Origin of the sequence: Nocardia sp. NPDC052254, from assembly GCF_040679495.1 — a bacterium.
Classification (GTDB): Bacteria; Actinomycetota; Actinomycetes; order Mycobacteriales; family Mycobacteriaceae; genus Nocardia.
The window spans coordinates 56,995-172,337 of the sequence record NZ_JBFAUW010000002.1; the positions used below are offsets into that span (position 1 = coordinate 56,995).

105 protein-coding genes and 1 tRNA gene (2 of these 106 only partly in view) are annotated in these 115,343 nt (G+C 66.8%); 57 read left to right on the forward strand and 49 right to left on the reverse strand.

What is annotated here, in order from left to right; genetic code table 11:
* The 4 genes from acs to AB0L57_RS05225 form a co-directional block, all read left to right on the forward strand.
* Positions 1–58 carry the end of an acetate--CoA ligase gene (gene acs / locus AB0L57_RS05210; RefSeq protein WP_364957492.1) on the forward strand. 1,898 nt of this gene lie to the left of the window's left edge, so the window shows 58 of its 1,956 coding nt (coding positions 1,899–1,956); its start codon lies beyond the left edge, outside the window; it ends in the stop codon at positions 56–58.
* Between the two features lie 198 nt (positions 59–256).
* Positions 257–1,468 (forward strand): Na+/H+ antiporter NhaA, encoded by a 1,212-nt coding sequence (nhaA, locus tag AB0L57_RS05215; RefSeq protein WP_364957495.1) that lies wholly within the window; start codon positions 257–259, stop codon positions 1,466–1,468.
* Positions 1,469–1,507: 39 nt separating this feature from the next.
* Positions 1,508–2,005, forward strand: a complete 498-nt coding sequence (locus AB0L57_RS05220) for a phage holin family protein (protein WP_364957498.1) — start codon at positions 1,508–1,510, stop codon at positions 2,003–2,005.
* 21 nt (positions 2,006–2,026) lie between these two features.
* Complete coding sequence (locus tag AB0L57_RS05225; protein ID WP_364957500.1) at positions 2,027–2,998, forward strand: alpha/beta hydrolase; 972 nt, start codon at positions 2,027–2,029, stop codon at positions 2,996–2,998.
* Between the two features lie 56 nt (positions 2,999–3,054).
* On the opposite strand, the gene AB0L57_RS05230 is transcribed toward AB0L57_RS05225, so the two are convergent.
* Genes AB0L57_RS05230 through nth form a run of 4 tightly spaced genes read right to left on the reverse strand, consistent with a single transcriptional unit; the run spans position 3,055 to position 6,351 of the window.
* On the reverse strand, positions 3,055–4,248 hold the full coding sequence (locus AB0L57_RS05230) for a MarP family serine protease (protein WP_364957503.1): 1,194 nt from the start codon (positions 4,246–4,248) through the stop codon (positions 3,055–3,057).
* Entirely contained in the window at positions 4,245–4,946 is a 702-nt protein-coding gene (locus tag AB0L57_RS05235; protein WP_364957506.1) for a CoA pyrophosphatase, read from the reverse strand. Before AB0L57_RS05235 ends, AB0L57_RS05230 begins: the two co-directional genes overlap by 4 nt.
* The gene (locus AB0L57_RS05240; RefSeq protein WP_364957509.1) at positions 4,943–5,590 is read right to left on the reverse strand and encodes a TlpA disulfide reductase family protein; all 648 of its coding nucleotides are present in this window, start codon (positions 5,588–5,590) and stop codon (positions 4,943–4,945) included. The genes AB0L57_RS05235 and AB0L57_RS05240 overlap by 4 nt, the downstream gene beginning before the upstream one ends.
* Positions 5,587–6,351, reverse strand: a complete 765-nt coding sequence (gene nth / locus AB0L57_RS05245; RefSeq protein WP_364959244.1) for an endonuclease III — start codon at positions 6,349–6,351, stop codon at positions 5,587–5,589. The genes AB0L57_RS05240 and nth overlap by 4 nt, the downstream gene beginning before the upstream one ends.
* A 193-nt stretch (positions 6,352–6,544) precedes the next feature.
* Between nth and AB0L57_RS05250 the strand changes: the two genes are divergently transcribed.
* Entirely contained in the window at positions 6,545–6,784 is a 240-nt protein-coding gene (locus AB0L57_RS05250; protein WP_364957512.1) for a hypothetical protein, read from the forward strand.
* Between the two features lie 214 nt (positions 6,785–6,998).
* Positions 6,999–7,673 carry a Crp/Fnr family transcriptional regulator gene (locus AB0L57_RS05255; protein ID WP_019044571.1) on the forward strand — a complete coding sequence of 225 codons (675 nt, stop codon included), beginning with the start codon at positions 6,999–7,001 and terminating at the stop codon, positions 7,671–7,673.
* A 34-nt stretch (positions 7,674–7,707) separates the two neighbouring features.
* Here AB0L57_RS05255 and AB0L57_RS05260 read toward each other — a convergent pair whose 3' ends face one another.
* From AB0L57_RS05260 to AB0L57_RS05270, 3 genes are all read right to left on the reverse strand, one after another.
* Positions 7,708–8,529 carry an MBL fold metallo-hydrolase gene (locus AB0L57_RS05260; RefSeq protein ID WP_364957515.1) on the reverse strand — a complete coding sequence of 274 codons (822 nt, stop codon included), beginning with the start codon at positions 8,527–8,529 and terminating at the stop codon, positions 7,708–7,710.
* A 151-nt stretch (positions 8,530–8,680) separates the two neighbouring features.
* Positions 8,681–9,154, reverse strand: coding sequence for a RidA family protein (locus tag AB0L57_RS05265; RefSeq protein WP_364957517.1), 474 nt, complete (start codon positions 9,152–9,154; stop codon positions 8,681–8,683).
* Positions 9,151–9,315, reverse strand: coding sequence for a DUF4177 domain-containing protein (locus AB0L57_RS05270; RefSeq protein WP_364957520.1), 165 nt, complete (start codon positions 9,313–9,315; stop codon positions 9,151–9,153). Before AB0L57_RS05270 ends, AB0L57_RS05265 begins: the two co-directional genes overlap by 4 nt.
* A gap of 176 nt (positions 9,316–9,491) precedes the next feature.
* Here AB0L57_RS05270 and AB0L57_RS05275 point away from each other — a divergent pair, with 176 nt between their 5' ends.
* Together AB0L57_RS05275 and AB0L57_RS05280 are read left to right on the forward strand one after the other, a co-directional pair.
* Positions 9,492–10,529 carry an ArsA-related P-loop ATPase gene (locus AB0L57_RS05275; RefSeq protein WP_364957523.1) on the forward strand — a complete coding sequence of 346 codons (1,038 nt, stop codon included), beginning with the start codon at positions 9,492–9,494 and terminating at the stop codon, positions 10,527–10,529.
* Positions 10,529–11,734, forward strand: coding sequence for an ArsA family ATPase (locus tag AB0L57_RS05280; protein WP_364957525.1), 1,206 nt, complete (start codon positions 10,529–10,531; stop codon positions 11,732–11,734). Before AB0L57_RS05275 ends, AB0L57_RS05280 begins: the two co-directional genes overlap by 1 nt.
* Positions 11,735–11,869: 135 nt before the next feature.
* On the opposite strand, the gene AB0L57_RS05285 is transcribed toward AB0L57_RS05280, so the two are convergent.
* Positions 11,870–12,193, reverse strand: coding sequence for a WhiB family transcriptional regulator (locus tag AB0L57_RS05285; RefSeq protein WP_024800988.1), 324 nt, complete (start codon positions 12,191–12,193; stop codon positions 11,870–11,872).
* A 281-nt stretch (positions 12,194–12,474) separates the two neighbouring features.
* Here AB0L57_RS05285 and AB0L57_RS05290 point away from each other — a divergent pair, with 281 nt between their 5' ends.
* A complete protein-coding gene (locus AB0L57_RS05290) occupies positions 12,475–14,844 on the forward strand; it encodes a transglycosylase domain-containing protein (protein ID WP_364957529.1) in 2,370 nt (789 codons plus the stop codon).
* An 85-nt stretch (positions 14,845–14,929) separates the two neighbouring features.
* Here the strand turns inward: AB0L57_RS05290 and AB0L57_RS05295 are convergent, their stop codons facing one another.
* Positions 14,930–15,394 carry a GatB/YqeY domain-containing protein gene (locus AB0L57_RS05295; protein ID WP_364957532.1) on the reverse strand — a complete coding sequence of 155 codons (465 nt, stop codon included), beginning with the start codon at positions 15,392–15,394 and terminating at the stop codon, positions 14,930–14,932.
* A 146-nt stretch (positions 15,395–15,540) separates the two neighbouring features.
* Here AB0L57_RS05295 and AB0L57_RS05300 point away from each other — a divergent pair, with 146 nt between their 5' ends.
* The 4 genes from AB0L57_RS05300 to AB0L57_RS05315 all read left to right on the forward strand — a co-directional run bounded on the left by AB0L57_RS05300 (position 15,541) and on the right by AB0L57_RS05315 (position 18,410).
* A complete protein-coding gene (locus AB0L57_RS05300; protein WP_364957535.1) occupies positions 15,541–16,527 on the forward strand; it encodes a metallophosphoesterase in 987 nt (328 codons plus the stop codon).
* 39 nt (positions 16,528–16,566) lie between these two features.
* Positions 16,567–17,895 (forward strand): hypothetical protein, encoded by a 1,329-nt coding sequence (locus AB0L57_RS05305; RefSeq protein ID WP_364957538.1) that lies wholly within the window; start codon positions 16,567–16,569, stop codon positions 17,893–17,895.
* A gap of 56 nt (positions 17,896–17,951) precedes the next feature.
* Positions 17,952–18,025, forward strand: a tRNA-Pro gene (locus tag AB0L57_RS05310).
* Positions 18,026–18,194: 169 nt separating this feature from the next.
* Positions 18,195–18,410: a hypothetical protein gene (locus tag AB0L57_RS05315; protein ID WP_364957541.1), complete on the forward strand. Its 216-nt coding sequence runs from the start codon at positions 18,195–18,197 to the stop codon at positions 18,408–18,410.
* Positions 18,411–18,431: 21 nt separating this feature from the next.
* On the opposite strand, the gene AB0L57_RS05320 is transcribed toward AB0L57_RS05315, so the two are convergent.
* The gene (locus AB0L57_RS05320; protein WP_364957544.1) at positions 18,432–19,703 is read right to left on the reverse strand and encodes a low temperature requirement protein A; all 1,272 of its coding nucleotides are present in this window, start codon (positions 19,701–19,703) and stop codon (positions 18,432–18,434) included.
* Between the two features lie 53 nt (positions 19,704–19,756).
* A complete protein-coding gene (locus AB0L57_RS05325) occupies positions 19,757–20,800 on the reverse strand; it encodes an ABC transporter substrate-binding protein (protein ID WP_364957545.1) in 1,044 nt (347 codons plus the stop codon).
* 271 nt (positions 20,801–21,071) lie between these two features.
* Between AB0L57_RS05325 and AB0L57_RS05330 the strand changes: the two genes are divergently transcribed.
* A complete protein-coding gene (locus AB0L57_RS05330; protein ID WP_364957548.1) occupies positions 21,072–22,076 on the forward strand; it encodes a 2-oxoglutarate and iron-dependent oxygenase domain-containing protein in 1,005 nt (334 codons plus the stop codon).
* Between the two features lies 1 nt (position 22,077).
* Here the strand turns inward: AB0L57_RS05330 and AB0L57_RS05335 are convergent, their stop codons facing one another.
* Complete coding sequence (locus tag AB0L57_RS05335; RefSeq protein ID WP_364957551.1) at positions 22,078–22,911, reverse strand: SAM-dependent methyltransferase; 834 nt, start codon at positions 22,909–22,911, stop codon at positions 22,078–22,080.
* A gap of 181 nt (positions 22,912–23,092) precedes the next feature.
* Positions 23,093–23,722: a TetR/AcrR family transcriptional regulator gene (locus AB0L57_RS05340; protein ID WP_364957554.1), complete on the reverse strand. Its 630-nt coding sequence runs from the start codon at positions 23,720–23,722 to the stop codon at positions 23,093–23,095.
* Between the two features lie 191 nt (positions 23,723–23,913).
* Here AB0L57_RS05340 and AB0L57_RS05345 point away from each other — a divergent pair, with 191 nt between their 5' ends.
* Complete coding sequence (locus AB0L57_RS05345) at positions 23,914–25,224, forward strand: lipase family protein (protein ID WP_364959246.1); 1,311 nt, start codon at positions 23,914–23,916, stop codon at positions 25,222–25,224.
* 101 nt (positions 25,225–25,325) lie between these two features.
* Here the strand turns inward: AB0L57_RS05345 and AB0L57_RS05350 are convergent, their stop codons facing one another.
* Positions 25,326–26,969: a succinic semialdehyde dehydrogenase gene (locus AB0L57_RS05350; protein ID WP_364957557.1), complete on the reverse strand. Its 1,644-nt coding sequence runs from the start codon at positions 26,967–26,969 to the stop codon at positions 25,326–25,328.
* Between the two features lie 154 nt (positions 26,970–27,123).
* On the opposite strand from AB0L57_RS05350, the gene AB0L57_RS05355 reads away from it, so the two are divergent.
* Positions 27,124–27,945, forward strand: a complete 822-nt coding sequence (locus AB0L57_RS05355) for a crotonase/enoyl-CoA hydratase family protein (protein WP_364957560.1) — start codon at positions 27,124–27,126, stop codon at positions 27,943–27,945.
* Between the two features lie 84 nt (positions 27,946–28,029).
* Here the strand turns inward: AB0L57_RS05355 and AB0L57_RS05360 are convergent, their stop codons facing one another.
* From AB0L57_RS05360 to AB0L57_RS05380, 5 genes are all read right to left on the reverse strand, one after another.
* Complete coding sequence (locus AB0L57_RS05360; protein ID WP_364957563.1) at positions 28,030–28,797, reverse strand: SDR family oxidoreductase; 768 nt, start codon at positions 28,795–28,797, stop codon at positions 28,030–28,032.
* Between the two features lie 116 nt (positions 28,798–28,913).
* Complete coding sequence (locus AB0L57_RS05365) at positions 28,914–29,597, reverse strand: acetoacetate decarboxylase family protein (protein ID WP_364957566.1); 684 nt, start codon at positions 29,595–29,597, stop codon at positions 28,914–28,916.
* A gap of 81 nt (positions 29,598–29,678) precedes the next feature.
* Complete coding sequence (locus AB0L57_RS05370; RefSeq protein WP_364957569.1) at positions 29,679–31,292, reverse strand: acyl-CoA synthetase; 1,614 nt, start codon at positions 31,290–31,292, stop codon at positions 29,679–29,681.
* Between the two features lie 36 nt (positions 31,293–31,328).
* Positions 31,329–32,585, reverse strand: coding sequence for a hypothetical protein (locus AB0L57_RS05375; RefSeq protein WP_364957572.1), 1,257 nt, complete (start codon positions 32,583–32,585; stop codon positions 31,329–31,331).
* Between the two features lie 5 nt (positions 32,586–32,590).
* Complete coding sequence (locus AB0L57_RS05380; protein WP_364957575.1) at positions 32,591–33,139, reverse strand: nuclear transport factor 2 family protein; 549 nt, start codon at positions 33,137–33,139, stop codon at positions 32,591–32,593.
* Positions 33,140–33,530: 391 nt separating this feature from the next.
* Here AB0L57_RS05380 and AB0L57_RS05385 point away from each other — a divergent pair, with 391 nt between their 5' ends.
* The 7 genes from AB0L57_RS05385 to AB0L57_RS05415 are packed head-to-tail and all read left to right on the forward strand — an operon-like array spanning position 33,531 to position 40,305.
* On the forward strand, positions 33,531–34,466 hold the full coding sequence (locus AB0L57_RS05385; RefSeq protein ID WP_364957578.1) for an NAD(P)-dependent oxidoreductase: 936 nt from the start codon (positions 33,531–33,533) through the stop codon (positions 34,464–34,466).
* Complete coding sequence (locus AB0L57_RS05390) at positions 34,456–34,869, forward strand: carboxymuconolactone decarboxylase family protein (RefSeq protein ID WP_364957581.1); 414 nt, start codon at positions 34,456–34,458, stop codon at positions 34,867–34,869. Before AB0L57_RS05385 ends, AB0L57_RS05390 begins: the two co-directional genes overlap by 11 nt.
* 14 nt (positions 34,870–34,883) lie before the next feature.
* The gene (locus AB0L57_RS05395) at positions 34,884–36,368 is read left to right on the forward strand and encodes an FAD-dependent oxidoreductase (RefSeq protein ID WP_364957584.1); all 1,485 of its coding nucleotides are present in this window, start codon (positions 34,884–34,886) and stop codon (positions 36,366–36,368) included.
* Between the two features lie 12 nt (positions 36,369–36,380).
* Complete coding sequence (locus AB0L57_RS05400) at positions 36,381–37,241, forward strand: LLM class F420-dependent oxidoreductase (protein ID WP_364957587.1); 861 nt, start codon at positions 36,381–36,383, stop codon at positions 37,239–37,241.
* A 19-nt stretch (positions 37,242–37,260) separates the two neighbouring features.
* Positions 37,261–38,520 (forward strand): glycosyltransferase family 4 protein, encoded by a 1,260-nt coding sequence (locus AB0L57_RS05405; protein ID WP_364957590.1) that lies wholly within the window; start codon positions 37,261–37,263, stop codon positions 38,518–38,520.
* Positions 38,514–39,245, forward strand: a complete 732-nt coding sequence (locus AB0L57_RS05410; RefSeq protein ID WP_364957593.1) for a class I SAM-dependent methyltransferase — start codon at positions 38,514–38,516, stop codon at positions 39,243–39,245. Before AB0L57_RS05405 ends, AB0L57_RS05410 begins: the two co-directional genes overlap by 7 nt.
* A complete protein-coding gene (locus tag AB0L57_RS05415; RefSeq protein ID WP_364957596.1) occupies positions 39,232–40,305 on the forward strand; it encodes a prenyltransferase in 1,074 nt (357 codons plus the stop codon). Before AB0L57_RS05410 ends, AB0L57_RS05415 begins: the two co-directional genes overlap by 14 nt.
* Before the next feature lie 381 nt (positions 40,306–40,686).
* On the opposite strand, the gene AB0L57_RS05420 is transcribed toward AB0L57_RS05415, so the two are convergent.
* Positions 40,687–41,355: a class I SAM-dependent methyltransferase gene (locus AB0L57_RS05420; RefSeq protein ID WP_364957599.1), complete on the reverse strand. Its 669-nt coding sequence runs from the start codon at positions 41,353–41,355 to the stop codon at positions 40,687–40,689.
* 183 nt (positions 41,356–41,538) lie between these two features.
* Here AB0L57_RS05420 and AB0L57_RS05425 point away from each other — a divergent pair, with 183 nt between their 5' ends.
* Entirely contained in the window at positions 41,539–42,105 is a 567-nt protein-coding gene (locus AB0L57_RS05425; protein WP_364959248.1) for a TetR family transcriptional regulator, read from the forward strand.
* Between the two features lie 188 nt (positions 42,106–42,293).
* Here the strand turns inward: AB0L57_RS05425 and AB0L57_RS05430 are convergent, their stop codons facing one another.
* Positions 42,294–42,782: a glutathione peroxidase gene (locus AB0L57_RS05430; RefSeq protein WP_364957602.1), complete on the reverse strand. Its 489-nt coding sequence runs from the start codon at positions 42,780–42,782 to the stop codon at positions 42,294–42,296.
* A gap of 314 nt (positions 42,783–43,096) precedes the next feature.
* Between AB0L57_RS05430 and AB0L57_RS05435 the strand changes: the two genes are divergently transcribed.
* Entirely contained in the window at positions 43,097–44,713 is a 1,617-nt protein-coding gene (locus AB0L57_RS05435; protein WP_364957605.1) for a GMC family oxidoreductase N-terminal domain-containing protein, read from the forward strand.
* Positions 44,714–44,767: 54 nt separating this feature from the next.
* Here the strand turns inward: AB0L57_RS05435 and AB0L57_RS05440 are convergent, their stop codons facing one another.
* The 3 genes from AB0L57_RS05440 to AB0L57_RS05450 all read right to left on the reverse strand — a co-directional run bounded on the left by AB0L57_RS05440 (position 44,768) and on the right by AB0L57_RS05450 (position 45,848).
* Complete coding sequence (locus AB0L57_RS05440; protein ID WP_364957608.1) at positions 44,768–45,037, reverse strand: hypothetical protein; 270 nt, start codon at positions 45,035–45,037, stop codon at positions 44,768–44,770.
* Between the two features lie 352 nt (positions 45,038–45,389).
* Positions 45,390–45,656, reverse strand: a complete 267-nt coding sequence (locus AB0L57_RS05445; protein WP_364957611.1) for a hypothetical protein — start codon at positions 45,654–45,656, stop codon at positions 45,390–45,392.
* 6 nt (positions 45,657–45,662) lie between these two features.
* Positions 45,663–45,848: a hypothetical protein gene (locus AB0L57_RS05450; RefSeq protein WP_364957614.1), complete on the reverse strand. Its 186-nt coding sequence runs from the start codon at positions 45,846–45,848 to the stop codon at positions 45,663–45,665.
* Positions 45,849–46,184: 336 nt separating this feature from the next.
* Here AB0L57_RS05450 and AB0L57_RS05455 point away from each other — a divergent pair, with 336 nt between their 5' ends.
* Both AB0L57_RS05455 and AB0L57_RS05460 read left to right on the forward strand, forming a co-directional pair.
* Positions 46,185–47,075, forward strand: a complete 891-nt coding sequence (locus tag AB0L57_RS05455; protein WP_364957617.1) for a helix-turn-helix transcriptional regulator — start codon at positions 46,185–46,187, stop codon at positions 47,073–47,075.
* A complete protein-coding gene (locus AB0L57_RS05460) occupies positions 47,072–47,278 on the forward strand; it encodes a DUF397 domain-containing protein (RefSeq protein ID WP_364957620.1) in 207 nt (68 codons plus the stop codon). Before AB0L57_RS05455 ends, AB0L57_RS05460 begins: the two co-directional genes overlap by 4 nt.
* Before the next feature lie 312 nt (positions 47,279–47,590).
* Here the strand turns inward: AB0L57_RS05460 and AB0L57_RS05465 are convergent, their stop codons facing one another.
* Positions 47,591–48,973, reverse strand: coding sequence for a sodium:glutamate symporter (locus AB0L57_RS05465; protein ID WP_364957623.1), 1,383 nt, complete (start codon positions 48,971–48,973; stop codon positions 47,591–47,593).
* A 155-nt stretch (positions 48,974–49,128) separates the two neighbouring features.
* On the opposite strand from AB0L57_RS05465, the gene AB0L57_RS05470 reads away from it, so the two are divergent.
* The 4 genes from AB0L57_RS05470 to AB0L57_RS05485 all read left to right on the forward strand — a co-directional run bounded on the left by AB0L57_RS05470 (position 49,129) and on the right by AB0L57_RS05485 (position 53,299).
* Positions 49,129–49,644 carry a MarR family transcriptional regulator gene (locus tag AB0L57_RS05470; RefSeq protein WP_364957626.1) on the forward strand — a complete coding sequence of 172 codons (516 nt, stop codon included), beginning with the start codon at positions 49,129–49,131 and terminating at the stop codon, positions 49,642–49,644.
* Positions 49,641–51,419 (forward strand): chloride channel protein, encoded by a 1,779-nt coding sequence (locus tag AB0L57_RS05475; RefSeq protein WP_364957629.1) that lies wholly within the window; start codon positions 49,641–49,643, stop codon positions 51,417–51,419. Before AB0L57_RS05470 ends, AB0L57_RS05475 begins: the two co-directional genes overlap by 4 nt.
* An 86-nt stretch (positions 51,420–51,505) precedes the next feature.
* Positions 51,506–52,546 (forward strand): tellurite resistance/C4-dicarboxylate transporter family protein, encoded by a 1,041-nt coding sequence (locus AB0L57_RS05480; protein WP_364957632.1) that lies wholly within the window; start codon positions 51,506–51,508, stop codon positions 52,544–52,546.
* An 87-nt stretch (positions 52,547–52,633) separates the two neighbouring features.
* Complete coding sequence (locus AB0L57_RS05485) at positions 52,634–53,299, forward strand: LUD domain-containing protein (protein WP_364957634.1); 666 nt, start codon at positions 52,634–52,636, stop codon at positions 53,297–53,299.
* 506 nt (positions 53,300–53,805) lie between these two features.
* Here AB0L57_RS05485 and AB0L57_RS05490 read toward each other — a convergent pair.
* Positions 53,806–54,549, reverse strand: coding sequence for an SDR family oxidoreductase (locus AB0L57_RS05490; protein WP_364957637.1), 744 nt, complete (start codon positions 54,547–54,549; stop codon positions 53,806–53,808).
* 102 nt (positions 54,550–54,651) lie between these two features.
* On the opposite strand from AB0L57_RS05490, the gene AB0L57_RS05495 reads away from it, so the two are divergent.
* Positions 54,652–55,272, forward strand: a complete 621-nt coding sequence (locus AB0L57_RS05495) for a TetR/AcrR family transcriptional regulator C-terminal ligand-binding domain-containing protein (protein WP_364957640.1) — start codon at positions 54,652–54,654, stop codon at positions 55,270–55,272.
* An 82-nt stretch (positions 55,273–55,354) separates the two neighbouring features.
* Here AB0L57_RS05495 and AB0L57_RS05500 read toward each other — a convergent pair whose 3' ends face one another.
* Together AB0L57_RS05500 and AB0L57_RS05505 are read right to left on the reverse strand one after the other, a co-directional pair.
* Positions 55,355–56,821, reverse strand: a complete 1,467-nt coding sequence (locus tag AB0L57_RS05500; RefSeq protein WP_364959250.1) for a catalase — start codon at positions 56,819–56,821, stop codon at positions 55,355–55,357.
* A 112-nt stretch (positions 56,822–56,933) separates the two neighbouring features.
* Positions 56,934–57,377: a Fur family transcriptional regulator gene (locus tag AB0L57_RS05505; RefSeq protein ID WP_364957643.1), complete on the reverse strand. Its 444-nt coding sequence runs from the start codon at positions 57,375–57,377 to the stop codon at positions 56,934–56,936.
* Positions 57,378–57,817: 440 nt separating this feature from the next.
* Here AB0L57_RS05505 and AB0L57_RS05510 point away from each other — a divergent pair, with 440 nt between their 5' ends.
* Complete coding sequence (locus AB0L57_RS05510; protein WP_364957646.1) at positions 57,818–59,158, forward strand: serine hydrolase; 1,341 nt, start codon at positions 57,818–57,820, stop codon at positions 59,156–59,158.
* 18 nt (positions 59,159–59,176) lie between these two features.
* On the opposite strand, the gene AB0L57_RS05515 is transcribed toward AB0L57_RS05510, so the two are convergent.
* Positions 59,177–59,590, reverse strand: coding sequence for a nuclear transport factor 2 family protein (locus AB0L57_RS05515; RefSeq protein ID WP_364957649.1), 414 nt, complete (start codon positions 59,588–59,590; stop codon positions 59,177–59,179).
* Between the two features lie 96 nt (positions 59,591–59,686).
* Between AB0L57_RS05515 and AB0L57_RS05520 the strand changes: the two genes are divergently transcribed.
* On the forward strand, positions 59,687–60,268 hold the full coding sequence (locus tag AB0L57_RS05520; protein ID WP_364957652.1) for a helix-turn-helix domain-containing protein: 582 nt from the start codon (positions 59,687–59,689) through the stop codon (positions 60,266–60,268).
* A gap of 67 nt (positions 60,269–60,335) precedes the next feature.
* Here AB0L57_RS05520 and AB0L57_RS05525 read toward each other — a convergent pair whose 3' ends face one another.
* Together AB0L57_RS05525 and AB0L57_RS05530 are read right to left on the reverse strand one after the other, a co-directional pair.
* Complete coding sequence (locus AB0L57_RS05525; RefSeq protein WP_364957655.1) at positions 60,336–61,370, reverse strand: aspartate-semialdehyde dehydrogenase; 1,035 nt, start codon at positions 61,368–61,370, stop codon at positions 60,336–60,338.
* 3 nt (positions 61,371–61,373) lie between these two features.
* Positions 61,374–62,639: an aspartate kinase gene (locus tag AB0L57_RS05530; protein ID WP_364957658.1), complete on the reverse strand. Its 1,266-nt coding sequence runs from the start codon at positions 62,637–62,639 to the stop codon at positions 61,374–61,376.
* 396 nt (positions 62,640–63,035) lie between these two features.
* On the opposite strand from AB0L57_RS05530, the gene AB0L57_RS05535 reads away from it, so the two are divergent.
* Entirely contained in the window at positions 63,036–63,455 is a 420-nt protein-coding gene (locus AB0L57_RS05535) for a secondary thiamine-phosphate synthase enzyme YjbQ (RefSeq protein WP_364957660.1), read from the forward strand.
* Between the two features lie 112 nt (positions 63,456–63,567).
* Here AB0L57_RS05535 and AB0L57_RS05540 read toward each other — a convergent pair whose 3' ends face one another.
* Positions 63,568–64,143: a dihydrofolate reductase family protein gene (locus AB0L57_RS05540; protein ID WP_364957663.1), complete on the reverse strand. Its 576-nt coding sequence runs from the start codon at positions 64,141–64,143 to the stop codon at positions 63,568–63,570.
* Between the two features lie 77 nt (positions 64,144–64,220).
* Here AB0L57_RS05540 and AB0L57_RS05545 point away from each other — a divergent pair, with 77 nt between their 5' ends.
* From AB0L57_RS05545 to AB0L57_RS05560, 4 genes are all read left to right on the forward strand, one after another.
* Complete coding sequence (locus AB0L57_RS05545) at positions 64,221–64,802, forward strand: TetR family transcriptional regulator (RefSeq protein WP_364957666.1); 582 nt, start codon at positions 64,221–64,223, stop codon at positions 64,800–64,802.
* A gap of 68 nt (positions 64,803–64,870) precedes the next feature.
* Positions 64,871–65,056, forward strand: coding sequence for a DUF1918 domain-containing protein (locus tag AB0L57_RS05550; protein WP_364957669.1), 186 nt, complete (start codon positions 64,871–64,873; stop codon positions 65,054–65,056).
* Positions 65,057–65,337: 281 nt separating this feature from the next.
* Positions 65,338–65,796, forward strand: a complete 459-nt coding sequence (locus AB0L57_RS05555) for an SRPBCC family protein (protein WP_364957672.1) — start codon at positions 65,338–65,340, stop codon at positions 65,794–65,796.
* A gap of 48 nt (positions 65,797–65,844) precedes the next feature.
* Positions 65,845–67,095, forward strand: coding sequence for a low temperature requirement protein A (locus tag AB0L57_RS05560; RefSeq protein WP_364957674.1), 1,251 nt, complete (start codon positions 65,845–65,847; stop codon positions 67,093–67,095).
* On the opposite strand, the gene AB0L57_RS05565 is transcribed toward AB0L57_RS05560, so the two are convergent.
* The 7 genes from AB0L57_RS05565 to leuA form a co-directional block, all read right to left on the reverse strand.
* Positions 67,050–67,862 carry an ion transporter gene (locus AB0L57_RS05565; protein ID WP_364957677.1) on the reverse strand — a complete coding sequence of 271 codons (813 nt, stop codon included), beginning with the start codon at positions 67,860–67,862 and terminating at the stop codon, positions 67,050–67,052. The two genes, AB0L57_RS05560 and AB0L57_RS05565, sit on opposite strands and share 46 nt — an antisense overlap.
* 74 nt (positions 67,863–67,936) lie before the next feature.
* Positions 67,937–69,511 carry a GMC oxidoreductase gene (locus AB0L57_RS05570; RefSeq protein ID WP_364957680.1) on the reverse strand — a complete coding sequence of 525 codons (1,575 nt, stop codon included), beginning with the start codon at positions 69,509–69,511 and terminating at the stop codon, positions 67,937–67,939.
* 189 nt (positions 69,512–69,700) lie between these two features.
* A complete protein-coding gene (locus tag AB0L57_RS05575) occupies positions 69,701–70,411 on the reverse strand; it encodes a glutamine amidotransferase (protein WP_364957683.1) in 711 nt (236 codons plus the stop codon).
* Positions 70,404–71,660 carry a Mur ligase family protein gene (locus tag AB0L57_RS05580; RefSeq protein ID WP_364957686.1) on the reverse strand — a complete coding sequence of 419 codons (1,257 nt, stop codon included), beginning with the start codon at positions 71,658–71,660 and terminating at the stop codon, positions 70,404–70,406. Before AB0L57_RS05580 ends, AB0L57_RS05575 begins: the two co-directional genes overlap by 8 nt.
* Before the next feature lie 261 nt (positions 71,661–71,921).
* Positions 71,922–73,613: an FAD-dependent oxidoreductase gene (locus AB0L57_RS05585; protein WP_364957689.1), complete on the reverse strand. Its 1,692-nt coding sequence runs from the start codon at positions 73,611–73,613 to the stop codon at positions 71,922–71,924.
* 165 nt (positions 73,614–73,778) lie between these two features.
* Complete coding sequence (locus tag AB0L57_RS05590) at positions 73,779–75,506, reverse strand: AAA family ATPase (RefSeq protein ID WP_364959252.1); 1,728 nt, start codon at positions 75,504–75,506, stop codon at positions 73,779–73,781.
* A 604-nt stretch (positions 75,507–76,110) separates the two neighbouring features.
* Positions 76,111–77,937 carry a 2-isopropylmalate synthase gene (gene leuA / locus AB0L57_RS05595; protein ID WP_364957692.1) on the reverse strand — a complete coding sequence of 609 codons (1,827 nt, stop codon included), beginning with the start codon at positions 77,935–77,937 and terminating at the stop codon, positions 76,111–76,113.
* A 205-nt stretch (positions 77,938–78,142) separates the two neighbouring features.
* On the opposite strand from leuA, the gene AB0L57_RS05600 reads away from it, so the two are divergent.
* Complete coding sequence (locus AB0L57_RS05600; protein WP_364957695.1) at positions 78,143–78,784, forward strand: hypothetical protein; 642 nt, start codon at positions 78,143–78,145, stop codon at positions 78,782–78,784.
* Between the two features lie 18 nt (positions 78,785–78,802).
* On the opposite strand, the gene recR is transcribed toward AB0L57_RS05600, so the two are convergent.
* On the reverse strand, positions 78,803–79,411 hold the full coding sequence (gene recR, locus AB0L57_RS05605; RefSeq protein ID WP_364957698.1) for a recombination mediator RecR: 609 nt from the start codon (positions 79,409–79,411) through the stop codon (positions 78,803–78,805).
* A 19-nt stretch (positions 79,412–79,430) separates the two neighbouring features.
* Positions 79,431–79,769, reverse strand: a complete 339-nt coding sequence (locus tag AB0L57_RS05610) for a YbaB/EbfC family nucleoid-associated protein (RefSeq protein ID WP_364957701.1) — start codon at positions 79,767–79,769, stop codon at positions 79,431–79,433.
* Positions 79,770–80,000: 231 nt separating this feature from the next.
* Between AB0L57_RS05610 and AB0L57_RS05615 the strand changes: the two genes are divergently transcribed.
* From AB0L57_RS05615 to AB0L57_RS05625, 3 genes are all read left to right on the forward strand, one after another.
* Entirely contained in the window at positions 80,001–80,525 is a 525-nt protein-coding gene (locus tag AB0L57_RS05615; protein WP_364957704.1) for a hypothetical protein, read from the forward strand.
* Positions 80,526–80,656: 131 nt separating this feature from the next.
* Entirely contained in the window at positions 80,657–81,493 is an 837-nt protein-coding gene (locus tag AB0L57_RS05620; RefSeq protein ID WP_364957707.1) for a MerR family transcriptional regulator, read from the forward strand.
* A 4-nt stretch (positions 81,494–81,497) separates the two neighbouring features.
* Entirely contained in the window at positions 81,498–81,848 is a 351-nt protein-coding gene (locus AB0L57_RS05625) for a VOC family protein (RefSeq protein ID WP_364957710.1), read from the forward strand.
* A 243-nt stretch (positions 81,849–82,091) separates the two neighbouring features.
* Here the strand turns inward: AB0L57_RS05625 and AB0L57_RS05630 are convergent, their stop codons facing one another.
* Positions 82,092–82,526 (reverse strand): SRPBCC family protein, encoded by a 435-nt coding sequence (locus AB0L57_RS05630; RefSeq protein WP_364957713.1) that lies wholly within the window; start codon positions 82,524–82,526, stop codon positions 82,092–82,094.
* Positions 82,527–82,674: 148 nt separating this feature from the next.
* Between AB0L57_RS05630 and AB0L57_RS05635 the strand changes: the two genes are divergently transcribed.
* The 3 genes from AB0L57_RS05635 to AB0L57_RS05645 all read left to right on the forward strand — a co-directional run bounded on the left by AB0L57_RS05635 (position 82,675) and on the right by AB0L57_RS05645 (position 86,482).
* Positions 82,675–83,289, forward strand: coding sequence for a hypothetical protein (locus tag AB0L57_RS05635; protein ID WP_364957716.1), 615 nt, complete (start codon positions 82,675–82,677; stop codon positions 83,287–83,289).
* Between the two features lie 419 nt (positions 83,290–83,708).
* On the forward strand, positions 83,709–85,166 hold the full coding sequence (locus AB0L57_RS05640; protein WP_364959254.1) for an FAD-binding oxidoreductase: 1,458 nt from the start codon (positions 83,709–83,711) through the stop codon (positions 85,164–85,166).
* On the forward strand, positions 85,163–86,482 hold the full coding sequence (locus tag AB0L57_RS05645; protein WP_364957719.1) for a class I SAM-dependent methyltransferase: 1,320 nt from the start codon (positions 85,163–85,165) through the stop codon (positions 86,480–86,482). Before AB0L57_RS05640 ends, AB0L57_RS05645 begins: the two co-directional genes overlap by 4 nt.
* On the opposite strand, the gene AB0L57_RS05650 is transcribed toward AB0L57_RS05645, so the two are convergent.
* From AB0L57_RS05650 to AB0L57_RS05665, 4 genes are all read right to left on the reverse strand, one after another.
* Complete coding sequence (locus AB0L57_RS05650) at positions 86,483–90,079, reverse strand: protein kinase (protein ID WP_364957722.1); 3,597 nt, start codon at positions 90,077–90,079, stop codon at positions 86,483–86,485.
* A gap of 205 nt (positions 90,080–90,284) precedes the next feature.
* A complete protein-coding gene (locus AB0L57_RS05655) occupies positions 90,285–92,447 on the reverse strand; it encodes a 3-hydroxyacyl-CoA dehydrogenase NAD-binding domain-containing protein (protein WP_364957725.1) in 2,163 nt (720 codons plus the stop codon).
* A 37-nt stretch (positions 92,448–92,484) separates the two neighbouring features.
* On the reverse strand, positions 92,485–93,696 hold the full coding sequence (locus AB0L57_RS05660; RefSeq protein ID WP_364957728.1) for an acetyl-CoA C-acetyltransferase: 1,212 nt from the start codon (positions 93,694–93,696) through the stop codon (positions 92,485–92,487).
* Between the two features lie 332 nt (positions 93,697–94,028).
* Complete coding sequence (locus tag AB0L57_RS05665) at positions 94,029–97,235, reverse strand: DNA polymerase III subunit gamma and tau (RefSeq protein WP_364957730.1); 3,207 nt, start codon at positions 97,233–97,235, stop codon at positions 94,029–94,031.
* Positions 97,236–97,697: 462 nt separating this feature from the next.
* Between AB0L57_RS05665 and AB0L57_RS05670 the strand changes: the two genes are divergently transcribed.
* The 4 genes from AB0L57_RS05670 (at position 97,698) to AB0L57_RS05685 (ending at position 102,968) form a co-directional block, all read left to right on the forward strand.
* Positions 97,698–98,543 (forward strand): hypothetical protein, encoded by an 846-nt coding sequence (locus AB0L57_RS05670; RefSeq protein ID WP_364957733.1) that lies wholly within the window; start codon positions 97,698–97,700, stop codon positions 98,541–98,543.
* 93 nt (positions 98,544–98,636) lie between these two features.
* Complete coding sequence (locus AB0L57_RS05675) at positions 98,637–99,944, forward strand: ammonium transporter (protein ID WP_364957736.1); 1,308 nt, start codon at positions 98,637–98,639, stop codon at positions 99,942–99,944.
* Between the two features lie 91 nt (positions 99,945–100,035).
* A complete protein-coding gene (locus tag AB0L57_RS05680) occupies positions 100,036–102,288 on the forward strand; it encodes an MMPL family transporter (protein ID WP_364957739.1) in 2,253 nt (750 codons plus the stop codon).
* The gene (locus tag AB0L57_RS05685) at positions 102,288–102,968 is read left to right on the forward strand and encodes a TetR/AcrR family transcriptional regulator (RefSeq protein WP_364957741.1); all 681 of its coding nucleotides are present in this window, start codon (positions 102,288–102,290) and stop codon (positions 102,966–102,968) included. Before AB0L57_RS05680 ends, AB0L57_RS05685 begins: the two co-directional genes overlap by 1 nt.
* An 8-nt stretch (positions 102,969–102,976) precedes the next feature.
* On the opposite strand, the gene AB0L57_RS05690 is transcribed toward AB0L57_RS05685, so the two are convergent.
* Positions 102,977–103,372, reverse strand: a complete 396-nt coding sequence (locus tag AB0L57_RS05690) for a neutral zinc metallopeptidase (protein WP_364957744.1) — start codon at positions 103,370–103,372, stop codon at positions 102,977–102,979.
* A gap of 822 nt (positions 103,373–104,194) precedes the next feature.
* Positions 104,195–105,124, reverse strand: a complete 930-nt coding sequence (locus AB0L57_RS05695) for a neutral zinc metallopeptidase (RefSeq protein WP_364957747.1) — start codon at positions 105,122–105,124, stop codon at positions 104,195–104,197.
* A gap of 345 nt (positions 105,125–105,469) precedes the next feature.
* On the opposite strand from AB0L57_RS05695, the gene AB0L57_RS05700 reads away from it, so the two are divergent.
* Complete coding sequence (locus AB0L57_RS05700) at positions 105,470–107,089, forward strand: DUF2207 domain-containing protein (RefSeq protein ID WP_364957750.1); 1,620 nt, start codon at positions 105,470–105,472, stop codon at positions 107,087–107,089.
* A gap of 178 nt (positions 107,090–107,267) precedes the next feature.
* Here the strand turns inward: AB0L57_RS05700 and AB0L57_RS05705 are convergent, their stop codons facing one another.
* A complete protein-coding gene (locus AB0L57_RS05705; protein ID WP_364957753.1) occupies positions 107,268–108,539 on the reverse strand; it encodes an ROK family protein in 1,272 nt (423 codons plus the stop codon).
* Positions 108,540–109,036: 497 nt separating this feature from the next.
* Between AB0L57_RS05705 and AB0L57_RS05710 the strand changes: the two genes are divergently transcribed.
* From AB0L57_RS05710 to AB0L57_RS05735, 6 genes are all read left to right on the forward strand, one after another.
* On the forward strand, positions 109,037–109,906 hold the full coding sequence (locus tag AB0L57_RS05710) for a GntR family transcriptional regulator (protein WP_364957756.1): 870 nt from the start codon (positions 109,037–109,039) through the stop codon (positions 109,904–109,906).
* Complete coding sequence (locus tag AB0L57_RS05715) at positions 109,881–110,108, forward strand: ferredoxin family protein (RefSeq protein WP_030516520.1); 228 nt, start codon at positions 109,881–109,883, stop codon at positions 110,106–110,108. Before AB0L57_RS05710 ends, AB0L57_RS05715 begins: the two co-directional genes overlap by 26 nt.
* A 66-nt stretch (positions 110,109–110,174) precedes the next feature.
* Positions 110,175–111,602 carry an ABC transporter substrate-binding protein gene (locus AB0L57_RS05720; RefSeq protein ID WP_364957760.1) on the forward strand — a complete coding sequence of 476 codons (1,428 nt, stop codon included), beginning with the start codon at positions 110,175–110,177 and terminating at the stop codon, positions 111,600–111,602.
* Positions 111,603–111,688: 86 nt separating this feature from the next.
* Positions 111,689–112,465: an ABC transporter permease gene (locus AB0L57_RS05725; RefSeq protein WP_364959256.1), complete on the forward strand. Its 777-nt coding sequence runs from the start codon at positions 111,689–111,691 to the stop codon at positions 112,463–112,465.
* The gene (locus AB0L57_RS05730) at positions 112,462–113,217 is read left to right on the forward strand and encodes an ABC transporter ATP-binding protein (RefSeq protein WP_364957763.1); all 756 of its coding nucleotides are present in this window, start codon (positions 112,462–112,464) and stop codon (positions 113,215–113,217) included. Before AB0L57_RS05725 ends, AB0L57_RS05730 begins: the two co-directional genes overlap by 4 nt.
* 66 nt (positions 113,218–113,283) lie before the next feature.
* Positions 113,284–115,343, forward strand: partial view of a fumarate reductase/succinate dehydrogenase flavoprotein subunit gene (locus tag AB0L57_RS05735; protein ID WP_364957766.1) — the 5' portion only. It continues 637 nt past the right edge of the window; only the first 2,060 of its 2,697 coding nucleotides appear in the window; it begins with the start codon at positions 113,284–113,286; the stop codon falls past the right edge of the window.

The following is a 115,343-nucleotide window of genomic DNA, read 5'->3' on the forward strand; positions in this document are numbered from 1 at the left end:
CACCTCCACACTGGTGGACCCCAACGTGTTCGAGGCCATCCGCGCATCCAACGCCTGATCGGTGGATCCGGTAGCGAGCGCACGTCCGATATCCACCGGGCGTGCGCTCGGCTCGTTTCATGGAAACCGGCGGTAACCGGCCGGCGCCCGGCGGTTAAGATTTCGTCAGGAGTGCCGGGAAGTCTGGTCGGCGTGTGATTGGCGAGCCCGCGGGGCGAGCTCATCACAACCGCCGTCCGCGCCCGAAAGGTATTCCGTGATCGTCGCGCTCCGTTCCGAGCTGGCCCGCTATCTGCGCACCGAAACCGTCGGTGGCGCCCTGATGCTGATCGCGGCCGCGGTGGCGCTGCTGTGGGCCAATTCGCCGTGGCACGGTGGCTACTCCACCATGCTCGACACCACGATCTCGATCCCGCTGCTGGATCTGCACCTCACCCTCGCGGAGTGGACCGGAGACGGCCTGCTGGCGATCTTCTTCTTCGTCGCGGGTCTCGAACTCAAACGCGAACTCGTGGTCGGCGAGCTGGCCGATCGCAAACGTGCCGTCCTGCCCGTGCTGGCCGCTGCTGGCGGGGTGATCACGCCTGCCCTCATCGCGCTGATCATCGGCTGGGGCATGCCGGGGATGGATCGAGCCTGGGCCATTCCGGTGGCGACCGATATCGCCTTCGCACTGGCGGTGCTCGCACTGACCGGATCCCGGATACCGGCCGGGGCCCGCGTCTTCCTGCTCAGCCTGGCGGTGGTCGACGACCTGATCGCGATCGTGTTGATCGCCATTCTGTTCACCACCACGGTCGCGGTCGGCTGGCTGTTCGCCGCCGCCGCTTGCTTCGGCGCGTGGGCACTGGCCCAGAATCGGCGTATCCGCACCCCGCTGGTGTACGTCCCGCTGGCGCTGGTGGCCTGGTATGCACTGCACGAGGCCGGGATTCATCCCACGCTGGCAGGCGTGATCTGCGGGCTGCTCACCCGGGTGCGCCCCGATCCGGACGAGTTCGAGGCACCCGCGGCCCGCCTCGAGCATCTGTTCCAGCCCGTCTCCGCCGGGCTGTGCGTGCCGCTGTTCGCACTGTTCGCGGCCGGAGTCCCGTTGTCGGGCAAGGTATTCGGTGAGATGTTCACCTCCCGGTTGTCGCTGGCGATCATGGCGGGGCTGCTGATCGGGAAGACGGTCGGCATCTTCGGTACCAGCTGGCTGGCGATCCGATTCGGAATCGCCAGGCGGCCCGCCGGTCTCGGCAATCGGGACATGTCGGCCCTGTCGGTACTGGGCGGGATCGGTTTCACCGTTAGCCTCTTGGTGGCAGAACTTGCGTTGACCGACCGAGAGTCGGCCGAACTGGCCAAGGCCGCCGTGTTGACGACATCCTTGACGGCGTCGTTACTCGGTTCGGCGCTACTGTTGCGGCGGGGCCGGGCGCATCAGGCGCGACGCGACGCAAGGGCGGCCACCGCAGACGAGTGAAGGCCGGACAGCACCGGGACATGGAGAAGGGTCGAGCAATTGAGCGTCACAAACGGCGGTAACGGGCACGATGCGGGCCGCAATCGGACCGTCACCTCGATTCCGCTGTCCGAGGTCGATACCACCGCGGGCGCCAGTGTGGGCGATCTGGTGCGCGACGCGGCCGAGCAGATGTCGACCCTGGTCCGCGCCGAAGTGGAGCTGGCCAAGGCCGAGGTGACCGGCGAGATCAAGAAGGGCCTGCAGGGCAGCGTCTTCTTCATCGGCGCGCTGACGGTCCTGCTGTTCTCCTCGTTCTTCTTTTTCTTCTTCCTCGCCGAACTGCTCGATGTGTGGCTGTACCGGTGGGCGGCGTTCCTGATCGTCTTCGCGCTGATGATCGTCGTGGTGGTCGCGCTGGGCCTGCTCGGCTATCTGAAGGTCCGCAAACTCCGGGCGCCGGCCAAGACCATCGAATCGCTGAAGGAAACCCGGTCGGTCCTGCCGCAGGGCTTCGGATCACACGCCGAGCACACGGCCGACAAGCCGTCCGCCTGACGCGGCCATTACGCTTTCGGCGTGTCGTCGAATTCGCCTCCCGATCCGTCCAGCGTCCGTTTCGACGGTCCGTGGACACATCGCGACGTGCGCGCCAACGGCATCCGCTTCCATATCGCCGAGGGCGCCGGTGCGGACACGGCGGGTGATCCCGCGCGCCCGCTGGTCGTTCTCCTGCACGGCTTCGGCGATTTCTGGTGGTCGTGGCGGCATCAGCTCACCGGACTCACCGAGGCCGGATACCGCACCGTGGCGGTCGATCTGCGCGGTTACGGCGATTCCGACAAACCGCCGCGCGGCTACGACGGCTGGACCCTGGCCGGTGATATCGCCGGACTCGTGCGCGCACTCGGCCACACCGACGCCACGCTCGTCGGACATGCCGAGGGCGGTCTGGTGTGCTGGGCGACCGCCGTCCTGCATCCGCGGGTGGTGCGATCCATCGCGCTGCTGGCCTCGCCGCATCCGGTGGCGCTGAAGCGCGCGGTTCTGCGCGACCGTCGCCAGCGCTCGGCCTATCTGCCGAATTTCCTGCGTTATCAATTGCCGCGCTATGGCGAAAATCTTCTGACCCGGCAGGACGGCTTCGAGGTGGAGCGGCTGGTTCGAGATCGAGTCGATCCCCGATGGGCGGCAACGGCGGAATTCGTCGAGACCGCGCAGAACATGCGCACAGCCATCCGGGTGCCCGGTGCGGCACACTGCGCCCTGGAATATCAGCGCTGGGCCTTCCGCAGCCAGTGGCGTCCCGACGGGCGTCGCTTCCTGTCCGCGATGCGCGAACCCGTTCGCATTCCGACGCTGATCCTGCACGGCGAATCGGACCACTACATCCTGGAATCGACTCTGCGCGGCGCGGCCCGGCTGGCACCGGACCGGCGAGTGGTGCGGATTCCGAATGCGGGGCATTTCGCCCATCAGGAAAATCCCGGTGCGGTCACCGCCGCACTGGCCGAACTGCTGGGCGATCCGGCCACCGCGCAATACGTCTAGGACGCACGGGGCGCCGAAGGCTCTGTCCGCCAATCGGACCGGCGGTGAATCGCCGATCAGTTCAGAACACAGTCTCCGGTGCCGACCGGCGCGGCCGAACCGCCCGCTGCCTGCAGATCGGATTCGACCTCTTTGAGTGTCAGCACATAGCCGGTGTCGTCGTCGGTGACGGCCGCACCGAAGACCACGCCGAGTACCTGACCATCGGTATCGACCAGCGGTCCACCGGAATTGCCCGCCCGGACGCGGCCGCGAACCGTGTAGACCTGGCGTTCCACGGTGTTGCTCTTGTAGATGTCGGGCCCGGTCAGTTCGAGTGTCTCCCGCACTCGCGCGGCACTGGCGGTGTAGGGACCACCGCCCGGATAACCGAGAACGATCGCGCTCTCCCCTGATTTGCCCGCGGCTTCGGCCAGCGGGATCACCGGGGCGTTGAGGCCGGGCACGGCCAGGATCGCGACGTCCTTCGACGGGTCGAACAGCACCACCGTGGCGTCGAGCCGACCACGCGCGGTATCCACCTGCACGGTCGAAGTACCCGCGACCACGTGGGCATTGGTCATGATGCGCTCGGGCGCGACGACGAATCCGGACCCTTCCAGCGCGCGCTGGCAACTCGGTGCGACGCCGTTGATCCGCAGCACACTGTGCTGCAGATTCAGCGCCACCGGTGTGTCGAGCACGCTGGGATCCGGCGGTTCGACCGCCGCGATCGGCGCACGCCCGAACGGACCGATCACCTCCGGCAGCCCGGAGGTGTTGAGCAGTTTGGAGAATTCGTTGGGCACCCGCCGCAACCAGTTGGGCGCGACCGTGTTGACGTCGGACAGCACGCGAGACCCGTTGACGGCCGCGGCGATCCCGGGCTGTGACGACGAAGCCAGCGGTAGTGCCAGCAGCCAGGCGGTCACCAGGACGGCGACACACTGCAGCGCCGCGCCGACGACGCTGTCCACACTGCGTGTGAACGGATGGCGCATACCGCTGCGCGCCGCCCGGCCCAGCACCATCCCCGCGACCTCACCCACGACCACCAGGACGACGATCAGCACCACACCGACGAGCACACGCTTACGGCCCTCGCTGATGTGCTGCAGGATGTGCGGCGCGATCAGAATGCCGGCGACCGCACCGAGCACCACGCCCAGGAAACCCAGCGCGGACGCCACCGCGCCCTGCCGCCAGCCGGAGGACGCGGCGAGCAGAGCAATGATGATGACCGCAAGGTCGAGCCACCCGGAACTACTCATAACGTCATCCCCACTGCCGCGAGCGAGGCCTGCAGATCACGCACATCGTGGTGATCCCAGTCCCGCTCCCATCCCGATACCGCAAGCAGACCGGCGAGCACACCGGCGGTGAAACCCCAGACGAGCATGCCATCAACGGCGAAGGCCGGGCCCATATACCCCAGCGGATGACGCACGACGAACCGGTTGGCGGGGTCGATGAGATCGACCAGCGGCACCCGGACCACCCGCGCGGCCTCGGCCTCGCTGACCACGCCCACCTCACCCGGTGTTCGCCAGTAGGCGACCACGGGGGTCACATCGAAACGCGAGGGCGGCACGAAGATCTTGGGAAGTATCGCGAAGGGCTCGACCCCGGTGGGATCCAGTCCGGTCTCCTCGCGCGCCTCGCGCAGCGCGGTACCGATCGGTCCGTCGTCACCGGGTTCGACCCCACCGCCCGGGAACGCGACCTGGCCACGATGCTGGCGCAGTGTGGCCGCGCGCTGGGTCAGCAGCAGATCGGCATCGGCGGGCATCCCGCCCGGCGACGTGGGATCGGCGTCGGGCGATCCGCCGAACAGGACCAGCACCGAGGCCTCGCGCGGTCGAAGTGCTGCCGACGCGATCTTCCCCGCGGTCCGATGCAGAACCTGATTGACGCCGGTGGGATCCGCGGGCTCGTGTTCGGCGACCCCGCGCAGCCATTGCGGAATCACGCAGCGACCCCCAGACCTTGTTCGACGGCTGCGGCGACCTCGTCGGCGGACTTGAACGGCTGGACGAGGACCTTCGCGATCGAACCGTCGGCGCGCACGAGTATCGAGATGGGCAGGACCCGGGGAGCATTCGACACCGAGCGCACCTTCCCGTCACCGTCCTGGACGCCGGGCAGATGTACGCCGAGAGCACGCAGGCGGTCCAGCCCACGTGTCTGCGCCGGGTCGCTGTGCACGGTCAGCACCGTCACCGCATCGCCCGCCCGGTTCGCGTACTCCTGCAGGGCGGGCAGTTCCTGCGCGCACGGTTCGCAGTAGAAGGCCCAGAGGTTCAGCAGCGCCGGGCGGCCCGCGAGGGCGGCGCCCAGATCGATCGGGCGACCGTCGGCCAGGCATTGGACGACCATCCCCGCCAGCGGTCCGGCGTCCGGAGCGGGTTCGGTCCGCGCCGACGGGCGAGGGCAGTCCGCCAGGGCCGCCGCCGCGCGCTGATCGTCGGAGACGGCCGCCGGACCATCCTGGACCGCTGTGGCGGTCACCGACGATGCGCCGTGTTCATCGCGCGGCCAGACCGCCACCGCCAGAGCCACCACCGTGATCAGAACTACGAACGCCCACCGCCACGCAGTCGGTACCGACTTCACCGGCCCACCAATTCGAGCAGATGCTCGGCCTCCGGCCCCTTCACCAGTGCAGCGGACGTCGCGGGATCGGTCGGGCCGATGCCGTAGGAAGGGCAGTCCTTCGCCAGGAGGCAGGCGCCGCAGGCCGGCTTGCGGGCGTGGCAGACGCGCCGGCCGTGGAAGATCACCCGGTGCGAGAGCATGGTCCATTCCTTGCGCTCGATCAGCGCGCCGATGGCATGCTCGATCTTGACCGGATCCTCCTCGGCGGTCCACTTCCAGCGCCCCACGAGCCGCGAGAAATGGGTGTCGACAGTGATTCCCGGCACATCGAACGCGTTACCGAGGATGACATTGGCGGTCTTGCGGCCGATACCCGGCAGCTTCACCAATTCGGCCATCGTCGCGGGCACTTCACCGTCGTGCTGCTCGAGGAGTGCCTGCCCCAGCCCGATCAGTGAATTCGTCTTGTTCCGGAAGAATCCGGTGGGCCGGATGTACTCCTCGAGTTCGGTCCGATCGGCCTCGGCATAGTCCTTCGCGTTGCGATATCGCGCGAACAACGCCGGAGTTGTCTGATTTACCCGAATATCGGTGCATTGCGCGGAAAGGATTGTGGCGACCGCCAATTCGAGTGGCGTGCTGAAATCCAGTTCGCAGTGCGCGTCGGGAAATGCAAGAGCCAGCGTCCGATTCATACGACGAGCCCGTCGTACCAGGCCGAGCCGGGTCTCTCCGGCGAAACGTGCGGCCGATTTCGAGTTCGATCGCGTGGATTTCACCTTGCTCGGCGAATGGGATTCCGCCGATGTGACCGACGCCGCAGCGGGGGCCTTCGCCGCCGAGTTCTGCCCGTTCACGGCGTTGGATCTGGGTTCACGCACGCGTCCACCATACGGAACGACACCGACGTGAGCGCGTTCGCGAAGTCTCCCCGTGTTCCATCTGAGACCTTCTCCGTGTTTACTCACCCGTATGCAAGGACTCGCTGTGGTGCTCTTCCCGGTGGTGTTGATGCTGTTCGCTCTGTTGATGGAACGCGTCGAAAACCGGCTGCGCAAGCTGCTCGAACCGGGTGAAGAGGTCCAGCAATATCTGGACAGGGCCAGCAATGCCGAGGTCAACGAGCTGGCGAAATTGGGTGTTCCCGCACACGCCGGTGCCGGTGGCCGTCGCGTCAGAAGTGAAGAGCTCGACGTCGCCCAGGCCAGCTGAGCAGGTCCCGCCGCGCGGCGGATTTCGACGAATCGGGAACTTTCCACGACACCGTGCCCGTTCACATACCGCTCGTTACGTGGTGTCTGTCACTGCGCTGCGCGAATGGCAAGTAGACTGCACTGTCGGCCGAACGCTTCGGTCCGACGCTGTGGCGATAGCGACACGAGCTGAGCGGCAGTAAGCACCGTCAATTCCCATAAGGAGCACATTCGTGGACGAGGCCCTCGCCAGAGCAGGCATCTTCCAAGGCGTCGAGCCCACCGCGGTGGCCGCTCTCGCCAAACAGCTTCAGCCGGTGGATTTCCCGCGCGGTCATGTCATCTTCAACGAGGGTGAGCCCGGCGATCGGCTGTACATCATCACTTCGGGCAAGGTGAAGATCGGCCGCCGGTCCCCCGACGGCCGTGAGAACCTGCTGACCATCATGGGTCCATCGGATATGTTCGGCGAGCTGTCGATCTTCGATCCGGGCCCGCGTACCTCCACGGCCACCACGGTGACCGAGGTTCGCGCGGTGACGATGGACCGCGACGCGCTCAAGGCGTGGATCGATCAGCGTCCGGAGATCGCTGAGCAGTTGCTGCGGGTGCTCGCCCGTCGTCTGCGGCGTACCAACAACAACCTCGCCGATCTGATCTTCACCGATGTCCCCGGCCGAGTCGCCAAGGCGCTGCTGCAGCTCGCACAGCGGTTCGGCACCCAGGAGGCCGGCGCACTGCGGGTCACCCACGACCTGACGCAGGAGGAGATCGCCCAGCTGGTCGGCGCCTCGCGCGAGACGGTGAACAAGGCCCTGGCCGATTTCGCCCATCGCGGCTGGCTGCGACTCGAGGGCAAGAGCGTGCTGATCTCCGATTCGGAGCGGCTGGCTCGCCGAGCGCGGTAGGGATTCCCTCCGCGCTTCGGCGCGCCCGGCCGGACTAGTCGGCGCGGCGCAGGTAGGCCAGCTGCGCCTGGACCGAACTGCGCGCCGCCGGCCACAGCTTCTTGTCCACATCGGCGTACACGCGCGCCACGATCTTCATCGGGGACGCGTCGTCACCCAGTTCGCGCAGTGCCGCCCGGACCTGGTCCAGACGTTGCTGCCGATGCTGGATGTAGTAATTGATCACCGGTTCGGCCTGCGAGTGATCGGGGCCGTGCGCGGGCAGCAGCGCCCGCCCGGGCGCCTGCGCCGCCAGCCGATCCAGTGAGGCGAGATAGTCTCCCAGTGCGTCGTCGCGCGATTCCAGCACGGTCGTACCACTACCCAGCACGGTGTCTCCGGTGACGATCGCGTCGTCGAGGAGCACACTCACCGAATCCTCGGTGTGCCCCGGTGTGCCGAGCACCGTCAAACGCAGTCCGGCCGCCTCGACGATCTCGCCGTCGGTCAGCACATCGGGCGAGCCGGACAGATATCCGGGATCCATCGCCCGCACCGGCGTTCCGGTCAGCTTCACCAGCCGATCGATGCCACCCGTGTGATCGTGATGGTGATGGGTGATCAGTGTCAGCGCGATCTGTCCGCCGGTTTCCCGCGCGATCGCCTCGCTGTGCGCCTTGTCCTTGGGCCCCGGATCGATCACCACACAGTCCGAGCGACCGGGGGCACGCAGAATCCAGGTGTTGGTGCCGTCGAGCGTCATCTGGTTCGGATTGTTCGCCAGCAGCACGGACGCGGTCTCGGTGACCTTGCGAAGCTGCCCGTACGCGGGGTGCGCCAGGGCTGGTCCGCCTCCCCGCGCCGTTTCGCCGGTCATGAGTGCCCCATCATTTTCGCGCCGGGCCGGCGGTCGAGCACCCGGCCGAACTCTGGATGTTCCCGACGAGGTACCCATGTACTTACGAGATCTGCTCTCACCTCCGGAAATCCGGAGGTGAGAGTGGAGCGGACGTCAGTCATCCCCCCATTCAACCCCGAATCTCGGCAATGAGCTCCACCTCGACCGGGGTCCCCTTCGGCAGCTCCGCGACCCCGACCGCCGAGCGCGCGTGCACACCCGCGGTGCCGAAAACCTCGCCGAGCAGCTCGGAGGCACCATTGATCACCAGTGGCTGATCGGTGAAACCCGGTGCGGAGGCGACGAATCCGACCACCTTGACGATTCGCACGACGGCATCCAAGCCGACCAGATCGTGCACGGCGGCCAGGGCGTTCAGCGCGCACAGACCGGCGGCGCGGGCGGCTTCGGCGATATCGACCTCGCCACCGACCTTGCCCGTCGCCGACAACGCACCGTCGACGAACGGCAACTGTCCGGCGGTGTAGACCAGCGAACCGGAACGAATCGCCGGGATGTAGGCGCCGGCGGGCGCCGCGACCGGCGGCAGGGTCAGCCCGAGCCGGTCGAGATTGGCCTGCCAGTCGACACCCGAGGCGGTCACGGCTTGGGCCGCTTCAGATACGCCACATGCTGCTCGCCGGTCGGACCGGGCAGCACCGTGACCAGCTCCCAGCCGTCGGCACCCCACTGATCGAGAATCTGCTTGGTCGCATGGGTCAGCAGCGGCACGGTCGCGTACTCCCAGACGGTCACATCGCTCATGTCGCAGAAGCGTACTGGTGTGGGTGCGGGCCGGGTGGTGCGGCCGTGCGACCGGCCTGTCCGCGAACGCACGACGATCAGCACATTTCGGGCCCGGACGGAAGTGTGCTGTGGTCAACGAGACAGTAGCCCCATCCTCTGGTCGCTGTTTCGTAACGGGTTATAGGCTCGCGAACGTGGGAGTACCGACGGCAGTACCCGTTTCGCAAGAGCCGGGACTGAAATTAGGGTGGCCGGACCGAGCCGACAAGGCGCGGCTGCATTACGTATCCGGTAAGGGCGGGACCGGAAAATCCACGGTCGCAGGCGCTTTGGCCCTGGCACTGGCGGCCGGTGGACGCCGGGTACTCCTGGTCGAGGTGGAAGGCCGCCAATCGATTGCCCAATTGTTCGATCTGCCGCCGCTGCCGCCGACCGAAACGAAGATCGCCACCGCCGACGGTGGCGGCGAGGTGATGGCGCTGGCCCTCGATATCGAACACGCCTTTCTCGAATATCTCGACATGTTCTACAACCTCGGCTTCGCCGGCCGGGCGATGCGCCGGATGGGCGCCATCGAATTCGTCACCACGATCGCACCGGGTCTGCGGGATGTCATTCTGACCGGCAAGATCAAGGAATGCGCGGTCCGCGCCGACAAATCCGGCAAGGCCGTCTACGACGAGATCGTGATCGATGCGCCGCCGACCGGCCGGATCGCCGGATTCCTCGATGTCACCAAGGCCATGGCCGAAGTAGCCAAGGGTGGGCCGATCGCCGGTCAAGCCGAGGGTGTGGCCGCACTGCTGCATTCCGAGCAGACGGTCGTGCATCTGGTGACCCTGCTCGAGGCGCTGCCGGTACAGGAGACCGCCGACGCGATCGCCGAGCTGACCGAGTCCGACTTCCGCATCGGCACCGTCATCGTCAATCGCGCCACCGAGGGTTTCCTCCCCGCTCCGGTACGGGCCCGCGTGGCGAATGGCGACCTCGATCTCGCCGCGGTGCGATCCGGGCTGGCGGAGGCCGGAATCATCCTCGACGACAACGATTTCGAGGGTTTGATCCAGGAGGCCGTGGAACATTCGGCGACCCTGCAGGCTCAGGACGACAGCTCCGCGGAACTGGCCAGGGTGGATATCAGCCGCCTGTATCTGCCCGCCCTGCCCGACGGGATGGACCTGGGCGGACTGTACGAATTGGCCGCACATCTGAGCGCACAGGGAGTCCGCTGATGAGTCATCCGAGCCCCCTGATCCCGCCGGCGACCCCACTATTGGACATCGAGGCGATCATCGCCGATCGGACGGCCCGGGTGGTGGTGTGCTGCGGTTCCGGTGGGGTCGGCAAGACCACGACGGCGGCGGCCATCGCGCTGCGCGCCGCCGAACAGGGCCGCAAGGTCGTGGTACTCACCATCGATCCGGCCCGGCGGCTGGCGCAATCACTGGGGGTCACCGATCTCGGCAATGCGCCGCAGCGCGTCCAATTGCCCGAGACCGCCCGGGGCGAGCTCTACGCGATGATGCTGAACATGCGCCGCACCTTCGACGAGATGGTGCTCGAGCACACCACTGCGGACAAGGCCGAGCAGATCTTCGCCAACCCCTTCTACCAAACGGTCGCCTCGTCGTTCGGCGGAACGCAGGAGTACATGGCGATGGAGAAGCTGGGGCAACTGGTCGCCAAGCGCGACTGGGATCTGGTCGTCGTCGACACCCCGCCCTCGCGCAATGCCCTGGATTTCCTGGACGCGCCCAAACGGCTCGGCAATTTTCTCAACGGCCGGATGATCCGGGTGATCATGGCACCCGGCCGCGGTGTGGGCCGCTTCGTCACCGGCGCCATGAGTCTGGCGGTGCGCGGTGTGTCCACGATCGTGGGCGGCCAGATGCTCAAGGACGCGTCCCTGTTCCTGCAGTCGCTGGAATCGATGTTCGGCGGCTTCCAGGACCGTGCCGAGCGAACCTACGCCATGCTCTCGCGACCCGGCACGCACTTCGTGGTGGTCGCGGCGGCGGAACCGGATGCGCTGCGCGAGGCGTCGTTCTTCGTCGATCGGCTCTCCACCGATCAGATGCCACTGGCCGGACTGGTCCTCAATCGCACTCATCCGGTGCTGTGCACCCTGCCGGCGGCCCAGGCCATCACCGGCGCCGACCGGCTCAGCCCGGGCGCGGGCAGTGATGCCGACGGCACCACGGAGGAAACAGCGGCCGCGGACGCGACCACCGATCCCGCGACACTGACCGCCGACATCCTGCGCATCCACGCCCATCGCGCGGTGACCGCCAAGCGGGAACGGCATCTGCTGAATCGCTTCACCGGCGCTCATCCGCGGGTACCCATCGTCACGGTCACCGCGCTGCCGTTCGAGGTCTCGGATCTGGAGGCCTTGCGCGCGGTCGGCGATCAACTCGCCGGGAATCCGGCGGCCTGATCACTCTCGACCGCGAGCGGCTCACCGCGGATCCGGTCCGGGCCTTCGGACGTGCGGCCCCGATTCCGCACGTCCTTCGGCCGGAAACGGTTCGAGCCCGCAACGCGGGCTCGAACCGTGGATGTCGGTGGACGACTACATGGCAACCTTCTGCTGACGCTGAGCGCGGAAGAACTCCGCCCAGGAGGTGACCTCGGGATGCTGCTTGAGCAGTGCACGCCGCTGCCGCTCGGTCATCCCGCCCCACACACCGAACTCCACGCGATTGTCCAGCGCGTCGGCACCGCACTCCATGAGCACCGGGCAATGCCGACAGATGGTGGCAGCCTTGCGCTGGGCCGCACCGCGGACGAACAGCTGGTCGGGATCCACTTCCTTGCATCGGGCCTGGGACACCCAGGCGATTCTCGCTTCGGCCTGCTCCACGTCCAATCGAGCGATGGGGGTAGTCATGTGCATTTGGTGTGCCCCTTTGCAGTCCGAACACCGGGTCAACGGCGCTCCGGAATCGCGTACAGCTCACAGCAACCCAACCCCGCTGCGTTCCGCACCACATTCCACTTTGAGTGTTAGCTCTATCACACTGGGTTCTCAATCTAGGTAAAGGTATGGGGCGAGCGCAAGACCGTGCCCGGATTTTCTGGTACGCCCGTCCCTGCGGAAGGCTTGTGACCTGCCACCACGGCTCGCCGCCGACCGTGCACCTCGCGTGTGACGGCGGGCCAATTAGGCTGGGGCGCGTGCCGATCTCACAAACGCTCGCGAGGCTCGCCGGCGCCTGCGTACTAGCGGCCGTACTCCTCGCCGGATTGATGTTTCCACTCGCCGGCGGTTTCGGGTACATGTCGAACCGCGCAGCCGATGCCGTGGACAACGTTTCATCGGAATTGGTGGAGGGCACCGCACCGGCGGTGTCCACGATGGTCGATGCCACCGGTGCCCCGATCGCCTGGCTGTACGAGCAGAGACGTTTCGAGGTGCCCAGCGACAAGATCGCCAACGACATGAAGTTGTCGATCGTCTCCATCGAGGACAAACGTTTCGCCGAACACGGCGGCGTCGATTGGCAGGGCACGCTGCGTGCATTCCTGACCAACACCTCGAGCGGTGAAGTCCAGCAGGGTGCCTCGACCATCGACCAGCAGTACGTCAAGAACTTCCAGCTGCTGGTGGTCGCGAAGACCGACGCCGAACGCCGGGCCGCGATCGAGACCACACCCGCCCGCAAGCTCCGCGAAATCCGGATGGCCCTGACCCTGGAGAAAGAGCTCACCAAGGACGAGATCCTGACCCGGTACCTGAATCTGGTGCCCTTCGGTAACGGCTCCTACGGAATTCAGGACGCCGCGCAGACCTATTTCGGCGTCGACGCCAAGGACTTGAAGGTCGCCCAGGCCGCGATGCTGGCCGGCATGGTCCAGTCCAGCTCCAAACTCAACCCGTACACCAATCCCCAGGGCGTGACGGAGCGCCGCAATACGGTGCTGGACACGCTGATCCAGAACATCCCCAGCCGGGCCGAGGAATTCCGGGCCGCCAAGGAACAGCCCCTGGGCGTGCTGCCGGAGCCGAAGGGATTGCCCCGCGGTTGTATCTCCTCGGGCGACCGCGGCTACTTCTGCGATTACGCGCTGCAGTATCTGGCCAATGCCGGGATCAGCAAAGACCAGATCGACAAGGGCGGATACACGATCCGCACCACCCTGGATCCGAACGTGCAGAATTCGATGAAGGCCGCCGTGAATTCGGTGACCGATCCGAATCTGCCGGATGTCGCCGAGGTCTCGAGCATCATCGCGCCCGGTCAGGACGCCCATCACATTCTCGCGATGACCTCGAGTCGCACCTACGGCCTGGATCAGGGCGCACACGAAACCGTGCAACCACAGCCGTATTCGATGGTCGGTGACGGCGCGGGCTCGATTTTCAAGATCTTCACCACGGCCGCGGCGATGGAGAAGGGACTGGGCATCAACGCCGAACTCGATGTGCCCTCGTTCTTCGCGGCCAAGGGGATGGGTAACGGTGGTGCCGCCGGTTGTCCGCCGGCCACCTACTGCGTGAAGAATGCCGGTAACTACCGGTCACCGATGTCGGTGACCGAGGCCCTCGCGCAATCACCGAACACCGCGTTCGTGAAGCTGATCCAGGACGTCGGCGTCACCCCCACGGTCGATATGGCGATCCGGCTGGGAATGCGCTCCTACGCCGATGCGGGGACCTCGGGACACGGCAATCAGAGCCTGGCCGACATGATCAAGCAGCAGAATCTGGGGTCGTTCACCCTCGGCCCGGTCGCGATCAATCCGCTGGAGTTGTCGAATGTCGCGGCCACCATCGCCTCGGGCGGCAAATGGTGCCCGCCCTCACCGATCGCGGAGGTGCTCGATCGCGACGGCAAGCAGGTCCCGCTGACCCAGCAGGCCTGTGAGCAGGTCGTCGAACCCGGTTTGGCGAACACCCTGGCCAACGCACTGAGCCAGGACGCTGTCGGCGGAACCGCGGCCGGTTCCGCCCGTGCCGCGGGCTGGAACGTCCCGGTGTCGGCGAAGACCGGAACCACCGAGACACACCGCTCCTCGGCGTTCTTCGGATTCACCAATGCGATGGCGGGCGCCGCCTACATCTACGGCGACTCCCCGACCCCCGGCGAGATCTGCTCGTTCCCGCTGCGCAGCTGCGGCGACGGCAATCTCTACGGTGGTAACGAACCGGCTCGCAGCTGGTTCAGCGGTATCAAACCGGCCCTCGACAAATTCCCGCCGACGGTCCTGCCCCCGGTCGACGACAAGTACGTGCGCGGGGCGAACAACGCTCAGATTCCGGACGTGAACGGCATGTCGGAAGCGGAGGCACGGTCCATGCTCATCGGCGCCGGATTCCAGGTCTCCACGGTGACCTCACCGGGTTCGGCCGCCAAGGGCACGGTCACCGCGACCACCCCGAACGGTTCGGCGATTCCCGGATCGGTGATCACCGTGCTGGTCAGTGACGGCACGCAGCGGGAGATACCGAAGCCGGGTCCGGCCGCACCGCCACCGGGCCTGCCGGGTCTACCGGGGCTTCCGGTACCGCGGCTGCCACCGATTCCGATCCCGTTGCCGCGATAGCGGCTTGTCGAAATGAGCGAGGGCCGGCGAATGTGGGAAACACATTCGCCGGCCCTCGGCATCTCCGGCCCTGCCGGACCACGGACTACAGCCGCGACCGGACCGCAGCCGAGATCCGCGAACCGTCCGCGCGACCGGCGGCCAGTGCCGTCGCGATCTTCATGACCTGGCCCATCTGTTTCATCCCGGGGCGCTCGCCGATCTCCTCGGCCACATCGGCGATGGCGGTGTCGGCGAGATCGGCGACCTCGGCATCGGTGAGTGGTGTCGGCAGGTATTCGTCGATGATCTCCTGTTCGGCCCGCTCGTTGGCCGCGAGCTCACCGCGACCGGCCTGTTCGTAGACCACCGCGGCCTCGTTGCGCTTCTTTGCCTCCTTGCCGAGAACCGCGATCACTTCGGCGTCCGACAGTTCCTTGGCCTCGGAGCCGGCGACCTCGGCGTTCTGCACGGCCGCCACCAGCATCCGCAGCGTGTTGAGGCGCAGGGCGTCCTTGGCCTTCATCGCCGCGGTCAGATCGGCGCGCAACTTCGATTTGAGTTCCGACATGCGCCACACGCTAGCCGCTGGGCATGAACGCCCCCACCGCATTTATCTCGATCGCCAGCGTGTCGACACGCGCACAGCCAGACAATCCGGATGCCTGTGCGGAATCACACTCGGTATTCGTCACACTGGTCGCCTATTCTGGTCTGATGCCCGTATTCTCGTCCCCCGCACTTCGACGAGCAGCGCTGGGCTCCGGAGCCAAGATCGCCGCGGCGGCCGCCGGTACCGCGGTGGCCGGAATCGGCTACGCCTCGCTGATCGAACGCAATGCCTTCGTCCTCCGTGAGGCCACGATGCCGGTGCTGCAGCCGGGCTCGTCGAGCCTACGTGTTCTGCACATCAGCGATCTCCACATGACGCCAGGTCAGAAGCTCAAACAGGCTTGGGTTCGAGAACTGGCCGCTTTGGAACCCGATCTGGTCGTCAACACCGGTGACAATCTCGCGCATCCGAAATCGGTACCGGCGGTCGTGCAGTCGCTGTCCTCGCTGCTGGGGCGTCCGGGCATCTTCATCTTCGGCAGTAACGACTACTTCGCGCCGGTCCCGAAGAATCCGCTGAAGTATTTCGACAAGAACCACAAGCGGCAGCTCGGCGATCCGCTGCCCTGGCAGGATCTGCGCGCGGCGTTCACCGAACGCGGCTGGCTCGATCTGACCCATGTCCGGCGCGATCTCGAGGTCGCCGGTATCAAGATCTCCACCGCCGGTGTGGACGATCCGCATCTCGTCCGCGACCGGTACGACACCATCGCTGGAACCCCGAATCCGCTGGCGGACTTGAGCATCGGGCTCACCCATTCACCCGAACCCCGGGTGCTGGACCGGTTCGCCGACGATGGATACGACCTGGTGCTGGCCGGGCACACCCACGGCGGTCAGTTGTGCATGCCCGGATACGGCGCGTTGGTCACCAACTGCGGAATCGACCGATCGCGGGTGAAGGGACCTTCACGCTGGGGTGCGCACACCAGATTGCACGTATCGGCCGGTCTCGGCACTTCGCCGTGGGCGCCGTACCGGTTCTGCTGCCGTCCCGAGGCGACCCTGCTGACACTGGTGGCCGCGCCGCCGAAACGCCCTGTTGCCGACACTGGTCATGGCGTGTCCGAATCGGAGGCCGTGGCGCGCTAGGGTGTCGTGCCGAGGCACGACAGCAGGCAGGGGTACACGGTGGGCACTGGGTTCGGACAGAACGGTGGTGGGTTCGAGCCGGACGACGCCCCGGACGACAGGCGCGACTGCGCGCCCCCGGCCGGCTTCCCCGAGGCCGCACCCACCGAGGCGATCCCGCGCACTCCGGAGGGTGTGACCAAACCACCTGCGTCGCAGGCAACCCCGTGGTCGCGTCCGGATCCCGCCGCAGCTCACGGCGGTCCGGCCGGTTTCGCACCGCCCGGCCCCGGAGTCTCGCCCCCTGGCGGGGGTTTCGGAGTCCCCGAGCCGGGCACGACGTCTCCCGGCGGGGCGGCCCACGGACCCGGGTTCGGTGGGACCGATGCACCCACAACGGCATTCGGATGGGTCGGCCAGGCGCCGGGGCCGGAGCCCGCACCGGCCCCGAATTTCGGGCCACAGTACGCCTTCCCGCCGGTGCCGGGCCCTGGTGCGCAACCTGGTGCCCCACAAGAACATTCGGGCTGGAACCAGGCGCAGCATCCGGCGACCGCGCAGTTCCAGCCGCCGGCGCAACCGCCACCCGGCCGGCCGCCGCGGCGCCGGAAAGTATTACTGCTCAGCGGGATCGGCGTGGTGGTCGTCATCGCCATCGGTGTGACGGTGGCGATCATCGCGAGCCGGAACCCGGAAGGTTCGACCACCGCGAAGTCCGGAACCCCCTCCATGGTGAGCGCTCTGAGCAGTGAAAATCGGCTTCCCCCACCGCAATCGCCGCCCGCCGCCCCATCGTCGCAGCCGGCTCCCGAGCCACGGCCCGTCCCGGCGGTCCCACCCGGCGAGGCACCGCCGCCGACGATCCTCGGCTATCAAGTGGTACAGATTCTCGACCGCGGTGCCGCCTACGACGCGCCCGCGGGATGGAAGCCCGCCGAGGTGACGACCGCGGTGTGGGGCAGCGGCTCCGACACGATCGAGGTCGCCGGGCTCACCCAGGACGGCAAGAACTACTGCCCGAACTACACCCGCACCAATGCCTTCCTGACCTTGTCCCAGCAACCGGATCCGGCCGCGGCCGCCGCCGACATCGGGAAGCGGATCGGCGCATTCGGCTGGACCGACGCCAGGGTCGGTACGCCCGGCGCCGCGGAACCGATGGTCTCGGCCGACGGCCAGCTGCACGGCGCCTTCGTCGAGACCACCGGCAGCGCGCCCGCCCCGGCGCCCGGCTGCGCGACCACCTTCACGGTGTACACCTTCGCGTTCCCGAGCGAGAACGGGAACTTCGTCATGACCATCGCCGCCGACACCGGCGTGGACCAGTCCGTGGACAAGGCGACCGCCAAGCGGATCCTTTCCACCATCCGCCCGCTGCCGGCCCGGTAACCAGCGGATTTAATGTTCCGGACTCGGCTGCTGTAAGCTACGACAGGCTCAACTCACGGGGTGTGGCGCAGCTTGGTAGCGCGCTTCGTTCGGGACGAAGAGGTCGCAGGTTCAAATCCTGTCACCCCGACTCGTGTGTGGAGACACGGTAGAGGCCCTGACCAATCCACAGGTCAGGGCCTCTTGCTTTGTCCGGGTGCGCGGGGTCACCGCGGGGGTGGCGATCTTCGCACGGCGGGTCGCCCAACGCGCCACACGATTTGGGACGGTCCGGAAAAGCCTGTGCTACAACTAGCTTCGTGGCTGGACTCCTCGGAATTGTGGTGATCCTCGGGATCATCATCCTCATCGTCGGCATGGTGTTCGTGGGCGTCACTCTGGTCAAGGCGTCCGGGAAGCGAAACGCTCAGCCGGGTGTGCCCCTGTATCCGGAGCAGAACGGGCAGTGGCACGGCGCCGCACCGGGCGCACCCGCTCAGCAGTCTCAGTGGCCACAGCGGCCATACGGCCGCTGACCAGCCCTCCGGGCGAACCGCTCAGGACGGTTCCAGGTCTGCCAGCATGTGCTGCTGATGGCGGTGACCGACGGTTTCGTAACCGATCACGGTGATGAACGGAGAGATCGTCACGACGATCAGGCAGACGGCGATCGAGACTCCGACCGCGGCGAGGATCATCGCGGCGGCCAGCACGACCGCGGTCAGGGCCAGCAGCAGGATGTGGAACGGATCCGGAGCCGACAACAGCAGCGTGTGCAACAGGTACACCATCAGCAGATAGAGGCCGACCGGGAGCGCCAGCGTCGCGACGACCGCGACCGGCCCGATGCGCGAATGGTGTTCGAGTTGCAGACCCGCGACGTGCAGACCCGCACCCGCACCCGCGATACCCATGTAGAGCGGGAAGTGGCCGTAGCCGAACAGATAGCCCCGATTGCGGCGCTGGGCCAGGATGTCGCCGAACGGGGTGGTGAAGTACACCCACCACATTCCGAAGGTCAGGCCCACACCCGCCACGACGATGGCGATGGCGTCGGCACTCCAGTGGGTGCCGTCCGCACCACCGAGCAGATCACCGGAGGAGGCGATGGTGCCGACCACCCCCTCGCCCAGGGTGATGATCGCGAACAGGCTGTAGCGCTCGGCGACATGGTGTGGGTGCCACGGAGTTCCGCCGGCGCGGCCCTGCGTGATCACCGGCAGCAGAAGTTCGAGCACGCCGAGTACGAGGACGCCGGTGATCACCACCGCCAGTGGCAGATGAACGAATCCGATTATCACCCAGCCGATCTGAGCGATCACCGTCCAGCGCATATTCGCGGCGCCGACGCTGCGGAACTGTGGCGACTCGCGTGCGGCGCGACCCCACTGCAACACCATCGCGACCCGCATGACGACATACCCGATGACCATGACCCGCAGCTCGAGGTGATCGCCCTGCTCGACCGAGTGAAACATCGCGGGCAATCCGAGCGCGAAGACGACCACACCGATCATCTGCAGCATGGTCAGTACCCGGTCGAGCCAGTCGTCGGTGGCGAAGGCCGAGGCGAACCAGCTGAAATTGATCCATGCGAGCACGATCGCGAACATCGCCAGAATGAAGGCCAGCACCGCCTTGCCCGGATGCCCGGCCGCGACCATCTCGGCGAAGTACGAGGCCGCGGTACCGACCGCGACCACGAAGGTCAGATCGAACAGCAGCTCCAGGGGTGAGGACACGCGGCCCTGCTCGTCGGGATCGCGGCCGATCATCGGTACGAGACGATGCGCCAGCCCGCGGGCCGCGGTCGGTACGGAGTCGCTCATATCCAGCATGATGCCGCACCGCCGGGGAGAATCGCGGCGATGCGGCCGACACACTACTTACCCGCCGCCTCCGGCGTCTGCACCAGCGAATTGAACTTGTTGGTGTAGAACTTGCCCGGATCCAACGTGTGGTCGATGCCCCCGGTGTCCTCCAGCCAGCTCTGCCATCTGGTGAAATCCTCGTCCGACATTTTTCCGTAGCGGGCCGGAACACCCACGGACAGCCAGTATTTCAGCGTCGAGGTGTCCTCCCCGGCGCGGTGCCGGCCGTTGATGATGTCGGTGAACTTCGCGATCACCTGATCGCGCGGGGTGGTGCGCTCCCACTCCAGAGCCTTCGCAACGCCGGTGGTGAAGGTGCGAACCACATCGGGATTCTTCGCGATGAAATCATTGCGGAAGACGTAGGGACCACCATTGATCGGCCCGCCGTATTCGTCGAGTTCGGTGAAGATCGGGCGAATTCCGCCGGTCGCCAGCGCACGCTGCTGGAATTGCCCGTTCAAGGCCGCCGCATCGATCTGGCCCTGCCGCAGCGCGTGTTCGATATTCGGTGGCGGCAGCGCCACCAGCTGCACCGATTTGATCTGATCGACGCTCAATCCGGCCTTCTTCAGCGCATCGTGAATATCGGCCTCGTTCTGACCGCCGAGCGTATTGACGCCGACCTTTTTCCCGACCAGGTCGGCGGCCGTGCGGATCGGGCTGTTGTCCAGCGCGTAGTAGCCCTGGAAGGATTTCTCGTCCGACCCGTAGTAGTTGACGACCGCCGTGATGGGCGCACCGGTCCCGGCCAGCTTGGCGACCGCACCGGCGAAAGCGCCACCGAAGTCGACCTGCCCGGTCGCGGCGGTCTGGATTTCCTGTGGCCCGCTGATGGTGTTGCCGGCATAGTCGAGTTTGATCTTGCCGTCGAAGAATCCGAGATTCTCCGCGAGCTCCGGAAGAGTGACCTGATCGGTCCAGCCCAGATATCTGAGGGACGTGACGCCGTTCTCGGTATGGGCTGCCCCGCCGTTGCCGCAGGCGCTGAGTAGCATGGCCGCGGCCGATCCGGCTGCGAATATCGATAGTGCTGTGCGAATACGTCCGGACATCAGGTAATTCCTCTCGACACTGCGCACGACGGCACGGTGGCGCCTGTCGGCTCGGCCGAGCATAGGTGTGGCACAACGTGAAGCCGCCCCTTTGAATCACGGCGATCCGGACCCTGAAATCAGCCGCGGTGACATTTCCGAGGCAATTCCGGAACCATTGCGTTCGGTACGAACCGAACCCTTTCGACACCATCGCGAATACGGTAGAGCTGGTGTGGGGCACATCCGTGCCCGAGCAGCCCGATACCCGAACGAGAACGAAGGTTGCGCGATGGCCGACCGCACACTCCCCGTACTCGATCTCGCCACGGCGAATTCGGCACCGGACCGTTTTCGTGCCGAACTGCGCTCCGCCACAAACGAATTCGGATTCTTCTATCTGATCGGTCACGGAATCGCACCCGAGCGCAGCGCCGAACTGCTCGGGCTGGCTCGACGGTTCTTCGCACTGCCCGATGCGGCCAAGCAGGAGATCGGTCAGCTGCGCAGCCCGCAGTTTCGCGGCTATTCCCGGCTGGGCGGTGAACTCACCAACGGCCGCGTCGACTGGCGGGAACAGATCGATATCGGCCCCGAGGCCGAGGTGATTCCCGGCGCACAGGGCTATCACCGGCTGCAGGGCCCCAACCTCTGGCCCTCCGCGTTGCCCGAACTTCGTCCCGCACTGCAGGCCTGGGACGAGTCGCTGGCAGGTGTCGGCCGATCGTTGCTGCGGCACTGGGCAGCGGCACTGGGCGCGAACGAAAAATTCTTCGACCCGGCCTTCGCCGACCGGCCCGCGACCCTGATCAAGGTCGTGCGCTACCCCGGTAATCCCGATAATCCGCAGGGGGTCGGCGCGCACAAGGATTCCGGTGTGCTGACCCTGTTGCTGGTCGAACCGGATTCCCGGGGCCTGCAGGTGGAATCGTCGTCCGGGGAATGGGTGGACGCACCACCGCTGCCCGGTGCGTTCATCGTCAATATCGGAGAACTTCTCGAGGTCGCCACCGGTGGTTATCTACGGGCCACCCGCCATCGCGTTCTCGCGCCGGAACCCGGCACCGACCGGATCTCCATCCCGTACTTCCACAATCCGGCATTGGACGCCCGGATTCCCCTGCTACCGCTGCCGCCGGAACTGGCCGCCGCAGCACGCGGGGTCACCGTGGATCCGGCGAATCCGATTTTCGACACCTACGGCGAGAATGCCTGGAAATCGAGGATCCGCGCGCATCCGGACGTCGCCGAACTCCATCACGGCATCGCGCCGAGCGCCCCGGCATCGGCCTACTGACTCACCGCTTGCGGCCGATTCCGGCGGCGATGCAGCGGCGTACTTCCGACAGCGGGGCCAGGCGTGGACCGTCCGGCCACCAATCGTCGGCCAGCACCAGACCGGGTTCGATCATGTCGAGCTCGCCGAACATCGCCCGAATCTCGTCACCCGTGCGGAAGCGGCCGCTGCCCATCGGGCTGTGGACGAATTTCTCCTCCATCTTGCGGGCGAGATCGCTGAGCTCGGGCTCCTCCGGATCGTAGAAATGCGCGAGCGCGAGATAGGACCCCGAGGGCAGGGTATCGATGTAGGTCTGCATCACCGCCGGGCCGTCGTCACCCAGGTAATGGTGCAGGGTGCCGATCTGGAACACGGCGAGCGGCCGATCGAAATCGATTTCGGAGCGGACCGTGCGATCGGTGAGCACCTCGTGCGGGCGGAAGATATCGCCGGAAACGATGCTGGTCCGCGGATTCTCGCCGAGCAGCGCCCGGCCGTGCGCCAGCACCATGGGGTCGTTGTCGACGTAGACGACCTTGGCATCCGGCTGGATGCGCTGCACGACCTGGTGGGTGTTCTCGGAGGTGGGCAGCCCGGAGCCGAGATCGAGATACTGGTCGATACCCGCCTGAGAGGCCAGGAAGCGGCAGGCCCGGATCAGAAAATCGCGATTGGCCCAGGCCAGATCGTTGACCTGGGGTGCCACCGTGCGCACCTGCGCCAGTACTTCCCGGTCGACCTCGAAATTGTCCTTGCCGTTCAACGCCGCATCGTAGACGCGCGCGATGCTGGCACGGGCGGTATCCACTCCGACCGGCACCACACTCGGGTACGCGGCAGAAGACTGTGTCATGCAGACTCCCCTGGCATCGCTGTCGATTGCGCACTGCTGTAACGAGTCTCCCGTATCGATGCCTCTCGCGCGGGTGTACCGCCACATTTCCCGTGACGGTTCTCGCGATGGGAGCGCGACGCAGGTGTGCATCCCGCGCGATCGCGCCACTGTGATCAGGATTCGGCCTGATCCACGGCCGTCACTGTCGTTCGATCAGCGAATCCGCTACCCGGACCAGAAGTTCCACCAGATCGCCGATGGGCGGCCGTGGCTGCCGGAACAGCCACTCGTCGACCAGTCCGTTCACCGCGCCGACCAGAGCGCCGGCGGCCAGTCCGGGCACGCCGGCGATGCGGGCCTCCGGCCCCGACATGGGCACGACCGCGAGGTCGATGACCTCCGCCCACCGATGCCGGCGCTCGCGGCGATGCCGCTCCATCCGTTCACTGACGCCGACCACTTCCACGAAGGCGACCTTGGCCCGGTAGGGGTCGGAGTCGATCGAGTTCAGATACGCGGTGAGCACGGTCGTCAGCGCGGCCCGGCCGACGGGCAGGGCACCGGCCTCGGTCAGTGCCGCGGTGACCGCCGCGGCCGCCTCGTCCTGGATCCGGTCGTATGCCGCGACCAGGACGTCCTCCCTGGTCGCGAACTCCTCGTAGAACTGGCGCCGGGACAGGCCCGCGGCCGCGCACACATCCGACAGCGAACAGTTCGGGTAGCCGCGCTCGGCAAAGATCCGGGTCGCCGCGCGCAGGAAGCGATCACGCCGTTCCGCCTTGCGCTCCGCGACGGCACGGCCACCGTAGCGGCGTTGTGCGGTCGTCACGGCACCACGGTAGCGCGCGCCGCTGTTGCGACGGAGGTCACACCTGTGCGATAGTTCGCGTCCATGTGAGACGGTGCAGTCTCACATACTCGAAGGAGGCGAGTGTGACCGAACAGTGGACACGCCGGATCCGCCGGTCAGCGGGTGCGCTGGCGGCGGCTGCGGCACTGGCCGTGCTGACGACCACGGGGATGACGGTGACCGCGGCCGCCGACCCGCCTGCGGTCGCACCCGCCGCACCGATCCCGCTACCTCCGGAGCTGGATCCCGGCTTCTACCACCCGCCGGCCGAGATCGTCGCCGCGAAGGCACCCGGCGAGATCATCGCGGCCCGCGAGGTGCACGTGGCCAACCTCGGCGCCATACCGATCAATGTGGATGCCTGGCAGGTGTCGTATCGCTCCGGCGACAGCCGGGACCGGCCGATCCCCGCCGTCGCGACGGTGCTGAAGCCACGGGGTTCGGCCCCGGACAAACTGGTGTCGATGCAGATCGCCGAGGACTCGCTGGCCGGCTACTGCGCGCCTTCCTATGCGATACAACATCTTTCAGCCGGTCCGTTGCTCGGCCAGATCGTGGCCCCCGCCGAATTCGTCATCGCGCAGGGCACACTCCAGCAGGGCTGGGCGGTCGTGATCCCCGACCACGAGGGACCCGACAACGCCTATGCGGCCGGGCCGCTCGCCGGCCGGATCACACTCGACGGCATTCGAGCGGCCCGCCGGTTCGAACCGATGCGACTGGCACCGGATGCGCGCATCGGAATGTACGGCTATTCGGGCGGTGCGATCGCCACCGGGCACGCGGCGGAGTTGCAGCACACCTACGCACCGGAACTGAATATCGTCGGCACCGCCGAGGGTGGTGTCCCGGCCGATCTCGGGATGACGCTGAATGTCGCCAACGGACAAGCGACTTCGGGCCTGGTACTGGCGGCGGTCATGGGATTGACACATGAGTACCCGGAGTTCGGGCGGTTCGTCGACGAGCACATGGATCCGCTCGGCCGGGCCGTGACGACCGTGCAGGGCGGCCTGTGCGTCCAGTACGTCAGCAGCCTGCTTCCGTTCCTGAACATCAAAGGGATGCTGCGGGTTCCGGGCGATCCGATGCAGCAGCCCGCGGTCACCGATGTGCTCGAGCGCACCAGGATGGGCAAGGCGGTTCCGGATATGCCGATGTACATCTGGCAGGGCAATCCCGATGAGATCATCCCGGTGGGTCAGGTGAACAACCTGGTCGACACCTATTGCCAAAGTCCTTCCGCCACTGTGCAGTACACCCGTGAGCACCTCGCCGAACATGTGGCCACCGAGATCTCCGGTGCGGGGCCGGCCATGCTGTGGCTGCGTGATCGACTCGACGGCGTACCCGCTCAGCCGGGCTGTCACACCGCGGACGCGGGCTGGTTGTTATTGGATCCCAACGGCTTCCAGATGCTCGCGTCGACCTTCGGTGAGACCTTCGCCTCGTTCTTCGGGAAGCCGATCGGCGTGAAATAGGCCCGCCGGAAGCGGTCCGGGGCACCGCACAACGAGGTGCGGGACACCCGAAAGGCGCACTCGGCACTACGCCGAGTGGGCCTTTCGGCTGTCACCGGTTCTCAGCGAATGCCCAACCGCCGGCTGAGCCGCAGCGTGAGCAGGGTGCTCTTGAGCTGCTTCTCGAACGGCATACCCGCCCGCGCCGAGAGCACCTGCTTCTTCTGCACGCCGATATTGACGGTGTCGGTGTACTTGAGCAGGCCCGCGTCACCGTGGCGGGTGCCCACACCGGACTGTTTCACACCGCCCGACGGGGTCATCTTCGCCGAGTAGGTGGCGACGAAACCGTCGTTGATGTTCACATTGCCGGCCTCGAGCCGATCGGCGATCCGCTCCGCGCGGGCCAGATCGGTACTCCAGACGCTGGCATTGAGCCCGTAGGTGGTGGCATTCGCCTGCCGGATGGCCTCGTTCTCGTCGGTGTAGCGGTAGATCGTGACGACGGGACCGAAGGTCTCCAGGGTCGCGTGCTCCATCTCCGGTGTCACACCGGTCAGCACCGTGGGCTCGTAGAAGGCGGGGCCGATCTCCGGTCGCGGCTTGCCCCCGGTGAGCACGGTCGCGCCCTTCGCGACCGCATCGTCCACGTGCGAGGCCACCCGGTGCATGTGATCCACCGACACCAAGGAGCCGAATTCCGGATCGGCGGTGTAGGACGCACCGGCCTTGGCGCCCAATTCCTCCGCGGCGGCGACGAACCGGCGCACGAACTCGTCGTGGACCCGATCGTGGACGTAGATGCGTTCGATGTGCATACACGCCTGGCCCGAGTTGCCGAAGACCGCGAAGACCGCGCCCGGGATGACCTCGTCGAGGTTGGCGTCCTCCAGAACGAGCATCGGATTCTTACCGCCGAGCTCCAGGCTGCAGCTGATCAGATTGCGCCCGGCGCGTTCGCCGATGGTGCGGCCGGTGGCGGTGGAGCCGGTGAACATGACGAAATCGCTGTTGTCGATCAGCGCCGGGCCGACATCGGGACCGGTACCGCAGACCACCTGGATCAGATCGCGCGGCATTCCGGCGCGGCACAGCAGGTCCACACCGTAGAGCGTGCACAGCGCGGTCTTGTTGTCCGGTTTGATCACCACCCCGTTACCCGCGATCAGCGCCGGGACCGAATCGGAGATCGAGATCGCGAACGGGAAGTTCCACGGCGCGATGACCGCCACCACGCCCTTGGGACGGTGCTGTTCGGTGGAGGTGGAGATGATGGGCATCGCACCGCCGCGCTTGGTCGGCTTCAGGATGCGCTCGGCGTGCTTGAGGTAGTGGCTGATCACCATCGGCGGATCGCACGATTCCTCGATGGCCATCCGACGCGTCTTGCCGCAGCCGATCTGAATCAGGTCCGCGATGGTATCGAGTTCGGACAGAATCAGTTCATGGGCCTTCTCGAAGACCTGCAGCCGGCTCTTGACCGACCGGCGCGCCCACTCGCGCTGCGCTGCGCGGGCCTTGTCGGCGGCCGCGGCCACATCCTCGGGCGAGGACTGCGGCAGCGCGCCCACCACGGCGCCGGTGTACACCTCGACCATCTCACGGGGTTCACGCTGCTCACCCGCGGTACCGGCGGCGATCATCCCGGTCAGGCGATCGATCAGCGTCTTCGTGATCCGCGGCGGCAGCGTGCTCGCGCCGTGCGACGTCGTCGCGTCGTCATCGTGCGACGCGGTGTCAGCGCCGCCGTGCGTCGTTGTCTCCATCAGCGATCTCCCTATACCCCGAATACCGAACACTCTGCCGCCCGTGACGGCGGTCACCATCACCCAAACTAGAACACGTTATTGTTCTGTACAACGTTGCGGGGTAACTTCGTCCGCAAAACGCGAGTAACACCATGAGGAAAGTGGGTCGGCGATGACGACGGCAGCAACTGAAACCGGTAGCAACACAGAACCACATGCGCTGCTGGAGCGGCGTGGCGCCACCCTGGTCGTCACCATGAACCGGCCGGCCGTCCGCAATGCGCTGTCGGGCGAGATGCTCGAACTGATGGTGCAGGCCTGGGACACCGTCGACAACGACCCGGAGATCCGTTCCTGCATTCTCACCGGTGCCGGCGGGGCATTCTGCGCGGGCGCGGACCTCAAGGCCATGACCAAGCAGGATCCGGCCAAGAACATGAGCGAGGGCGGCGCCTTCGACCCGACCAACATCCCGGGCCTGCTCAAGGGCCGGCGCCTGACCAAGCCGCTGATCGCGGCGGTCGAGGGTGCGGCCATCGCCGGCGGCACCGAGATCCTGCAAGGCACCGATATCCGCATCGCGGGCGAGAGCGCGAAATTCGGGGTGTCCGAGGCGCGCTGGAGCCTGTTCCCGATGGGCGGCTCGGCGGTGCGCCTGCCCCGGCAGATCCCCTACACCGTCGCCGCCGACATCCTGCTGACCGGCCGGCACATCACCGCGGCCGAGGCCAAGGAGTACGGGCTGATCGGTCACGTCGTGCCGGACGGGACCGCGCTGGACAAGGCGCTGGAGATCGCGGAGAAGATCAACGCCAACGGGCCGCTCGCGGTGCAGGCGATCCTGAAGACCATGCGCGATACCGAGGGCATGCACGAGGACGAGGCGTTCAAGATCGACGCCAAGCTCGGGCTCACCGTGTTCCGCAGCGACGACGCCAAGGAGGGCCCCCGTGCCTTCGCCGAGCGCCGCAAGCCGGAGTTCAAAGGCCACTGATACGAAAACGGGCGGGCTCCGATATCGGAGCCCGGCCGTGTCGTTTCACCAGGACAGGCCGGGCGCGGAACCCGGCCGCCCGCCTCACAATTCCGGCTTGACCATCCGAATCACCTGCTTGCGCAGGAAGTTCGGCACGAACCGGCGGGCCAGCACCAGCGGCTTGGCCGGTCCGGGGAAGATGAACAGCGGCGCCTTGGGATCGGCCACGGCCTGTTCCGCCGCATCGAGCACCTTCTCCGGCGTGACCCCCTTCTGGCCGGCGACCACCGACTCGTTCTGGGATCGAATTCCGTCCAGCAGTGGGGTTTCCACGATCGGCGGGCAGATCGAGATCACCCGCACACCCGTGCCGTGCAACTCCTGCGCCAGCGCCTCGTGGTAGCAGACGACGGCGAATTTGGACGCGGAGTAGGCGGCCAGCCCCGGTGACGGCAGCCAACCGGCCACCGAGGCGAACAGCACCAGGGTCCCGCGGCCGCGCTGCTTCATCTCCGGCACGATCGCCTGGCAGATATTGATGGTTCCGCCGTAGTTGATGTCCATCAACCGGCGCATCTCCGAAACATCATGGGTCAGAGCCGAACCCACGCGGCACAGCGCGGCCGCGTGCACCACGTGATCGATCGGCCCGAGATCGGCACGCACCTTCTCGATGACCGTCCGCACCACCTGCTCGTCGGCGACATCACAGGTGTAGGTGCTCATGTTCGGGGAACGGCGGGCGGTTTCGGCCAAGCCCGTCTCGTTGATGTCGAGTGCGGCCACCCGATAGCCCGCGGCCGCCAGCCGCTGGGCCGCCATGCGCCCCATACCGCTGGCCGCACCGGTCACCAGTGCTGTCTTGGTCATCGAACCTCCTCCGATCGTGCGGACTCCCGCATCGCGAACCCGTGGATGGATCGCCGGATCATCGCCATTCGTCCTGCCGACACCCCGGGGACCACTCCCGCACCGGCGGCGAGCGGTCAGACGACCACGGCATCCTCGAAAGTCATGCGCAGCACACCGATCCGGCTGCTGAACATCGCGCGCTTGGGCAGGCCGAGCGCCCGCATCTGATCGGCGACGGGGTGGTCGCCGAGTTCGATCCTGGTGCCGCCCACACCCATTCGCACCTGTGCGGGATTCATCACCCACGGGGTACGGCGCAGCACGCCGTCCATGAGGGTGTAGGCGGCGATCGAGGCACCACCCATTCCACCCGGCGACGGCACACCACCGGCGGTCTCCATCGCGACCACCAGGCTGCCGTCGATCCGCACCTCGCAGCGCTTGCCCCGGCGTATCGGCGTGACCTCGATGTCGGCGATCTCCTTGGGGAAGCCCCAGATCTCGCGGCCCGCGGCACAGGTGAAGGTCTGGTTCACCGGCAACCACGGGATGTACACACCGAGACCGCCGTCGTCCCCGCGCACCATCAGGGTGAGCCCGAATTCGTGGTAGGGGCCGAGATCGCCGTCCACATAGCGCACGAAGACCAGCGAGGCCACCGCCCTTCCCGCGACCAGCAGCGGTTGCAGCCCGGTCGGCGCGACGATCTCGCGCGCGGCTCGGGCGTCGACGAGAAATGTGGCCGCACAGGCGTCGGCGTCACGGATCTCGACCGGCATGCTGACTTTGTCACCGAGGACGGAATGCACCGCTGTCACCCTTCAAGTAGAACACGTTCCAGTTCACCTGGGCAGCCCCCGCCCAGAATTCCCACTCACCGGGACGGGGGCGCCCCGGCGTCAGCTCCCGACGACGAAATCGGGCGCCTGCTTCTCGGCGTGCGCCTTCGCCGCCCGATAGTCCGGCTTACCGCTGGGCGTGCGGCCGACGACATCGACCACCCAGATGCTGCGCGGCAATTTGTAGCCCGCGAGATGTGTGCGCACATGCGCCTCGAGATCGGCGAAGTCCAGCGGTCCCGCACCGTCCACCGACACCACGGCGGCGACCTGATGCCCCCAGCGCTCGTGCGGTACACCGATGACCACCACGTCGAAGACGCCGGCGTGGGATTTGACGACCGCCTCCACCTCTTCGACGAAGACCTTCTCGCCGCCGGTGTTGATGACCATGTTGCCGCGGCCGAGCAGGGTGATGTGACCGTCCGGTTCCACCCGCGCGCGGTCGTCGGTGATCACCATCCGCACGCCGTCGACGGTGCGGAACAGCTTGTCGGACTTGGCCTGATCCTTGTAGTAACCCAGCGGCACCGAACCGGTCTTGGCCATCCAGCCCTCGGCACCGGGTTCGACCGGGTGGCCCTCGTCGTCCACCACGACCGCACCGCGCCCGGTCTGCACCCGCGGGCCGCGGCCGGGATCGGCATCCTTCTCCGCCACCCCGATACCGCCGAATCCGGTCTCCGAGGAACCGATCGAATCGGTGATCATCGCATTCGGGAACAGTTCCAGCATGTCGTTCTTCACCGGCTGGGACAGCAGGGCGGCCCCGGACGCCAGCGCCACCACGGTCGAGGCGTCCACCGGCGTCCGCTGGTAGGAGGTCACCAGCGGGCGCGCCATCGCATCACCGGTCATGACCATGATGTGGGCGCCGCGAGCGGCCACCACCTGCCACACCCGATCGGGATCGAAACGCGGCTCGTAGATCACGGTCTGGCCCGACCACAGCGCGGTGAAGGTGGGCATCATCGCGGCGGCGTGGATCAGCGGCGGGAGGATCAGCCAGCGCAGCGGATCGTTACCCGAACCGACGCGGGACTGCTCGTACTCGTCGGCGACCGGGACATTGGTGTAGAAGTCGATTCCACCGCCCAGGACCCGCCACATGTCCTCCTGGCGCCACATCACCCCCTTGGGCATTCCGGTGGTGCCGCCGGTGTACATCATGAACAGATCGTCGGGGCTGCGCTCCGCGAAATCCCGTGCGGTGGAGCTGTTCTCGAACGCCTCGGCATAGGGCCTGGATTCGCTGGCGACCCCGTCACCACCCTGATCGTCGTCGACGACGAAGGCGTGCCGCAGCGTGGTGATCTGCGGGCGCACCTGATCCACCACCGGCGAGTAGCAGCGGTGGTGGATCACGGCTTCGAGATCGGCGTTGTCGTAGACGTAACGCAGTTCGTCGGCGCCGTAGCGGTAGTTGATATTGATCGGTACCGCACGCAATTTGAAGGCCGCGATCAGGGTTTCCATGGTCTCGATGCTGTTGTGCATCTGGAACCCGATATGACTACCCTCCCCCAGCCCCACCGACGCCAGGTGGTGGGCCAGCTGGTTGGCGCGATTCTCCAGATCCTGATAGGTGACCTGGCGATCGCCCTGCACCAGCGCCACCCGATCCGGCATGGCGTCCACGGCGTGCTCGAACAGGTCGGCGAAATTATTGGGCATGTGTCGAAATCTCTCGTTACGTGCGGCGTATCGGAACTAGACGACGGTCAGCGGCAGGGACTGTCGCGGCGAGAAGTGGAAGTCCGCACCCGTGCTGAACCGGGTGATGGCGACCTCGGGAACTTCCTTGAAAGGTGTTGCGGCCAGGGTTATCTCGACAACGAGCTCGGATTCGTCCCCGGCTCGGGCGTGCACATCGAAGCACGGGTTCACACCGCGGACCATCGCGGCCAGCGGTTCGAGGTGATCGGCATCGATCGCCGCCGGCCAGCCACCGTCACGCACGCCGGGGCTGTCCCGCCCGATCCGCAGTACCGCGGAATCGTGGTAGGCATCGATGCGCATGTCCACATACGGCAACGGATTCCACGCCGGATGCACTCGCAGCACCTGTGCCAGATCGCCGAATCCGGTGCCGAGTCCCAGGGTTTCGCGCAATCGCTCGGAGGTGAGTCCCGCGATACCGGCGAACTGCTTGCGGGCGATGTCGGCCATCACCTCCAGATCCGCGCGCTCCTCGACCGCGATCAGGAAGGCGAGGTTGAGCAGATGCTGCTGCAGGCACACCTCGTCGGCCATCCGGACCAGCGCCGAATGCGAGAAGTCCGAGAAATCGATATCGCTCAGCAATGGTCCGGCGTAGTCGGACCGGCCGGGTCCATCGTTCTCGATCGGCGCCAGCTCGATGTCCACCGCGGCGAATCGGGACATCCGCTCGGCATTGGCCGGTTCCTTCGGCGGCTCGTTGGCCGGGTCGATGCGAACCGTCCACGCGCACACCGGAACCCGATCGGCCGGTTGCCGGGGCGGCCGGTGGACCGGACGCACCTGCGCGTGCGGATTGGTGGCCAGCGCGGTCGCGTCGAAGGTGGGGTCCTCGATGGTGTGGCACATGGCCACCACATAGTCCTCACCCATCGGCTCGACATCGGCGAGCGCGCCGCAGTGATCCAGCCAGAACTCACCGTTGCGGTCGTCCTCGACACGGAAGCGGAAGTCCATGAACTGCGGTGGCGCACCGATATCCAGTTGCAGCCCTTTGAAAATGGTGACCACCCCGTCACCGGGGATATCGAGGGCCGCGCGCATCCGCCGGGTGTAGATCGGACTGGCCAGCTGCCATTCCTCGATCGCCACCTCGGCCATACCGTCGCGGCCGAAGGCGCCGATGGAATGCGCCATCCCGGAACGGTCGATCAGATGCCCGCACAACAGCAGTTCGGGCACCAGGATCGCCAGCTGCTCACGACCGAGCTCGGCGAACCTGCTCTGCGGCACCGCATTCACCGACATGTCGGTCACCACAGCGGGACCGGCGACTCGCCGATCTTGTACCACCCCGGCAGCGGCCCGGCACCCGAGCGCTCGATGCGTTTCTGCATACCGTCCGACAGCGCGTTCGCCGTGATCATCTCGAGGAACAGCGCCGAGACATTGCCGAAGTCGAAGAAGTCACGCTGCCAGGACCACTGGAAGTTGCCGGCGTAGCGGAACCAGCTGCCGCCGATACCCTCCGGGCTGTAGTGGCTGCCGTCGGCACGAGTGTTCTCGTTGACCTGCTTCCACAGGCCGATCACGTTGCCGCTGCGCTCGTCGATCACGAAGTCCTGGTAGGGGTAGGTCCAGCCCTCCAGGCCTTCCATCTCCTGCCCGAGGGCCAGCTCGCGGATCTCCTCACGGCCCACGGACATGAACTCCTGGGTGGGGCCGTAGTTCCAGCCGTAGGTGGCGTCCTCGGTGTACATATCGGCCAGCGGACGCCAGTCGCCCGCCTTCTCGCAGTTCTCGTTCTCCACCACCCAGCGGCGGACCATTTCGTCGAGTTCGTCCCGGTCGAATCCGGACATCGCAGTTTCCTTCACATTCGGTGTCACCGGCCGGCGCCGATGGCCTGAGTCGGGGCAACCGCCGGGCTGTGGCGATCGCGGGAGTCGTGGGTCCGTCAGCCCGGTTTCGAGAACGAGTTCAGGCCGGGAGATCCCTCGCGGTCAGCCGCGAAAGACACATAGCTGGACATGTGTCTGGACGCTACCACCGCAATCGTGACCCGACAACGGATCAACCATTTTTGCCACCGAGAAGTGGTTGCGCGGCCCGTTCCGGCGGAACCGATGAGCCGTGGTAGACACGGTGCGACAGCCGTTAGCGGATAGCTGGAATTGAAACAAGTTCTTGCGCCAAGATCAGAGTCGAACCTATAGTTCCGTACACGTGTCCAGACAGTATCGAAAGGCACCCATGAGCGGGTCCACGAACGACAGCACCACTGCCGCCGGTTTCATCGGCCTCGGCAACATGGGTGCTCCGATGGCCGAACGCCTTCTCGATCGCGCCGGTGGCCTGATCGTCTGCGATACCCGGGCGGAGGCGATGGCGCCGTTCGTGGCCGGCGGCGCCGAGCCGGCGAAAACCGCGGCCGAGGTGGCCGAACGCGCCACCGTGATCTCCGTGGTTGTCCTCAACGACGCCCAGGTCCGCTCGGTACTGACCGGGCCCGACGGCATTCTCGGCACGGCTCGGCCGGGCACGGTGGTGGCGGTGCACTCCACCATCAGCGACCGCACCGCGGAGGAACTGGCGCAAACCTGCGCCGAACATCGGGTGGAGTTCGTCGACGCGCCGGTCAGCGGTGGCGCCGCGGGTGCCAAGAAGGGCTCGCTCGCGGTCATGGTCGGTGGCAGCGACAGCGCCTTCGAGAAGGTGCGCGAGCCGTTCGGGCACTGGGCCGACCTGGTCGTACACGCCGGTGAGGTCGGCGCGGGGACCCGGATGAAACTGGCCCGCAACCTGCTGCACTTCGTCTCGTTCACCGCGACCGCGGAGGCACAGCGACTGGCCGAGGCGGCCGGGCTGAACATCGTCGATCTGGGCAAGGTCGTCCGGCATTCGGACGCGATCACCGGCGGCGCGGGCGCGATCATGTTGCGCGACACCACCGCCCCTGTCGCCGCGGACGATTTCTGGCATCCGATCTTCACCCACACCCGCGACCTCGGCGAGAAGGATCTGTCGCTCGCGCTGGCGCTGGGCGAGCGGCTCGGTGTCGAATTGCCCTTCGCCCGAAGGGCTTTGGGAGGACTCGGCGACGGTCTCGGCGTGGGTCCGGGCGATCTTTCCCGTGCGGCAGAAGAGTCCGACGCCACATCGACTTCCGAGGAGAACCATGAGCAGTGACATCGACGACCTCTCGCCCGAACAGCGTCGTGCGCGTGGGCTGGCCAAGATGGGCGAGGTGTACGGCTGGGAGGTGACCGACGGGCCCGGTGCGCATTTCGCGACGACCGTGGATCACCTGTTCGCCGATATCTGGAGCCGGCCGGAACTGACCATCCGTGATCGCCGGCTGCTGCTGCTCGGCGCGCTCACCGCGCAAGGGCTGCACGATGTGTCCGAGATCCAGGTCAGCGCCGCGCTGCGCAACGGCGAGCTGACCGAGGAACAGCTCCGCGAAATCGCGATCTTCCTGTGTCACTACACCGGCTGGGCCGCCGGTACGAAGTTCAACGACGTCGTCGGCAAGGTCGCGGCGGCCGAACAGAAGGCCGCCGCCCGCGCCGCACGATCCGCCGAGAAGTGAGGAATCAACCCGCCATGTCCGACACCCAGGGTGTACGACCGCAGTCCGCCGCCGAGATCAGCGACTGGGACCACGAGGCCGATGTCGTCATCGCCGGTTACGGCATAGCCGGTGTGGCCGCCGCGATCGAGGCGGCCGAGGCCGGTGCCGATGTCCTCGTGCTCGAGCGCACCGGCGGCTGGGGCGGCGCGGCCTCGCTGTCGGGCGGATTCATCTATCTGGGCGGCGGCACTCCGCTGCAGAAGGCCCTCGGTTTCGAGGACACCCCGGAGAACATGGAGAAGTTCATGCTGGCGGCGCTCGGGCCCGGTGTGGACGAGGCCAAGATCCACGACTACTGCCAGGGCAGCGTCGAGCACTACAACTGGCTTGTCGCCCAGGGGGTTCCGTTCAAGGAGGAATTCTGGGGCGAGCCCGGCTGGGAGCCGCCGCACGACGAGGGCCTCATGTACTCCGGCGGCGAGAACTCCGCCCCGTTCAAGGACATCGCCACCCCGGCTCCGCGCGGGCACCTGCCGCAGATGCAGAACAAGCGCATCGGCGAGCAGGGCGGCGGCTACATGCTGATGAAGCCACTCACCGATACCGCCGAAAAGCTCGGAGTGCGTGCGGAATACGACATCCGGATCCAGCGCCTGATCGTCGGTGACGACGACCGTGTGGTGGGCGTGGTGGCCAAGCGCTACGGCAAACTTCTCAATATCCGGGCGCGGCGCGGCGTGGTACTTGCCACCGGCAGTTTCGCCTACGAGACCAAGATGATCGAGGGCTACGCGCCCCGGCTGATCGGCCGGCCCGCCGCCGCGATCGAGGAGCACGACGGCATCGGTATCCGCGTCGCCCAGGCCCTGGGCGCCGAGCTCGCGCACATGGACGCCACCGAGGTGGCCTTCTTCGGTGATCCGCAGACGATGGTGCGCGGCATCATGGTCAACGGACGCGGCCAGCGCTACATCGCCGAGGACACCTACCCCGGCCGGATCGGCCAGGCCACCCTCATCCAGCAGGACAATCAGGCCTTCCTGATCATCGACGAAGAAGGGCTGGAAGCGGCGCAGAAGACCGAGACCAGCTCCCCGTACTTCCGGCAGCCCCCGACCTGGGCGGCCGAGACGGTCTCCGAACTCGAATCCGATATGGGCCTGCCCGCGGGTTCGCTGCAATCCACCGTCGAGGTCTACAACCGCCACGCCGAATCCGGCACCGACCCGTTGCTCGGCAAGAAGGAGCAGTGGGTCAAGCCGATCGGCACCCCCGTCGCGGGCTTCGACATGCGCGGTTTCACCGCGGGCTTCACCCTCGGTGGTCTGCGCACCGACCTCGATTCCCGGGTCATCCACGTCACCGGCGATCCGATCCCCGGCCTGTACGCGGCGGGTCGCTGCACCTCGGGCGTGTGCGCGGGCGGTTACGCCAGCGGCACCTCACTCGGTGACGGCAGCTTCTACGGCCGTCGCGCCGGCCGCGCCGCCGCCGGCGACGGTCCTGCTTCGAACTAACTAAGGAACACCATGCGCTTCGGCATCGTCCTGTTCACCAGCGATCGCGGTATCACCCCCGCCGCGGCCGCCAAAGCCGCCGAGGAACGCGGATTCTCGTCGTTCTTCGTGCCCGAGCACACCCACATTCCGATCAAGCGCGAGGCCGCGCATCCGCTGACCGGCGACGAGTCCCTGCCCGACGATCGCTACATGCGCACCCTGGATCCCTGGGTGGCGCTCGGCACCGCCGCGGCGGTCACCGAACGCATCGAGTTGTCCACGGCGGTGGCCCTTCCGGTCGAGCACGACCCGATCACCCTGGCCAAGACCATCGCCACTCTGGATCATCTGTCCGGCGGCCGGGTCAGTCTCGGCGCCGGATTCGGCTGGAACACAGACGAACTCGCCGATCACGGCGTGCCGGGCAAGAAACGCCGGACGGTGCTGCGCGAGTACCTGGAGGCCATGCGTGCCCTGTGGACCCGCGAAGAGGCCAGCTACGACGGCGAATTCGTGAAGTTCGGCCCGAGCTGGGCATGGCCCAAGCCGGTGCAGGCCAAGGTTCCGGTGCTCATCGGCACCGCCGGCACCGAGCAGGGCTTCCGCTGGATCGCCCGTTCGGCCGACGGCTGGATCACCACCCCGTACGAGACCGAGACGCTGCTGGAACGGCTGCAACTACTGGCCAAGGTGTGGCAGGAGTCGGGCCGCGAGGACACTCCGCGCGTGGTCGCGCTGGACGGTAAGCCGGATGTCGATCGGCTGGCCACCTGGAAAGAGGCCGGCGTGACCGACGTACTGTACGGATTGCCGGACAAGTCCGAAGCCGAGGTGCTGGCCTATCTCGATCGTCTGGCCGGCAAGCTGGCGCCGGCCGGACTGGGCGTCTAAGAGGAAGTGAGCCGAAGACGTGCGTATCGCCCTGCTGTCCTACCGCAGCAAGACCCACTGTGGCGGGCAGGGGGTGTATGTCCGGAAGCTGAGTCACGGCCTGGCCGAACTCGGCCATGAGGTCGAGGTCTTCTCCGGTCAGCCGTATCCGGAACTGCTCGACCCCCGGGTGCGGTTGACCGAGGTACCCAGCCTGGACCTCTATCGCGACTCCGATCCGTTCCGCACACCGCATCCGCGGGAACTCCGCGATCGCATCGATCTGCTGGAGCTCGCCACGATGTGGACCGCCGGATTCCCGGAACCGCGCACGTTCAGCATGCGCGCGGCACGCCTGTTGCGTTCGCGCGCCGCCGATTTCGATGTCGTCCACGACAATCAATGTCTGGGCTCGGGTCTGCTCGACATCGCGCGGCAACTGCCGCTGGTGGCCACGATCCATCACCCGATCACCCGCGATCGGGAGGTGGACCTGGCGGCGGCGATATGGCGGCGCAAACCGTTCGTGCGCCGCTGGTACGGCTTCCTGGGCATGCAGCAGCGGGTGGCGCGCACGATCCCGGATCTGATCACCGTTTCGTCGTCCTCGGCCGCCGATATCGCCGACGACTTCGGCGTGGACGCCTCCCAGCTGCGGGTGGTTCCACTCGGCGCCGACACCGAGCTGTACCGGCCGCGCGAGCGCCGGGTGCCCGGCCGGATCGTCGCGGTGGCCAGCGCGGACAAGCCGCTCAAGGGGATTTCACATCTCCTGCAGGCCCTGGCGCGGCTGCGGATCGCCCATGACGTTCATCTGCAGTTGGTGGCCAAACTCGAGCCCAATGGCCCGACCGAGAAATTGATCGCCGAACTGGGTATCTCCGATATCGTCACGGTTTCGAGCGGCCTGTCGGACGAGGCGCTGGCCGAGCTGCTCGCCTCGGCGCAGATCTCCTGTATTCCGTCGATGTACGAAGGCTTTTCGCTGCCCGCCGTGGAGGCGCTCGCCAGCGGAACCGCGCTGGTCGCCAGCCGCGCGGGGGCGCTGCCCGAGGTCGTCGGCGACTGTGCCGAACTGGTGGAGCCGGGCAATGTGGACGAACTGACCGCAACCCTCGGTTCACTGCTGGACTCTCCGCGCCGGGTGGACGAACTCGGCACCGCCGGACGGCACCGCGCCCTGACCGTCTTCAGCTGGGAAGCCGTTGCGGCCCAGACCGTCTCGGTCTACGAACAAGCGATCGCCCGCCGCCAGGGCACCGACCTGACCCCCACCACACAGGAGGCGAACGTATGCTGACCGTCGATTTCGACCGTTTGGGTGTCGGACCGGGCGCCCGGGTCATCGATGTGGGTTGTGGCCAGGGCCGCCACTCCTACCAGGCATACCGGCGCGGCGCCGATGTGGTCGCCTTCGATCAGAACGCGGGCGATCTCGCCGATGTGAAGATCATGTTCGGCGCCCTGGCCGAGGCCGGGGAGGCGCCGGAGTACGCCATCGCCGAGACCGTCCAGGGCGATGCGCTGGCGATGCCGTTCGAGGACGGTGAATTCGATGTGGTCATCGCCTCGGAGATCCTCGAGCACATTCCGGCCGACGAGGCCGCCATCGCCGAACTGGTCCGCATCCTCAAACCCGGTGGCGCCCTGGCCGTCACGGTTCCGCGCTGGCTGCCCGAGCGCATCTGCTGGGCGCTGTCGGACGAATATCACGCCAACGAGGGCGGCCATGTCCGCATCTACAAGGCCGACGAACTGCGTGCCAAGGTCGCCTCGCGCGGTATGCGGTTCATCCACAGCGAGCACGCCCACGCCCTGCACGCCCCGTACTGGTGGCTCAAGTGCGCGGTCGGTGTGGAGAAGCCGGATGCGCTGCCGGTACGGCTCTATCACCGAATGCTGGTCTGGGACATGATGAAACAGCCGCGCCTGACCCGAATCGCCGAATCCGCACTGGATCCGATGATCGGCAAGAGCGTCGCGCTGTACTTCACCAAACCGGCGGTATCCGGTGCCCGCCGCTGAGCTGCCCTCGATTCCCGGTGTCCTGACCTCCCACCAGATTCTGCGAACCGCCGAATCCATTGCCGCACAGCAGTACGGCGACGGGGCGATTCCCTGGTTCCGGGGCGGGCACACCGATCCCTGGGACCACGTGGAATCGGCGATGGCGCTCACGGTCGCCGGACTGCACGATGCCGCCCGCGCCGCTTACGGCTGGTCCGCGGACACCCAGCGCGGCGACGGTTCCTGGCCGATGCAGTTCCGCGGTGACGTGATCGAGAATCCCGATACCGACACCAATTTCTGCGGCTATGTCGCCACCGGTATCTGGCACTACTACCGATGCACGGGTGATCGCTCGTTCGTGGATTCGATGTGGCCCACCGTGCGGGCCGCGATCGATTACGTGATCTCGATGCAGCAGGGCGGCAACGGTGAGATCCATTGGCTGCGAACCGAACACGGAACCCTGCCCGAGGCCTTGCTGACCGGCTGCTCGAGTATGTTCCACAGCATCGGCTGCGGACTGGCGATCGCCGAACTACTCGGCATCGAACAGCCGGAATGGGAGGTCGCGGCGCTGCGCCTCGGCCATGCCCTGCGGCATCATCCGGAATCCTTCGCCGAGAAGGACCGGTACTCGATGGACTGGTACTACCCGGTGCTGTGCGGCGCCCTGCGAGGTGACGCCGGGCATGCCCGGATCGCCTCGCGCTGGGACGATTTCGTGGTCGGCGACATCGGCATTCGCTGTGTGGCCGACCGCCCGTGGGTCACCGGCGCGGAAACCTGCGAGCTCGTACTCGCTCTCGACGCCCTCGGCGACGACGACCGGGCCCGCCGCCTGCTCGCGAATATGCAGCACCTGCGCGAGGACGACGGATCCTATTGGACCGGGCTGGTTTTCGCCGACGGCAAACGCTGGCCGGAGGAACAGACCACCTGGACCGGCGCCGCGGTGGTGCTGGCCGCCGACGCCCTCACCCGGACCACCGGCGGTAACGACATCTTCCGCGAGCTGGTCCCCGTCGCCGACCTGCGCACCGGACTCACCTGCGACTGCGCCCACTCCCGGAGCTGAACCGGGGAAGTTCCGTCGATCGTTCGCACCTGCCACCGTCCGGGTAACGCTGTTGCCAGAAGCTCTACCCCGAGCAGCCCACCCCAACGACGCGACCTCCCCACCCAACGCGCCCCGGCACGCCACCAGCGTTTCCGAGGTAGTGCTCCCCGAGTGGGTTGGCGGCCGTCTCGCCGTTGGGGTGCCGCTGCGTACGCGACGAAGGAGCAAGCAGCGGTACCCCAACGGCGAGACCACTGGGCCGCCGACCCCGCCGGAGCGAAGCGGAGGCCAAAAATACAGCCAATACCTTTTGGGGAAGTGCTCCCCCGAAGCTCTCGGCCGAACGTCTCCCGCCAGCAGCTACGCGCGGCGCCCCGGGCCCGCCATCACACGCCCAACTCAGCCTTTACCCCCGCACCCCGCCGACCGCTCCAGCAACCGCAGCGACCCCACTGCCGCGACCTCGCGGAAGTTCCCGCTGTCGAGGGCCTTGCGATAGATGTGGAACGGGGCTTGACCGCCGTCCTCGGGGTTCGGGAACACATCGTGGATCGCCAGCACACCGCCCGCGGCCACCCAGTGCGCCCAGCCGTCGTAGTCGCGCTGCGCCGCTTCCTCGGTGTGCCCGCCATCGATGAACAGCAGCCGGATCGGACTGCACCAGTGCCGGGCCACGGTGACCGAGGACCCCACCACGCCGATGACGGTATCGGTCAATTCCGCGCGCACCATGGTCCGGCGAAATGTGGTGACGGTATCGAAGCGGCCGGTTTCCGGATCGACGAGTGAGGTGTCGTGATATTCCCAGCCGGGCTGATGCTCTTCCGAACCGCCGTGATGGTCGATCGTATAAACAGTGGCACCGGTTTCCCGGGCGGCCGCGCCGAGATAAATCGCCGATTTCCCGCAATACGTTCCGATTTCCACGACAATTCCATCGCCGGCATATCGTTTGACGGCCTTGTACAGCGCTCGACCCTCGTCTACCGGCATGAATCCGATCGCCTGCTCGGCCAGTTCGAACAATCGCTCGGTGTCCGCGGAAATTACCGAATCGGCGCGAGTCATCTGGAGAACACCTTTCCGTACCCATCCTCGGCGCCATCGGTCAGCACATATGCGAGCGGGATACAACTATTTGTGATTTTGCGACCATATCCGCTCGTAGACGGCTATGCGAGTTGCTATCGAAGCTTCATGATAGTAGCATCCGGACACGTGTCCGATCCCATTTCCACCGAGCCCACTCCGGTGAATATGGAGGCTACTCGCCGCCGCCTCACCGAGAAGCAGGCCGATACCGTCGACCGGTTGACCAAGGCCGCGTTGGAAGTGCTGTCACGTGAGGGCTTCGCCGGCCTCACCGTGCGCATGGTGGCCGCGGCCGCCGGCGTGGGCACCGCCACCGCCTATACCTACTTCTCCTCCAAGGAGCACCTGGTCGCGGAGGTGTTCTGGCGTCGGCTGGCTGCCGACCCGCCACCGGATCCCGCGGCAAGTGCCGACAGTACCGCGCGCGTGGTCGCGGTACTGCGCCAGATCGCCATGCTGGTCGCCGACGAGCCGGCGCTGGCCGGAGCGGTCACCAGCGCCCTGCTGGGGACCGACCCCGATGTGGCCCATCTGCGCACCCGCATCGGGACCGAGATCCGCCGCCGCCTGCTGGACGCACTCGGCACGGATGCCGATCCCGATGTGGTGGAAACCCTGGAACTGCTCTACGCGGGTGCCCTGGTGCGCGCCGGCGTGGGCTATGCCTCATATGCCGAAATCGCCGATCGGCTGGAGAAATCCGCCCTGCAAGTTTTGCAGAACTGATTCCCAGAATTCCGCCCCGCCCGTTCGCACCTGTCTCGTAGACGATTACGAGACAGGTCCCCCCGTGTGGGTTTCGGCCCGCCTCGATTCTGGACTGCCGGAGCGGGGGAGCGAAGCGGAGGAGCGGAGAAGGGAAGAATCGAGGCCCAGAGGGCCGAAACCCCGCCGAAGCGAAGCGGAGGCAGATATTACAGCGTCGCCTCGATGGCGGCGACAATACTCGGATCCTGCGGTTCGGTGCGCGGCCGGAAGCGGCCGACGACCTTCCCATCGCGATCGACCAGGAATTTCTCGAAGTTCCACTGGATATCGCCCGCGCCGCCCTCGGCATCGGCGGTCTGCACCAGCTCGCCGTACAGCGGATGGCGATCGTCACCGTTCACGTCGACCTTGGCCAGCAGCGGGAAATCCACACCGTAGGTGGTCGAGCAGAACTCCTGGATCTCCTCGGAGGTCCCGGGCTCCTGCCCCATGAACTGATTGCACGGCACCCCGATCACGGTGAAACCGCGCGGGCCGTAGGTCTGCTGCAACTCCACCAGACCGGTGTACTGCGGCGTCAAACCGCATTTCGAGGCGACGTTGACCACGAGCAGCGTCTTGTCGCCGGCGAGTCCGGCCAGCGTCGCTGAGTCGCCGGCGAGGGTCTGAACGGGAATTTCACGAATATCGGTCACAGTCGCCGATCCTAGGGGGATCTCCGATCTCGCGAGTGCCGCTCTCGTGGCCACCATGAGTCACCGCGGCCATGTCCCGGCCAGGCTCCAGACCGCTCATCCACCGGAGAACTGCAACCTGTTCTACGATGTGACCCAGCGAACACTGCTGGTCATCGACAGGAAGTCGATGCCGGACCTCGTCCCGCGGATCGATTTTCCAACGCCGCGTCTTCACCATTATTAGAACTTGTTCTACAGTGATCTGAGGCACGCTCCCGCGCCGAGCGCAGCCGCGATCAGCCGCTACCACTTCGAAGATGAGGTAACCGAACATGACCGACACCAGCGCAGCCGATTACATCGTCATCGGCGCGGGCAGCTCCGGTGCCACCGTCGCTAGTCGGCTCGCCGAGCAAGGCGCCAGCGTCATCCTGCTCGAGGCCGGCCGCAAGGACAACACCAAGCTGGTCAGTGTCCCCGGCATGATCACCACGGTGCACACGGTGCCGCAGCTCAAGCACCAGGTGACCTGGTCGCAGTACTCGGTCCCGCAGAAGCACGCCGCCGAGCGCCTGATTCCGATGACGCGCGGCAAGGTGCTGGGTGGTTCCAGCTCGGTCAACGGCATGCTCTTCGTGCGCGGCAACAAGGCCAACTTCGATTCCTGGGCCGCCGAGGGCTGCGAGGGCTGGAGCTACGAGGATGTGCTGCCCGCCTACAAGCGCCTCGAGAACTGGGAGGACGGCGCCACCGATCTGCGCGGCGCGGGCGGCCCCATCGAGGTGACCCGGCAGCAGGAACTGACCCCCATCGCCAAGGAGTGGATGGAAGCCGCGGCCGACACCTTCGGCGTCCCGGTCATCGAGGACTACAACGGTGAGTCCCAAGAGGGCATCAGCATCTTCCAGCAGAGCGTGAAGGACGGACTGCGCTTCAGCTCCTCGCGCGGCTTCCTCACCAACCGGCCGAACCCGAACCTGAAGGTCGTCACGCATGCGCACGTGGCGCGCGTGGTGATCGAGAAGGGCCGGGCCACCGGTGTCGAGGTCATCGAGAAGAAGGGCCGCCGGATCATCCGGGCCAACAAGGAGGTCGTTGTCTCCGGTGGCGTGATGGGTTCGGCGCACATCCTGATGCTGTCGGGTATCGGTCCGGCCGGTCACCTGCGCGATCTCGGCATCGAGGTGAACGCGGACCTGCCCGTCGGCCAGAACCTGCACGACCATCTGTTCGTCCCGATGACCTTCGTCTCCAAGAAGGCGCTGCACCGCGGTATTCCGACGCACTTCGCGGCCGGGTTCCTGAAGGAACTGCGCAAGCCCGGCAGTTCGTGGATGGGCCGCACGGTGTTCGAATCCGTCGGTTTCGTGCGGACCTCGTTCGCCAAGGACATTCCCGATATGCAGATCCACACCCTGCCGTGGAGCTACCCGTCGCCCAACCAGGACGAGGACAAGCTGCATCTGGTGGACCGCCGCGAGGCGATGACCGTCTTCCCGACGCTGATCTACCCCAAGAGCCGCGGCGAACTGCGGCTGGCCTCGACCGATCCGCTGGCCTCACCGCTGATCGACCCGGGCTACCTGTCGGATCCGGCCGATATGGACTTCCTGGTCGAGGCGATCGGCATGATCCGCGAAGCGGCCGCGCACAAGGGCATCGCCGGCGACATCACCGAGGAACTGTCCCCCGGCCCCGCCTACACCGACGAGACCGCGCTGCGCCGCGAACTTCCGATGCGCGTCCACTCGGTGTACCACCCGGTCGGCACCTGCCGGATGGGCGTGGACGAGCGCGCCGTGGTCGACCCGCAGCTGCGGGTGCGCGGTATCGAGGGCCTGCGCGTCGCGGACGCCTCGATCATGCCGAGCATCACCGGCGGTAACACCAACGCACCGTGCTACATGATCGGCGAAAAGGCGGCCGAGTTCATCAACGCCGCGGTGTAATCGCGGTGAGTCGAGCGAACCCCGGTTGTGATCCCCGATCACGACCGGGGTTCGTCATATCTGGCCGAGATCGATTTCCACGGGAAACGGAGCGGCCGCCACGACTGTGCCCGTACCCATTTCGCCCGTCCGATAGGTCCGGGTCGCCAGAATCCGGGCAGACCGGTTGTGCCGCTTGGACGCGCTGGGGCGCACCACAACCATCCCGTCCACAATCTCGATGCCCGCGCACTGTCCGTCGGACCAGGAATCGTATTCCGCCGCCGTGATCTGCTGGTGCATCCACGCGGGCGTGACGGTCTCGACACCGCTCCTCCCGGGCACTCGGGCCTGATCCAGGCGGGTTCAGTGTTCGGAACGGGCCATTGTCAAGATGGGCAACCTCGGCGATGCGTCTCGGACGAACTCACCGATTCTCGAGACGTGTGTCGCTCACCTGGACGTCGAGGCCAGCGCGGCGGGGTGCGAGCCGGTGTCGGCGATGCACGGAAAGCGGTCAGCGGGTGTCTCTCGTAATGCCCGCACGACCGCCGCGCACCGGCAGGAGGCTGCGAGCGCTGTCGGCGTCGCTCGTGCAACCCGGAATGCGCTGTGGCAGAACGGATGTCATGATCAGTTCTTCGTGCTTCGCTCGGTCGGGCCGAATATGTTCGGCCGCAACATCTTCGGCCCGTGATCACTGGCGTAATCCGAAATCGGGCATGGATGGCGGCTCCTGGGCTCGGGAGGATGCCGATCGTGTTGCCTCCTGGCACGCGGGGCAGTTCGCGGGGGTGTCGGCGTCGGGGTCGTGGCCGAGGGTGGTGAGTATGTTTCGGCAGCTGCTGAGCATGTCGCAGGTCTGCGGGGTGCAGTGGGCGTGGCGTTCGGCGTGGATTTCCTTGTGCATCCGCTCGGGTGAGATCGGGTTGCCGAGCGGACCGTGCAGGACCGGATTGCCCATCGGCGGTCAGATTCCGAACCGCGGGCGATCGGCGGGCTGCATCGCACCGATCGCGACGAGCCAGAGTTTGGCCTGTAATTTACTGGCGCACACCGTGATCGGGCAATCGATGTGCTCCTGCATGATGCGGTGGGCGAGCGCGGTGGTCATGGTGGGCAGGGCGCTGTGGTCGATCGGTCGCACACCGTACATGGGTTCACGCCTTTCGGACATCGTGAGGGATACAGCCGGGCAATGGCTGGAACCCCCGATGGCCGGGGCCATTTTTCGGCCATCACCTTGCGGCGTCGGTGCTACGCGGTAATGTCTTGGTCGTAGTCGCGTCCGGGGGCAACGGTTGCGCGACTTGATGATTCGGGTTTCCCGGCCATCGGGGTGAATTCAGAAGACCATCGAATGAGCCGGTGCTACAAGAGCGCCATGCATATGCGACGAAGGTTCTGCGACGGCCCAGAGCGGTTCGCACGGGGGTAGCCGATTTCATGCCTCGTGCAAACGGCGACCGCTCATGATGCAAGCGAGGAAACCGTGACGAATATCGGTGAGGACCAATCGACCACCCTGCCCCGCCGCCAACTGGGGCGGTATCTGAAGGACGCCCGCTTGGCAGTGGGGCTCAAACTCGAAGATGTCGCCCCGCTCATGCAGTGGTCGGCGAGCAAGCTTTCCCGCATCGAATCCGGAAAGTCGCCTGCCATCCGCGTTCTCGACGTGGAAGCGCTGTGCCGGATCTACGAGATCGACGACCCCGAGGTGAGTGCCGGACTGCTCGGCCTCGCCAAGCAGAGCACCGGAACGAGCTGGTGGCAGGCGTTCGATGATGTGATCTCGGGGAACTTCGACTTGTATGTGGGGCTGGAGTCGTCGGCACAGCAGCTGTCCATGTTCCAGCCACACATCGTCGCTGGTCTGCTGCAAACACCCGCCTACGCTCGTGCAGTCGAGCAGGGGTACTACTCCGACATCAGTGAGCAGGAATTGGAGCGGCGAATCCAGCTCAGAATCAAGCGCCAATCACTGCTGAACCGGAAGTTCAAACCTGTAGCCGTAGACTTCGTCATCCACGAATCCGCGCTGTGGACTGTCGTGGGCAATGGGAAAGTCATGGCGGCTCAGTGCCACCACTTGGCTAATCTTCCGGTGAACGTCGAGGTGAGAGTGCTGCCCTACGATGCCGGATTTCCCGCAGGCCTACCGACCGGACCATTTGCCATCCTCGACTTCGGAACCGACTCGAAAGGCCGGGAAACATCACCGACTGTCGTGTATGTCGAGTTGTACGCAGGCGATCTATATCTCGAGCGGCGGAAGGATGTAGCCAGGTATCGTCAGGCCTACAGCGCCACTCTAAAAGCGGCACTTGATGTTCCAGACAGCAAGCGCCGCTTGCGGCAGATAGCAAGGGAGCACGAACGGTGAACGTGAGTCTGACCGAGGCCAAGTGGTTCAAATCCAGCCGCAGCGGCGGGGGTAAGGAGTGCGTCGAAGCCGCGTTCCTCGACAGCGGCCTCGTGGGCATCCGCGACTCCAAGAACCCCACCGGCCCCGCCCTGATCTTCACCCCCACCGAATGGGACGCCTTCACCACCAACCTCCGCAACGGCATCCTCGACCAGGGATAACACCTCGCTCCGGACCGCACGGCCCAACTCACCACGAGTTATCCTCGTGCTCAGCCGCTTTCGCGCTGGCACTGGCTCGCCGAATCCGCGCACAGCCCGATTCCGACGAGTCCACCAGATCGAACCACAGGCCAGGAGCTGCTGATGAGCTTCGCTGAACGTGTCCGCACCGAGGGACACGCTCAGGGGCGCTTCGAGGGACGGGCAGACGCACTGATCGAAGTGCTGACGCTCGAATACCGTCGACGAAATCTTCACCTGAACCAGGTCGCCGGGCGACGCGCACCCGAGTCTCAGCGCCGCCGCAACGGATCACCGCGCGGCGCGCGCGGACCGGCCCCGCACGAGTCCCCAGGCGATGAACACGACGGTGAGGACGGCGGCCGCGATGCCGAAGGTCAGTGAGCCGATGGCGAGGATGATCGGAACACTGAGTGCGGTCAGCATGCCGCCGCCGAGGAACGGTTCGTAGAACAGCTGCTTGTAGCCGTATCCCATTGCGGCGCCCGACGTATGAGCCGGATCGGCCATCTCGACGAGCACGAATCCGGTGGCAACGGTGCATTGGGATTGGCCGTAGTCGGCGATGCCGCGGGTGAACCATTGATCCGGGAACAGGCGCGGACCCAGCGACAGCAACGCGGTCATGCTCCAGGCCAGCGACAGTACGGTCAGTATCGCGATCGCGGGAATGTTGGCGCCGATCGTGGCCAACGACAGCGTGCCTATCGCGGACGCGATCAGGATGTCGAGCGACAGCCCGGTGAAATCGTTGACCATCCGGCGTTCGATGAGCTTCTCCCGCCCGGTCCGGGTCAGCACCATCTGCACGATGAAGCCGCCGATGACGGTGAACGGGAAGAGTGGGAACCGGTCGAACAGATCCGTGCCGAACGCACCGGCCAGAGCTCGCAATCCGGTCAGGATCAGGAATCCGAGGAAGATCGCGATGGCGATCGCTCCGGCAGCCCGGCTCAGTGCTCCGAGGCCCGGGTCTTCGACGGTGTCCCCCTCATTGGGCGGTATATCGCTGAGGCGGCTGGCGGCCGAGCGCCGGTCGGTGTGTTCGCGGGCGACGTCGATTCGCGGATTGCGGATGGCCCAGTTCACCAGCAGCGTGCCGCTGATGACGCCGGTCAGAATGCTGATCGTGGCCAGGCCGAGGCCGATGTCGGCGACCTCGCCGGCGCCGGCATCGTCGAACAGGCCGCGCATGCCGGCGATGGTTCCCAGGCCGCCGGCGAACGACATCTCGATGATCGAGCCCGCCGCGTCCGGCAGATCGAAGACGGGCTCGAGCAGCAGCGCGACCACCACACCGCCGATCGCGAACTGCCCGAAAGACAGGATGGTGCCGAGAAATACGTGCGGTGCGGCGGTCGACCAGATCTTTCCGATCGACGGCAATGTCTTGCCGATCATGATGCCGGCGAAGACGACATTGATCATCAGCGCGGGCATGAGCCGCAGAATGTCGATCACCTCGGACGGAATCAGGCTCCACCCGTTGCTCACCTCACCGAGGACCTGCGGGCCGGTGAGCAGGATGAGAAACCCCGCGAGCACGCTCGCCGGAATATAGAACGCCGACAGCGCGGGAATCGCGCGCCGCAGCAGCATCCCGCCGATGAGCGCCATCGCCACGAAAACGAGGGACAGGCCTACCCACTGTGCGTCCGTCAGCGACTCGTACACAGAAGCCCCTTGCCGGTCGAGGCTGGTCGTCGTCGAACCGTACTCCGAAGCCGGACGTCGGAGAGGGGCTCGGCGCGGCGTGTCACGCGAGCGGCGAACCGATCTCGTATCGCAGCGATTTGACCCAATGCTTTGCACAATGCAACTCTTGCTTTATGCAAGAAGACCAGCGGTCGGTCGCGGCGGTTCACGATGCCGCCGCGGTCGGGCAGAACATGACCGCCGATGTCGCCGCGCTGGAGGCGCTGACCCGGGTACTGGTGTCCATCGCCTGGGACAGCGCGCACGCGGCACCGCCGGGAGTGACATTCCCGCAGATGCGATTTCTGCTGATCCTGCAAGCCCTCGGCCGGGTGTCGTCGTCGCGGCTCGCCGGTGCGCTGGGGGTCAACGCCTCCTCGGTCACCCGGCTGGCCGACAAGCTCGAGGCACGCGGTTATGTGGTGCGCGGGACCGACTCGCACAACCGCAGCGTGGTCACCGTCGAGGTGAGCGCGTCCGGTCGCGCGGTGGTGGATCAGGTGCTGCGCCGCAGGCAGGCCGCCTTCGGGTCACTGCTCGACGAACTCGACGCCGGCGCGCGAGCACAGATCGTCGACGCGGCGCGCGAGCTCGTACGGGCCGCTGCGGCAACACCTTTCGTCTCCTCGACCGGCCCTGGTTCGCTGTGAGCGCCCGGCATCCGCGCGCCACGCATCTCGGCGATTTCCAGGTCGGCCCGCGATTACTCGTGATCGCCGGACTCGCGATTCCGGTCGGCGGCGCGGCCGCACTGGCGGCGTACGCGCTGTTGCAGCTCATCGGGCTGATCACGAATCTCGTGTTCTACCAACGCATCAGCACCGCGATGGTGGCACCGGGCGCGAGTCATCATCCATGGTGGCTGGTACTGACCGCACCCGTCATCGGTGGGCTGATCATCGGTGTGATGGCGCGCTACGGGTCGGAGAAGATCCGTGGCCACGGAATGCCCGAGGCGATCGAGGCCATCCTCATCGGCGGGTCCCGGGTGGCGCCGCGGGTGGCCCTGCTCAAGCCGGCCTCGGCCGCGATCAGTATCGGCTCCGGCGGGCCGTTCGGCGCCGAGGGGCCGATCATCATGACCGGCGGTGCGGTGGGTTCGATTCTGGCGCAGCTGCTGAAACTGTCCGCCGACGAACGGAAGACACTGCTGGTCGCGGGGTCGGCGGCCGGGATGGCGGCGACCTTCAACGCGCCGCTGGCCGCGATTCTGCTGGCGGTGGAACTGCTGCTGTTCGAATGGCGCCCGCGCAGTTTCATCCCGGTGGTCGCCGCGGTCGTCACCGGAACCATGTGCCGCTGGGCACTGCTCGGCAACGGTCCGGTCTTCGCCGCCGGAACCGACGGCGGCAAACCGGGCGCGCTCGCCGACGGTCTCGCGCTGATTCCGGGCATCACCGGCGGACTGCTGGCCATCGCCGCGACCGCGCTGGTGTACTTCGCCGAGGACAGCTTCGCCAAGATTCCGGTGCACTGGATGTGGTGGCCGGCGATCGGCGGGGCGATCATCGGTATCGGCGGACTGGTCGAACCGCGCGCACTGGGTGTGGGTTACGACGTGATCGATCAACTGCTGACCGGGCACGCCACCGTCTCGCTGATCGTCGGAATCCTGGTGGTGAAGACCCTGATCTGGTCGCTGTCACTGGGTTCGGGCACCTCGGGAGGTGTGCTGGCCCCGGTCTTCATGATCGGCGCGGCCCTGGGCGCCGCCGAGGGCGGACTGCTGCCGCACGTCACCGCGGGCTTCTGGGCGATGTGCGGACTCGCGGCGGTGGTCGGCGGCGTGATGCGCTCCCCGCTGACCGGCATCGTGTTCACCGCCGAGCTCACCCAGGCCTGGAACGACGTGCTGCCGCTGGCGGTGGCCTCGGTATCGGCCTACGCGGTGTCGGTGCTGCTGCTCAAGCGCTCGGTGCTCACCGAGAAGATCGCCCGGCGCCGGTTGCATCTGACCCGCGAGTACAGCACCGATCCGCTGGAGACCTTCTTCACCCATGAGGTCATGACCGCCGATCCGCTGGTCCTCGACATCGATGAACTCGTCGAACCCGCCCTGCCGCGAACGCATTACGCGGGCCTGTATCCCGTGGTGGACGGATCCGGTGAGCTGGCCGGGGTGACCACCCGCCAGGTTCTGCAACATCACCTCGGCGACACCGTCCGGGCCGCGACCCTGCCCATCCGGGCCTCGGTCCATCCGGACAACACGCTGCGCGAGGTCGCCAACGCACTGGCGCTGGCACATGTGACCGCCGCCCCGGTCGTCGACCGCGACGATCCCGCGACGCTGCGCGGTGTCGTCACCCTGGAACAACTCCTGCACGCTCGCCGCCGCGACCTACACGAGGAGCACCACCGCGAACGCCTGCTGGTGGTGCGCGAGGATCGGCTCGCGGACCCGAAGGAGACCGTCGTCGCCTGACCGGCCCGCCGGCCGCACGGACTCGATCCGCCGCTCCCCCGGTGTGGATGCCCCGCACCGAGCCGTGCGCGTGGAACACTCGCGCTGTGGACGAGTCGTTCGGGCGGCGAGTGGGTTTCGTGGCGAACCTCGGGCCGGGCTGGTTCGCCTCGGTCATGGCGACCGGTATCGTCTCGCGGGCGGTCGGGGCCGCGGGCTGGTCCTGGGGCGGATCGGCACTGCTGCTCATCGGCCTGATCGCCTATGCGGTACTGCTGATCGCGACCGCGCTGCGCATCGTCTACCACCGCGACCGCGTGATCGCCGACGCGGTGAATCCCGCCACCGGCTTCACCTACCTCGCCTTCGTCGCCGCCACGGGTGTGATGTCGGCGGGCCTGTCCCGGCACGAGTGGGTGGGCGCGGCCCTGGTCCTGCTCGCCGTAGCCGCCGTCGCCTGGATCGTGCTGTGCTACGCGGTGCCCGCGTTGCTGATGCTCAATCATGGCGCTCCCACCGCGGTGACCGGTGCGAACGGCACCTGGTTCCTGTGGGTGGTCGGCACCCAGTCGGTGGCCGTGGCCGCCACCGTCCTGCCGCATCCGTGGGGCCAGCGTCTCGCGGTACCCGCGCTGCTGTGCTGGTCGGTGGGTGTGGTCCTGTACGGAATCGTGGCGACGGTGGTCCTCGGCAGCCTGTTCAGCGTCGCCATGACCGCGGAACGCCTGGCCCCCACCTACTGGATATTCATGGGCGCCACCGCGATCAGCGTGCTGGCCGGAACCCAGATCCTCGATCAGGACACGGTGCATCTGATCGCCACGGTGCGACCGATGCTGGAGGGTTCGGTGCTGGTGCTGTGGGCCTTCGGCAGCTGGCTCGTGCCGCTGTTGCTGGCCGCCGGCATCTGGCGGCATCTGGTGCGGCATTTCGGCCTGACCTACGAACCGGGTCTGTGGAGCATCGTCTTCCCGGTCGGCATGTACGGCGTCGGGACCGCCGAGCTGGGCCGGGTCACCGGTGAGCAGTGGATGGTCGACTTCGGTCACGCCGAGGCCTGGGTGGCCCTGGCGGTGTGGGCGGCGACGGCCACGGATCTGATCATCACCCTGATCCGGCGCCGGAGTCGTCGTGAATCCGCGGGCTGAGCTCGCGAACTTGTACCGCACGGTAGCCTTGTCCGCGGACGTACATTCCGGCGGGAGGAGCCGGAACAATCGAACGGGAGATTCACGGTGACCTCGCAGGAGGAATTCCTGCGCCGCGTGCGCGATGCCCTCGAGGCGCTACCCGATGACGAACGCACGGTTCCGGTGCCACGCAACTACCAGCGCAATTCCCCGGTGACCTCGGCCGCCGACCAGGCCGAAATCGTCGAATTGTTCACGGCGCGCCTCAAACATCATGGGGCCGAGGTCCATCGGGCCGAGCCGGACGAGGTGCCGGCGATCCTCGACCTGGCCCTGCGCACCCACGGCGCCACTTCCGCACTCGCCCCCGACGGTCTACCGGAGGATTGGCTGCTGTTCTGGTCGGCCGACGCCGCGCATCGGGTGCTGGACGATCAGCCACAGCGCTCGATCCTGGATCGGGAACGCACCGATGCGGTCGTGACCGCCTGCGCCGGCGCGGTGGCCGATGCCGGGACGCTGATCCTCGACGGCGGCCCCGGCCAGTGCCGCCGCGACGCGGCCGTCCTCGCCGATTGCCACATCTGTGTCGTCCGGGCCGAACAGATCGACTACTCCTTGCCCCAGGCCCTCGACAAACTGGATCCGCGCCGCCCCATCACCTGGTTCGGCGGCCCGGCCGTCATGACCGATCCGGAGGCCGAGTCCGCACGGGTCGGCGGCGCCATCGAGGAGACCGAACGGCGCCTCGTCGTCGTGATCGTCGGCTGAGACGTCCGTCACTCCAGCTCAGCCTGCAAGCGCGCGTTAAGGGCGCGCCAAGCCCCGCACGGCATTGTCGTCTTCGACACCGAGAGTGCTCCTGCCGTGAGAGGGGGCGGCAGGATCATTCCCCGGTTGTACGGCCTGATGGGGTCGAAGCGTCACCACGCGGAGTTTCCCCATCAGGCCGCTTCGTACCGAGTCGATCCGTTCGGTCTGTCCACGAGGGGTGACAGATCGGGCGGCTCGTTCGCGTCGGCCCGCCGCCCGACCGGCGGCAACGGCGCGGGCGCCGAACTCGAGTAATGATGGAGTCATGGAAACAGCGGTGGTCTTCGTCTTGGCTTGCCTGCTCTACTGGCTCGGCCTGAGCTGAACCCGCGGGAGGACCGGGGCCGGACGTTCATCGGAGCGCGCCGACCGGTTGCCCCGCCGGGTCCGGGCCACCCTGTGCCGCAGGCACTTTCGTAATCCGAGCCGCCGTGGCCGCCGGCGTGGCGCCGGCGGCCGGACGATCAGCGGCCGGTGGCCAGATTCGCCCCGCCGGTGACGTCCAGGACGACACCGTTGACGAAGCCGTTGGTGGCCAGCATGTGGACCGCCCGCGCCGGTTCATCCGGATTGCCCACCCGGCCCACCGGGGTCGTCCCGGCGAGCCCGTCGAACAGGGCGCGTCGCTGTTGTTCCGGTACCCGCTCCCACCATTCGGTATCGATGACTCCGGGCGCGACCGCGTTGACCCGGATCGGCGCCAGCTCCACCGCCAGCGGCGCCACCATGGCATTCAGCGCGCCGTTGATCGCGGCCAGTCCGGCGGTACCGGGGAAGGCGGCATGGGCCGAGGCCGCGGTGATCAATGTGATCGATCCGTTCGGTTCCAGCTGCGGCAGTGCGGCTTTGACGATCCGGATCTGCGGCCAGAACTTTCCGTCGAAACCCGCGGCCAGCTGGTCGAGATCTAGCTCCGCGAAGGAGCCGCTCCCCGCCGAACCACTCACCGCGATCACCAGATGGTCGATCGAGCCGGATTGTCCGAAGAAGGCCTCGATCTGTGCCGGATCGGTCGCGTCGAGCCGGTGACCGGTGGTCTTACCGCCCAACCGGGCCACTGCGGCATCGAGTTTGTTCTGATCACGGCCGGTGACGACGACCTCGGCGCCCGCATCGGCGAACAGGGTGGCGGTGGCCTCGCCGATCCCCGAACTGCCGCCCATGACGACGACCCGCGGAGTGCGACTGGTGGTATGCGGAGCGCTCATTGCTGCTCTTCCTGTCCTGTACAAGTTGTCGAGACTGATAGTCTCGACAACGAGGGTAGCCGGTAATCTGTTCCCAGGAGCCGTCATCGATGGGAGGTGCTCATGGGACCGCAACGGCGAGAACCGGATTCCCCGTCCGCACCCGCTCGCGCGCACACCGGGCGGCGCCGCAACGAGGCCACCCACCGCGCGATCCTGGACGCGGCTCTGCACCTGCTCGCGGCGTCGGACGAACGACCGGTCACCGTCGACTCCATCGCGACGGCGGCCGGGGTCGGCAAGCAGACGATTTATCGGTGGTGGCCGTCGAAGGGCTCGGTCCTCCTCGAGGCACTGCTCGACCGTGCCCGCCGCGACGTAGCCGAACCGGACACCGGTTCGGTACGGACCGATCTACTGGCCGTCGTCGAGTCCACTTTCATCGGCGCCCAACATGATTCGACAGCGCCGGCGCTGCGCACACTCGTACGCGAAGCGGCGCACGACACACATCTGGCCGAACTGCTCCACGACTTCACCGGTATCCGGCGGGCGGCGACGCACGGGATTCTGCGGCGCGGCGTGACACGCGGCGAACTACCCGCCGATACCGATATCGCGCTGCTGGTGGACCTCTTCTACGGCCTGTTCTGGTACCGCTTCCTGCTCGGCCACGAACCACTCGACAACGACACCGCGACCGCGCTGGTCGACACCCTGTTACCTCTCGACACGCGCGATTGAAGCTCGCGACAGACCACGGCGACAGTCCGCACGCGACCGGCCCGCAGCGGAAAACCGCTGCGGGCCGGGATTTTCGAGACACTCAGTAGTTACCGTTCAGCCCGGAACGCACGCCTTCCTCGATGCGCTTGCCGATCTCGGGATCGACGTTCTTCCAGTAGTCGAACACGCGGCTCAGTACCGGCTCACGCACGCCGCCCAGCACATGCCCGACCACATTGCCCACCAGCCGGTCGCGCTGTTGGTCGTCGAAGACCTCGCGCACCAGCGTGCCCGCCTGTGCCCAGTCGCTGTCCTCGGCGTGCTGGATGTAGCCGGCGCGAACCTGTTCGGGTTCGAAGCTCCAAGCCGCCTCCTCCGGCGCCCGGGCCGGATCGGCGTGCGGGCCACCATAGGAATTCGGCGCGTAGACCGGAACATCCGGCTCGTTGAACTCGTACCGCATGGCGCCCTCCTTGGAGTAGGAGTTCACTTCCGCGGCCCGCGCCCGGTTCGGCGGCAGCTGATGATAGTTCGTGCCGATGCGGTACCGATGGGCATCGGCGTAGGAGAACACCCGGCCCAGCAGCATCTTGTCGGGTGAGTAGCCGACACCCGGCACGATGGCCGAAGGTTCGAAGGCGGCCTGCTCGATCTCGACGAAGTAGTTGCGCGGGTTGCGGTTGAGCGTCCACTTGCCGACCTCGATCAGCGGGTAGTCCTGATGCGACCACACCTTGGTCAGATCGAACGGGTTGAAGCGGTAGTTCGCCGCCTCACCGACCGGCATCACCTGCACATACAGCGTCCAGCTGGGGAATTCGCCGCTTTCGATGGCATCCCACAGATCCTGACGGTGAAAGTCGGGATCGCTGCCGGCCAGCCGATCGGCCTGCTCCTGGGTCAGGAAGTCGATGCCTTGATCCGTCTTGAAGTGGTACTTGACCCAGAATCGCTCACCGGAGGCATTGATCCACTGATAGGTGTGCGACCCGTAGCCGTTCATGTGGCGATAGGTCTTCGGAATACCGCGATCGCCCATCAGCCAGGTCACCTGATGCGCCGTCTCCGGCCGCAGGGTCCAGAAGTCCCACTGCATGTTGTGATCGCGAAGTCCGTTGCCCGGCAGCCGTTTCTGCGAGCGGATGAAGTCGGGGAACTTGATCGGATCCTTGATGAAGAAGACCGGCGTGTTGTTGCCGACGAGATCGTAGTTGCCCTCGGGGGTGTAGAACTTGACCGCGAATCCGCGCGGGTCACGCCAGGTGTCCGGGCTGCCCTGCTCACCGGCGACCGTGGAGAACCGCACCAGCGATTCGGTACGCGCACCCGGCTGGAACAGCGCGGCCTTGGTGTAATGGCTGACATCGCCGGTGACGACGAGTTCACCGTATGCTCCCGCACCCTTGGCGTGCACGATGCGCTCGGGCACCCGCTCGCGGTTGAACTGGGCCAGCTTCTCGATCAGGTAGTGGTCGTGCAGCAGGATCGGACCCTGGGTGCCGGCTGTCAGCGATTCGTCGTCGCTGGGTACCGGTGTTCCGGTATTCGTGGTTGTCGGTTCGGTGATCGACTCGGACATCGAATCCTCCTGTGCATATGCGGGACAGCCGTACGCGGTCGCACCGACGAGGGGCTGCACATCGTGTCTCGTCGGCGCTCGGCGTTTCGCGAGCATCCGGCTATCGGGATGGTGTGTCGTCGGCACGACGACAGTTCGGGCACAGTCCCCAGAACACGATCTCGGCCTCGTCGACGGTGAAACCGTGGGCATCCGACGGGGCGAGACAGGGAGCGTCGCCCACGGCACAGTCCACATCCGCGACCGTGCCGCACTTCCTGCACACCAGATGGTGATGGTTGTCGGCGATGCGCGCCTCGTAGCGCGCGGCCGATCCGGCCGGCTCGATCCGGCGCAGCAAACCGGCGTCCACGCAGGCACGCAGAACGTCGTACACCGCCTGCGTGGACACCGAACCGAGTTCCTCCCGTACCACGGCAGCCACTCGGTCCGCATCCGAATGCGGTTGGGCCACAACCGCATCCAGCACCGCGACACGTGGCCGGGTGACCCGAAGGCCGACCGACCGCAAGCGTTCGCGGGGATCGAAACCATCGGTGTGCATGAACCCAGTCTGCGCCTTTTCTGGAATAAGTCAAGAAAAGACCCAAGGGAATGTTTCGCGTGTCACTTCACCGGAAACGCCATGCGCCGATGAGTTGGTCCGTTGTCCAGATCACATCCCGGCCGGGAAATAGATCATCGGAGCGCAGGGTTGACACCCATTGCCGGCGCCGGGACAGCCCCGGGCCCCACCCCTTTTGTCGCTTCGAGCGACCACTCGCCGAGAGGCGCTTGTCGGGCGTCGGCACCCGAGCGGCGGAACCAGGCGTGGCGTCCGTTCCGCTCCACGCGGTGATGCCGCGTGCCGGCGCCGCCAGGTCCCCCACCTGGCGGCGCTTCGCGGTGCCGTCCCGGGTCCCCGATACCGCGCCGGTTCCGATTTGGTTGCAGGCGCGCGAGTGTCGGCCGCTCGCGCGGATGGCCGAGGTTAACCTCACACTCATGGGACGCCTACGCGGCTGGGTGATCGGGGTACTCGTCACGGTTTCGATCGGTGGCACCTGCGTTGCAGCCGGGGCCGAACCGGCGGAGCCGAGCTGCGCGACCAGCTCGGGGCGGGAGTTCGCCGCCACCACTCCCGAATCGGAGGGGATGGATTCGGCCCGGCTGACCTCGGCGGTGCAATTCGCGGCCGAGCGAAATCGGCTGAACATCAAGATCTTCCGGAACAACTGCCTGATCGGCTCCGGACCGAACAACGCGAGCACCGGACACGTGCCGTGGAACGTGTGGAGTGTTACCAAATCGGTGGTGTCCCTGGTCGCCGGAATCGCCTGGGATCAGGGCAAACTCGATATCGACGCACCGATCGGCCGATATCTGCCACCGGGACTCGGCGACGAGGCCCATCGCGCGATCACAGTGCACGATCTGCTGACCGAAACCTCGGGCCTGCGGGTCGGGGTGATCAATGAAGGGGTGTCCGGCGTCATCCCGATCGATCCGAACAGCGCGGTGCAGGCCCTGGGCGTGCCGTTCGACAATCCACCGGGAACCGAATTCTCCTACAGCCAGCGCAATGTCGATCTCCTGACCTACGTGACCGAACTCGCGGTCGGTGAGCCACTACAACAGTTCGCGCAGCGAGAACTGTTCACCCCCTTGGGGATCGATCGGGGCGACTACTACTGGGCCCGGGATCGTTCCGGTCACACCTACGGCTACGCCCATCTGTTGATCCCGCCGGATGATCTGGCCAAACTGGCCCTGCTGGTGAGCAACGACGGGCAGTGGGGCGGGCAGCGCGTGATCTCGCAGGACTATTTGCAGCAGGCACAGCAGTCCGGGCCCACCCACACCTGTTACGGCTACCTGTTCTGGGTGCGGCCCGGGTGCATCGAGATGCCGGCCTTCCTGCCGTCGGACGTCTTCGCGATGTCCGGAATGGGACTGCAGAACGCATTCTTCATTCCCAGCCTCGGCCTGACCGTGGTCTGGACCGGCGTATTCGGCAATCGCAGCTCGGGCGGGCCGACCGGCATCCTGCAGAATCCGACGGAGCTGACCTGGGAATTCTTCCGGCGCCTACTCGCCGCGTTCGAGCGACCGCCGATCCCCGATCCGGGCCCCTATGTGGAACCGCCGATCACCCTGGACCCGCGCACCTACTTCGATCCGAACATCACCCTCGCCCTGTTCGGCATCGGGCCCGACACCTACCAGGGCTGCAATGTGCTGTCCTGCTTGAATATTCCACTCATGCCGCCGTTCTCCGACGCACCCGTGGGCTGTCTGATCCTGGCCTGCCTGGGGCCGGACCCCCGCACTCCGGGCATCCACTGACCGGAGTGCGGTCCGGCCTCAGTCGCTCCGACTCGCCAGCCGCGCGGTGTCCATGTAGTCACGGAACAGCGTGATCTCCCCGTCGCGCACATGCACCCTGTTGACCGAAGTATGCACCCGCGCCCGGGTTCCGGAGACCGTCATGTCCACATCGTTCTCGACGAACAGCACACCGGGGTCGGTCGATTCGTAGATCGTGGGGTAGATCCCGTGAATCTCGATTCCCGAGAGCCCGGACCACCGCTGGGCCAGATGTTCACGAATCGCCTCACGACCCTGAATCCGCTGCGGCACACCGGGAATCGGGAACGGAATCTCGAACACCGCATCCGCGGCCAGGGCTGCCACGAACCCGTCCGCGTCACGCGTGGACAGGGTCGAGAACAGCCGCTCGACGATTTCTCGCGGACTGCACGCCGAAGGGGAAGCCATGATGTACTCCTCGAATAGTCAAGCGGAACGTAAGCCCCGTTTATGATCCGGAACGCACGCCCCGTTTGTCAACGGCGCAACGGGTAGAATCTCGCTGTGGTGGAGAATCAGACAGCGGAACCGGCGGCCGAACCTCGCCGCGCCCTGCGTGCCGACGCTCGCCGAAACCGCGAGCGAGTTCTGGTGGCGGCGCGGGAAGCCTTTGCCGCCGAGGGCATTTCGGTTCCGCTGGATGAGATAGCTCGGCGCGCCGGCGTGGGACCCGGCACCGTCTACCGCCACTTCCCCACCAAGGAGGCGTTGTTCCAGGCCGCGATCGTCGACAACATCGAGCGGATGATCGAGTACGCGCGTGGCCTGGACGCCGCCGACGATCCGGGCGCGGCCTTCTTCGAACTGCTCGATCACATGGTCAACCAGGGTAGCGTGAAACGCGATCTCGCCGATGCGCTCGGCGGTCACGAGATGGCCGAGATCACCGGCCCCACAAAGGAATTCCAAGCGGTGGTGGCTCAGGTACTGGAGCGCGCCCAGAGTTGCGGGGCGGTACGCACCGATATCGACATCGACGATCTGATGCGTATCCTCAAGGGCACCTTCACCGTCACCCACACCGCCACCGGAGAGCAGCGCACGCGAGCATTCGCCGTCGTCTTCGACGGTCTGCGCGGTCGCTGAACCGACCGGGGCCACAGACGCGGAATGGGCCGCCCGTCGGCCGGGCAGCCCATTCCGGATCGATGACTCAGCGCTGCGCGAGCAGCACTTCCGCGATCTGAATCGTGTTGAGCGCGGCACCCTTTCGCAGGTTGTCACCCGAGATGAACAGGGCCAGGCCACGTCCCTCCGGTGCACCGGGATCCTGGCGGATGCGGCCGACGAGAGATTCGTCGCCACCAGCGGCCTGCAGCGGAGTCGGGACCTCGACCAGCTTCACGCCCGGAGCGGCCGCGAGCAGTTCCTGCGCCCGCGCCACCGACAGCGGGCGATCGAATTCGGCATTGATCGACAGCGAATGCCCGGTGAAGACCGGGACCCGCACACAGGTGCCGCTCACCAGCAGCTCCGGCAGGCCGAGAATCTTGCGACTCTCGTTGCGCAGCTTCTGATCCTCGTCGGTCTCGCCGGAGCCGTCGTCGACGATGGCCCCCGCCAGCGGCAGGACGTTGAACGCGATGGGCGCGACGTACTTGTTCGGCGCCGGGAACTGCACGGCGCCGCCGTCGTGGGTCAGCTTCTCGGCATCATCGATCACCGCGCGTGCCTGGGAGGCCAGTTCTTCGACCCCGGCCAGTCCGCTACCGGACACGGCCTGGTAGCTGGAGACGATCAGCCGGGACAGTCCGGCCTCGTCGTGCAACGGCTTGAGCACCGGCATGGCGGCCATGGTGGTGCAGTTCGGGTTGGCGATGATGCCCTTGACCAGGTTGCGGGTCTGCTCGGGGTTCACCTCGCTGACCACCAGGGGCACCTCGGGATCCTTGCGCCACGCCGAGGAGTTGTCGATGACGGTCACTCCGGCGGCCGCGAACCGGGGCGCCTGCACCCGGGACATGGTCGCGCCGGCGGAGAACAGGGCGATGTCCAGACCGCTGGGATCCGCGGTCTCGGTGTCCTCGACCACGATCTCGCCACCGCGCCAGGGCAGCTTCTTACCGGCCGACCGCGAGGAGGCGAAGAACCGCACCTCGTCGGCGGGGAAATTCCGCTCTTCCAGCAGTTTCCGCATGACGGCGCCGACCTGACCGGTCGCGCCGACCACTCCGACACGAACACCCATGGGTTATCGCCCCGATCCGGCGTGCACGACCGCGACCTCGTCGCCGCCCAGGTCGAAGGCCTTGTGCAGCACCTGCACGGCCCCGTCCAGCTCGGTGTCCTTGACCAGGACCGAGATGCGGATCTCGGAGGTCGAGATCAGATCGATGTTGATGCCCGCCTTGGCCAGCGCCTCACAGAAGGTGGCGGTGACGCCGGGGTGGCTCTTCATCCCCGCGCCGACCAGCGACACCTTGCCGATGTGGTCGTCGTAGAGCACCTGGGTGAAGCCGAGTTCGCCCTGCCGCTTGGTCAGGAACTCCACCGCGCGCGGACCGTCGGCCCGGGGCAGGGTGAAGGTGATGTCGGTCTTACCGGTCTCGACCTTGGAGATGTTCTGCAACACCATGTCGATGTTGATCTCGGCATCGGCGATGGCGCGGAACACCTTGGCGGCATAGCCCGGCTCGTCCGGCAGGGCCACCACGGTCACCTTGGCCTCGCTGCGATCGTGCGCGACGCCGGTGAGAATTGCGTCCTCCAAGGGGATGTCCTCCATCGATCCGTAGATGTAGGTGCCCTTGCGGTCGGTGTAGGACGACCGCACGTGCACCGGAACGTTGTAGCGGCGGGCGTACTCGACGCAGCGCAGCATGAGCACCTTCGCGCCGGTCGCGGCCAGCTCGAGCATCTCCTCGAAACTCACCTGATCCAGCTTCTGGGCATCGGGCACGATGCGCGGATCGGCGGTGAAGACGCCGTCCACATCGGTGTAGATCTCGCAGACATCGGCCTCGAGCGCGGCGGCCAGCGCCACCGCGGTGGTGTCGGAACCGCCGCGACCCAGGGTGGTGATGTCGCGGGTGTCCTGCGATACGCCCTGGAAGCCCGCGACGAGCACGATCATGCCCTCGTCGAGGGCGTCGCGGACGCGGGACGGGGTGACGTCGATGATGCGGGCGTTGCCGTGGGTACCGGTCGTGATGACGCCGGCCTGAGAGCCGGTGAACGAACAGGCGTCGGCACCGAGCGAATGGATCGCCATGGCCACCAACGCGTTCGACATCCGCTCACCGGAGGTGAGCAGCATGTCCAGTTCACGAGCGGGGGGCGCCGGTGCGACCTGCTGGGCCAAATCGAGCAATTCGTCGGTCGTATCGCCCATTGCCGAGCACACGACGACCACGTCGTGCCCCTGCTTCTTCGTCTCCACGATCCGCTCAGCGACGCGCCGGATGCGCTCGGCAGATTCGAGCGACGATCCTCCGTACTTCTGAACGACGAGAGCCACTGTGGGGTCCTCCAAGATCGACTAGCTGCTGTTACCAGGCTCCAAGAGTACCGACCGGAGTCCACCGGCAGGAGGGCTACCTCCGCCCGAGCCGAATCGATCACAACGTCGCATTCCCCGGCCACGACGCCCGGACCAGCGGCGATCCGCGTCGTCGCGGCTTTCGGACGTGGGATCGCCGTTGCGGCGCAGCACAATCCGCCGCATATTTTCGAATAACCATGCCGACCTCGTCGAACACCACCGCCGACCGGCTCCGGATCGGCGGCAGACCGCGGGGATGTGAGTAATCACACGGGCGTCGTCACGGCAACCGGGACGGCACGCGGATCGATCACGAAAATTCCACCGCCGCGTTTGCCCATATCCACAATGCCGAGAGCGCACGATGAGCCTATGAAGAGCATCGAGATCGAGCTGAGCACCGGCGACCGCGAGGTGATCCACGACCTGACCCCGCAGTGCGCCATGTTCCTGCGCGAGGTGGCCGAGGGCGGCGACGGGCTGCTGCACATCTTCGTCCCGCACGCCACCGCGGGGGTGGCCCTGATCGAACTCGGCGCGGGCAGTGACGACGATCTGCTGACGGCCCTGCGGGATCTGCTGCCCGCCGACGATCGCTGGCGGCACGCCCACGGCTCCCACGGCCACGGCCGCTCCCACGTGATGCCCGCCTTCATCGCGCCCTATGCCACCGTGCCGGTGCTGAACGGCGAACTGACGCTCGGCACCTGGCAGTCGGTGGCCTTCGTGGACCTCAACGTCGACAACCCGATCCGCCGGGTACGCCTCTCCTTCCTCCGCGAGTCCAGTTGACCTTCGCCGTGCCGTGCACCGGCACGCGCGGGTAGTGGCGTCGAACCGCCTTGTTCGCATTGCTCTTTCGCATATCGACCTCCTGTGATCGTCGAATCGGGACGGTTCGGACTCAGGCGCGCTCGAACCAGCTGACCTGGGCGCCGTTCCCGAATTCCTGCCGCCGGACGGGCCGGAAGGCGGTCGGGGAGAAATTGCCCGACAGCGCCGAGATGCCGGCACCGGCCAGCACCGGATAACTCTTGATGATCACTTCGTCGATCTCGTCGATCAGCGCCCCCGCGAGGGTGCCGCCGCCACACAGCCAGATGCCGGAGCCGTCCTGCTGCTTCAACTTCCGCACGAGCGCGACCGGATCACCGCCGACGATCTCGACGTTCGGGTCGTCGGCCGGAGTCAGCGTGTTCGAGATGACGTACTGCTTCATGTGGGCGTACGGGCTCGACACACCGATCCGCAAGGCGGGGTCGTAGGTGCCGCGCCCCATGATCACGGTGTCCCACTCCCGATTCGGCGTATCCACCGGCAGATTCACGTGCGGGCGGATGTGGGTGGGGACCACCTCGGGATACCGCTGGCTGAACCAATCCGACATCTCCTGGTTCAAGGGATAGAACTCGACTTCGCCGCCGGGTCCAGCGATGTAGCCGTCCAGCGAGACACCGACGTAGTAGACGAGCTTTCGCATTTCAGTACCACCCAACTTGTTGTACTCTGTCTGAAGTGGTTTCAAGGTAGTACTACGGATGGAGTGGTGTCAAGACAATGCGGACAAATCCAGAAAGGCGCCAGGTCATGCTCGATGCGGCAATCGAGGTGCTGGCTCGCGAAGGCGCCCGGGGACTGACCTTTCGGGCGGTCGACAAACAGGCCGAGGTCCCGATGGGAACGGCATCGAACTATTTCGCGAATCGCGACGATCTACTCACCCAGGTGGGCAGCCGCTTCTACGAACGGCTGACACCCGACGCACCGACCCTGACCGAGATGGCAGCCGGCCCGCACAGTCGCGAGGCGGTGACCGAACTGCTGGCCGGAACCGTCGACCGCATCACGTCCTTCCGCACCGGATATCTGGCCCAGCTGGAACTGCGCCTGGAAGCGACCCGGCGACCCGAGTTGCAGCGCATGCTCACCGAACGGGTCCGCGCCGACATCCAATTCAACGTCGACAACCACCTCGCGTCCGGACAACCGGGAGACGCGAACTCGGTCCTGCTGCTGTATCTGGCACTGAGTTGGCTCATCGTCGAACGGTTGACACTGCCGGAGATCTTCGACGAGACGCAGGCGCGCGATCTGATCCGAATCGCGGTCGAACGGACAATTCCAGCCGATCCGGAATGAGCCGGGGCCGAATTCGGACACCTCCGCCGACCTTGTGATGACTATCACATCGATTGATAATGGCGGTCATGCAGGCATCTGTCGGTGATCACATCCGAGTGCACAGCAATGCCGTGGGGATACCCGAGCGCACGGGTGAAATTCTCGAGGCGCGAGGCAGCGAGGGCACACCGCCCTATGTGGTCCGGTTCGAGGACGGGCACGAAAGCCTGGTCTTCCCGGGACCCGACTGCGAGGTCCTCCACCACCGGTAACTGTGACGACTCGCTACGTCAAGCCCCCTTTCCCATCCGGGGGCAGGGTCGGCGATGCCCCAGCAACCCGCGGAATCCGCCCTGCCCACCCGGACCACGCAGAACACGCGTCGTCACCGACTCGATGCCAGATTGCCGCACAACCGCAAACGTCGAGCCTGCCTCCGAAGGTAATCAAACTGGTCGGTCTCTGTAACTATGGAACAGACCAAACGGTTGACGGCCGCATGTGACGCTGGAGACAATCGGCCCAGGAAGTACAGGGGGGTGGAGGGCAAAACATGCGCACGAAGACCGACCACCGATTCATCATCGAAGTCGACGCCGAACAGGTCCAGGAAGCATTGCTGGCCGTCGAGCGGATCCCGGAATGGTCACCTGCGCATCGCGATGTGCGCGTGGCGAGCCGCGACGAATTCGACCGGCCCCGGCGCGTGTACGCGACCGTGACGACACTCAACAACTCCGATCGCCAAGTCCTCGAATACACCTGTAAGCCCGACCGCATCAGCTGGGAAGTGGTGGAGAGCGCGGGCGGTGGCGGCGGCAAGGGCTGGTTCGACATCGAGGAGACCGCCGAGGGCACCGAGGTCTGGTACCACTCCGAGGTGTATCTGCCCATCCCGGTTCCGGGCCTGCTGCTCAAGCGCACACTGTCGCGGGTCAACGATGAGGCTGTGCACAACCTCATCGAGTACATCGAGAAATTTCCCTTCGGCGAGAACTACGAAGTGAGCTGACGGCCGGATCGGCGCGACGGCGTCGGCCGGTCCTGCCACGATGTGCGAATGACCGGTGTCAGACGCACACGTTTCCAGGTGGTCACCGAGAACGCCTCGGTGACCCAGCTGGAGTTGTTCTTCGATCTCGTCCTGGTGTTCGCGTTCACACAAGTGACCGATCTGGCCGCACACGAGGTCACCGCGCTCAACATGCTGCGGGCGCTGCTGGTACTCGCGGTGATGTGGTGGGTGTGGATCGCCTACGCCTGGCTCGGCAATGTGATCAAGGCCGACGAGGGTATCGCCCGGGTCGCGATGTTCGTCGCGATGGGCGCGGGACTCATTGTCGCCGAGGTGATTCCCGAGGCATTCCACGACATGCCCGGCGGCTGGTACGGGCCGCTGGTGTTCGCGGTCGGCTACCTGGTGATCCGGCTCGTCCATCTGGCCATGTTCTGGCTGGCCAGTACCGAGGACCGGCAGCTGCGTGGACAGGTCGGTCGGTGGGCGGCCGGATCGATCACCATCGGCACCACACTGCTGATCGTGGCGGCGATCGAGCACGGCACCGTGCAGATCGTGCTGTGGATCGCGGCCGTCGTCGGCGATATGGTCTGGACTTTCTTCGCGGGCAACGACTGGCGGCTGAACTCGGCCTCGCACTTCGCCGAACGGCACGGACTCATCGTGATCGTCGCGCTCGGCGAATCCATCGTCTCCATCGGCGTCGGCATGGCCGGGCTGCCGATCTCCTGGGCCATCACCGTGGGATCGCTACTGGCCCTCACGGTTTCGGCGCTGCTGTGGTGGGCCTACTTCGATGTCGCGGCGAGCGTCGTCGAACATGCGCTGAGCACGGCGCGGGGGTCCCGGCGAGTCCAGATCGCACGCAATTGCTACACCTTCTGGCACTTCCCGATGGTCGCCGGCATCGTCGCGCTGTCACTCGGACTGAAGAAGACCCTGAACTATCTCGGCGGTGCGGCCGGGCACACCCTGCACGACCGGCTGGACGGAATCCCGCTGTTCGCGCTGTATGGCGGTGTGGTGCTGTATCTGCTCGCCCTGGTCGGCTTCCGCCACTACGCGACCGGAACCGTGCTGTGGCCGCGCCTGGTGACCGCGGCCGTGCTGATCGCATCGATTCCACTGGGCGCCGCCATGCCGGCGATGGCGGCGCTGGGCCTGCTGTGCGTGGTGCTGGCGGTCCTGATCGGCTGGGAGACACTGCGGTACGCGCAACCACGCGATGCCGTCCGGCACGGCGACGATCACCGGCCGGGTACCGGATCCCCGGATGTCCGCAGCAGTCTGTGATCCACTGTTTCCGGTGGCAGGTCGCCACCCTCGCGCACCGCGTCTCGCATCTGATTGATGTTCTCCCGCAACACATCTCCCACCAGCTCGTCGGTTCGAGGATCGGCGAGCACCTGGAAGATGATGCGAAAACTGGTGTCGGCGATGGCGCGAATGATTTCGTCGTGGAAGGGGAGGTAACGCACCCGGCCCACGGCGGGGTCGTCCTTGATCAGCTCCAGGATCATCGCATCCAATTCGTCGCGGTTCTCCTCGAGCGCGGCCGCGATATTGCGGGCGTACTGCCCCCGGCGCAGCACCTCGGCCACCTCCTCCAGAACGGCCATCGTGACCGGGCGCTTCACCGCGTCCACGATCACGCCCACCGACCGGTTGACGACCGCCGCTGTGACCCGGTCACCGAACGCACGGTCGGCCACCCGCGCCAGGCGCACCAGGATCACCACGATCCGCAACAACCGGAAACCGCGGAAGAACGGGCTGGTCACCGGGATCATCCCCAGGACCTCGTACCAGTAGACGAACGGGAACGTCCACGACCAGTCCGCGCGCCGCCAGCGCCACAGGAATTCCGCGGCGAAGACCGCACAGATCGAATAGTCCACCACCATGATCGCGTGATAGGTGGGTCCCGACACCGGGAAGAAGGTGATCCAAGCGACCAGTGCGACCGAGACGACCGCGAGTGCCAGCATCACCAGATCGGTCCACAGTGCCGGCGGTTTACGCGGATACGAGTACTGCGCCACCAACGGTCCCTTCCACATCGAACGGGTACCCGCAGAGACTAGCGGCCCGGGAGTGCCCGGAACGACGCCGCGGAAGTCCCACCCGTGCGAAATCAGTGGCCGGAGCGGATGATCGCCTCGAGATTTCGCTCGGCCACCGCGGTGATCGTCAGCGACGGATTGACCGCGCCGGTACTACCGGGGATCGCCGCACCGTCCACGACGTACAGGCCCGGATATCCGGCGACCCGGCCGTAGTTGTCGGTGGCCTGCCCGAGTACCGCACCACCGAGTGGGTGTGCGGTGAACGGGGCATTCGCGTCGTAACCGATCGGCCCGTAGTCGACGAGGGCGCCCGCGCGCTCGCCGATGCGCCGATCGACCGTGCGACAGGCGGCCACGATCGCGTCCTGCGCCCCACGCGGCCAGTTCAGCGCGGCGGCATCCCGGGCGGCGTCGTAGGTGATCGTGGCCCGAGTCGGATCGATCACGAGCCCCAGCGAGGCCAGTCCGCCGGTCTCCACCGGTATACCGGGGATGTACCAGCTCTCCAGGCTCAGCGGCATCTCCGAATCGTCGAAGATCCGGCCCGCACTCGGCACCCCCTGTCCCAGGCCGGCCAGCTGGCTCGCGCTGCGGGCCAGCACCACATCGCCGTTGGTCCCCCAGCCGGCGCCGACATGCTCGTTGAGGTTCGGCAGCGCACCGGTACCCCGGGCACGGACCAGCAGTTCGGTGGTGCCGATCGAGCCGGCCCCCAGGAAGAGCTTGTCGCAGGTCAGCGTGCGGACGGCGAGGATCGCGCCGGTGGGATCGAGCTTGCTGATCCGCACCACATAGCGGTTGCCGTCGCGGCCGATGCTGTCCACCCGATGGCCCGGGAAAACCCTGGACCGGCCGGAGTCCTGGGCATACTTCAGATAATTCTGGTTCAGATCGAACTTCGCGCCGTTGGAGTTGCCGAGGTTGCTGCGAGCCGCGATGGCCGATGCCCGGGTGCCTCCGGCCAATTCACCGCGCAGGATGTCCCAGTTGAAGATCGAATCGCTGAACAGCGGCTGATATCCCGCCTTACGGACCTGCGCGTCCCACATCCGCGAATGGGTGAACGGTTCGGAGTTGTAGATGTCCGCCGGCATCGGCGACAGCCGCAACATCTCCCGGACGCGGGGGTAGTAGATCCGGTCCAGCTCACCGTAATCGACTGTGCCCCTGAATATTTCGTCGAAGTGGTGCTGCTGCGGCGCGATCATGCAGCCGGTGAAGACCACCGATCCGCCGCCGACCGCGGCACCGCGCCAGACATCGATACCGCCGAACGGGGTGACATCCAGAACACCGCCGAAATCGGCGAATTCCATCGGAACCTTGGTGACGCCGGTGAAGCTCGTGCGATGCCAGAAGCCCCGGCCGTCGGGCAGATCGTCACCGGTGAAGATCTCCCGCTGCGGATCGTTCGGCCAGCGGGAACCGCGTTCCAGCACCGTATTCGAGATACCCGCTTCGGCCAGCCGTAGTGCCGCGACCGCGGCACCGAATCCGGAGCCGACGACGATCGCCTCGGAATGTTCCGGCGGATCCGGCAGCGGTGCGAAAATCTCGGGGACCCAGCCGCGGAACAGCTCGTTCCACAGCGGATCCGCAGCCGCCGGACCGGCACCGCGCAACGCGCCCGCGACGCCCAACACTGTTGCCGCACCGGCCGCCTGTAAAAAGGCGCGTCTGTGCACCGGCCACCTCCCTCATCACGCATGGCCGCGCGCGAGATTACCGCCGAATGCCAGTTGTCTCAACAGGATCGGCAGCAGTGGGAAGTCCAGTGCATATCAAATTGCTATATGAACTGTTCAGCGGGGTGCCCGGATTCGAGCCGGTGTTCAGGCGCGTAGACGCTCGCGGCGCAGCCGATCGACCTCGGGCAAGTCCAGTGGCTCGAGCTCGTTCACGCCGAGCGCCCGCGCGAGCAGATGGTCGGCCAGTTCGGGATTGCGGGCCAGGGCCGGACCGTGCATGTAGGTACCGATGACCGAACCCTGCACCACCCCTTCGAGACCGTCGCCCACGCCGTTGCCGACCCCCTTGGTGACCCGCCCCAGACCGGTAGCCGCCGGACCGAGAGTCGTTCCGCCCCGGTGATTCTCGAATCCGGTGAGCGGCTGGGTCAGCCCGGCGAGCACGGGTGTGGTGGCCACCTCTCCGATGGCACGCACCCGCTGTGGCGTGGTGGTGACGTCGAACAGCCCGACACCGTCCACCCGCTCACCGGCGGAGGTCTCGTACCAGTTGCCCAGCACCTGGATGGCAGCGCAGATCGCCAGTACCGGAACACCTTTCGCGGCCGCGAGCTGCAGACCGGGATAGCGTTGCAGATGCCGGGTGGCCAGCCGCTGCGCGGAGTCCTCGGCACCACCGAGGGTGTAGAGGTCCAGCGATTCGGGCACCGGATCGTTCAGCGTGATCTCCACGATCTCCGCGTCGAAACCCCGCATGCGCAGGCGCTGCCGCAGGACCAGGGCATTTCCACCGTCACCGTAGGTGCCCATCACATCGGGCAGGACCAGCCCGATCCGTATCGTCGACTCACTCATCGCAGATCGTGTCCTGTCCCCGGGCGTCCAGATCGCGGTTCAGATCCCGGAAGGCGGTGTAATTGGCCAGCACCTCGACCTGTCCGGGCGGGCAGGAAGCGATGGCGCGCAACGGATCGGGCACCGTCGTATGTTCCACACCGGCATAGGTCAGGCGCACGCCCAGATCGGTGGCGCGCTCACCCGCGGCAACCACCTGAGTGCCCTCGAAGTGCTCGAAACGTACATCCCACAGCCACGACAGGTCCTCCCCGTCGGGCACCTGGCCGTTGACCGCGATCACCAAACCCGTTGCGGCCGAGTCGATCATCGACAGTGCCTCCTGCCAGCCGGCCGGATTCTTGGCCAGCAGCAGCCGTGCGGAATGCTCGCCGACCCGCACGGTGCGGTAGCGCCCGGCGATCTCACGGACGCTGCCCGCGGCCTGCACCGCGGTCTCCGGCTTCGCTCCCAGGGTGACGGCCGCGGCCACCGCCTGGGCGGCGTTACCGCGATTGGCGCGTCCCGGAAGAGCAAGGCGTAGCGGCAATTTCAGGCCGTCCGGCCCGCACAGATAGTCCGCGTCGACCCACCACCGCGGTTCCGGCCGCTCGAAATCGGCGCCGGTGCTACGCCAGTGGATGCCCTCCCAGACGATCGGTTCACCGCTGCGCGGACAGCTGGTGGCGTCGACCGCCCAGCCGCTGCCGGCCGAGACCCACACCACATTGGGGTGGTCGTAGGCGATCGAGGTGATCAGCACATCGTCGCAGTTGGCGATCAGTACCGCATCGGGATGGCGGGCCATGCCCTCGCGCAGTTTGCGCTCGATCATGTTGATCTCGCCCACCCGGTCGAGCTGATCGCGGCTGAGGTTCAGCAGCACGACCGCGGCCGGGTTCAGGGCATCCGCGACATGCGGCAGGTGCAGTTCGTCGACCTCGATGGCGGCCACCGGCGCGGTGCGGTCGACACTCAGCGCGGCGACGATCCCGGCGTCCATGTTGGCACCGTCCGCCTGGGTGACGACCTGGCCCAGTTCGGCCAGGGCGGCCGCGGTCATCCGGGTCGTGGTCGATTTGCCGTTGGTGCCGGTGATGAGCACCGTGCGCCGCCCGCGCCCCAGCTGGGTCATGATGTCCGGGGCGATCTGCAGGGCGATCAGCCCGCCGATCATCGAACCCTTACCGCGTCCGGCCTTCTGCGAGGCCCACGACGCCGCTGCCGCTGCCCGCAGCGCCAGCCGTCCGCGCACCGAGATGTCTGCCACCACGCGAGTGTATTGGTGGGTGCCACCCGGCGCGCGAGCGGCCGATGTGATCTCGGCGGACCGGCCCGCCGCGCCCGCACCAGCCGCGGCGGTGCGGGTCGGTGGAGCACGCGGCGGTAGCCCTCCGGCGAGGCATCACAGTTGCCGTCGGCGAGGCTGGTGATCGCGCTCATCACCTCGTTGAACGCGCGATGCCGGGCACTGTCGGTCGGTCTCCCCACACCGGCGAACGGCGGGCGCCGTCCCCCGAGCGCGGCGTGCTCACATCGGCACGTCGAAGATGTTCGCCTGTCCGGCGGCGAAACGAGCCCTGTCGGCCTGGCGTAGGGGTTCCAGTTCCGGCGCCCGATACAACGTGAACAGGCGGCACCGGGCGGCATCCGAACCGGCCACGTCCAGCAGGGCGTTCACCGCCGTGCGCGCCCCCTCGCAAGCGCCTTCCATGGTCGCGAGGTCGATATTGGTGCGGACGTAATCGCCTGCCAGGAAAAGATTTTCGAGACCACCGTGCACATTCGGCCGCGCTCCCCACGAGCCCGCGGTATTGATCAGCAGCGGATCGGCATTGGTGTTGCGGCCACTGCCGGCATCCCAGGCCACGCCGGTATCGAGGAACCAGGACACCAGATCCGAATCCCGCAGTGCCGAGGCACCTTCCAGATGCTTGCCGAGCTGTGCCCAGACCTCCCGGGCGATTTCGTCGTGGGTGCATTCGATCGCCGGCTTCCCGTAGAGGGTGCCGGGCGTGTTCCAGTCCGAGATGTCGACCGACAGGCAGTCCCGGACAGAGCCGTCGCCCAGGTCGGAAATCTTTGTGCGCGACCAGAACTGGCCCTGCGAGATGGAGGTCAGTGACCACGGCGAATCGACGTAGGCGGTATGCCCGCGCGCGATCTCGGCCGGGCGGTTCAGATAGAACTGGAGACCGCTCATCCAGTTGACCACCAGATCGTTCATCGCCGCCAGCTCCGGCTGCACGGCGAGGATCTCGGGCGTCCACAGTGTGCGCGCGACCTCGACCGGCACCGCCAGCACGAAATAGTCCGCGTCCACGGCCTGCTGACCATCCGGGCCACCGGCGATCCGGGCACCCGAGATCCGCCGATCGCGCACCTCGAGTGCGCGCAGTTCGGCGGTCTCGAAACGCACCCCCAGCCCGCGCAGATGGGCCACCCAGGGATCGATCCACGCTTCGTTGGTCGGACCGTTCAGCAGCCGGTCCAGGGGGCCGTCGTTACCGGTCTGCAGCGGATTACCGAGGAACTGCTCCCCCATCGACCCGATCGTGCGGGTACTGGCGTGATCGTCCTTCGCGGCGACCAGCAGGGTCGTCAGGGTCCGCGACATCAGCATGCGGAATTCCTGCGAACGATCACGGGCGCCGAGGAAATCGCGCCAGGCCAATTTCTCCCACTGCCCGAAGCGGCGATCGTCACAACTCGTGTTGAAGACCAGCAGCCGATTCGCGAAATAGAGCGCGTCGTTCATCGGCATCTTCATGGAGGTGGCGATCACCGATGCGGTGGTCTGCCGGAAATCGTCCGGATTCGCCCACGGCGTCGCATGCCGGTCCACCGGCACGATGGTGTCGTCGGCGCCGGCCCGGGAGAATCGCGCCTCGGCGGCCGGGACGAGGTTGTCCCAGACACCGTTGGCATTGCCCGCGAACGGAATTCGCCGCATGGTGTCGGGAATGTGGTGATAGAAGCCGGGGAAGAAGCGGAATCCGTGCTCACCCTGCAGATCGGCACGTCCGCCGCGGCCACTGCCCGCCACCGGAATGCTGCGGGCCTTTCCGCCCAGCGCCCGCCGTTCGTAGACCGTGACACCGAATCCGCGTTCGGCCAATTCGTGTGCCGCCGTCAACCCCGCGACACCACCACCGAAGACGGCCACCCGCCGCCCGGGGTCGGCATTCGCACGACCGGGGCGCAGCAACGCACCCGCGGTCATCACACCAGCACCGGCCGCCCCGCGAAGGACTGTTCTTCGCGAGACGGCCCCGTATCGTTCTGCCATCTATCGGGACCTCCACACCGCGGGTAACTGTAGGCGGTGCGGGTCGCCCCCGGATCGATTGGGGTGATGATCCGGGCGCGGAGGAATTCCGCGCTCGAATCAGTACCCCTGCGGCCCCTGATACTGCCCCTGCGGCCCTGGGTATTGCCCCTGCGGCCCCGGGTATTGGGTCTGCGGCCCCGGGAACGGGAGCTGCGGCACGTGGAATCCGAAATCGTCGGCGACCATGGCCGCCAATTCCAGCAATGCCCGCTGGGTCGGCTTGCTCACCAGTTCCAGATCGATCTCGGCGCCCTCGGCGAGATGGTCGTCGAACGGCACCACCTGTACCGCGCGGGTGCGGTCGAGGAACAGCTTGCGCAGCTGATCCAGATCGACGGTGGAGGCGCCGCGGCGAGAAGCGTTGACCACCACCACGGTTCGCTCCACCAGCTTGCTGTAGCCGTGATGTTCGAGCCAGTCCAGGGTGGCCGAGGCGCTGCGTGCGCCGTCGATGGCCGGTGAGGTCACCAGGATCAGCGAGCTCGCCATGTCCAGGACGCCGGCCATGGCCGAATGCATCAGTCCGGTACCGCAGTCGGTGAGAATGATGTTGTAGAACTGCTGCAGAATGCTGATCGCGCGGCGGTAGTCGGCCTCGCTGAAGGCCTCCGAGACCGCCGGATCCTGTTCACTGGCAAGCACTTCCAGGCGGCTCGGCGCCTGCGAGGTGTGCGCGCGCACATCGGAGTAGCGGCTGATGTGCTGATCCTCGAGCAGATTGCGCACCGTCGAGCGGGTCTGCCTCGGCACCCGGTGGGCCAGGGTCCCGAGGTCGGGGTTGGCATCGATGGCGATGACCCGGTCACCGCGCGCCGAGGCGAACGTCGAGCCCAAACCGACTGTGGTCGTGGTCTTTCCGACACCACCCTTGAGCGACAGGATGGCGATGCGGTAGTCACCGCGTACCGGCTGGTTCACCCGGTCGACCAGTTCGCGGTAGACGACATCGGACGAGGATTCGCCCGGGTTGATCGCACCGCCGGACATCTTGTGCACCGCGCGCCGCCAGCCGCTGCGCGGCGAACGCTTGGCGCGCTTGAGCAGATTCAGGTCGTTGACCGAATTCCCCGGCTGCCCGGGCTGGGTCATGTGCTGCGGCTGGAAGTTCTGCTGCTGATACTGCTGCAGTTGCTGCCCGGAACCACCCTGCTGCCACCCACCCTGCTGTGGCGGCTGCTGTGGCTGCTGCTGTTGCTGAGGCTGCGGTGCGGGGCCGGTGGGCAACGGCGGCGGAGCCCAGCTGAAGATCTGACCACCGGAGGGATCGGATTCCGCGGCGGGTGGTTCGGGCGCCGGCGGCGGGGCCTGCGGCTCGTCGAAGACTCGGCGCACCATGCCGTCACTGCCGATTTCCTGGCGGAACTCGCCGTAGGGCGTCTCCTCGCGCACCTCGCCGTAACCGGCGGGTGGTGGCGCGAAGTCACCGGGCCCCTGCGGAACGGGATAGCCGGGCTGGGGCGCGAAACCGCCCTGGTCACTGGGGTATCCGGGCGGTGCATGACCGTCCGGTCCGGGCGGTGCGAAACCGTCGGGCCCCGGCGCGAACGAACCCTGCTCGGGGAAACCACCGGGCGGACCCGGCGGTGCGAAACCCGGCTGGCCCCCGAAATTGCCCTGCGGGGTGAACCCTTCCGGCCCGGGCGCCCACGGCGGTGCGAAACCACTCGGATCGCCGGAGGGCGGGAAACCGTTCGGATCGGACGGCGGCGCGAAGCCCTGCTGATCCGGGGGCGGGAAACCGCTCTGATCGCCCGGCGGGGCAAATGAACCCTGGTGATCGTTCATCGGATATCCGCCCGGCGGCGCGAAACCCGGATCGGGCGGATAGGCCCCGCTCGGCGCGAACGGGCCGGGCGGGGCGAAGCCGCCCGGCCCGGGTGCGAAGGGGCCGCCGTCGGGACCGAACTGCGGCCCGGACATGAATGTGGTCTGCTCGATGCCCTCCGGCACCGCCGGAATGATCCCGGACGCGGCGTGACCACCGTCACCGGCGCCCGCCTCGGGCGCTTCGGCACCAGGATCGGGCTCGGTCGACGTACCCGAGGCCGCCGAATCCGGATCTGATTCGTCCTGCGACGGCTGCGAGTTCGCAGTGTCCTGTTCGGGAGCTACATCGCCCGGTCCCTGCCCATGCAGCCAAGGCGGTGAAGTGGAGTTGTCGTTAGTCGTCACGTTTCCCCCAGCTGCTCGGAGCATTTCGAGCAGAGAGCTCGCGGCCAATGCGCCACAACGCTAGCACGCTGGCCGAATACCGGTCCGCCGGTGAATCGGGCCGTGACCCGGCGCGGAGAGGTCGTCGCGGCGAACCGCCCATCACCTTCCCGGCGATGGGCGGTTTCCGTTGTGGAGCAAGGGTTGTCGGCCGCTGTTCGTGACGGCGCAACCCGGATCAGCGGTTGCGCAGTGCGCGGTTCACCGCGGAGACGACCGCACGCAGCGAGGCGGTGGAGATGGATGTCGCCACACCCACGCCCCAGGTCACCTTGTCGCCGATGGCACATTCCACATAGGCCGCGGCCTGTGCGTCGTCACCGGAGGACATCGCGTGCTCGGAGTAGTCCAGAACTCGCACGTCGTAGCCGATGGTGCTCAGCGCATCCACGAACGAGGCCAGCGGACCGTTCCCGGATCCGACGATCTCCTGTTCGACACCGTCGACCTTCACCACCGCGGTGACGGTGTCGGTGCCGGAATCGGTCTCGGCGGCCGTCACCTTCTGCCGGATGCGCTCCAGCGGAACGATCGGGTTCAGGTACTCGTCGGCGAACACGTCCCACATCACCTTCGGGGTGACCTCGCCGCCCTCACCGTCGGTGATCTTCTGGATCGCCTGCGAGAACTCGATCTGCAACCGCCGCGGCAGCGCCAGACCGTGGTCGGTCTTCATGATGTAGGCCACGCCGCCCTTACCGGACTGCGAGTTCACCCGGATGACGGCCTCGTAGGTACGGCCCACATCCTTGGGATCGATCGGCAGATACGGAACCTCCCACACGATGTCGTCGATATCGGCATCGGAGGCGTCCGCGGCATTTTTCATGGCGTCCAGGCCCTTGTTGATGGCGTCCTGGTGGCTGCCGGAGAAGGCGGTGTACACCAGATCGCCGCCGTAGGGGTGGCGCTCGTGGACCGGCAGCTGGTTGCAGTATTCGACCGTGCGGCGGATCTCGTCGATATCGGAGAAGTCGATCTGCGGATCGACCCCACGAGAGAACAGGTTCATCCCCAGGGTGACCAGGCAGACATTGCCGGTGCGTTCACCGTTGCCGAACAGGCAGCCCTCGATCCGGTCGGCACCTGCCTGGTAACCCAGTTCGGCGGCGGCGACGGCGGTGCCCCGGTCGTTGTGCGGATGCAGCGACAGCACGATCGAGTCGCGGCGAGCCAGATTGCGGCTCATCCACTCGATGGAATCGGCGTACACGTTCGGGGTCGCCATCTCCACCGTCGCGGGCAGATTGATGATCAGCGGCTTGTCCGGTGTCGGCGCGATGATCGCCGACACCGCATCACACACCTCACGGGCGTAATCCAGCTCGGTACCGGTGTAGGACTCCGGGCTGTACTCGTAACGCCAGTTGGTGTCGGGGTAGCGGCGCTCGGTCTCCAGGCACAGGGTCGCGGCGTCGGTGGCGATCTTCTTCACCGTGTCGCGGTCGGCACGGAACACCACACGGCGCTGCAGGACCGAGGTGGAGTTGTAGAAATGGACGATCACATTCGAGGCACCCTGACAGGCCTCGAAGGTGCGCTCGATCAGCTCCGGGCGGCACTGGGTCAGCACCTGGATGCTCACGTCGTCCGGAATCGCGCCGTCCTCGATGATCTCGCGGACGAAGTCGAAATCGGTCTGGCTGGCGGACGGGAAACCGACCTCGATCTCCTTGTAACCCATCCGCACCAGCAGGTCGAACATGCGACGCTTGCGAGCCGGACTCATCGGATCGATCAGGGCCTGGTTGCCGTCGCGCAGATCCACCGCGCACCAGCCGGGCGCCCGGTCGACCACCCGATCCGGCCAGGTGCGGTCGAAAGGAATCGGCGCGGTGTCGAATGCCGGGCTCCCGCCCGGGACCTCCTCGACGAAGGGCCGGTACCGGAACACCGGCATCGAGGAGTTCTTCTGCTTGTTCCACGCGGCCTGGTCGGCGGGCGCGGGCTTGGACGGCGCGGTGATGGTGCGCGTTCCGGATACGAAGGCGTCAGCGGGTGACATGGGCGTTTCTCCGAGAGTGTGGGGTGGGTGTCCCAATTACTGATTTGGGGTCGACCGGCACAGCTGAACCCCGCGACGGGAGCCGGTCCGTTTCAGACCCCGTCGCGGCGGCCGAGGAGGAGTGCCCGCTGCATGATGTCGCCAGCTTACAGGTCGCTACCACAGCGACGATAGGGCCCTCGTCACCTCCACGTAACCTGGCCGAATGAGTTACGACCACGTCCTGCTCCCTGCCGGTGCCGCCGCCTCGCCCGATGCGGTGGAAGCCTATCTGGCCGGGCAGCAGGGGCAGGCCGAAACAGAGATCGTGGCGACGATCGCCGCCGAACTGGACCGGCGCAACGACGAACTGCCCGAGCAGGACGGTTTCCTCGGTGCGGCCGCCGGTGATGCGGGCGCCGGCACCGTGCTCCACATCACCGCACCGTACGACGCCATCGGGCACGTGCGCGCGCTGTTGTTCGAGCTCGCCACACCGCACGACTACGCGATCTACGATCCGCAGCTGAACTGGCTGATCGATCCGACCGGCCGGATCGATGTCACGGTCACCCACGGCGGAGCGGGCGAATTCCCTTATCTGACCGAGAAACTCGCCCGGCAGTGGGTACCGGAACTCTGCGAGCCGAATCCCTATCTGATCGTCGAACGCGATGATCAGATCTATATCCAGACCTACCGCGATGAGCCCGGCCTGTACATGCTCGAGTATCGCGACGGCGGCCCGGACCGGCATTTCGGCACGCAGCTCGCCGACGGCGACCGGGTTGCCGAACTCATCTGGGAATGGACCGCGGGCGAACGCGCCCGGCTCGACGCGCTCGACTGGGAGCCGGTGAGTCTCTGACCGCGGGACCGGCCGGCGTCAGAGTGTACGGCGTCCGGACAGCGCCCGGCCCAGGGTCAGCTCGTCCGCGAATTCCAGATCGCCACCCATCGGCAGGCCCGAGGCCAGACGCGTCACCGACAGCCCGGGGAAATCGCGCAGCATCCGGACCAGATAGGTGGCCGTGGCCTCGCCCTCGGTATTGGGGTCGGTGGCGATGATCACCTCGGTGACATCGATTCCGTCCTCTTGATTTCCGATGCGCCCCAGCAGTTCTCGAATGCGCAGCTGGTCCGGGCCGATGCCGGACAGCGGATCCAGCGCGCCGCCGAGAACGTGGTAGCGACCGCGGAATTCCCGGGTGCGCTCGATGGCCTGGACGTCCTTGGGCTCCTCGACCACACAGATCATGGTGCGGTCGCGGCGCGGATCGGCGCAGATCCGGCACAGTTCGCCGTCGGAGACGGTGCCGCAGACGAGGCAGAACCGCACGCCGTCACGCACCTTCTGCAGCGCCGATTGCAGCCGGTCGATCTCCGGCGGTTCCACCGACAGCAGATGGAAGGCGATGCGCTGCGCGCTCTTGGGACCGACGCCGGGCAGTTTCCCCAGCTCGTCGATCAGATCCTGAACCGGACCTTCGTACACCGGACCGTACCGCCGGGAATCAGAACGGCAGGCCGGGCACGGAACCGCCGCCCATGCCACCGGCCAGCGGGCCCAGTTTCTCGGCAGCGAGCTGCTGCGCGTTGGCCATCGCGTCGTTGATCGCGCCCACCACCAGGTCCTGGAGCGTGTCCACATCCTCGGGGTCGACGACCTTGGGATCGATCTGCAGCGTCTGGACCTCACCGCTGGCCTTGATCGTCACCTTCACCAGACCGCCGCCGGCCTCACCGGCCACATCGGTGGCGGCGATCTCGGCCTGCGCTTCCATCACGGCCTGCTGCATCTGCTGCGCCTGCGCGAGCAGTGCCTGCATGTCGAACTGTCCACCAGGCTCCACGGGGGTGTCCTCTCTGCGGGATGCGAATGCACACCAGCCTAGTCACGTTTGGGTCTAGGCCGGTATCGGGCCACAAACGGACAATTAGCATCAATGCGGGTCGGGCAACGGCAAAAGGTCGGGGCAACCCGGTGGAGGCCTGCCATGAATCGTGTTCGGTGTGCACCCATGTACTCGAGTCCTTCGCGGGCGACGCGACCTCGCGTCCGGAGTGCGGTCGCGGTCGCCGCGGTGACGACGGCACTGGCTCTCGCACCGGCGATCGCGGCGCCCGTCGCGACCGCGGACACCGATTTCGGCGGTGGCTGTGTGCTCCGTCCCGACGATCCCGCCGCGACCGTGGCCGCGCTGCACGACAATTGCACGCTCCAGCAGAAGTACGACATCTATCACGCGGCCCCGCGCGGAGATGTCCCGACCGGCGTCACCAACGGCTGGGTGACCAGTCCGCCGGTGATGGAGGCGGTGGCCCCACCGCTCTGGATCGGCAAGACCTTCTACACCGGGCCCGACGGCGGCACCCTCACCAACCGCGTGACAGGTGCCGGAATCGAGGGTTTCCCGGCCAATGCCTACTCCGGCCCGTCCCTCCTCGACGGCGCACCGGCCTGGCTCCTGGATTACGCCCCCTCGATCACCCCGCAGATCCTCGACGAGATCCGCCAGGTCACCCCCGGGGTCTGGCTCGGTTATTCCTGGTGGCGCGGCTACTTCCAGACCACGCCACTACTCACCTTCGCACTCACGGAGCAGTAGAACCCCGAGGCCCGCAGCACTTTCCGGATGTCCGACCAGATCCGCCCGGAGGCGGGCCCTTTGCTGATGGTGCCCCTGCGGAGACCAAGGCCATTGACCCTCCAACCGCTGGAGGGTGTCTGCTTGTACCCATGACGGCGACAGTCTCCATCGGTGAGTTCTCCCGCCTCACCTGTCTCAGCGTGAAAACCCTGCGGTACTACCACGAGATAGAGCTCCTGGAACCCGTGGCGATCGATCCGGGCTCGGGGTACCGGCGCTATTCGACCGATCAGGTCGAGCGAGCCCATCTGATCCGGCGGCTGCGGGATCTGGATATGCCGATGCCGCAGGTCCGTGCGGTATTGACGGCTCCCGACCGCGCAACCCGGGATGTCGCGCTGCGAGCGCATCTGACGCGGATGGAAGCCGAACTGACACGCACCCGCGATGTGGTCGCCGCACTGCGATCGCTGTTGTCGCCGAGTGCGCCGATCGAGGTGACCTACCGCACGGCACCGGAGTTCACGTCGGTGGCGGTGGTCGCGACGGTGGCGCGGGACGGGATCGGCGAGTTCTGCGATACCGCGTTCGGACGCCTCTACGGCCTGCTCGCCACGGCCGGAATAGGTCCGGCCGGACCGGGCGGCGCCACGTACTCGTCCGATTTCTTCGAGAACGACCTCGGTGAGGTGGTGGTCTTCGTCCCGGTCCCGGCCGCGACCCCCGCGGCATTCGCCGATCACACCGGTGCGGAGGTCCGGCGGTTCGCACCGCGTCGTTTCGCGGTGGCGGTGCACGCCGGCCCGTTCACCGATTTCGATCGGACCTACGGCGCACTGGGTTCACATGTCGCCGAACACGATGTCGCACTACAGGAGCCGATTCGCGAGATCTACCTGGTCGGCCCGCAGGACTCCGACGATCCGGCCGGCCTGCGCACCGAGGTGTGCTGGCCGATCTCACGAAATATCAACCAGGAGAGGTAATCACATGACACTGGCACTGAGCGCCATCACCTTCGACTGCACGGATGCGGCGACGCTGGCGAGTTTCTACGGGCAGCTGCTGGACCGGCCGGTGAATCCGGACGCGAACCGGTACTTCGCCACCGTCGGCGACGCCGGACAGGGAGCGACCCTGATGTTCACCGCGGTACCCGACAAAACTCCGGGCAAGAACGCTGTCCACCTCGATCTGAGCGCGCCGGATTGGCGCGCCCAGATCGAGCGGGCAGTCTCCCTGGGCGCCGAGCACATCGGCGATTTCGACGAGTACGGAGTCCGCTGGGCAACGTTGGCCGACCCGGAGGGCAACCTCTTCGATATCGCGCACCACGCCTGAGGCGTCCTGATGCGAGCCGATCACGGCGAATGAATCCACCCTGATCACCCCGATTCGACACCGCCCACACTCGAGCACGGCCACCGCCGCCGGTCTCCCCTGACCACGATCGACGAATCCCCGCACGAGGGAGGAAACCCGGGAGTTTTCCGGCCCGCCTCGATTTTGCAGCGACTGACCGGAGGAGTGAAAAATCGAGGCACAAAGGGCCGAAACCGCCGTAGCGAAGCGGAGGCAGAAACCTCAGCCCAGTTCGCGCTTCAAATTCTCGAGGACCTCGGCCTGGATCTTCTTCAGGCCCAGCGGGGCGAAGATTCCCTCGAAGAAGCCGGGAACCCCGCCGGCGCCCTTCCATGTCGTGCGGACGGTCACCGATGAGCCCTCACCGGAGGGCGATACCGTCCAGGTGGTGACCAGCGTGGAGTTCGAATCGCGTTCGGTCACCATGGAATCGGAAACCGTGACTACGGCGTGGACATTGCGGGAGCGCTTTTCGGTGGCCTGCAGCGTCCACTCCGCCACCGTTCCGGCGCCCTTCCCACCCTCGAGAACCTTGTAGTCGCGGTAGTGCGCGGACAGAATCCGCGGCCGTACGGTCTCGTAGTCCGCGATGGCATCCAGCACACGCTGCGGTTCTGCAGTCACGATGGTCGAGCTGGATGCACTGACCTGTCCCACAATGAGCTCCTCATTCGATCCGGGTAGACGGTTCGGGCCGATTTGTCCGACTATGCTACGCGCGGTCCGGGGCAATTCCGGACCGGCAGATGCGGTTTCACGCGATGCGGTTCGCACTGTACTGATATTCAAAACCTCGGGGAGACAATTGTCGGGCTTTGCCAGCAGCGCAACTCGCGCCAAGAACATACTCAAGTGGAGTGTCGTCATCGTCGTCGGCGTCGGAATGATCGTGGGCGGTCTCGTACTGCTCCTCAACAGTGATGGCAATGTCGACTGCAACGGCAAGGCCATGGGCGCCGACGACAAATGTGTGGTGACCAACAAGCGCGGGCACGTCGTCGAGACTCGCTCGAAGGACGAGCAGGCATCGTCGAACACCACGGCCGGTTGGGTGGTGCTGGGACTCGGACCGGTCGCCATCGCCGCCGGCGCGTTCATGCTGTACGGGGAGCTGCGCGGCGGGCGCGGCGCCGGCGGGCAGGCGGTGCGGAACACGGCGGGCCGGCGTCCACCGATGGGCGGGAATCCTCCCGGGTATCCCCCCGCGGGCATGCCGCCTCCGGGGTATCCGCCGGCGGGGGCGAACCCCGGCGGCTACCCGCCTCCCCCCGGTTATCCGGCTCCCGGCTACCCCCCTGCCTATCCGAACTCCGCTCCACCGCCCGGATATCCCTCGGCCCCACCGAATTTCGCGCCAGGGAACGTACCGGCGGGATACGCCCCCGCGCCGCCCGGCTATCCACCAGCCGGGCCTCGCTGACCCACCGACCGCCGCCGGGCATCTCCGGCGGCGGTCGTTTTTTCTCACGAGGTGAGCAGTGATTCGGCCCGGCCCGAGAACGACGGCCATCTCCGGCCGCCGATCCGCGACTCGCGTGTAGCGGTGCCGGGTCGATCGAGCCCGCGCAGAGGTGTGTCGAGCACTTGCGCCGAACACCGAAGCGGAACGCTGGTTCCGGGAAGGCGCGCGAAATTCGACGGATTCGTCACAGGCCGGAACCCCCCGTCCACCCGCACCGCTCCGCCCGGGAATATGCCGGTTGAGCTGGTAATACAGGTAGCACCAGGTCACCGCGGGCGGGATCGAACGCAATGCAACATATGCGTGAAGAATTGAGGCGATAGGTACCCTCGCGGTGGCCGTGCCAAACCCGGAGCGATAGCGTCTGTGGTGTGGCAGTGAGTCTGTTGGGGAAGGCCGGCCGCGCGCCGGCCGCACGCGAATCAGGTTTTGCCGCGCACCGAGAAGGTGTCGAGCGTCTGCTCGCCAGCTATCGTGCGATTCCTTCGAATGCCAACGTGCGGTTGGCCAAGAAGACGTCGAACTTATTTCGCGCCCGGGCGAAGAACCCCGCACCCGGATTGGACGTGTCGGGACTGGCCCGGGTGATAGCGGTCGATGCGCAGAACAAGACCGCCGAGGTGGCCGGTATGACCACCTACGAGGATCTGGTCGCGGCGACCTTGCCGTACGGATTGGCACCCTTCGTGGTTCCGCAATTGAAAACCATCACGCTGGGCGGCGCGGTCACCGGACTGGGTATCGAATCGACCTCCTTCCGCAACGGATTACCGCACGAATCCGTCCTCGAGATCGATGTGCTGACCGGTTCGGGTGACATCATCACCGCCACCCCGGACGGCGAATACGCCGACCTGTTCCGCGGTTTCCCGAATTCCTATGGCACGCTGGGTTATTCGACCCGTCTGAAGATCGAGCTGGAATCCGTACAGCCGTATGTGGCACTGCGCCATGTGCGTTTCCACGATCTGCGCGAACTCGAATCCGTGATGGCGCAGATCGTCACCGAGCGCAGCTACGCCGGTGAGCGGGTCGACTATCTCGACGGCGCCGTGTTCACCGCCGAGGAGAGCTATCTGGTCCTGGGCCGCCAGACCGACGAACCCGGCCCGGTCAGCGACTACACCGGAATGGACATCTACTACCAGTCCATCCGGCACGACAACGCCGAGCCCAAGCGCGACCGGCTGACCATTCACGATTATCTCTGGCGCTGGGATACCGACTGGTTCTGGTGCTCCCGGGCCTTCGGTACCCAGAATCCGAACATCCGCCGATTCTGGCCCAGGCGGTACCGCCGCTCGAGCTTCTATTGGAAGCTGATCGCGCTGGACCACAAATACAACATCGGCGACAAGCTCGAGGCGCGTAAGGGTAATCCGCCGCAGGAGCGCGTGGTGCAGGACATCGAGGTGCCGATCGAGCGCACCGCCGATTTCCTGCACTGGTTCCTGCGCGAGATCCCGATCGAGCCGCTGTGGTTGTGCCCACTTCGCCTGCGCGACAGTGCGGAAACTCCCGGCAACGGCACCCCGGAGGATCCGTCGCGGCCGTGGCCGCTGTATCCGCTGGAACCGGATCGCACCTACGTCAATGTGGGCTTCTGGTCGGCGGTGCCGAAACAACCCGGGCAGATCGAGGGTGCGGCCAATCGTGCCATCGAGGACGAGGTCGCCCGCCTGGACGGCCACAAATCGCTCTACTCGGATGCCTACTACGAAGAAGACGAGTTCGCACGCCTCTACGGGGGCGATCACTACGCGAATCTGAAGAAACGATACGACCCCGATCATCGTTTGCTGGATTTGTATTCGAAGGCGGTGCAACGCAAGTGACGACATTCAAGGATTCCCAGCTACCCCCGCTCTCGGAGCTGGGAACCAAACTCAGCATCGCCGAGATCTTCGAGACGCTCGTCGACGGCGGGGTCCCGATCCGCTTCTCCGCCTACGACGGCAGCAGCACGGGCCCCGATGATTCGAAATTCAGCCTCGAGATCACGACCCCGCGCGGTATCAACTACGTCGCGACCGCACCGGGTGATCTCGGTATGGCGCGGGCCTACATCGCCGGTGACATGTCGGTCGAGGGTGTCCACCCGGGCGACCCGTACGACATTCTGAAGGCGATGACCGACTTGAAGTTCCGGCGCCCCTCGGCGCTGGCACTGGTCACCATCGCGCGGTCGCTGGGCTGGGATGCGCTCAAGCCGATCGCACCGCCGCCGCAGGAGACGCTGCCGCGCTGGCGGCGCATCGCCCTCGAGGGCCTGCGGCATTCGAAGAACCGCGACGCCGAGGTGATCCACCATCACTACGACGTGTCCAACCGGTTCTACGAATTGGTCCTCGGCCCGTCGATGACCTACACCTGCGCGTGCTACGCCGACGAGAACCAGACCCTCGAGCAGGCCCAGGAGAACAAGTACCGCCTGGTGTTCGAGAAGCTGAACCTGAAGGCGGGCGATCGACTGCTCGACATCGGCTGCGGCTGGGGCGGCATGGTCCGGTACGCGGCGCGGCGCGGGGTCAAGGTCATCGGCGCCACGCTGTCCAAGGAACAGGCCGAGTGGGCGCAGGCCAAGATCGCCGAGGAGGGGCTGCAGGACCTGGCCGAGGTCCGCCACAGCGACTACCGCGACGTGCCCGAATCGAATTTCGACGCGCTGTCGTCCATCGGGCTCACCGAGCACATCGGTGTGCAGAACTACCCGAGCTACTTCGGTTTCATCAAGGGCAAGCTGCGCGACGGCGGACTGTTCCTGAACCACACCATCACCCGGCCGGACAACACCCGGACCACCAAGGCGGGCGACTTCATCGACCGCTACGTGTTCCCGGACGGCGAGCTGATCGGTTCCGGCCGCATCATCAGCGATATCCAGAACATCGGGCTGGAGGTCGTGCACGAGGAGAACCTGCGCCCGCATTACGCGCTGACCCTCCACGAATGGTGCAAGAACCTGGTCGCGAACTGGGACGAGTGCGTCGAGGAGGTCGGTGAGGGCACCGCCAAGGTGTGGGGCCTCTACATGGCCGGCTCCCAGCTCGGCTTCGAGCGCAATGTGGTGCAGCTGCACCAGGTTCTGGGTGTGAAGCTCGGCGAGAAGCAGACCTGGGACGTACCGTTGCGGCCGTGGTGGAACGCCTGATCAGCGCAACAGGGATTTGAGGAAGGACCGGGGAATGTCGAATGACCCGGTCCCCTCACCCGAGAGCAGCACATCGTCGCGCAGGGTCTGCAGCAGTTGGCTCAATTCCGGCCCGGCGTCGAGAAGTGGCCTGGTCCAACCCAATTGGGCGCATCGGTCCAGGACGGGCAGCAACGTGGTGATCGCCTCGCCGTTCCAGCCCGCCACCGCGAGACATTCCGCCAGCAGCAGTGCGGCATCCAATTCCGCACGGGGACGGTCCTGTTCGATCATCCGGCCATAGAGCGCGCGCGCCCGCTTCACCGCGGATTCGATACCGTCGGCGTCCGCGCTCGCCCCGTCCATCCCGCGATAGTGACGAGCCAGCAGCACCCGCACCGCCGCGACCTCCTCGGCCTCCGCGGTGAGTGCGGCCGGGCCCGAACTGTTGCGCAGTACCGGTGCCGGGTGCGGCACCGGTGGCGGATCCACCAGTCCCAGCCGCAGCCGCTCGGCGCGGATGTGGGCCGCCATCCGGGGCAGTTTGCGCTCGGCCGCGGTCCGCGCCCCCTCGTCCAGCCGGGCCCGTGCGGTGTCGGCATCACCCAGTACCGCCTTGACCCGCGCGCCCACGACGAACGTGGTGATCATGAAATCCACCGCGCCGATCCGGGCCGGCAGCTCATGACTCTGTTCCAGCAGCCGGTCCGCCGATTCCAGATCACCGCGCCGATAGGTCAGCTCACCCAGCAGCGCCGCCGAAACCCGCACCGCGTGCGAGCGCGGCCCGGACCGCTCCCGCCCGATCTGCCATCCCTTCTCGAAACAGCGAGTGGCGGTATCGATGTCGAGCCGCTCGTAGGCCACCGCACCGGTACTGAGCAGTCCCAGCACCACACCGAGCGGATCCTTGGACCTGCTGTGATAGGGCGCGGCCCAATCCTGGATCCGCACCGCACCGTCGAAGTCGAAGTCGCACAACCGCACGAACGACACCAGATTCGCCGCGATGGACACCGTCCAGGCCGGTAGCTCATCGGGATGTTCCAGGCAGGGCAGCACCTTCTCCAGCACACCGTCGGTGTGATCGCGTGCCACCAGATCGGCGGCCGCCAGCACCGCGGCCTCACAGCGCTGACGCTTGGAATCGGCATCCGCGGGTGAGCGGGCGAGCATATTCGACAACCGCCCCAGAGCGGTACGAGCCGCACCGGACTGCTGCAGGTTGATATTGGCGCGTGCCAAGGCCATCAGCAGCTTCGACCGCGAAGTCACCTGTTGCACCGGCAGTTTCGAGACCGTACCGAGCAGGGTGGCCAGCCGCGAGGTGTCGATGAGATCCATCCCGCCGTTCTCGACCAGATCCACCGCCATCTTCAGATCGGTGGCCGCCAGCGCGTGATCCACCGATTTGCGCAACTGCTGGTGTTCGGCATACCAGCGAGATGCCTTGCGGTGCAGAGACTTCAGCTTTCCCGGATGGACCCGTTCGAGGCGGGCGCGGAGCTGTTCGGCGAACAGCGGCTGGATACGGAACATGTCCTGCTCGTGCTCGACCCGGGTGACGAACAGTTCGCGTTGCTGTGCCTGTTCCAGCAACTGTTCGGCGTCGGGCTCGCCGCTGAGAGCCACCGCGAGTGGGCCACCCAGTTTCTCCGCCACCGAGATCGACATCAGGAATTCGAGCATGCGCGGTTCGAGCCCGTCGAGGACATTCTCGGCCAGATACTCCCGGATGGCGTGGTTCCCGCCGCACAGATGCGCGATCAACCGGGCCGGATCCACCGTGTCCCCGGCCGCCGACGCCCGTAGCGACAGGCTCACGAGCTGGATGGCGGCCGGCCAGCCGTCGGTCGCGGTGTGGATCTGTTCCACCTGATCGTCGGTGAGTCCGAAATCGTTGCGTTCCACCAGGATCCGGCGGGTCTCGGCGAGGGTGAGACGCAGTTCGCCGCTGTCGATCTCGACCAGTTCGTCGCGCACCCGCATCCGGCTCAGCGGCAGACCGGCCTGTTCCCGCGTGGTGATCACGAAGCGAAGATGGTGGCATCCGTTGTCCAGCAACGTGTCCAGTACCCGGCGTGCGCCCTCGTCGGTGACCCGGTCCCAATCCTCGACCACCACGACGATCGTCTCGCCACCACTGTGGATCTCGTCGATCAGCGTGGAGATCGCATAGTGCACCGCCTCGGCCGGACGCTCCTCGAGCACCTCCTCCAGCCCCGCGCCGATACCCGGCGCGACCCGGCGGATGGCCTCGATCAGATGGGCCAGCAGCCAGACCTCGTTGTCGTCGTCGCGATCGATACCGATCCACGCGACCGGAATGCGCTCGGCGGTGAGCTCGGCCCGCCATTGCGCCGCGACCGTACTCTTGCCGAAGCCCGCTGGACCGTGGATCACCGCCAGCCTGCGCCGTCCCCCGGCCCGCAGGATGTCGAGCAGCCGCGGCCGCGAAATCGGTTCCCGGGTGGGGGTCGGCGGACGGAACTTCGTTGCGGCCGTGGGCGGTAGCGTCGCGGGACGGGCCGTCCCGGTGAGCGGCCCCGGGGTATGCAGGGCGGAGGGGCCGAGCACCGCCCGGCTGCGACGCTGGGTGAAAGGATGCGCCGCGGTATCGGTGCTCACCCGATGGCGGTCGGTGCTGTCACCGTCCAGCAGCGCCATATCGTCGGGACTCTCGCCGTGTGCGAGCTGTACCGCCCGCAGGGCCTCACCGAACGCCAGTGCGGAGGCGGGGCGATCGGCAGGCTCGGGCGCCATCGCGGCTTCGATCACCGCCGCCACATCGGGGGGAAAGTCCTGTTCGCGCAGATCCGGCACCGGCTGGGTGGTGATGCGCAGGAATTGCGCGACCACACGTTCCCCGGACCGGCGCTCGAACGCCGCGTGTCCGGTCAGCAGTGCGAAGAGCGTGGCGCCCAGACCGTACACATCCGACCGCACGGTCGGTTCCTCGCCTTTGAGCACCTCGGGCGCGGTGAAGGCCGGCGAACCGGTGATCATGCTGGTGGAGGTCTGGAATCCACCCGGGATGCGGGCGATTCCGAAATCGGTCAGCTGGGGCTCGCCGTAGCGGCTGAGCAGCACATTCGCCGGTTTCACATCGCGGTGCAGCACGTGCACACGATGGGCGCTCTCGATCGCGCCCGCCAGTTTCACGCCGATACGCAAGGTATCCGACCAGCTCAGCGGACCGTGATCGCGAATCAGCTGCTCCAGCGACCCGTGCGTGGCGTACGGCATGACGATGAACGGCAGCCCGCTCGGCGTGACGTCGACCTGCAGCACATCGACGATATTGGGGTGGCCGGACAGTCGGCCCATGGCATGTTCCTCGCGCAGGAACCGCTCACGGCTCTCCTCGTCGATCTCCGAGGACAGCACCTTCACCGCGACCACGCGATCCAGAGCCCGCTGCGCACAGCGGTACACCACGCCGAAGCCGCCTCGGCCGATCTCTTCGGCGTCGAACAGTCCCATCGCCTCGAGTTCGTCGGCGATGCGAATCGGTTGGTGGCGCGCGGTATTCGCCCCCGAACCGTCCTCCTCCGATACCGGCTCCGAGTCCGCCGCGGGGTTGTCGGCGCTGCGGACCTTGCCCGTCTGTGGATTCATCTGGCCACCTCGAACGTTCCGCCCTGATTCCAACGTAGCGCGGCAGGTGGGTTCACCGACATGATTACGCGCGCATCGATTCGGGACCGTGTCCCGTCACCGCAGGTCGAGGTTTTGCGGACGAACGACAACGGCCCGGATCGCGCGGGTGCGCGATCCGGGCCGAGCCGATGGATCTCCGCGGTCTCACACCGCGGCGAGAACCTTACTTACGCAGCGAGTCCGGCACCTGGAAACGCTCGCCGAACTTCGCGGCCAGCTCGTCGGCACGCGCGACGAAGCCCGCCTGGCCGCCCGGGTAACCCACGATGAACTGGTGCACACCACCGGTCCAGGCCGGGTAGCCGATACCGAAGATCGAGCCGATGTTCGCGTCGGCGGTGCTGGTCAGCACGCCCTCGTCGAAGCACTTCTGGGTCTCGATGGCCTCGATGAACAGCATGCGGTCCTTCAGATCCTGCAGCGTGACGCCCTCGGGCAGTTCGCGGCTGGAGTTGAAGGTGCCGCGCAGGTCCTCCCAGAGGCCGGCGGTCCTGCCGTCGACGTAGTTGTAGAAGCCCGCACCGTGCAGCTTGCCCTTGCGATCGAACTTGTCGATCATCGTCTCGACCACGCGGCCCGAGGCCAGCGACGACTCGGAGATCTTGAGACCGTCCTTCTCGGCGGCCTCCTTGGTCTCCTTGAAGATCTTCTGCATGGTCTCGAAGTTGAGCTCGTCGCTCAGCTTCAGCGGCGCGGCCGGATAGCCCGCCTGCAGACCGGCCTGCTCGATGGTCTGCGGGTCGATGTTCTCCTCGAGCATCATGATGGCCTCGTTGATGAACGTGCCGATGACGCGAGAGGTGAAGAAGCCGCGGCTGTCGTTGACCACGATCGGGGTCTTGCGGATCGCGAGGGTGTAGTCGTACACCCGGGCCAGCGCCTCGTCGGAGGTCTTCTCACCGCGGATGATCTCCACCAGCGGCATCTTGTCGACCGGGGAGAAGAAGTGGATGCCGATGAAGTCCTCGGCCCGCTTCACACCGTTCGCCAGCAGAGTGATCGGCAGGGTGGAGGTGTTGGAACCCAGCAGCGCGTCGGCGTCGACGACGTCCTCGATCTCCTGGAAGACCTTGGCCTTCAGATCGGGGTTCTCGAAGACGGCCTCGACCACGAAGTCCACACCGGCCAGATCCTTGGGATCGCCGGTCGGGTGGATGCGATCCAGCAGCGCCTTGGACTTCTCCTCGGTGGTCTTGCCACGCGAGAGCGCCTTCTCCTCGAGCTTGACCGCGTAGCCCTTGCCCCGATCGGCGTTCTCCTGCGAGACGTCCTTGAGCACGACCTCGAAACCGGCCTTGGCCGAGACGTAGGCGATGCCCGCGCCCATCATGCCGGCGCCGAGCACGCCGACCTTCTTGATCTCACGCTTGGGCACGTCCTTCGGACGCGAACCACCATTGTTGATGGCCTGCAGGTCGAAGAAGAACGCCTGGATCATGTTCTTCGCGACCGGACCGGTGAGCAGCGAGACGAAGTACCGCGATTCGATCAGCGACGCGTTGTCGAAGTCGACCTGCGCACCCTCGACCGCGGCGGCCATGATGGCGCGCGGCGCCGGCATGTTCTGGCCCTTGGTCTGCTTGCGCAGGTTGGCCGGGAACGCCGGGAGGTTGGCGGCCAGCGCCGGGCTGGACGGCGAACCACCGGGGATCCGGTAACCCTTGCGGTCCCACGGCTGAACCGCGGCGTTGGCATCATCTTTGTTGGCCTTGATCCACGCCTTGGCGGCCGGGACCAGCTCCTCGACCGAGCCGACGACCTCGTTGACCAGGCCCTTGGCCTTGGCCTTCTGCGCGGTGAACTTGTTGCCCTGCAGCAGCACGCCCATCAGGCCGTCGGCGATACCGAGCATGCGGGTGATGCGGGTGACACCGCCACCGGCCGGGAGCAGACCGAGCGAAACCTCGGGCAGACCGACCTGCACGCCCTTGATGTCGGCGGCGATGCGGTAGTGGGTGGCCAGCGCGATCTCGAGGCCGCCGCCGAGCGCGGCGCCGTTGATGGCGGCGACGACCGGCTTGCCCAGGGTCTCGAGCTGACGCAGGTCGGCCTTGATGGTGGTGAGCTCTTCCATGATGTCCGGAGCGTTCTCCGGGGTGGTCTTCATCATGTTCTTGAGGTCACCGCCCGCGAAGAAGGTCTTCTTCGCGGAGGTGATGACGACACCGGTGATGTCGTCGGCCTCGGCCACCAGACGCTCGACCGTGGCGTGCATCGAGCTCTTGTAGAGCTCGTTCATCGTGTTGGCGCCCTGGTTCGGGTCGTCCATGGTCAGCACGACGATGCCGTCGGCGTCCTTTTCCCAGCCGATCATGTTCTCTGTCATAGTTTTTCGTTCTCCTGGAGAATTGGTCGGTTGGGCGTCAGACGCGCTCGATGATGGTGGCCACACCCATGCCGCCGCCGATGCACAGGGTCACCAGGGCGTAGCGGGCGTTGCGGCGCTCCAGCTCGTCGACCATGGTGCCGGTGATCATGGCGCCGGTGGCACCCAGCGGGTGGCCCATCGCGATGGCACCGCCGTTGACGTTCAGCTTCTCGTCCGGGATCTTCAGATCCTTCTGGAACTTCAGCGCGACCGAGGCGAAGGCCTCGTTGATCTCGAACAGGTCGATGTCGTCGACCGACAGACCGGCCTTGGCCAGCGCCTTGTGCGCGGCCGGGGTCGGGCCGGTGAGCATGATGGTGGCGTCGGCGCCGCTGGTGGCGGTGGCGACGATGCGGGCGCGCGGGGTCAGACCGGAGGCCTCCCCCGCTTCTTTCGTACCGACCAGCACCAGCGCGGCGCCGTCGACGATGCCCGAGCTGTTGCCGCCGTGGTGCACGTGGTCGATCTGCTCGACGTAGTGGAACTTCTGCAGCGCGACGGCGTCGAAGCCACCCATCTCACCGATACCGGCGAAGGACGGCTTCAGCTTGGCCAGATCCGCGGCGGTGGTGCCGGGGCGCATGTGCTCATCCTGGTCGAGCACGGTCAGGCCGTTGATGTCCTTGACCGGGACCACGGACTTGGCGAAGTAACCGCCGGACCAGGCAGCGGCGGCGAGTTCCTGCGAGCGGACGGCGAAGGCGTCGACATCGTCGCGGGAGAAGCCCTCGATGGTGGCGATCAGGTCGGCGCCGATGCCCTGGGGGGCGATGTAGAGGTCGAAGCTGGTGGCCGGGTCGGCGAACAGCGCACCACCGTCGGAACCCATCGGCACGCGCGACATGGACTCGACGCCACCGGCGATGACGAGGTCCTCGAAGCCGGAGCGGACCTTCTGCGCGGCCATGTTGACGGCCTCGAGGCCGGAGGCGCAGAAGCGGTTGATCTGCACGCCACCGACGGTGTCGGGCAGGCCCGCGGTGAGCACCGTGGTGCGGGCGATGTCGGCACCCTGGTCACCCAGCGGCGAAACGACGCCGAGGATGATGTCGGAAATGCGATCCTCGTCGAGGTTCGGGAAGCGGTTGCGCAGCTCCTGGACCAGACCGGTCGTCAGATCGATCGGCTTGACCGAGTGCAGCGAGCCCTTCTTGTTGCGGCCACGCGGAGTGCGGATGGCCTCGAAAATGTAGGCCTCTGTGGTCATATCGGAGTGTTTCCTTCCTTAAAGGTGCCGACCGGCCATCCGACCGACCGTGTTCGATCCCGGCGGACCACCCGTGCCACGACGCCATCGGCGCCCTGACACAGCGGCACACCACACCGGCGATCGGAGGAGGTCACCGCGGTTCCCTCCTTCGGCCCGCCGAGCGCATAACGCTGTACAAACGCCGACACGCATCGACCTACGCACGCTCCGTGGCGCCCATCTGCCTGGGCATACCATAGAACCTCGTAGGACCGATGCTGCCGACCACCCGTTCATAGTACAGCGGGATGCGAACTCCGGTTAACTTAACGTACTCCGCCAGGTGGCTGTCAACCACCCATTCGTGTGGCGCCCAACTCACTGCTGAGCAACTCCAAGGCCACCTCATCGGGGTCGCGGCGTTGGTCTGGCGGAACCGGCTGAGCCGATTCGGCGAGCATCTCCTGCTCTTCTTCCGGCGTCAACGCAGGTGGGACACCGTCGTAACCTACCGGCGAGTAGTCCGACGAACCGGGGTCGTCCGGAAAGTCGGGTGCGTCGGGCGGCGGAATATCGTCGTCGGGGGCGGTTCGATCGGCCGTGGCACCACCGCGCGGCGAGTGGAACTCTCGTCGCTGCCCCTGTCCCGGACCATCGCGACGGTCGCCCGCGGCGCCCTTGGCATCGGCCTGACCGCCACGCGCATCGCCACCCGCCGACTGCGGCTGGCTCTGACTGGGCCGGACGAATCGCGGCGGCTGCGACTGCCCGGAGTTGTCTCCGCGCACACCGCGAGCCGCCGATTGTTCGGCACCGCCGCGCGCGGACCGATCCGCCGCACCACCGGTATCGGCGGACCCACCTGAGCCGACTTCCCACCGCACGCCGTACTGCCGGCCGATGACGGCGTGGACCGCGGCCCGCACGGCATCGATGTTCTGCGGGGTGGACAGGCGCTGGGCCAGCGGAGCATGCGGATGGGCGAACACGATCGTGTCGTCCTCGACCCGCACGGCTCCCGCGGCACCCGAGAGCAGCGCGGGCAGGGCGGCACTCGATTCCCGTGCCTTCGCGCGGATGTCGGCCCATGCCGCGTCGACCTCCCGCAGCACATCGGCACCCGAACCCGCCGCGGATGGTGCGGCCTGCTCGGGTTCGAGCGCTCGCGCTTCGGTGCCAGCGGCCCGCGCATCGGTACCGGCGACTTCCTGCGCCGAGGCCGACGACGGGTCCGGCGACAGGCCGGCAGCCGCCACCCGCTGCTCGGTGCCCGCGGGGTCGTGGTCCACTACTCCCGGCGCCGATGTCGCGGTATCGCTCGCACCGTGAACGGCGGGTGCGCTCTCGGCAGCGTCCGGAACGGCCTGGTCCGCCGCACCGGAACGACCGTCAGAGTCGGGGTTCGCACCGTCATGAGGCCCGGGTGAGTCGGCCACACCGGCGGTGGACGCCGGTGTTCCACCGTCCAGCTCCTCGGGGCGGGCGGCCGATTCCACGTGCAAGCCCTCTTCCGAACCCCCGGCAGCGGTCGCGCCGGACGAGCCGAGGTCGGCAGCGCGCGTCGGGACCGGGTTCGCACTGTCGCCGGAAACCGCCCCGGAAATCCGCGCTTCCCGGTCGGCGTCGATCTGCCCCGCATCCGCGAGCGAGTGTTCCGGGGCGGCTGCGGCATGGCCGGCCGTGTCCGATCGGACCTCGGGCTCGGCGCGTAGGTTCTCCTGCGGGGCCCCCGAGCCGGTGGCGTCCGGGCGGGCATCGGATGTGGTCGCCCCGGCCTCCTCGGGCCTTCCGTCGCCGCCCGCACCGGACGTGGCAGCGGTTTCGGCGGCACCGCTCGGGCCTGCCATGGAATCCGCGGTCGCGGACTCGCCGGCATCTGCGCCGGGACCGGGCGAGCGGGCCGTATCGGTCCGGACCTCCGTGCGTCCGGCGATATCACCCTGATCCGAGCTCTCATTCCCGGCTCGGGCGGCCGGTGATCCCGCTGCGGTTTCGGGCGACGAATCATCACCGGACGCCGAATGTTGCTGTGCGACAACAGCACTCGGCCCGGAAACTGCGGACGACACGGTCCCGCCGGATCCGACATCGGCCGATCCAGGAGCGGCGCCCCGTCCCACGCCCGCCGGCCCGGGGGCGGAACCCGACGTCGGATCGTCCGCCCGGTTCGCCGGGGCTTCCGGCACGGTCCGGGCAGGTGACGAAGATTCTTGCGGGCCGGTCGGAGATTGCGCGCGTTGCGCCGGATGCGGGGCGCTCTTCTTCTCCCGCATCGCGGCGAGCGCTTCGGCACCGCGGCGGCGTGGTTCCTCTGCCGGTGTCCCGGACGGCACAGGCGGCGCGGCGGTCGCAGCGGAGGCGGATGCGGGCGCCCCGGACGGTGCCGGTGCGGCCGGCACTCCCGACTCCACCCGTCGTTCCAGCCGTTCGAGTCGTTGCAGCGCAGCCGATTCCGCCTCCGACACCGAGGGCAACAGCATGCGCGCGCAGATGACCTCGAGCAGCAGACGTGGAGCGGTCGCGCCACGCATATCGCCCAGGCCGTCGTGCAGGAGTTCGGCGTAGCGGGCCAGCGTGGCGGGGCCGATGCTGTGCGCCTGGGCGGACATGCGGTCGATGACATCGCCCGGACCGGTGACCAGATTGCGTTGAACGGCATCGGGAACCGCGCGCAGCAGGATGAGGTCGCGGATGCGCTCGAGCAGATCGGTGGCGAAGCGTCGCGGATCGTGCCCGGCCTCGACCACCCGGTCGACGGTCGCGAACAGGGCGGCACCGTCGTCGGTGGCCAGCGCCTCGATCGCCTCGTCGATCAGGGCGATATCGGTGACACCCAGCAGGGCCAGGGCCCGCGGGTAGGTGACACCCTCAGGACCGGCACCGGCCAGCAACTGGTCGAGCACGCTGAGACTGTCGCGAGGCGAACCGCCACCGGCCCTGATCACCAGCGGATATACCGATTCCTCGACCTGGACCTGCTCCTGATCGCAGATCGTGCCGAGCAGCCCGCGCATGGTGGCGGGGGGCAGCAGCCGGAACGGATAGTGGTGGGTGCGCGAGCGAATCGTCGGCAGCACCTTCTCCGGCTCCGTGGTCGCGAAGATGAAGATCAGATGGGCCGGCGGTTCCTCGACGATCTTGAGCAGCGCATTGAAACCGGCCGTCGTGACCATGTGCGCCTCGTCGACGATGAACACCCGATAGCGCGATTCCGCGGGGGCGTAGAAGGCGCGATCACGCAGCTCGCGCGTATCGTCCACGCCACCGTGACTGGCGGCGTCGAGTTCGATCACGTCGAGATTCCCGGACCCGCCGGGCGCCAGCGCCACACAGGACGAGCACACCCCACACGGTCGCGAGGTCGGCCCCTCGACACAGTTGAGCGAGCGCGCCAGGATGCGCGCGGAGGACGTCTTGCCACAACCTCGCGGGCCGGAGAACAGATAGGCATGACTGATCCGGCCGGTGTCGAGCGCGGTGCTCAGCGGATCGGTGACGTGCTCCTGCCCCACTACCTCGGCGAAGGTTGCCGGTCGATACTTCCGGTACAGAGCCACGGCCCGAGGGTACCGGCGACCGCCGACACGAAACCATTCGCGCACCCCGTACCCGGCCCGCGCTCAGGATATGATGATCTGGAAAATAAACCGTGATACATATCACAACCATCCCGGTCAATCGATCATCGCGCACACAACAGACCAAGACGCCGAGTGTTCCTGCTGTGCAATTCGATTCCGCCGATGCAGCCCACAAATTTCGTCCCCGGACTTCTCTTCCGCGAATAATTCCGGACCCATTCCCCGGTTTACGCGCTTTTTTATGGAAGTAACGATTGCGTCAATGGATTGGCTTCCGGCGCAATGGGCTGACTACCGTTGATTTCGGCAACTTCGGTAGCCAAACCTTCATCAGGTTGGTGTTCCCGGTCGGTCCCTCATCCCGACCGGGGCCACAACCGGCAAGCTCACTGGGACAGGCTTCGCCGTGCCACCCGTTTCGGAGGTAATTCGCAAGTCATGACGACAATGCCGTCGGGTGACGACATCGCCGCCGCCTGGCTCTCGCAGACCGACTTTGCGGGCAACCGAGCTGCCGCCGACCTGCTCAGCCGCGCCATCAGTCCGCGCGATTTCGCTCGCAACCGGGATTCGCTGCCGGTCGCCGCCGCGGCCGATCCGGCCACCGCGGGCGCCATTCTCGAATTACTGGATCGCGGCCAGGTACCGACCCTGCCCGCCATTGAAACCCTGATCACCCAGAACGGCACCCGCGCCGAGGCCGCGCGCATCGAACGGCTGGGGCGACGGGCTCAACGCAGCATCGACGAATTCGGTCAGGTACTCGCCGAACTCACCGAAGAATATTGGCGCACACACGAAATCGGTCCCACCCGCCGCGATGTCCTGCAGTCCGAATCCGTTCGGGAGCTCATCCGCACCCGTGTCGGAGATGTCGCTCCCACCGCGGTCAAGCATCTGTGGCTGGTCGAGCGGGCGCAGCGATCGGGCTGGATCGCCTTCAACCCCGCACCGCGTTCCCTGTGCGCCGGGCGCCGGTACCACGCGGCGAAATTCGGTAACCGGGTGTCGCTGCGGCCGGTGAACATCCTCGGCACGCTGGTGGCCGGCTTCACCGACGGCTACCGCGCCGAACACGAACGGCCGCCACGCTGGTCGGTGCTGGCCCACGATCTCCGCGACGATCGCGGCCGCCGGGTGTTCAACGACACCGCCGACGCGCGCGCCCAGCAGCAATGGCTGGTGACAGCGGAGTGGCTGGACGTCGAGGACGAACTTCCGGTTCCGGGCGCGCGCGGCCGGCGCGCACTGGCACGGCAGGCCCGCAAACGCGGCGGGAATTGATCCGGACGGAAGTATCAGACGCGGTCTCCGGGCGGTTCCCGACGGTTCGGTACTTTTCTTGCCACGCGATCGCGTGTGGAAAAGGAGTTGTCCGTGCCCTCGACCATCGACCCCGCCGCAACGGCGTGGCTGTTGGCCAGCACCGCGCTGGTCCTCCTCATGACCCCCGGCCTGGCAATCTTCTACGGCGGCATGGTGCGCACGACGGGCGTGCTGAACATGCTGATGATGAGCTTCATCTCGATCCCGCTGGTGACGGTGGTATGGCTGTTGTTCGGCTACACCCTGGCCTTCGGTGACGACGCCGGCGGCGGGCTGATCGGTAATCTCGAACACTTCGCGATGGCCGGCATCGAGCCCGGAACCGTGCGCAGCGGTATCCCGGAGCTGCTGTACGCGACCTTCGAGCTGGCCTTCGCGATCCTCACCGTCGCACTCATCAGCGGTGCGATCGCCGATCGCGCGAAATTCTCGGCGTGGATGGTGTTCGTTCCGCTCTGGGCGCTCGTGGTTTTCGCACCGATCGCACATTGGGTCTGGGGGCCGAACGGCTGGCTGGCCTCCTTCGGCACCCTCGATTTCGCCGGTGGGCTCGTCGTCGAAATCGCTTCCGGCGCATCGGCTCTTGCCCTGGCTCTGGTCCTGGGGCCGCGCATCGGATTCAAGGTCGACGCGATGCGGCCGCACAACCTGCCGTTCGTGTTGCTGGGCGCGGGCCTGCTGTGGTTCGGCTGGTTCGGCTTCAATGCCGGGTCGGCATTCCACGCCGACGGTATCGCGGCCGCGGTCTTCCTGAACACGCTGGTCGCGGGCTGTCTGGGCATGCTCGGCTGGTTGATCGTGGAGCAGATGCGCGACGGGCGTCCGACCACCTTCGGTGCCGCCTCGGGCGCGGTGGCCGGACTGGTCGCGATCACGCCGTCCTGCGGTTCGGTGAACTCGCTGGGTGCGGTGATCGTGGGCCTGGCGGCCGGGGTGGTCTGTTCGTTCGCGGTCGGCTGGAAATTCAAGGCCGGCTACGACGATTCGCTCGATGTGGTGGGTGTGCACTTCACCGGCGGTGTGGTCGGCACCCTGCTGATCGGACTGCTCGCCAATCGGGTGATGACCGGCGGTCCGCGCGGCCTGCTGTACGGCGGCGGGCTCGGTCAGCTCGGTAAGCAGGCGGTCGGCGTGGTCGTGGTCGCGGCGTGGGCCTTCGGGGTGTCGTATCTGCTCGGCAAGGCGATCGATCGGTTGATGGGCTTCCGGGTCAGCAAGGAGGACGAGGTCGGCGGTATCGACTTCGCACTGCATGCGGAGACCGCCTACGTCGAGGGCGTGCACGGGCACGCGCCGCGCGGGATCTTCGGTCATCATCCGCACAGCGGGAACCGCCCCTCCGGTGACGTGGATCACTGAGCCGGATCCGCGGGCGCTCTTGCGCCGAGCTTGGGTAACAGCGTTACGCTAACACCGTTACCCCCAAGGCCGGCCGCACCGAGGAGCGTTCATGCTGACCCGAATCGCACGGCTCACCACCCGCCATCCGAAACGGGCGCTGCTCGCCGCACTGGCTCTGGCATTGCTCTGCGCTGGGTTCGGCGCCACCGTCACCGCGCATCTGCACGCCGGTGGATTCACCTCCGACAGTGCGGAATCCACCCGGGCGTCGAAAATCGTGGCCGACAGTTTCGGCGGCGCCGAACCCAATCTGGTGCTGGTGGTGCACTCCGAGGAGGGGGTGAATTCGAAGGCGGCACGCGCCGTGGCCGCCGAGGTGACCGACCGGCTCGGCGCACGTCCGGACACCATCGGGGTGCGTTCCTACTGGACGAGCCCGCCGCAGATGGCCGGCGCCCTGCGCGGCACCGATGGTAAGAGCGCGCTGATCATGGCGTATCTGACCGGAGGCGACGACAAGGCACAGCGGACCGCCGGCGATATCGAGGCCACGCTGGGCGATACGCCGCCGGGCATCACGGTGCGAGCCGGTGGGGCCGCCGCGATCTTTCACGATGTCAACGACCAGGTCACCAAGGATCTCGCGCTGGCCGAGGGAATCGCCATACCGCTGACGGCGATCGTGCTGATCCTGGTGTTCGGCAGTGTCGTCGCCGCTTCGCTGCCGTTGGCGGTCGGCATCTTCGCGATCCTGTGCACACTGGCGCTCCTTCGCGGTTTCACGCTGTTCACCGATGTCTCCATCTACGCGCTGAATATGACGACCGCGCTGGGATTGGCGCTGGCGATCGACTACAGCCTGTTCATCGTCAGTAGATATCGCGAGGAACTGGCCGCCGGCGCGACCCATCCGGACGCCGCGGTGCGAGCGGTGCAGACCGCCGGGCGGACGGTGTTGTTCTCGGCGCTCACCGTCGCCTTGGCGCTGGCCGTGCTCACCGTCTTCGACCTCTACTTCCTGAAGTCGTTCGCCTATGCCGGAGTAGCGGTGGTGGCGACCGCCGCCTTTGCCTCCATCGTGATTTTGCCCGCCGTACTGGTGTTGCTCGGTGACCGCATCGATGCGTGGAATCTGCGGGTGGCGGCGCGAAAACTCCTGCGGCGGCCGGAACCCGTACCGCGCCCGGAGGAGGAAACCGCCTGGTACCGCACGGTGACGTGGGTGATGCGGCGGGCGCTACCGGTATCGATCGCGATCATCGCGGTTCTGCTCGCAGTGGGTGCGCCGTTCCTCGGCGTGAAATTCGGCTACCCCGACGACCGCGTACTGCCGAGCGCGTCGACCAGCCGGCAGGTGGGAGACGAGCTGCGCTCGCAGTACCCGGTCGTGAATTTCGGAACCGCGGTCACGATCGTGCTGCCGGACGCCCCGCGCGATCCCGCGACGGTCGCCGGCTACGCCGCGGCCCTGTCGAAGGTCGACGGTGTGGGCGCGGTGCTGTCCAGTGCCGGTACCTACATGACGGGCGCTTCCGCGGGCGGCGCGGCACCCGCGATGGCCAATGACACCGGCCAATACCTCACCGTGACAACATCGTTCGATCCCTTTTCACAGACGGCCAAGGATCAATTGCAGCAATTGCGGGACGTCCCCGCTCCGGTGCCCGCACTGTTCGGTGGCGTGGCGGCGATGAATGTCGACTCGCTGCACGCACTCGGCGCGAAACTACCGCTGGCCATCGCCTTGATCGTGCTGGCGACCTTCGTGGTGTTGTTCCTGTTCACCGGCAGTGTCGTCCTGCCGCTGAAGGCCGTGGTGATCAACTCGCTGTCGCTGACCGCCATGTTCGGCATGATGGTGTGGATCTACCAGGACGGGCATTTCGCGGACCTCCTCGGTTTCGCGCCCACCGGTTTCCTGGTACCCACCATGCCGATTCTGATGTTCTGCCTCGCATTCGGCATGTCCATGGACTACGAGGTGTTCCTGCTCTCGCGCATCCGGGAAGCCTGGCTGGCCTCGGACCGGTCGGCGGCGGCCAATGAACATTCGGTGGCCATCGGGGTGGCCCGGACCGGGCGGATCGTCACCGCGGCCGCCTTGCTCATGGCCATCGTGCTGGGTGCCATGATCACCTCGAAGGTGTCCTTCATGCAGATGTTCGGGCTGGGGCTGACCATCACCGTGCTCGCCGACGCCACCGTCATCCGCATGTTCCTGGTGCCCGCGCTGATGCGGCTGATGGGTCGGCTGAATTGGTGGGCACCGGCCCCGCTGGCACGCTGGCACGAGCGGTTCGGATTCTCCGAACAGCCACCGGCACCGGTCGTCGCCGAACCGGAACCCATCGGGCGGAACTGATGCACCCGCGACGGCAGCGCTCCGCGCGCGGCTCCGGTACCGAATTGCGATCGGAGATCCTGGCCGCGACGCGCGAGTTGCTGGCGCGCACCGGGAACGCCGATTCGGTCTCGATCCGTGAGGTCGGCAAGCTGGTGGGAGTCACCGCGCCGTCGATCTACCGGCACTTCGCCGACAAACACGATCTCATCGATGCCGCGGTCGCCGAGGTCTTCACCGAACTCGACGAGGCGATGGCGGCCGCGACGAATCCCGCGGACTCACCCCTCACCCGGATGCGGGAGCAGGGGATGGCCTACGTGCGATTCGCGCTGCGCCATCCCGGGCAGTACCGGGTCGCGACCGGTGCCGTCGGCTCGGGCCCGAGTACGGTCGATCAGGTGCTCGGAAGTGGTGCCTTCCAGCGGTTTTCGCACACCGTCCGGGACTCGATGGATGCCGGGCTGATCGCGCCCGGCGATCCGATGCCGGTGGTGCTCGAACTCTGGTCGACCGTGCACGGGGTCGTATCGCTGATGATCGCCAAACCCTATCTGCCCTGGGGAGATCCCGAGGAGATCGCCGATCGGGTGATGGCGGCGGCCTGCCTCGGACGCGCGGTGCTCGATGTCATCGGCGGTGCCACACCGGATCCCGACGAGGGCGCCCGCTGGGTGGCGCGACTGCGGGAGCAGCAGTAACCACTCGCTCAGGACACGGCATCCGACGGTGAGTTCCAGGTGTTGCACATCCAGGTGCGGTTGTGCTCCTCGCCCTGGGCGTACCACGCGCCGTAGTGCTGATTCGCTCCGTGGTCGCGGACATCGGAATGGTCGTCGCCGCGGTCGTAGTTGTCCTGCTTCACGAAGTAACCCTGATCGTTGGTGATCGTGCCGACGAACAGCGACGAGCCGAAGAACATTCCGCCGAAGCACTGGGCCTCGAGCTCGAGCCGGCGCGAAAGTTCCAGTCCGGTGGCCGAACTGACACCCGCGTTGTATCGGTCCCGGCTCGACTTCTGCGAGATGCCCGAGATCGCCTGGACATGGTGGCCGTACTCGTGCGCGAAAACGGCGAGATAGACATACCAGCGATCGCCGTACATCTCGTCTGGATGTGATCGAGTGGCATGTAGATCGTGTTGTTGGTCGAACAGTAGAAGGCGGCGTAACTGCCGCCGCTACTGGTGCACGGCGATACGGCATCCGCGCCGCTGGCCGGAACACTCACCGTCGGGCTGGAGAACGGCAGATTCTGCGAGGCCAGCAACGGCTGCCACATCCGGTCCAGACAGGATTTGGCGGCCTGGAAGAAGGCCGTCGCGGCCGCGACGTCGGCACCCCACTGCGGATAATCGCAGGAGACATTGACCAGTCCGGAGTTCTGGTCGCTGAACAATGGATTCGTCGCGGTGGCCGCGACCGGTTGCGGGCCCGCGGGTTTCGTCGTCGTCACCGCCGTCGTGGTCCGGTAGGCCGAACGAGTCGTGGTCGGCGCGGACGAAGTGGTCTCCGAACCGGATTCGGTGGTCGAGGACCAACTCGGCGTCGTATAGGTGAAACTCGGCGTGGAGGTCGCATACGACGAGGAGGAATTGTCGTGCCCGCCCATGGTGGCGAAGGCGACCAGGCCGCCGACGACCACGAAAACCAGCAGTACCGCGAATACCGCACCGGCGGCCCCGCCGCCACCGCCACGACGCGGGGGCGGATAGTAGCCGGGCGGCGGCAGCGGCCGAACCCCGTGCGGCCCCATCGGATACACACCCGGCGGCGGCAACGGCGCACCGTAGGGCGGACGCGGACCGTAGCCCGGCGGTGGACCGTAACCGGGGGGTGGACCGTAACCGGGTGGCGGACGGTGGCCCGGCGGCGGGCCGTACGGGCCTCGCCCCGGCGGCGGAAACCCTGGCGGCTGTGTCATCGAATCAACTCACCTGTCCCGACGGCGCGGTGAAGGTGTTGCACTGCGCGGTCGCGTTCTTGTCGAATCCGGTACTCCACCAGTCACCGGCGTGCTCGGTGGTGCCGTGATCGCGCATGTCCGCGCCGGAGTCACCGCGGCCGTAGGCGTCCTTGCGGGCGTTCTCCGCCTGGATCGGTGTCACCGATTTCCCACCGGCGGTCGAGGCGAAATACATGCCGTCGAAACAGTTGGCCTGCAATTCGACTCGTCGAGAGGACTCGAGCCCGGCGGTGCTGTACAGGCCGTTCTGGCGGCGTTGCTGATTGGCCGCACCGAGGATTCCCGACAGCGCCTGGATGTGGTGGCCGTACTCGTGCGCGAATACCGAGAGGTAGACCTCCCAGTGATCGCCGAACATATCGGTCTGCAGCTGGCTGATCGGCATGTAGATGGTCTGATCGGCACCGCAGTAGAAGGCCGCGAAGTTGCTCGAGGAACCGCTGCAGGGCGTGGTGATCCCCGAGGTCGACGCGGTGACGAGCAGCTTCGGCGCGGTGAACGGGAGCTTGGCCTGCCGCAGCACCGGCTGCCACGCCTCGGCCAGACAGCTCGCGGCGCTTTCGAAGAACTTGCGCGCGGCATCGACCTGGGTACTCCAGGGAGCGTAGGGACACTGCGCCGGGCTCAACGGCGAACCCGGGTCCGCCAGTAGCGGATTCGCCGAGGTCTCGGCCACACCGCCGGATTCCGGTCCGGGTTTGGGCGCGTAGGTGTAGCTCGCGTGATCACCGGAATGGCCGGCGGTGTCGAATCCGGAGCGGACCGCGACGCGAATCAGTCCGGAGGTCACGAACAACAGCACCACCACGATCAGCGCGGCGAATCCGCCACCGCCGCGCTTTCGTGGCGGGGGACGCCGACCGGCGGGACCGTAGGGCTGGGGTGGCGGCATCGGTGACCGGTGGCCGGGGGGCGGTGCTCCGTATCCGGGGGCGGGCCGATATCCGGGCGGCGCACCGTATCCCGGCGGTGGACCGTAACCCGGCGGCGGCGGGTATCCAGGAGGTGGACCGTAACCCGGCGGTGGTGCGTAACCGGGTGGCGGACCGGCAGGTCGGCCGGGGTGACCGGGGGGTGGACCGTAGCCTGGAACAGGCCGTCCACCAGGCTGATCGGGACCGCGCCCATAGGGTGGTCGACTCACTCCCCCACTCCCCCTTGTCCATCCACATCATCGAGGCCGCTGAGGCAGAATAGCAAGATGCGGTAATCGCTCCCACCGCTAAGCTTGGGCCCCATGCTGAACTTTCGGGGGGGCGCGCTCGGCGCTCTGTTGTTGATCGCGACGGGGCTGTTCGCCACAGCACCGCTCGCACGAGCACAGGAACCCGCTGGTGTTGCCATCACCGCGGACGTCAAATTGAGCGACGAAGGGCTGCTGGAGGTCGCGGAAACGGTCAAAGTTCCCGAGGGTGGGCAGTTCCGGATGGTGGTGCCGCTGCGGGTGGGGCTCGGCGACGACGGGGAGCGTCGCTTCAGCGTGACCGATATATCGAGCACGGGTCCGGGATCGGCCAAGGTGTCGGGGGACTTGTTCAGCGTGGAGGCGCCGCCGGGCGAATCATCGTTCAAATACACCGTGCACGGCGCGGTCAGCGATGCTCCGGGTTCACAGTTGTTCCGCTGGTCGGGAGCGCTCAATACCGACGTCTCCTCGTTCGACGGATCGGTGATCAGCCCGAGCTATCAGATGGGCATCGCGGACTGCAATGTCGGCGCGGCCGGCAATGCTCGCAAGTGCAAGGACGCTCGGGTCGAACCCGACGGAGTGCTCGTCATGCACGAGGACAACCTGCACAAGGGCGATATTCTCGATGTCACGCTGCAGCTGCCGCCGGGAACCGTGAAGCCCAATGCCGATGTCCGCGACGGCAAGGGTTCGGGCGCGTTCGCGGTCACCGCTCCGGTGCTGATCGCATTCGGCGTACTGCTGCTGGCACTGGCGGCCTTCGGCGGCTACCTGGCCTGGGCGCGCCGGCAGGACGCCGACGCACTGGCCACCTCGAAAACACTGGATCCGCTGCGGCGCAACGGGAAGAACACCGAATTCGTCTCACCGGACGGCATGCTGCCGGGTGAGGCGGGTGTGCTCATCGACGGCACCGCCGATGCCGTGGACATCGCGGCCACGGTCGTGGATCTGGCGGTCCGCCGGTATCTGTGGGTCACGCCGGTGAGCGAATCGGACTGGCGGATCACCCGGGTCAATCCGGCCGACGATCAATTGCGCGACTACGAGAAGCACGTCTACACGACGCTGTTGCCCGAGGGCGCCGAATCGGTACTCGTCTCCGAACTGCGCGCACCGGGCCGGGTCGCCGCGGATCCGGCGCGGGCCGCACTGCGTAGCGATGCCATCGAGCGTGGCACCCTGGTCGACCACAATCGGCGCGGGCTGGCCTTCTGGATCGGCGTCGCCCTGCTGGTGATCGGTGTGGGCGCGACCATCGGGCTCGCGGTGTCGGGCGGATACGCCCTGGTCGGTGTGGCCATCGGGCTCGGCGGCGCGGCCATGCTGCTACTCGGCCGCTATCTGCCGATTCGCACAGCGGCGGGCCGGGCACTCGCCGCCCAGGTGAAGGAACTGCAGAACGGGCTGGACACACAGCATCCCGATCAGATCGCGCCCGCCGATCGCGAATTGGTGTTCTCCCGAGCACTGCCGTTCACGATCATCGGCGGCCGGACCGACAACTGGATCCGCACCTTCCGCGATGTGGATCTCTCGGCCGACCGGCAGGCGGGGCTGTACTGGTTCGGCGGCTTCGAACGCGATCGCAATCTGCACCGATTCGCCGGGCATTTCCCGTATTTCATCACCGCGCTGGAGGGCCTGTTCGGGACGGCGGCCGGCTGACCGCATCGGCGGGATACGCCGGTGGTCGCGATGCGCGACGACCGTTCTCGTATCCCGCCGCCCGTCCGCGGAGGCGCGATCGGCCCGGACCACGGCCGCGTCGTGCCGTGATCAAGCGCCACAACAGCTTTCGTGTTACGTGACGCCTTTGCGGGCCGCCACTCGGCCCGGAACCGGACTACCGCGCGGCGCGGGTGGCCCGGCGCAGCGCCGACAGCGGATCGGCGTAGCAGACACTCAGTGAGGTGACCGCTGCGGCATGTTCCTGCACCCGCCCGCCGAAGCGGCTGATCCGCAGGTCCGCGGGCGCCAGGGCGGTGGCCTGACCGAAGGCCTGCACCACCCGTTCGAGCCCCGGACGGTAGCCGGTGAAGGCCTGGCCGCCCAGCACGATCCGGTCCGGATTGAACATGTCGCGCACGAGAGCCGCTGTGCGGCCCAGGATTTCGGCGCGCTCGACGAGAATGTCCCGGGCCGGCACCGACCCCTGTTCGGCGGCGCGGTACAGCTCCGCGATCATCGGCTTGCGCGGCGCCTCCCGCTTGGGCACGATCCCGGCCCGCACGGCCCGGGCCAGCACCGCGGCCTCACCGACGGAGGCCTCCAAGCAACCACGCCGGCCGCACGAGCAATCGATATCGGATCCGGTCGGCAGATGCGCGATCGAACCCGGACCGTTGGCCGGGGTGTACACCCGGTCGTGCAGGGTGACCGCGACGCCGACCGTCTCACGGCCGTAGATGTAGAGGCTGCTGCCCGGCCGGTCCCCCGTACGCTCCGGCGCACCCGTGCTGAGCAGCAGCTCCGCGGCGGCCATGGCCTCCACATGGGCGGCCACCGACACCGGCAGGTCGAGCACGGTGGCGAAGATCGGGCCCACCGGCGCCGACTGCCAATCCAGCCGGGGATGATCCACGACGCCGGCCACGGGATCGACCCGGCCGGCCAAGGCGACACCGACCCACAGCGGGCGGCGGCGCGGGAGCCGATCGAGGAACGCCTTCGCGCTGCGGGCGATGATGGTGATGGCCGCTTCCTGGGCGGCCTGCGGGGTGGCGATCTCGAGGCCGCCCAGAATGCGGCCGGAGAGATCGGCGGCCACGATGCGGGTCAGATTCGCACCGATGTGGACACCGAGGGTGGCGAAGCGATCGGTATCGATCTCGAACGGCACTCGCGGACGGCCCACCGCGCCGGATGCCGTGAGGTCGGCGCGCTCTCGCAGTAAGCCGGACGAAAGTAGCGCTGACACTTGGCGATTCACTGTGGCGATGCTCAAACCCGTTGTCTGCGCGGCATTGTCGCGGAAGATGGGGCCACGAGTGGCGGCGCGCAGTACGGCGGCGGCCGGATTGTCGGTGATCCGCAACTCGGGTGGTACCACCGGCCGCGGCACACTGCGTACCGGCCGAGTACTGGAGGAACGGCGTTCGAGAGTGGGGCTCGTCATGGGGCGGAGTCCTTGTCCACGGTCCTGCGGGGACAAGTCTGCTACTGCCCGCGAGGATAGGTCTTACATCGGCAACAAGGCAGTGAGAAGGGCCCGGGAAGGGTCGAGAGACAGACGACTGGAGCGGTCTCAGCTGCGCGGCCGGGAACAACAAAGTTCCCGCTGCCGCGGCAGCCGCACACCGAGCGCCACGGTCACATAGGTGACCCGTGCGCGATTCGAGCGGCTGTTGGACATGTATCAAACGGTAACATCTCGATTCCGATATCCGCCAGGGAATGTCCTGCTTGCCATTGCACTCACCCTGATTCCAATCTGCGCCGGTGGGACGACAGGTGGCGGATTGGCCGCCGACACCGCCGTTACGGCAGGTCCGGCCGCTCCCCGGGCGGCGTGAAGCGATATCGATCACCCTTCCCACCGGCGCAGTCGGGCCGTTGTCTCCTGCCTCCCCATTATTCTCGGAAACCGCTGGTCACGAGCGTGAGGAGGTAGAGATGACGGCAGATCCGGTACCGCTGCGACAGCGCGCCGAGGGACCGCATCCGACCTCCGGCAGCGCGCATCCCGGCTCCGGCGGCGAACACCCGGACGGCGCCCGGTCGATCCGCAAGGCCGATCGCGCCCGACAGGTCGCCGATGTGCTGCGCCAGCAGATCCACAGCGGGCGGTGCCCCGATCCACTCCCGGCCGAGACCGAACTGGCCGCGGAGTTCGCGGTATCGCGCAATGCGGTTCGCGAGGCGCTGGCACTGCTGCGCGACGAGGGCCTGATCGGCCGGGTGCCGCGGGTGGGGACCTATGTGGCGCAACGCAAATACGATCACGATCTGGACAGCCTGCGCGGACTGAAGGAAACACTGCGTGGACACGGCGAGGTCCGCAACGAGGTGCGCGCCGCGGTGCGGCTGGTCCCGCCACCGGCGGTCGCGAATCGACTCGGCCTCGAACCCGGGGAGTCCGCGGTCTATCTGGAGCGCCTGCGCTACCTCGGCGACCTGCCGCTGAGCCTGGACCACACCTATCTGGCACCGGATATCGGTGCCCAGGTCCTGGACTGTGATCTGCGATCGGAGGACATCTTCGCGCTCATCGAACGGATCAGCGGGCAATCGCTGGGCTCGGCCGATCTCGCGGTGGAGGCCATCCCCGCCGATGTGCACAGTGCCGCCACTCTGCAGACGCCGGAGGGCAGCGCACTGCTGCTGCTGGAACGACTGACCCATCTGGCCGACGGACGGCCGGTGGATCTGGAATACATCCGCATGCGTGGCGATCGGATCACACTGCGCAACAGCTTGATTCGCACCACCGAAGGCAACGATTGGAGGCTGAGCCGTCATGGCGTCGGTCAATCAGCGGGCTGATGTCCCGGTAACCATCGATGAATCGCTGTGCATCGAAGGATGCACGCTGTGCGTGGAGATCTGCCCACTGGATTCGCTGGCGATCAACCCGGACAACGGCAAGGCATTCATGCACGTCGACGAGTGCTGGTACTGCGGCCCGTGCGCGGCGCGCTGTCCCACCGGCGCCGTCACCGTGAACATGCCGTACCTGTTGCGCTGATCGCGCAACGGTGTCAGTGGCCGCGAGCCACCACAGATCGTCTCAGCCCTATTTCTAGGAATGTCCATGAAGTTCCGTCGTGCCCGCATCGCGGCCGCAGCCGCTCTCATCGCAACTCTCGCCGCCGGCTGCTCGCTCGAACAGACCGGCTCCGGCGACACCGTGAAGGTCGTCATCGGTTACCAGTCCAAGACCATCAACACCGTCACCGCCGGAACTCTGCTGCGCGCCAAGGGGTTTCTGGAGCAGCGGCTGTCCGATCTGACCGCGAAGGGCGGCCCGAAGTATCAGGTCGAATGGCAGGACTACGACACCGGTGCACCGATCACGGCGCAGATGGTGGCAGAGAAGATCGATATCGGCTCGATGGGCGACTATCCGTTGCTGATCAACGGATCCCGTACCTCCGCCAGTGAGCGATCGGCCACCGAACTGGTCTCGATCACCGGCTACCAGCCGCGTGGATCACTGAACATGGTGGTCACCGCGCCGAATTCGACCGCGACGACGCTGTCGGATCTGGCCGGGAAGAAGGTGTCGGCCAGCGTCGGATCCGCCGGCGACGGCACGCTGCGCCAAGCCCTGAGCCGCGCGCACCTCGACCCCGCGCACGGGGTGGACGTTCTCAATCAGCAACCGCAGATCGGCGCGTCCGCGCTGGAATCCGGTCAGGTGCAGGCACTGTCGCAATTCGTGGCCTGGCCGGGCCTGCTGGTTTTCCAGAACAAGGCGAAACTGCTCTACGACGGCGCCGAACTGAACGTGCCGACCTTCCACGGCGTGGTCGCCCGCCGCGCCTACTCCGCCCAACATCCCGAGGTGCTCGATGCATTCCTGCAGGCGCAACTGGACGCCACCGACTTCCTGCACGACAAACCGCTCGAGGCCGCGCAGCTGGTCGCTGACAACTCGGGACTGCCGGCGGAGGTCGTCTACCTCTACAACGGACCCGGGGGAACCTCGTTCGACACACCGCTGAAGTCGCAACTGATCCAGGCGTTCAAGGGCGATGTGCCCTATCTGAAGTCGATCGGGGACTTCGCCGACTTCGATATCGACACGTTCGTCGACGATATGCCACTACGCAAGGCATTCGGCGAGCGCGGCGCGAATTACGATGCGGCAGTGGCGAATTTCGCCAACCCGGCGCCGATCACCGGAACCGATCCGAGCACCGGCAAGGCCGCCGCCGATCCGGCGCTGGCCGGTGAGATCTGGTTCGACGGGCAGCCTGCCGCGCAGCCCGCGACGAGCCCGACCGATCTGCTGCGGGCGGTGAAGGCGGCGCGCGCCGGGGGCAGGAAGATCCGCGCGGCGTACGTGCCGGATGCGGAACTGGGCACCCGCTGGTTCGCGGACAAGGCGCTGTGGGTGCGCGAAGGCGACACCTATCTGCCCTTCATCACTCCGAGCGCGGTGCAGCGGTACCAGAGTGCTCATCCCGGCACGGTCGCGGTGACCTACGACCAGGCCCTGGGTGAGGTGCGGTCGTGAGCGCCACCACCCTCTCGATCGAGGCCGCGGTCGCACCGGCGGACGCGGCCCCCGCGACCACCGCCGACCGCGGCGCCGTCGCCCGGATCTGGGGTTCCCGCCTGGTGCGGGTGGCCTCGGTGCTCGCCGCGCTGGTGGCGTGGCAGTTGCTGACCGCCAATCACATTCGATTGTGGGTGCGCTTCGACACTCTGCCGACCGTCACCCGGATCCTGCACACGCTGCGCCTGCAGGTACAGACCGACACCTATTGGCTCGACCTCGGTCAATCCCTGATCCGCATCCTCAGCGGATTCGGGCTGGCCGCGGTGCTCGGCGTCGCGACCGGTGTCGCGCTGGGCCGCTCCCGGTGGTTCGCCGACATCTTCGGGCCGCTGACCGAGCTCGCCCGGCCCATTCCGGCGATCGCGATCGTTCCGGTCGCGATCCTGCTGTTCCCCACCGACGAGGCCGGCATCGTCTTCATCACCTTTCTGGCCGCCTACTTCCCGATCATGGTCAGCACCCGGCACGCGGTGCGCGCACTGCCGACCATCTGGGAGGAATCGGTGCGCACGCTGGGCGGAAGCCGCTGGGACGTCCTGGTGCGAGTGGTGCTGCCGGGCAGTCTGCCCGGTGTCTTCAGTGGACTGTCCGTCGGCATCGGCGTGGCCTGGATCTGCGTGGTCTCGGCGGAGATGATCTCCGGGCGGCTCGGTGTCGGCTATCGAACGTGGCAGGCCTACACCATCGTCGACTATCCGAGCGTCTTCGTCGGGATCATCACCATCGGTGTGCTGGGCTTCGCCACCTCGGCGGCCATCGAATTGCTGGGGCGGCGCGCCACTCGCTGGCTGCCGCGCGCGCAGGAGGCGACGAAATGACCGGCACCGCCATGGATCTCCGGCTCGACGCGGTCGAGCTGCGGTACGGCGGAGCGCCCGTACTCGATGATCTGACACTCGACATCCACGCCGGCGAGATCCTCGTGCTCACCGGACCGTCCGGGTGCGGCAAGTCGACGGTGCTGCGGACGCTGGCCGGTCTGCTGGCGCCCCGGGCGGGGCGAGCACTCGCCGACGGGGCCGAGATCACCGGACCGTCCCGTGATCGGGCGATGGTCTTCCAGGACAACGCGCTGCTGCCCTGGCGCAGCGTGCGATCCAATATCGAACTGGCGCTGAAACTACGGGGTGAACCCCGGCACAGTCGACGAGCTCAGGCCGAGCGCTGGATCACCGAGGTCGGTCTCACCGGCTTCGGCGGCTACCTGCCCAAGAGTCTGTCCGGCGGTATGCGCCAGCGGGTGCAGCTCGCGCGCGGACTGGCCGGGGCGCCGCGGGCGGTACTGATGGACGAGCCGTTCGGCGCGCTCGACACCCCGACTCGGATCACGATGCAGCGCTTGCTGATCCAGACCTGGCAGACCCATCCCACGACGGTCGTGTTCGTCACCCACGATGTGGACGAGGCGCTGACACTCGGGGATCGGGTGGCGGTGCTCGGCGGTACCGACCGGGCACTGCGCACGCTGGTGCGGGTGCCGCAACCGCGCGTCAAGGACGTCGACCGCAGCACGCAGCGAGCCGAAATACTTGCCGCCCTGAATCATTCGAACGAACCCGCCGCTGTCTGAGGGCCGTACGAGTCGCCACCGTCGAGTGCGCGGTCGGCCCCGACTACTCGTCTGTGGAGTGTGCTGATGAATATCCCCGAGCTGTCCGATACCGTCCGGCTGGACTGCGATGTGCTGGTCATCGGCGGCGGTACCGCCGGAACGATGGCGGCACTCACCGCCGCGGAGAACGGCGCGAACGTACTGCTGCTGGAGAAGGCGCACGTCCGGCACTCCGGCGCCCTGGCCATGGGGATGGACGGGGTGAACAACGCGGTGATTCCGGGTAAGGCCGAGCCGGAGGACTACGTCGCCGAGATCACCCGGGCCAATGACGGAATCGTCAACCAGCGCACGGTGTATCAGACCGCGACGCGCGGCTTCGCCATGGTGCAGCGGCTGGAACGCTACGGCGTGAAGTTCGAGAAGGACGCCTACGGCGAATACGCGGTCCGGCGCGTGCACCGCTCGGGTTCCTATGTGCTGCCGATGCCCGAGGGCAAGGACGTCAAGAAGGCGTTGTATCGCGTACTGCGGCAACGCAAGATGCGTGAGCGGATCCGGATCGAGAATCGGCTCATGCCGGTGCGGGTGCTCACCGACAACGGGCGGGCGGTGGGTGCGGCCGCGCTGAACACGCGTACCGGGGAATTCGTGGCCGTCGGTGCCAAGTCGGTGATCCTGGCGACCGGTCCGTGCGGGCGGCTGGGGCTGCCCGCGTCGGGATATCTGTACGGCACCTACGAGAATCCGACCAATGCCGGTGACGGGTATGCGATGGCGTACCACGCGGGTGCCGAACTGTCCGGGATCGAGTGCTTCCAGATCAATCCGCTGATCAAGGATTACAACGGCCCGGCCTGCGCCTATGTCGCCAATCCCTTCGGCGGCTATCAGGTCAATGCGGCCGGTGAGCGATTCGTGGACTCCGATTACTGGTCCGGGCAGATGATGGCCGAGGTGTCGCGGGAGATCGAATCCGCCCGCGGACCCATCTATCTGCGGGTGTCCCATCTGCCGGAGGAAACGCTCTCCGCGCTGGAGGGCATTCTGCACACCACCGAGCGACCGACCCGGGAACGTTTCCACGCCAATCGCGGCCACGACTACCGCACCCACGACATCGAGATGCACATCTCCGAAATCGGTTTGTGCAGCGGGCATTCCGCATCCGGTGTCTGGGTGGACGAACATGCCCGCACCACTGTTCCCGGACTGTACGCGGCCGGGGACCTGGCCTGCGTACCGCACAACTACATGATCGGCGCGTTCGTATACGGCGATCTGGCCGGTGAGCACGCGTCCTCCACTCTCGCGGAAGTCGCCGCGCCACAGGATCTTCCGTCCGATCAGCTGGCCGCCGCGCACGCGCTGATCTACCGGCCCCTGCGGCATCCGGACGGACCTCCGCAACAGCAGGTGGAATACAAACTCCGCCGCTTCGTCAACGACTATGTGGCACCGCCGAAGACGCAGACGAAGCTGTCGCTGGCGGTGGAGACCTTCGAACGGATGCGGACGGAGATCTCGGAGATGGGGGCGGCCACACCGCACGAGCTGATGCGATGCGCCGAAGTCGATTTCATCCGGGACTGCGCCGAGATGGCGGCGCGGTCCTCGCTGACCCGCACCGAATCGCGCTGGGGTCTGTATCACGATCGTGCCGATCTGCCCGAGCGCGACGACCAGGACTGGCGTTTCCATCTCAACCTGCGCAAGGGCGCCGACGGTGCGATGGAATTCCTGAAACGCCCGGTAGCGCCGTATTTCGTTCCGGTTCCCGAATGGGAGGACGTACCTTCGGAGGTGGAGCCGGTCGCGGTGACACAGCCGGAGCTGATCGCCGGCCCGCCGCGCACCGGCGACACGACCACCGGCTCACCGCGCTCCGGCATCACCGTTCCCGCACCCGCCGCGAACGCCGCGGCGCCGCGCATCGCGCTGCTGCTGAGCCTGGATGCGCCGACAGTCGCCGAACTCCGGGCCTATCTCGACGATGCGGACCCCCAGGTGCGCGCAACGGCGCTGTCGGTCCTCACCGAGGGCACCCCGGAGGGATTCGCCGCGGCGCTGATCGACGCGCTGGGCGACTCCGAGGCCGCTGTCCGGGCCGCGGCGGTGTCGGGTCTGCGGGAATTGATCGAGAT

Coding starts and splice junctions, on each gene's coding strand:
- AB0L57_RS05230 (WP_364957503.1), bottom strand. CDS start 4,248: ATGAGTAGTTCCGGGTGGCTCGACCTTGCGGTCATCATCATTGCTCTG.
- AB0L57_RS05250 (WP_364957512.1), top strand. CDS start 6,545: ATGCAAGGACTCGCTGTGGTGCTCTTCCCGGTGGTGTTGATGCTGTTC.
- AB0L57_RS05260 (WP_364957515.1), bottom strand. CDS start 8,529: ATGACCGGCGAAACGGCGCGGGGAGGCGGACCAGCCCTGGCGCACCCC.
- AB0L57_RS05270 (WP_364957520.1), bottom strand. CDS start 9,315: ATGAGCGATGTGACCGTCTGGGAGTACGCGACCGTGCCGCTGCTGACC.
- AB0L57_RS05280 (WP_364957525.1), top strand. CDS start 10,529: ATGAGTCATCCGAGCCCCCTGATCCCGCCGGCGACCCCACTATTGGAC.
- AB0L57_RS05285 (WP_024800988.1), bottom strand. CDS start 12,193: ATGCACATGACTACCCCCATCGCTCGATTGGACGTGGAGCAGGCCGAA.
- AB0L57_RS05295 (WP_364957532.1), bottom strand. CDS start 15,394: ATGTCGGAACTCAAATCGAAGTTGCGCGCCGATCTGACCGCGGCGATG.
- AB0L57_RS05300 (WP_364957535.1), top strand. CDS start 15,541: ATGCCCGTATTCTCGTCCCCCGCACTTCGACGAGCAGCGCTGGGCTCC.
- AB0L57_RS05320 (WP_364957544.1), bottom strand. CDS start 19,703: ATGAGCGACTCCGTACCGACCGCGGCCCGCGGGCTGGCGCATCGTCTC.
- AB0L57_RS05325 (WP_364957545.1), bottom strand. CDS start 20,800: ATGTCCGGACGTATTCGCACAGCACTATCGATATTCGCAGCCGGATCG.
- AB0L57_RS05330 (WP_364957548.1), top strand. CDS start 21,072: ATGGCCGACCGCACACTCCCCGTACTCGATCTCGCCACGGCGAATTCG.
- AB0L57_RS05335 (WP_364957551.1), bottom strand. CDS start 22,911: ATGACACAGTCTTCTGCCGCGTACCCGAGTGTGGTGCCGGTCGGAGTG.
- AB0L57_RS05345 (WP_364959246.1), top strand. CDS start 23,914: ATGACGGTGACCGCGGCCGCCGACCCGCCTGCGGTCGCACCCGCCGCA.
- AB0L57_RS05350 (WP_364957557.1), bottom strand. CDS start 26,969: ATGGAGACAACGACGCACGGCGGCGCTGACACCGCGTCGCACGATGAC.
- AB0L57_RS05355 (WP_364957560.1), top strand. CDS start 27,124: ATGACGACGGCAGCAACTGAAACCGGTAGCAACACAGAACCACATGCG.
- AB0L57_RS05360 (WP_364957563.1), bottom strand. CDS start 28,797: ATGACCAAGACAGCACTGGTGACCGGTGCGGCCAGCGGTATGGGGCGC.
- AB0L57_RS05370 (WP_364957569.1), bottom strand. CDS start 31,292: ATGCCCAATAATTTCGCCGACCTGTTCGAGCACGCCGTGGACGCCATG.
- AB0L57_RS05375 (WP_364957572.1), bottom strand. CDS start 32,585: ATGTCGGTGAATGCGGTGCCGCAGAGCAGGTTCGCCGAGCTCGGTCGT.
- AB0L57_RS05380 (WP_364957575.1), bottom strand. CDS start 33,139: ATGTCCGGATTCGACCGGGACGAACTCGACGAAATGGTCCGCCGCTGG.
- AB0L57_RS05385 (WP_364957578.1), top strand. CDS start 33,531: ATGAGCGGGTCCACGAACGACAGCACCACTGCCGCCGGTTTCATCGGC.
- AB0L57_RS05390 (WP_364957581.1), top strand. CDS start 34,456: ATGAGCAGTGACATCGACGACCTCTCGCCCGAACAGCGTCGTGCGCGT.
- AB0L57_RS05395 (WP_364957584.1), top strand. CDS start 34,884: ATGTCCGACACCCAGGGTGTACGACCGCAGTCCGCCGCCGAGATCAGC.
- AB0L57_RS05400 (WP_364957587.1), top strand. CDS start 36,381: ATGCGCTTCGGCATCGTCCTGTTCACCAGCGATCGCGGTATCACCCCC.
- AB0L57_RS05410 (WP_364957593.1), top strand. CDS start 38,514: ATGCTGACCGTCGATTTCGACCGTTTGGGTGTCGGACCGGGCGCCCGG.
- AB0L57_RS05420 (WP_364957599.1), bottom strand. CDS start 41,355: ATGACTCGCGCCGATTCGGTAATTTCCGCGGACACCGAGCGATTGTTC.
- AB0L57_RS05435 (WP_364957605.1), top strand. CDS start 43,097: ATGACCGACACCAGCGCAGCCGATTACATCGTCATCGGCGCGGGCAGC.
- AB0L57_RS05445 (WP_364957611.1), bottom strand. CDS start 45,656: ATGGGCAATCCGGTCCTGCACGGTCCGCTCGGCAACCCGATCTCACCC.
- AB0L57_RS05450 (WP_364957614.1), bottom strand. CDS start 45,848: ATGTACGGTGTGCGACCGATCGACCACAGCGCCCTGCCCACCATGACC.
- AB0L57_RS05470 (WP_364957626.1), top strand. CDS start 49,129: ATGCAAGAAGACCAGCGGTCGGTCGCGGCGGTTCACGATGCCGCCGCG.
- AB0L57_RS05490 (WP_364957637.1), bottom strand. CDS start 54,549: ATGAGCGCTCCGCATACCACCAGTCGCACTCCGCGGGTCGTCGTCATG.
- AB0L57_RS05495 (WP_364957640.1), top strand. CDS start 54,652: ATGGGACCGCAACGGCGAGAACCGGATTCCCCGTCCGCACCCGCTCGC.
- AB0L57_RS05505 (WP_364957643.1), bottom strand. CDS start 57,377: ATGCACACCGATGGTTTCGATCCCCGCGAACGCTTGCGGTCGGTCGGC.
- AB0L57_RS05510 (WP_364957646.1), top strand. CDS start 57,818: ATGGGACGCCTACGCGGCTGGGTGATCGGGGTACTCGTCACGGTTTCG.
- AB0L57_RS05515 (WP_364957649.1), bottom strand. CDS start 59,590: ATGGCTTCCCCTTCGGCGTGCAGTCCGCGAGAAATCGTCGAGCGGCTG.
- AB0L57_RS05525 (WP_364957655.1), bottom strand. CDS start 61,370: ATGGGTGTTCGTGTCGGAGTGGTCGGCGCGACCGGTCAGGTCGGCGCC.
- AB0L57_RS05535 (WP_364957660.1), top strand. CDS start 63,036: ATGAAGAGCATCGAGATCGAGCTGAGCACCGGCGACCGCGAGGTGATC.
- AB0L57_RS05540 (WP_364957663.1), bottom strand. CDS start 64,143: ATGCGAAAGCTCGTCTACTACGTCGGTGTCTCGCTGGACGGCTACATC.
- AB0L57_RS05545 (WP_364957666.1), top strand. CDS start 64,221: ATGCGGACAAATCCAGAAAGGCGCCAGGTCATGCTCGATGCGGCAATC.
- AB0L57_RS05550 (WP_364957669.1), top strand. CDS start 64,871: ATGCAGGCATCTGTCGGTGATCACATCCGAGTGCACAGCAATGCCGTG.
- AB0L57_RS05555 (WP_364957672.1), top strand. CDS start 65,338: ATGCGCACGAAGACCGACCACCGATTCATCATCGAAGTCGACGCCGAA.
- AB0L57_RS05560 (WP_364957674.1), top strand. CDS start 65,845: ATGACCGGTGTCAGACGCACACGTTTCCAGGTGGTCACCGAGAACGCC.
- AB0L57_RS05565 (WP_364957677.1), bottom strand. CDS start 67,862: ATGTGGAAGGGACCGTTGGTGGCGCAGTACTCGTATCCGCGTAAACCG.
- AB0L57_RS05575 (WP_364957683.1), bottom strand. CDS start 70,411: ATGAGTGAGTCGACGATACGGATCGGGCTGGTCCTGCCCGATGTGATG.
- AB0L57_RS05585 (WP_364957689.1), bottom strand. CDS start 73,613: ATGACCGCGGGTGCGTTGCTGCGCCCCGGTCGTGCGAATGCCGACCCC.
- AB0L57_RS05590 (WP_364959252.1), bottom strand. CDS start 75,506: ATGAACGATCACCAGGGTTCATTTGCCCCGCCGGGCGATCAGAGCGGT.
- leuA (WP_364957692.1), bottom strand. CDS start 77,937: ATGTCACCCGCTGACGCCTTCGTATCCGGAACGCGCACCATCACCGCG.
- AB0L57_RS05600 (WP_364957695.1), top strand. CDS start 78,143: ATGAGTTACGACCACGTCCTGCTCCCTGCCGGTGCCGCCGCCTCGCCC.
- AB0L57_RS05620 (WP_364957707.1), top strand. CDS start 80,657: ATGACGGCGACAGTCTCCATCGGTGAGTTCTCCCGCCTCACCTGTCTC.
- AB0L57_RS05625 (WP_364957710.1), top strand. CDS start 81,498: ATGACACTGGCACTGAGCGCCATCACCTTCGACTGCACGGATGCGGCG.
- AB0L57_RS05650 (WP_364957722.1), bottom strand. CDS start 90,079: ATGAATCCACAGACGGGCAAGGTCCGCAGCGCCGACAACCCCGCGGCG.
- AB0L57_RS05655 (WP_364957725.1), bottom strand. CDS start 92,447: ATGACAGAGAACATGATCGGCTGGGAAAAGGACGCCGACGGCATCGTC.
- AB0L57_RS05660 (WP_364957728.1), bottom strand. CDS start 93,696: ATGACCACAGAGGCCTACATTTTCGAGGCCATCCGCACTCCGCGTGGC.
- AB0L57_RS05670 (WP_364957733.1), top strand. CDS start 97,698: ATGACGACAATGCCGTCGGGTGACGACATCGCCGCCGCCTGGCTCTCG.
- AB0L57_RS05680 (WP_364957739.1), top strand. CDS start 100,036: ATGCTGACCCGAATCGCACGGCTCACCACCCGCCATCCGAAACGGGCG.
- AB0L57_RS05685 (WP_364957741.1), top strand. CDS start 102,288: ATGCACCCGCGACGGCAGCGCTCCGCGCGCGGCTCCGGTACCGAATTG.
- AB0L57_RS05690 (WP_364957744.1), bottom strand. CDS start 103,372: ATGTACGGCGATCGCTGGTATGTCTATCTCGCCGTTTTCGCGCACGAG.
- AB0L57_RS05695 (WP_364957747.1), bottom strand. CDS start 105,124: ATGCCGCCACCCCAGCCCTACGGTCCCGCCGGTCGGCGTCCCCCGCCA.
- AB0L57_RS05700 (WP_364957750.1), top strand. CDS start 105,470: ATGCTGAACTTTCGGGGGGGCGCGCTCGGCGCTCTGTTGTTGATCGCG.
- AB0L57_RS05705 (WP_364957753.1), bottom strand. CDS start 108,539: ATGACGAGCCCCACTCTCGAACGCCGTTCCTCCAGTACTCGGCCGGTA.
- AB0L57_RS05710 (WP_364957756.1), top strand. CDS start 109,037: ATGACGGCAGATCCGGTACCGCTGCGACAGCGCGCCGAGGGACCGCAT.
- AB0L57_RS05715 (WP_030516520.1), top strand. CDS start 109,881: ATGGCGTCGGTCAATCAGCGGGCTGATGTCCCGGTAACCATCGATGAA.
- AB0L57_RS05720 (WP_364957760.1), top strand. CDS start 110,175: ATGAAGTTCCGTCGTGCCCGCATCGCGGCCGCAGCCGCTCTCATCGCA.
- AB0L57_RS05730 (WP_364957763.1), top strand. CDS start 112,462: ATGACCGGCACCGCCATGGATCTCCGGCTCGACGCGGTCGAGCTGCGG.